This is a genomic window from Phenylobacterium sp., from assembly GCF_030679875.1.
Lineage (GTDB): Bacteria > Pseudomonadota > Alphaproteobacteria > Caulobacterales > Caulobacteraceae > Phenylobacterium.
In genome coordinates this window covers 55220-166483 of sequence record NZ_JAUXSP010000018.1, presented here as the reverse complement: position 1 = coordinate 166483, position 111264 = coordinate 55220, and the positions used below count along the sequence as shown (strand labels likewise).

Below are 111264 nucleotides of genomic sequence, written 5' to 3'. Positions count from 1 at the left end.
CCAGGCCGACGACTGGAGCGCCTTCGAGGCCAAGCTCGCTGCGCTGGAAACCGCCCGTCAGGCCTATGAACCGAGCGAGGACTAGAGCAGTTTCCAAGCCGCCTGACTCGGGGGGATTCCCTTGAGGCGGCGAGTCTGACTCACGCTGGCTGCCGGTGAGGGAGGCCGGTGGCGATGGGCAAGCCGCTGCCGGTGGATCTTCGGGAGCGGGTGGTGGGGGCGGTCGACGAGGGGCAGTCGCGCCGCAAGGAGGCCGAGCGGTTCGGAGTCAGCATCTCCAGCGCGATCCGCTGGACCAGCCTGCGGCGGCGGACGGGCGAGGTGCAGCCCAAGCGCCAGGGGCGACAAGCGCTCGGGAAGGATCGAGGCGCATAGGCCGCTGATCCTGTCGCTGGTGGCGGCCAAGGCCGACATCACCCTGGCGGAGTTGCGCACGGCGCTCGCCGAGCGGGGCATTGCCGTGGCGATCTCCACGCTCTGGCGGTTCTTTGAGCGTCACCGGATCACGCTCAAAAGAAGACCGGGCATGCTCCGAAAAGCCGCCGCCCGCACCGTCGCCGCCCTCGAACGCGCCATCGTCGAGGCCATCGACACCTTCACCCCCACCGAGTGGGCCAACTACTTCGCCGCCGCCGGATACGATGCGACGTGATCGGAATCTGCTCTAGGCGGGTGGGCGCTTTGTGAACTGCCTGATTCGATCGACCATGTCCGGTCCTGCGCCCTGGCTTCGATAAACCTCGTGCGCCAAGCCGGCCGGCTGTGACAGGCCATCGGTTTCGGTCAGCAGCCGCTTGTTCGCGGCATGGCTGAATGACGAGTTGGTGAGAATTTCAGAGGTGAGGCTGTCCACGGCCGCTTCGAACTCAGCATCGGTCACGCACGCGTTGGCGAGGCCGATGGCCTCGGCTTGCCGTCCTGAATAGGTACGGCAGGTGAACATCATCTCGCGTGCCTTGTAGGTTCCCACCCGGCGCGGTAGCCGCTGGCTGAGGCCCCAGACCGGCGTCAAGGCCCATTTGGCGTGGGTGTCGGCGAATTTGGCGGATTCGGCCGCAAGAATGATGTCGCCAGCCAGGGCAAGCTCCAGGGCGCCGGTGTAGCAATGGCCGTGCACAGCGCAGACGACCGGCGAGGTAAGCTCGGCGAGGCGTTGGATGACATGCGACTGATAGTTAGGCCGGGGAAGTTTCTCGCCCTCGGCGATGTCGCCGAGATCGTGGCCCGCCGAGAAGCACCGCCCGGCGCCGCGCAGCACGACGACGCCAACCGGCGCCGCCTCCAGGTCGGCAACGTGGGCCTCGAGCGCCTTGAACAGATCGACATTCAGCGCGTTGAGCTTGTCCGGCCGGTTCAGCGTCAGCTGGCAGACGCCGTCCAGGTCAGAGCGGAGCACGAGATCATCCATTGAGTTCTATCCGATGTTCTTTTTCAAGGTTGTCGTCCTCTCCCGAAGTCAGGCAGCGGGGGCGTCCATCGCCTCGGCGTCGAAGCGGAACCCGGCGCCCTCCCGCATTATGTATCCCGCCGTCGGCGCCGCGTAGTGAGTGCCGATCACCAGAATGGGTTTGTCGGCCCATTCGGCGAACAGTCGCGCGCGCGTCGCCGCCGCCGCTCTCGGATCGCTGTCGAAGGGCGGCGACCAATGCGGATGGGCCATCTGGCACGGATGGTGGCTCATGTCGCCGGTGATGACCGCCGATTCACCGTTGGACTCGGTCATCACACTGACATGGCCAGGCGTATGTCCGGTGCTGGGCGTGAGCCGGAGGTGGGGCGAGATGCGGTGATCCATTTCGACGAACTCGGCGAGCCCCGCGTCGAGGATGGGCTGTACCGAGTCCGACAGGATCGTTTGCTGTTCCTCGTCGCCTTCTGTGCTCCAGTGGGCGAATTCGGTCTTGCCGAACAGGTAGCGGGCATTTGGAAACGTCGGAACCCATGCGCCGTCCTCAAGCTTGGTGTTCCAGCCCACATGATCCACATGCAGGTGGGTGCAGATCACGGCATCGACACTCTCCTGCGACCAGCCGACCTCGGCCATGGACTGCAGGAAGCCGGTGGCCAACGGCTGTCCACGCAGAATGGACCGGGGTCGATCGTTTCCGATGCAGGTATCCACCACCAGCCGTAGGCCCGGCGCATCCACCAGCAGCGCGTGGATGGACAGCAGCAGCTGATCCTGCTCGTTGACGAAATTCGGGTACAACCACGGGATGGCTCGCAACGCCTCGGGCGTCGCTTCAGCCAGAAAGGGGGCGGCTCGATTGTATGGGATCGGAATCTGGAGTTCCACGATCCGGGTGATCTTCACCGCCCCAACTTGCCAACTCAGCATCGCGGCCTCCCTTTGGTCATGGTCGTGGACCGCATCGCGGCGGAAGAAATCGACGCTGAAAAATTGTCCAACCGCAGCTGACGCTTAAGCCTCTGCTCGCCGCTCGCGGATTCTGCCACGCTCACTCGCTCAGTTGACTGCGGACAGATCGGGCAACCCCAGGATCCGCTTGGAGATGATGTTATTCTGCACTTCCTGGCTGCCGCCATAGATCGTGCTAGCCTTACCGCCCAGCCAGCCGCGCACGGCGTCCAGCTCCGCGGGGGTGAAATCCTCGCCCGCCCAGCCTAGGCCCTGGTGACCCATGATCTCGAGCGTCAGTTCGGCCCGGTCCTGAGTCCAGCGGGTGCCGGCGTTCTTCATGATCGAGGTCGCCGCCGACGGGCCGGCGTTGCCCTTGGCTTCCGCCATCGCCCGCATCGCCGTCTGCTGGAAGGCGCGCCCGTCCATCTCGTTTGAAACGATCCGGGTCCGCAGGTCGCTGTCGGCCAGGCGACCGTGCGCGTCGACGCCGACATAGGCCTTGGCGAGATCTGGAAGGGCCGCAGTGCCGCCGAGGGCGTTTCCCATACTCGAAATGCTGGAGCGCTCGTGCTGCAGGAGCCGCTTTCCGATTGTCCAGCCGGCGTTCAGGGGACCCACCAGATCCTTCTTCTCGGCGCGCGCGTCCGTCAGAAAGGTTTCGCAAAACGGCGAGCTGCCGGCGATCAGCTTGATCGGCCGCACTTCGACGCCTGGCTGGCGCATGGTGAAGAGCACGAAGGAGATGCCTTCATGCTTCTTCGTGGGATCGCTTCGAACAAGACAGAAGCACCAGTCAGCCCATTGGGCACCCGATGTCCAAATCTTCTGGCCGTTGATCCGATAGTGGTCGCCCATGTCCTCGCATCGCGTCTGCAGGGAGGCCAGATCAGAGCCGGCCCCGGGCTCGGAGTAGCCTTGGCACCACTGAACTTCGCCGCGGCAGATCGGCGGAATGTGCTCCAGCTTCTGTTCTTCAGTGCCGTACTCGAGCAAGGTCGGTCCGAACATCATGACGCCCATTCCCCCGATCGGGTTGTAGGCTCCAGCGCGCGAAAATTCCTGGTGGATAACTCGGGCGTGGGCCGAAGAAAGCCCCGCACCGCCGTATTCGGCAGGCCACGTCGGCGTCCCCCAACCCTTTCCGCCGACCGCCTTGCGCCAGGCGACCTGTTCCTCGGTCGGCTGCAGACGCTCTTCAAGCCCGGTCGGATTGCTCAGACCCTTCAAGTCCGAAGGGAAGTTGACTTCGACCCAGGCCCGCACGTCCTGACGAAAGGCCTCGATAGTCTGATCTGCGGCGTCAGCCATTACAAAAACTCCATTGTTTGAAGAGACGCGATCAGTTTCCAACTTGGCTAGAACGGCCACGTTTAGATTACGTAGTTATCAGAAGGCGCTCCTGTATGGTTCCGCCACGTTGTCGTGGCAGATCCAGTTCCATTCCTGCTCGCCCAAGCCCTTGGTGTGCTCTTCGAGCATGGTCTGCGACAAGGGGCAGGTTGAATCGGAACACGGGAAATCGTTCGCCCACATCAGTCGCCGGGCATTGCACATGTCCTTCATCCTGAACGCCACCCAGCCATTCTGGCAGCCGCGAATGCGCCGCGCGCCGTGATCTGCAGTGGGTCTTTGCCGGCGGCGACGACCGGCCCCGTTGGCATCGGCGAGGCTAGTCCTTCGATAACAAAGGCATCGCCGATCTTGTCGAGCCGCTCCATCCGCGGTGCTCGATCACGAAACTTCGGATCGATGTAGTCGACGTAGCAATGTTGCGGCTCGGTAATGTGGGAGTCAGCGGATATGGGCTTCTTCATCATCTTTATCCAAGCCCGCGTCGTTTCAGGGAAGCGTCCTCGCCGCGCCTGCGCTTGTGCGCGCGCAGCATTGACGGATGGCCGCCGCTTCTTGCTGTCTGGTCCAAGCGCGGTCGCTTGGCGATCACCCATCGTGTACGATCGCAAAATATATATCTGTTAGCCCGAAACTACTATGTATTAAATGACATGGTGAGCTTGGCCGCCCTCCGCGGGTCCCGTGCTCACCGCCGGTCGCGACGGGCCAACTTGCCATATATGGGGGTATGCCGGCTTGCCGGGACGAACGCCTGCGAGGGGCCTTCAAAGAGAGGGTGGTTTGCAAGATGGCTCGACCTGCAGGGTTTCGCCCCAGGGGCCGGACGACCACGCCACCAAACACTCACGCTTCGTTTTGGCCATTTCAACAACCGACCAAAACTCTCAGTGCTGATCCTCATCATGAGGTCATTTATCGTATTGCGACTTACGAGAATGACGTGTACCAGCCATCAGCCGATGAGGCTCGCACGGTATTCGGCTTTTCGTCTCTGAGAGCACGCACTGCGGCCCCATCCTGCCCAAAGCTCCAGCCTACCTCCCGGGGCCCAGGGCAGCTTAGGCGGCGCGGAAGACCGGCCGTGCCGCCCTTTTTTTTGGCAGGTGTGCAATGGTCTATCCGCGCCTCACGGTTCGCGAAATTGCATTCGGCTCTGAGAGGCTGTTTGGAAAAGGCGTGAGCGGGGATTCCGCTTCGTCGTGGTCTGTGATTCAAGCTAGGCGACGCCGCCCAGCCCCAGGCCGCGCTCAAGGATCTCCGGGGTGGCGTCGAGCAATTCCAGCACCTGCAGGATGCCCAGCAGGATGGCGGCGGCGGCCAGGATGCGCGTGCCGACGATCGACAGGATGTAGGCGTAGAGCTTCACGAGGCCTGGACCCGCGCATCCCGCGCCGCCATCGCCCGGGTGATCCTGTCCCCGGCCGTGCCGATCAACCGGCTGATGGGCGTCTCGCCGGGCCTGTTCCGGCTGCCCAGGAACATCCAGACGCCAAACCCGGTGAACAGAGCGAAGGGCGTCCAGATCCCGAAGAAGGCCGGGACGACCCCGCTTTCGGCCAGGGACTGGCCAAGCTGCAGGGCGTGCTGGAAGGCCAGCAGCAGAATGCCGGCGAAGACCAGGCCCGGCGTGCGCCGTCCCCGCTTGGTCGCCAGGCCGAGGGGAAAGGCGATCAGCGGCAGGAAGGGCAGGAAGGCGGCCCGCGCCAGCCGGCCGTAGAGCTCCGACAGCAGGGTGCTGCGGGGCAGGACGCTGTCGCCGGACCCCGCCAGGCGGGCCAGCTCGCCCAGGGTCAGTTCGCGTTCATCGCCGCCGCGGGCGCGGAGCAGTTCGGTGGCGCCGGCCAGGGGGGCGGTGGTGCTGAAACTGTCGAAATCCAGGATGTCATAGACCCCGTCCGTCCCCTCCAGGATGCGCCGGCCGTTCTGGAGGTTGAGGGTCACATTCAACCGGTCCTGGGACACCTGCAGGTCGGCCGTGGTGGCGGTGATCACCTCTTCGCGGCCGGTCGGCGTCAGCCGGCGTATGAACAGCCCCTCCAGCCGCTGACCCTGGGGGTCAGCCCGGTCGGCGGTCATGATCAGACGATCCTCGGTGACGAAGGCGCCCGCCTGCAGTTCGCCGTTCCAGCCGGCGTTGGCCGCCGCGTGCATCACCGCCCGATAGGCGTAGCGGCTGTAGGGCTGCATGTAGCCGAACACGATCAGGCTGACCAAGGTGAGCGCCAGGCCCAGGCAGATGAAGGGGGTGGCTAGCCGGGGGAGGGACACGCCGCTGGCCAGCAGGGCGTCGATCTCCGACCCGTCGCTCAGCCGCGTGATGACAATGAACAGCGCGACGAAGAAGGCCACCGGCAGGGCGAGGCCAAAATAGTGAGGCACCAGCTGGCCGGTCAGCTGCACCACGAAGCCGAAACGATCGCTGCTCTGGGCCAGCAGGTCGAGAAGGCGCAGCGCCCGTTCGAGCAGGAGGGCGATCAGGGTCACGGCCAGGCAGCCCAGCATCGGGCCTGCCGTCAGCCGCAGGACGTAGCGGTCGAGCAGGGGCAGACCGAACGTAAAGGTGGGCTTGGGCGTCAGAGCCGTGGTCACGCCGCGCGCCACTCGCGCCGCCAGGCCTCGGCCAGCGCCGCAAGACCTTCGGGACTGAGCGCCACGGCCGACGCCAGGTTGGGCTGGCCCGGCCAGCCGGCGTCGGCGAAGGTCTCGCCCGCGTGTTCACGCACGCCCTCGTACCGGGGAATCACGTGGAAATGTACATCGGGATCGACCATCATGAGCATCAGATAGTTGATCTTGGCGTAGTCCACAGTCTGGCGCAGAAGACGCTCAATCCCGCGGACCGCCACCTGCAGATCTTCAAAGGCCTGGCCGCTCAGATCTGAAAATGCCTGGACGGGCTCCTTGCACACAAGGACGAGAGACCCAAATGTAGGCTGCTTGGGGCGCACCAGCAACAGCCAATGGTCAGTCTCACCCACCATCGAGTGGGGATAGCCAAAGTTTACCGCGGTCGCATTGCTCATGAAGCACCCTGCTGATCGGGCGCCATCCGCCGTCGGCGCAAACATAGGGGGTCGTCACAGCCCATGAAAGTCCGAACAGCCCTTGCGGGCCTTGCCTTCGTCGTGTCGCTCGGGGTCGCTGCGCCCAGCCTGGCGGCCGACCAATGCGTGGGCCGTGAAGGGCCGCACAAGGTCTCGGTGGCGGTCACCGGCGTGAGCCCGATCAAGGGGGAGGTGGCGGTCACCCTCTATCCCGACAACCCCCGCCGGTTCCTGGCGCCCAAGGGCAAGCTGCTGCGCGCACGGGTGAAGGCGACGCCGCGGATGACCGAGGTCTGTTTCTGGGTTCCCGAGCCGGCCTACTACGCCATCGCCATCTATCACGACGTCAACAGCGATCATGACTTCAACCGGACGATCATCGGCATGCCGGCGGAGGGGTTCGGGTTTTCCAACAATGCGCCGACCCGCGTCGGCCTTCCGTCCTTTGAGAGCGTGCGGTTCCGCGCCGGACCAGGCACCACCCAGGTCCCCATCTCCATGCGCTATCAGCGCTAGAGACTGATGCGATCAGACGGAACCGTCCGATCTTTTAATCAGGCTCGGCGCCTCAACGCCAATTCTGGCCGTCTTGCCCTCTGGCAAGACCAACGTACTGGCCCTCGACCTCGGGATCCGGCCCGGCTGGACCCTGGACGCAACTCTGGCGCGGATCACCCGTGGCCCGCTGAACCTGAAGACACGGCGTCCCCTGGCCCTGGGCTGGGCTGGCGATGAGCAGGCGGATCTCGCGGGGTTCATCTTTGGCCTCGGCGCCTTCGTTCGCGCCACCCAGATGTCGCAGTCCGTCCACCGCATGGGGGCCTTCCACAGCCTGGCGGTGGCCTTGACGGTCGTCGGCGCAGCCTTTGGCGCACTGTTTGGCCAGGACGGCGACGGCTGGCGCCAGGGGGTGCGCGCGAGCCTGTCCATCGATGGGCGCGAGACGACGCTCGCCCCGCGCTTCGTCGTGCTGGCCACGTCGCTCAAGCGCCTGCCCCTCGGGCTTCGCCCCTTCGGTCCCCCGCAGGATGGGATGAAAGTCTTGGACGTCGCCGCCCCCCCCCAGGCGACTGGCGCTGGCCCTGCCGGCCGTGCTGATGGGTCGCGCTGAGACCTGGCTGCGACGCCAAGGTTACCGTCGGAGCCTGGCCGAGCGCGTTGTGGTTTCCAGCCCGGCGCCCGTGGTCGTTGACGGCGAGGTGTTCCCCGGCGGCGAGATCGCGATCGGCCTGGGCGCGCCTGTGCGATTCCTGGTCCCGTGATGGAGGCTCTGCAGACCCTGGTCGGCGAAGACCTGGCGCGGGCCGCCCCACCGCCGGGGCGCGCCATGGCGCAGGCGCTGGCCAGTCGCATCGAGGGCGTCGCCGCGGTTCTGTTCTACGGATCGGTCCTGCGCACAGGCGATCTGGACGGCGTGGTGGACTTCTACGTCCTTACCCATGGCCCGCGCCCGGGTTGGCGCGGCCTGGCGGGCCGGGTTCTCTGGCCCGATGTCAGCTACCACGAGCTGGAGCTCGACGGCCGTATCCTGCGGGCCAAGGTGGCGACCATGACCCTGGCCCAGTTCCGCTCGGCGGTCACGGGACGGCGGATCGACACGACCATCTGGACGCGCTTCGTCCAGCCCTCGGCCCTGGTCTGGGCGTCGGATGCGGACACCCTTCGGGACATCTCCCGGGCCGTCTCCGAGGCCGCCTGCGCCGCGGCCCGGTTCGCCGCCGCCCTCGGTCCATCGGAAGGCCCTGCCCTGGACTACTGGCGGGCCCTATTTCGCCAGACCTATGCGGCGGAGTTCCGCGTCGAGGCCCGCGGGCGGGAGAACGATATCCTGGGCGTCGATCCCGGCCGCTACGAGCGGCTGCTGCTGGCGGCCTGGCGGGCGCAGGGCCTGGCGTTCGAGGAGACGCCGGGTGATGGGACGGTGCGGCCCGTGTTGGACGACCATGAGCGGGGGCGCATCCTGGCGGCCTGGCGACTTAGGCGCGCGCTTGGCAAGCCGCTCAACCTGGCCCGTCTCGCCAAGGCGGCCTTCACCTTCGAGGGGGCGGCCCGCTACGCCGCCTGGAAGATCGAGCGGCACACCGGCCTGCGCGTGCCGCTCACGCCGTGGCGGGAGAAGCACCCCATCCTGGCCTCGCCCGGGGTGTTCTGGCGGCTGTGGAAGGCCCGTCGCGCGCAGACCGCCGGCCGCGACCGCGCCTGAGGGCGCCGACCGACCCGACCTTCAGCCGCGGGCACGCTTGGGTTCGGTCGCCAGCACGCCGAGTTCGCGCGCCACCTTGCCCATCACCGCGATGACCTGGTCCAGCTGTTCGATGCTGTGGGCCGCGCTGACGCTCGAGCGGAGCAGGGGGCGGTTGTCCGGGGTCGCCGGGGGCAGGGCGAGATTGAGATAGACCCCGTTCTGCAGCAGCAGGTTCCACATGGCGGCGGCCACCGCCTGGTCCGGCATGGTGACGGCCACGATCGGGCTGCAGGTCGGCCCCGTCGCCAGCCCCAGGGCGGTGAGCCCGTCATAGAGGTGCTGGGCGTTGGCGTGCAGCCGGTGGCGCAGTTCCGGCGCCTCCTGGATCCGGCGCAGGGCGCCCAGGGTCGAGGCGATCACCGCCGGCGGCAGGGAGGCGGTGAACATGTAGGGGCGGCAGACGATGCGCATGACATCGAAATCATCCATGTCCGAGACACAGAAGCCGCCCACCGAGCCCAGGCTCTTGGAGAAGGTGCCGACGATGACGTCCACATCGGCCTCGGCCGCCACCTCCTCGGCCAGACCGCGGCCGGTCGCCCCCAGGACGCCCATGGAATGGGCCTCATCCACCAGCAGATAGGCGCCCATCTCGCGCTTCACCGCCGCGATCTCCCGCAGGGGCGCCACGTCGCCGACCATCGAGTAGATGCCCTCGACGACGATGAGCTTCTCGCCGGGCGCGTCCTTGAGGCGACGCAGGCGCTTGTAGAGATCCTCGGGATCGTTGTGGCGGAAGCGGGTGACCTCGGCGTGGCCCAGGCGCGAGCCGTCATAGATGCTGGCGTGGCTGTCGGCGTCCAGAAGCAGGTGGTCGCCCCGACCGACCAGGGTCGAGAGCACGCCCAGATTGGCCTGATAGCCCGTGGTGAACACCATGGCGTGCTGGCGGCCATAGAAGGCTTCCAGGGCGCGCTCCAGCTCCACATGGCCCTCATAGCTGCCATTGGCGATGCGCGACCCCGTAGTGCCGGTGCCCCGCTCGCGCACTGCGCGGACCGACTCCTCGACACAGGCCTCGTCAAAGGTCAGGCCCAGATAGTTGTTGGTGCCGAGCAGAATGGTCGGACGGCCGTCGACGACGCCCTCCGTGGGGGAGATGACCGCATCGAACCGGACCCCGAACGGATCGGCCGCCGTATCGCGAAGCGCCTTATAGGCGTCTCTGGACGCCGCGTGCCTATCGAGCAGAGCCATGCTCAAACCTTGTTCCGGATGTTGTCGATAAGCGCCGCGAGATCGCCCACGGTCTGGACTTCGCTCAGGCGGTCGATGGGGATGGAGATGTCGAAGCGATCTTCGAGCTCCATCACGATGTTCATGAGGGCCAGGGAGTCCACGGCGAGGTCGCGCGAGATGTCGGATGACGCGGTCACAAGGACCTCGCGCTCCAGCACGGCCTCAGCGGCCTTCGCCACCTCAAGCACGGTGGGATCTGTCACCAGTTGCATAGAGACCGACTCGCCCCCTAGAACGATCGTCCGTTAACGCCGCATCTTTGGCGCAATATGACGCGGGCGTCAGCACCTGATCGCCTGCTGTAGCGGCGGTTTGCGAAACCTGACGCCGGAGGCCGCATACCCCTGAACCGTATGTAGGAACCCGTCGGCGAGATTAAAGCGGGCCGGCGGAAGTCCGGAAATCTGCTCGCCCGGCGCCACCGACCAGTCCAGGTGCGTCAACTCTCGCAGCTTGCCGAAGGTCAGCATGGGGGCCGATCGACCGCCCCGCGCCGCGCCCATCACGGCGACGACGCCCAGGGCGGCGTTGGGGATCCGCTGGAAGCGGGGCCTGCGGCCAAAGGCGTCCGCCGCCGTCTGGAACACCTCGCGCCAGCCATAGCCCTGGGGGCGAGGATCGGACAGGCTGAGCGTCTGGCCGCCCGGCTGTCCCGTCAGGGCGGCGATCTGCCGCGCCGCGTCCTCGACATGCATCATGGCCATCCGCGCCTTCGGATCGAGAAGCGGCAGGATCGGACTTGCGGCGGCCAGCTGGAAGAGGGGCAGGGTCTCGGCGTCGCCGGGGCCGTAAAGGGCCGGGGGGCGCACGATGGTCAGGCGCTCGCCCAGCACTGCGTGCGCCGCCGTCTCGCCGGCCCGCTTGCTGGCGGCGTAGTCCGAAAGTCCGGGCTCCCGCGCGGCCAGGCTGGAGATCAGCAGCACCGCGCCCTCGGCGCGCTCAGCCACCCGGCGGGCGCCTTGCTCATTGACGATGAAGAAGGCGGCCCGGCTGCGCGCCTTGATCAGGCCAGCCCCATGAATGACGACGTCGGCGCCGGCGCAGGCCCTGTCCAGGGCGCGATCATCTCCCAGATCGCCGGGCACGACCTCGACCTCCAGGCCGCGCCACAGGGGGTGGATAACGTCGCGGCGGGCCAGCACCCGTATGCGCCAGCCGTCGGCCGCGAGCGCGGGCACGAGATAGCGGCCGAGGAACCCCGTCGCGCCGGTGACCGTGACGAGACCCCGTGACACCCTAGGCCGGCTCGGCTTCGGCCAGCCCGGCGAGATACTCAGCCTTGGCCCGCGAACGGCTGAGCTTGCCCGACGAGGTCTGGGGCAGGGCGTGCCCGCCGACAAGGTTCACCTGGGCCTCCACGCCGTGGCGCTGGCGGAGCAGGTCGGTGACCTCGACGGCCAGCTTCTGGCGCGTTTCAGCGTCGCTGCTGCGGGTCTGGACCAGGACGATCACCGCCTCCTCGCCCTCGGCGGGAACGGAGAAGGCGGCGACATCGCCGCTGCGCAGGCCGGCGATCTCGGCCTCAGCGGTCCATTCCAGGTCCTGCGGCCAGATATTGCGGCCATTGAGGATGATCAGGTCCTTGCTGCGCCCGGTCAGGACGATCTCGCCCTCCGACAGATAGCCGAGGTCGCCGGTGTCGAGCCAACCCTCGGCGCCCAGGACGCGGGCGGTGGCGTCGGGGTCCTGGAAGTAGCCGCTCATCAGGCTGGGGCCGCGGGCGAAGACCCGACCGGTCCGGCGCTCCGGCAGGATCTCGCCCCGCTCGCCGCGGACCTGAAGCTCGTGCCCCGGCAGGGGCGGCCCGCAGCGGGCGAACTCCCGGACGCGGGGCGAGGGCGCGCCTGAGGCCGCCACGCCGTCGCGCTCCAGGCGGTGCACATCCAGTCGCTCGGTGACCAGGCCCTTGCCCAGGGGCGCCATGGTCAGGGCCAGCGTCGCCTCGGCCATGCCATAGCTGGCCACGAAAGCCTGGGGGTCGAAGCCCGCCGCCGCGAAGCGCGCGGCGAAGTCCCGCAGGGGCTTGGTGCGGACCATGTCGCCGCCGAGGCCGGCGATCCGCCAGCGCGACAGGTCATAGCCTTCGAGGCTGGCGTTCTCGGCCCGCCGCGCGCAGAGCTCGTAGCCGAAGGTGGGGCTGTAGGAGATGGTCGTACCGTTCTTGCCCATAAGGTCGAGCCAGAGCAGCGGACGGCGGACAAAGGCGCCGGTGGGAAAGCGCGTGCTGCCGGACGAGAACTGGAGATAGCAGGGGCTGTCTGGCCCGATCTCCGGCAACGCTTGTCCGGTGGACTGTGGCAGGTCGACCAGGGCGCCGGCGAACTGCATCGGGCGAACCGCGGCGGTTTCGGACGCAACGGGCGCACCCCAAATCACCACCCGATCAGTGAATCACAGGTCGAAAAGCGGAGATACAACAAACCGATCGGCCCGCGCAATTCGCAAGCTTTTGCGCACCCAATCCCCAAAACTTGCGAAAACGAATATCTGAAATCGCCGGGATTGACCGTCAAATCAAGGCGTTGATATTTTTCACGAGCGACTTCGGACTTATTTTAAGCACCGACCAGTGGCTGGTCGCGCGACCCGAGGGAGGGGCATTGCCTCAGGCGTGAACGGCGTTATGGTAATGGCCATTACCGTCAGCATAGAGGCAATAATGCCTAGCGACTGAGGGGGGAAACATGAAAAATTGCAAGAATCTACGATTCGCCTTCGCGAGCGGCGCATCCGCGCTCGCTCTGGCTGCGGCCTCGCCTGGTTGGGCGCAAGACACCGGCTTCACCATTGAAGAGCTGGTGGTGACGGCTGAAAGGCGCGATCAGCGCCTTCAGGATGTGCCCGTGGCCGTGACGGCCTATACAAGTGAGCGGCGCGACGTGCTTGGGGTAGCCAACGTCGAGGATTTGGCGCGTGTATCGCCGAGCGTCACTTATACCAACAACGACCGCCTCTCGATCCGAGGCTTTGGTCGCCTGACCAATGCTATCGGAACCGATCCTTCCGTAGCGCTGTACTCCGACGGAATATTCTCAAACTCCATGGCTGATGCAGCCACGCCGTCACTGTTTATCGAACGCACGGAGATTCTGCGTGGACCGCAAGGCACGCTGTACGGACGTAATTCCATCGGCGGGGCGCTGAACATCATCGCCAAGCGTCCAACGGAGGATTTCAACGGTGAGGTCCGTGCCGTTCTTGGGAACTACGGCACCTGGCGAACCGACGCCTTGGTTCGTGGACCGATCACGGATGGCCTACGCTTCCTTCTCGGGGGCTCTCTGGAGCGCCGAGAGGAAGGCTTCTTCGAGAACCTCGGGCCTGCCGGCGATTCCAGCGCTGTTAAACGGTACATAGTCGAGGCCCAGCTGGAAGCCGATCTTGGCGAGAACATCACGGCCCGCCTGCGCTATACGAAATTCGACTGGGATGACAGCTTCGGCGTTGGCAACGTCCACGAGTCGATCACGAGCCGCTACGACACCACGTCTCCGACCGGTCTCGGCAATGCTGGCCTCTACTACAATCCGACCTTCGGCTTCGCAGGAACTAATCCGGCGATGACCGACCCCTACAAGATCAGCACCAACCAGACGAGTGAAGGTAAGCTCAGTAATCATGAGCGATTGCACTTAGACCTTACCTGGGATCTTGGCGGCATGACCCTCAAGTATCTGGCCGGCTACCAATCCTATCTCTACGACACGGCTGGGGACGAGGATCGTTCATCGCGCACCGGCCTATTCAGCGTGCCGACCGCGACGCCTTTCGGCGCCTACACCGCTACGGGCGTGTCGCCAGACCAGAGGTTCTTCTACCGCGAGGACCAAAAATGGTACTCCAACGAGATCAACCTGTCATCGAACACGGGCGGGCCACTGCGCTGGATCGCCGGTCTGTACCAGTATCATCAAACCTACGCGCAACCCCAGGGCCAGCGGGTCCTTAACGATCCGGCCGTTCAGAACCCGATCAATCTGGCGACCAGTGGCCCGGCGGCACCGAACCCGATGGGGAACTATCTCTTCGTAGACGGTACGCTTGAGGTGGATTCTTACGCGGCCTTTCTTCAGGTCGACTATGATATCACCGATACCATCACGTTTACGGGTGGCATCCGGTACACGGTCGATGAGAAGTCGGGTACAGACTCGGCTCGCTACGTGTCGCGCACCAACACCACGACAACAATCTTGGCCGCCGCGGGGATACCAGCCGCCGTCGGACAAGGGATCGCGGTGGATTTGACAACCTTTGCCATATGCGGCGGCCCAACCATCGCGTCCTGCCTGGCCAACCCGTTGTACGCCAATGTACGTGAGCTCTCAGGCGGTGGTCTGACGCGTGACCTGTCGGGCGACTACGACGCCTGGACCGGGACCTTGGGTCTGCAATGGCAGCCGGACAGCGACACCAACGCCTACGCCCGTTACAGCCGCGGCTATAAGTCGGGTGGTTGGCAGGCCTCGAGCGGCCTCGCTCCGATCCCCTATGCTGATCCCGAATATGTTGACAACTTCGAGCTCGGGCTGAAGAAAAATGTGGGGCGGCGCTTCCAACTGAATTCTGCGCTGTTCTACGCGGACTATCAGGGTTTTCAGGCGCCGCTGACCGTGGTTCTTGACCCCGCGGCGGGCTTAACGGGCAGTCAGTTCGTGAATCTGGACGCTGTGAGTTGGGGCCTTGAGATGGAGGCCCAGTGGGCTCCGATCGATCATCTTCAGATTTTCGCGAGCTATTCGTACCTCAATACCGAGATTAAGAGCGGCTGCTGCTTCGTCGATACAGCCGACCCGAAGGCTCTGCAGGCGGGCGCGCGACCTACGGGCGTCGTGTTGCCGGACGGAAGCAGGCTCCAGACCCTCGTTGGGAACAGGCTTCCCATAACTCCGGAGAACAAACTCAACCTAGGACTGAATTATACAGTCGAGTTGGCTGAGGGCGATCTCGTACTTGGGGCCACCTACACCTTCACCGACGAGCAACAGGCCGTCGTTTTTGCTCAGCCGGGCTTCCGCTCGCCATCGAACGAAGTCGTCGACTTCCGGGCGCTTTGGAAGGACGCCGACGATCGCTACACGGTGATCGGCTACGTCAAGAACGCCTTTGATGAGTTGGCCTATCAGGACTTCCGAACCGGAGCCCCCTCGGCCAGCGGAATCCAGCGTACCACATTGAAGCCGAACTTTCCTCGGACCTATGGGATAGAATTCCAGTACCGGTTCTAAGCCAACAGTGGGCCGTTTCCGAGCGATAGCAGGGAGACGGTCCACCCCTTCCGTTGGTGGCAAGTTGCCTGGTCAGGTGACCTGCCCCCTCCGGTCCCTCGATCGTTGTGGGAGCCCAGGGGTTTGATAGTTGATCTGCAGCGCTGGCGGTGGCGGCCGGGCGCCATAACCTTTGAGGTTGCGCAGCCGACCGGCCGCGGGGTTCAGCCGCACTGCTTCCGGCATTGGGCCGCTATGCGCTGAGTGGGGCCGCAGATTTGTTGTAATCGCGCCGCCAGCGCTCGATTACGGCCCGGGCGTTCGCTGGGTGCGCGAAGACCTTCTCGTTCAGGCCCTCGTCGTGCAGCTTGCCGTTGAAGCTCTCCACGAAGCCATTCTGCTGTGGTTTGCTCGGCGCGATGTAGTGCCAGCCGGTCCCGGTGCGGTTGGTCCATTCCAACATCGCACGGCTTGTCATTTCCGTGCCGTTGTTGCTGACGATGGTGGGTGGCATTCCATGCCGGGCGATCAGGCAGCGTGCCATGCGATGGCCGCCGATCGAGGTGTCCACGATCAGCGCCAGGGCCTCGCGGGTGAAGTTGTCGACGGCGCACACCAGCTCTTCGACGGGCGTAAGATACGCATCCTGGCGATAATAGACACCTTCAGTCGGTGTTCGCCGGCGCTGGATCCCCGCTTTGCCTACAAGGCCTGCGACGTCGTCCAGACGCTCGAACTGGCCGGCAAAGCGGTCGGCTATCCACGGGTCATCCGCGTCGACAATGGCCCCGAATTTGTCTCCCGCGACCTTGATCTCTGGGCCTACCAGCGGGGCGTCATCCTGGACTTCAGCCGCCCTGGCAAGCCGACGGACAACGCCTTTGCGGAGTCCTTCAACGGCAAGGTCCGGGCCGAATGCTTGAACACCGCCTGGTTCATGTCCCTCGACGACGCCTGATCAAAATGCGAGGCTTGGCGTAGGGACTACAACGAACATCGTCCCCACAGCGCGATCGGCGACAAGTGCCCGACCGTGCTCATGAATGGCGCCGGGACACATGGCCCACCCGACGCCTGACCGGCGAGAAATCCCGGCCCGACCTGGTCCAAGGTTTGGGGGGCAGGTCCGGCGCAAGACCAACCCCCGGCCATCCCTCGCTGCTCTCCCGCGAGCCTAACAACCCGTTCCGACGTTAATCGCCTTGAATTCGCCGCCATCAGGCGCCCAACTCTTCAGTCGGAGAATATTCCCCAGGAGTTTCGAATGATCGGCAGCATCTCGGTCAAGTTGGGGCGGAAAGTATATTCCGCCACCCTTGAATACGACAGCCTTATCGGCCGCGGGTTGAGGGGTGTCCGGCACCGGCTTGAGACCCAGCTCGGCTCTCCTTTGGGAGATGTTCCGGCTTTTGCAATCGCCCAGACGATCGAGGACGTGACCGTTGAGGTCGATGCCCCTGGGTATGCCATAGGCGACATGGTCCTGGAGGCCACTCCCACGCGTTTGCGTCTGCGAGCGGCCGGCCGTCTAGGGCGGTCCGGGAACATTGGGCGTCCGTTCGACCTGAGCGTCGATCTCCCGGAGCCGGTCGATCCCGACGAGGTGACGGCGACCCTCGAAGACGGCGTTCTGACCGTGAGAATGATCAAGGCCGCGTGGGTGCGCGGGGAAGCAAGACGTGTTCCCGTGCGCGAAACCTCAATCCCGCCGGAACAGGCGACTCACGAAGGCGGCCAGGCCCACGCCTGACAGGATGACGATGGCGATCCGAGCGACCGCGGCGGCCTGATCGTCCTTCGCGACGATGACGACGGCGGCAGCGACGATAAGGGCCGCGACCACGATCCCGAGCGACAGGGTATCGGCGGCCCGTCTGACCGCTCGCGGCAACTCGGCCAGGTCTGAACTTGAGACCTGGATGACAATGCCCTCACGGCTGATGCGCCCGATACCGCGCCGGATCGCTTCTGGCCCGATGGCGAGGATCTGATCTAGTTCCTTGAACGTCCGGAAGGCGCGGGTGGCGAGCGCTTTCGGCGCAAACCGAGATGCGAAAGCCCGGAGAACCACTGGCGCGATAGCGGCGACGACATCGAGGTCGGGATCGAGCGTCCTCGCCAAGCCTTCGGCGATGCCCAGAGCGCGCATGAGCAGCAGCAGGTCCGGCGGCAACGTCAGTGCGTTTTCTCGGGCGATGGAGATGAATTCGGTGATCGCCTCCGCAAGCCGGATCGGTCGCCCGGAATCCGCGGCGTAACGCAGGAAGAATCGCTCGACACCTTGTTCAAGGCCGGGCGGCGGGGGTCCCGAGCGGCCAGCCCATTCCATCAGCACATCAGAGACCGCCGCTACGTCGGCATCCACGAGGGAGCCGAGGACCACGAGGACCTGCTCTCGCCTTTTCGCCGAGAGCCGCCCGACGGAGCCGAAGTCCAACAGCGCCAGACGACCATCCGGAGTCACCAGAATATTTCCTGGATGAGGGTCCGCGTGGAACACCCCGTCCAGCAGGATCATCCCCAGCAGCCCCCTCGCCGCATCGGGCGCCAAGGCGCGCGCCATGGCAGGCTCTTCGTTGCGGAACGCGGCGTTAGGACTGCGGCCACGGACGCGTGCGCTGACCATGGTCCTTTCTGTGGTAAATCGCTCATGAACGAGCGGAACATGGAAGACGGTTGCGCGTCTGCGGACCTCCGCTTGATTGCGAGCCTCGATCCGAAAATCGATCTCCTCGAGAAGGGCTTCGCTGAGCTCCGTCACGACACGCACAGGCTGATGTCGACGCAGTGCCGGGGCGCGACGCTCGATGACGCGGGCAGCGGCCAACAGTAGCCGCAAATCAGCGCGCATGACCGCCTCAATCCCCGGCCTGCGAACCTTGAGAACGACATCTTCACCGGTCATGAGCCGCGCGGCGTAGACCTGGGCAATGGACGCAGCCGCAATTGGCGTCGTCGAAAATTCGGCGAAGAGCTCTTCCGGCGGCGCGCCCAGATCGATCGTCAGCTGTTCGCGCAAATGGTCGAAGGGCACTGGAGCCACGTCGTCGTGAAGCCGGCCGAGCCGCTCGGTCAGCTCTGGCGGAAGCAGATCGGATCGTGTCGCCATGATCTGGCCTAGCTTCACGAATGTAGGACCTAGGGCCTCAAGTGCCGCAACGAAGGCCTCATATGCCGAGCCCTCGTTCGCCTCGTCGGAAGCCGCGCCCCGGAGCAGACCCAGCCGCACCAAGACCGGCCGCGCGGCTGTAGGGGCTAAGGTGTGGATCACCTTAGCGAGACGACGATAGTCGTTGGGCGAAAGGGTCAAGGGTGACATAGAGCCTCGATGCTTGGTCGGCCCTGGGGGCGCAAGACCCTGGGCTCGAACCGGTGGGCCCCTCACGGGTTATCTCTGGCGGCCCATGTGGAGGATCAGTTTTTGACTAGCTACATGATCGGCGGGCTGAGCGCTCTCATGATTGTGGCGGGCGTTGCGGGCCTGACTTTCGCCATCAGACGCCTTCGAGATTAGAAGGCAGAGGATTATGCATTTGAGTTCACTCACGATGATGGTGATCAAGCGAACGGTGAGGTGATCCTCCCCCGTTTTGGTGGACTGATCTTCCGCCGAAGTAGTGGACGGGGTTAGGCGGCTCTGCGCTCGGCGGCGGCTGGGGCTGATGTAGCCCAGGGCTGAGTGCAGGCGTCGGGGATTGTTAGAAGCCCTCGATGTAGTGGAACAGATCCCGGCGGGCTGGTCGCGCGTGGCATAGACCCGATGATGGACCCGTTCGGTCTTGAGGGTGGGGAAGAAGCTCTCCATTGGGGCGTTGTCCCAGCAGTCGCCCTTACGGCTCATCGACGGCGTAATCCCTTGTCGTGACCTGCTCCCGGAAAACTGGTCCAGTTTTCCGGGAGCAGGTCACACGCGCAGGCCACCTTGAATATCAGCAATCAGCCTACGTTTTCAGCATTGACGGTGTTTTGAAATGAACCCCCGTATGCGCAACTCGGTGCAAGGGATTACGTTTTCCGTCCGATTGGAGACGATACATCTCGAAAGATCCATTCTAGGAACAACGCCTAATTATTATACGAATCTCAGAAGCATAACTTTTTGCTGGCTGGCGTGACGGTATTTTCGCATGAGAATATTTTTTGTCCCGCAGAATCAAAGGGGTTGTGCATACCCGAACAATCGAGTGGGAATAGTCCGGGCCTGAAGTCGCGGGCCAGCTTCAGGCGCAGACCCGCACCAGGAATAACGGAAGTCCCAGCCAGGCGGTCGAAACCGCGCCGACGCCTGCGACGGCGAGGGTGGCGTATCGCAGGAAGCCGTCGGTCCCGTCGCCTGCGGCCGGCCGCCGCCAGACCCACAGGACGTAGGCCGCCGAAACGACGGTCATGACCAGCCACAGCCCGATCAGGGTCAGCCGCAGCGGCCAGGGCTCGGTGGGGCTCGCCCAACCGCCCGCACAGGCCGCGCCATGCACCCCATAGAGGACGACAAAGGCCAGGCTCCAGAGGACAAAGGCGCCCACCAGCCACAGCAGGTCGCCAAAGGCGCCGAGGCGGAGGCGGAGGCGGAGGCTCATGCGAACCACACCGGGCCGTGCAGCAGGGCGAGGCTGATAAGCCCGACCGCGCTGAGATAGAGCCACCAAAGGCGCAGGGCGGCGAACTCCACCCCGCGCCGAGCCGATATCCAACCGGCCTTGGACCGCGCCCAGGCGTAGGCGCTGAGGATCGCCGCGATCAAGCCGTGGAAGGCGACATAGCCGCTGATAAAGGTCACGGCCGCCGCGTAGGCGTGGCTGTCGGCGGGCGGAGCGGTGAACAGCGGGACGGCCAGGGCGGCGCCGCAGGTGACGGCGCCCGCCGCCGCCGACACCAGCAGCCAGGTGCGGCTGGCCTCAACCAGACCCTCGCGGTTGGCGTGGCTCGCGCGCCAGATCGCCGTGAGCCCGACGCCCAGACCCGCCAGGATCAACAGAGGTGTCACAGCCTCTTTCGCCAGCAGGCTCGGCGGCGGCCAGTTGGGCGCCACCACCCAGAGGAACAGATAGCCGAACACCAGGGCGCCGAAGAAGACGCCGTTGGCCATCAGGGTGAAGACCATCCCCCAGAGGCTCGGAGGATCGGCGGCGGTGGGATGAAGCGGCGCCCTTCGTCCCAGGCCGATATCCACCGGCTCGGCGTCGGCGGGCAGGCCCGAGGCCCACATCCATCGCCAGCCGCAGATTACGATCAGGACGAAGGCGAGGCCGGAGAGCGGGTAGAGCTTGAACAGGAAGCTGAGGAAGAACAGGCCTGTGGCGATGGCGGTCCAGAGCGGGATCAGGGTCGGCCCAGGCAGCAGCACCACCTGGTCGGGCTCGCCGCTCAGCATGTGGACGCCCAGCGTCTCGCGCCAGCCATTGCGGGGTTGGCCCAGATAGCCCTCGCCCCTGGCCAGGGCGGCGGGAAGGCCCGGATCATCCTCGAGCGGGTCGCGGCTGGTGACCTGGGGCTGTGAGCCGATGTTGTAGGACGGGGGCGGGGTGGGCATGCCCCATTCCAGGGTGCTGGCGCCCCAGGGATTGCGACGGGCGCGGCGGCCGAACCTGACCACTTGGATGACATCGACCACCACCAGGGCGAAGCCGATGGCCAGCACGAAGCCGGCGACGGAGCTGATCAGGTTCAGCAGGTCCCATCCCATGTCGCCGCCATAGGTGAACACCCGGCGCGGCATGCCCAAAAGGCCGGTCAGATGCATGGGCAGGAATGAGGCGTTGAACCCCAGCATGATCAGGGTGAAGGCGGTTCGGCCAAGGCCCTCGAGATGCTTGCGTCCCGAGAAGTGCGGCAGCCAGTAATAGATGCCGGCCAGCACGGGGAAGACGAAGCCACCCATCAGCACATAGTGCAGGTGGGCGACGATGAAGTGGGTGTCGTGCGCCTGCCAGTCGAAGGGCACCACGGCGACCATCACCCCAGTCAGGCCGCCGATCACAAAGGTCGACAGGAAGCCGTAGAAGTAGAGCATCGACAGGGTGATGCGCGGGCGTCCGCTGAGCAGGGTGGCCAGCCAGGCGAAGATCTGCACCGCCGTGGGGATCACCACCAGGGTGCTGGCCGCCGAGAAGAAGGCCAGCGACAGGTGCGGTATCCCGGTCGCGAACATGTGGTGGGCCCAGATGCCAAAGCTGATGAAGCCCAGCGCGATCAGGGCCACCACGATCCAGGCGTAGCCCACCAACTTCTGACCCGTGAACACCGGCAGGATGGTGGAGATGATGCCGGCCCCGGGCAGGAAGATGATGTAGACCTCCGGGTGGCCGAACAGCCAGAAGAGGTGCTGCCAGAGCAGCGGACTTCCTCCACGGGTGGGGTCGAAGAAGGGCCAGTCGAAGGCTCGCTCCAGCTCCAGAAGCACGCTGCCCAGGATCAGGGGCGGGAAGCCGAAGAGCATCATCGCCGCGGTGACCCACAGGTACCAGACCATGATCGGCATCCGGTGCAGGGCCATGCCGCCGGTGCGGATCTTCAGCACGGTGGTCATGAACTCCACCGCCGCGCAGACCGCCGAGACCTCAACAAAGGTGACGCCGATCAGCCAGACGTCGGAATTGATCCCCGGCGAGTAGGGTTTGGACGACAGCGGCGTGTACATGAACCAGCCGCTGTCCGGCGCGACCCCGGCCAGCAGGGCCAGGATCAGGATCGATCCCCCAAACAGGTAGCACCAGTAGCCGAAGGCGCTGAGCCGCGGGAAGGCCAGGTCCCTGGCCCCCATCAGCTTGGGCAGCATGTACAGCGCCAGCCCCTCGATGGCCGGGATGGCAAACAGGAACATCATCACCGTGCCGTGCATGGTGAAGACCTGGGCGTAGGCGGCCGCGTCCAGGAAGTCGGTCTCAGGACCCGCAAGCTGAGCCCTGATCAGCATGGCCAGGACTCCGCCGATCAGGAAGAAGACGAAGGCGGTGATGATGAACCGGAGTCCGATGGTGGAGTGGTTCACCGCCGACAGGGCCCCCCAGCCCGGCGGCGTCGCCCACAGGCGCTCCAGCGCCTTGTGGCGGCCGATGGTCGACAGCGGTGTGGCGGGGCTGTGCGTTTGATCCGTCATTGGCCGGCCCCTTGCCTGGACTGCCAGGCGCGATAGTCATCGGCGCTGTGGGCCTGGAGGACGAAATCCATCATGGCGTGACCGCGGCCACAGAATTCGGCGCACTGGCCGCGATAGGCGCCCGGCGCGTCAGCCTGCAGGCGGATGACGTTCACCTGGCCGGGGATGGCGTCGATCTTGCCGCCTAGCCTGGGGGCCCAGAAGCTGTGGATCACATCGCGGCTGGTCACATACACCTCAAAGGGACGGCCCACGGGCACGTGCATCACGCCGGCTGTGGCGGCCTGGCCCGGCGCGTCGGGATAGCGGAATGTCCAACCCCACTGGTGGGCTTCGGCCTCAATGCGCAGCACGTCGGGCTCTCCGCGCGGGCTCAGCCGGTCACCAATGACCAGGGCCGCGATCAGCAACGCCACGAGCACGACACCGGGAAAGGCCAGACCGCCCCCGATGAGCATGGCCCGGGTTGAGGGGGCTTTGAGCCGCCGGGTCATCAGGGGGAGGAGGGCGGCGCCGACCACGCCGACAAAGATCAGAACCGCTGCGGTCAGCATCACCCACCACAGGGTCGCAATCGTGCTGGCCGCCTCTCCCGCCGGGGCCAGGGTCGAGAGCGGCGTATCGCAACCGCTGAGCAAAAGGCCGGCGGCTACGGCGGAGCTATTAAGGCTCAGCCGCGTTGGGCTCCCATGTCGCAGACGCAAGAGCATCCCCCCCTCGCGCAGGATCGGTCTGAGGATCCTCATTCGGGCAATGTCGCCTCGAGCATCCAGGTCGCGGGCCATCCGGTTCACGTGATGCTGGTGACCTTCCCGATCGCCCTGGTGTGCGCCACCCTGGGGGCAGACCTCTTTTACTGGTGGAGCGCCGACCCCTTCTTCGCCCGGGTGGGTCTGTGGACCAGCGGCTGGGGCTTCGCCATGGGGGTGGCGGCTGCGGCCAGCGGTACGGCCGAGCTGCTTCTGGTCCGGGGCATCCGGCGCAGCGCCGAGCCCTGGAGCCATGCGGTCGCCGCGATGATGCTGCTGAGCATTATCGGCGCCAATTGGGGACTGCGGCTCTTTGACCGCGAGACCGCGGTCCTGCCCTGGGGCCTGTTCCTGTCGGTCCTGGGCCTGATCTTCGTCGGCCTGGCCGGCTGGCATGGGGGCAAGCTGGTGTTCGAGCATCAGATCGGCGTCGAAGGCAGCAAGGACTGAAGGCCGCCGGGCTCCAGCAGCCAGGCCGGCAGCCGGCTCGATCCCAGGAAGGGCTTTTCCAGCACCAGCCAGAGGATGGCCGTCATCGCCACGAAGACCAGGATCCAGACGGCCAGCAGCCGAAGGCGCGGCGGCTTGGAGCCAAGCTCTGACAGAGCCGACAGGACGAAGCCGTACTGTACATGGGCCATGACCAGGGCCCCCACCAGGGCCAGCTTGACGAACATCCAGCCCTGCAGAACGCCCGGCGCCAGCAGCAGCAGAGCCGTCCCGGCCCCAATGGCGACGAAGGCCGCGGGCGAGGTGATGGCGTTGTAGCTGAACCGACTGGCGTTGCGGATCCGGATGAAATCCTCCCGGTTGGTCATGTTCCTGTGGGCCAGGAGCAGGCCCGGGAGATAAACCAAGCCGGCGCACCAGATCAGCAGGGCGGCGATATGCAGGAATTTCAGCCACGCCACGCCATCGCCTCGTCATTCTCAAGACCCTTGAGCCAGCGCACGGCCAGCCAGATGACCGCCGCGAAGTAGGGCAGGGCGCCCGGCGCCCACATGATCAGTCCTGCCAGTTGCTGGTCTTCCAACGGGGTCAGCCCGAAGGCCTGGGTTGTCGCGAAATGGGCGGAAAACAGGGGCTGCTGGGCGAAGGTGATCAGCGCCGCCAGAAGTCCCATCTGCGCCATGGTGAGGATGAGGGCCAGGATCACCGCCGGCGCCTCGGCACGGCGGGCGAGTGCTGCGCTCCAGAAGACTGTAGCGCTGGCCAGCAGGGTGATCTCCATGAGCCAGTAGCTGGCGACCCCGGTCACCGCCCAGCCGTAGGCCGGGGGCGCGTGCCACATCCACAGGATGACCATGTGCAGGAGGCCCGCTGCGGTCAGCCAGCGGCCAGGCACGGCCCGGGGCAGGGCGTAGGCCAGCAGCGGCGCGGCCACCGCCACCATCAGCATGTGATGGCCGATGCGGGCGGAAAACAGCGCCACGCTCAGGGCGCACAGAGGGGAGACGAAGGCCACGAGCAGTACGCCCTGGGCCCCGAAAAACGCGCCTTTCTGGTGGGGCGTCGCCCTTGCGCGCCACATAAAGAGGCTGGTCGCAAGCGCGAAGGCGGCGAGAAGGACGGGGTCAAGATTCCAGCTTGCCCAGACCTCAAGCGGTTGTGGCGCTGGCCCGCAGTATGAGAGCCCAAGGGCGTCTGGTCCGGTCATGCGAGACGCACCCCCCGTTTAGTCTGAACCGAGCTTGATCTTGCAAAACAAGCTTGGGCGCAGAGCGTTCCGAAAAATCGTCGTCACCTTCATATCCCGAGCGTCGTCAGGCCCGGTGGTCGACAAGGCGGGCGGGCTTGGCTAGGCCAGGGGTTCAGGAGCGGTGCGCGCGGGGGCGAATGAAACAGTGGACCTTGGGGATCATCGGGGGCTCTGGTCTCTATGAGCTGGACGGTCTGCGTAACCGCAGCACCCTGTCGATCGAGTCCCCCTGGGGGGCGCCGTCCGATGAGCTGGTCACGGGCGAACTCGACGATGTCCGGCTGGTCTTTCTGCCGCGGCATGGTCGGGGGCACAGGATTTCGCCAGGCGCGCTCAACGCCCGGGCCAATATCGATGTCCTGAAGCGGGCCGGGTGCACCGACATCCTGTCGGTATCGGCGGTGGGCTCACTTCGCGAAGAGCTGCCGCCGGGGACCTTCGTCCTTGTGGATCAGTATATCGACCGCACGGTCTCGCGGCCGGCCTCCTTCTTCGGCGAAGGCCTTGTGGCCCATGTCTCCATGGCTGATCCAGTCTGCCCGCGCCTCTCCGCTGCGGCGGCGGACGCGGCCCGGGCGGCCGGAGCGCCGACGGTCGAGGGCGGCACCTATCTGGCCATGGAAGGCCCCCAGTTCTCCACCAGGGCCGAAAGCCACCTTTATCGCTCGTGGGGATGCTCGGTGATTGGCATGACCGCCATGCCAGAGGCCCGACTGGCCCGGGAAGCGGAGCTGCCCTATGCCAATGTCTGCATGGTCACCGACTACGACTGCTGGCGCGAAGCCACCGCCCATGTGGAAGTGTCCAATGTGCTGGAGGTGCTGCAGAGCAACGCCGACACCGCGCGCAGCATGATCGCCCACCTCGCCAGGGCCTTGCCACAGACCCGCGCGCCCTCGCCGATTGATACCGGCCTCGACTATGCGGTGATCACCGACCCGGCGCGGTGGGATCCTGAGCTCGCCGAAAAACTCGCCGCAATCTGTCCCCGCAAGTTCAGCCCAGCCGCCGCCGGGTGAGCGCCCGGCGCAGGGCCTCGCCATCATCGACATCCTCGCGAACCTTGAGCTGGGCGATCTGTACGTCGCCTAGGGCGCGGACCGTGTCGGCCAAGGTGTCGGCGGTGGACCAGCGGACGCCGTCAAAGGGTAGGGGCTCCCGGGGGCGCCGGCGAAGGCCGATCAGCCAGTAGCCCCCGTCGAGGGCGGGACCGAGAACCGCGGGCCTGGAGCCCAGGGCGGCGAAGGCGGCCGCTACGTCGGTTCGGCTGACCCCCGGGGTATCGGCGCCGATGATCACGACGGGCCCCGGCGGCAATCGGCGCACCACATGCTTGAGCCTGGCCCCCAGATCTCCGCGCCCCTGTGGGCAGGCCCGTCCTGTCCTTACCCAGTCGTTTGGCCGGTCGGGTGAGGTGGCGACCCACAGGGTCCAGCGGGGATCCGCGCCGAGTTCTCGCCAAAGGCGTGACAGGGCGTACCGGCCAAACCGGAGGGCGGCCAGGTCGCCGACATCGGCCGCCAGGCGCCGCTTGCCCACGCCGAATCGAGGGTGGCGAGCGAAGATCACCAGGTGGCGACGCCTGCGGTCAGCGGCCATAGATCTGGGCGATACGCGCCGGCGGGGCGCCGGTCAGGTAGAGGGCCAGGCAGTGCAGGTTGAGCAGGCTCTGGCGCATCCAGCCGCGTCTGCGCCAACGGACCGCCGAGGTCAGGGCGACGCCGGGCAGAATACGGAGGCGCCTGCGGCCGAGCCTTTGGACCAGATCCACATCCTCCATCAGGGGCAGGGGGCGATAGCCTCCGACACGCTCATAGAGCTGACGGTGGATCAGCATGCCCTGGTCTCCATAGGGCAGGGCCAACAGCGCCACGCGCAGGCGAACGCCCAGCTCCAGCAGCCGCGCCTGCCAGGCCCTGGTGTCGAGGCGAAAGCCAAAGGCCGCCGCGGTGTCCTGGTTGGCGCCATCTGCGACAAAGGCCTCGAGAGCCGCCCAGGCCTTGGCGTCCAATCGAGTGTCGGCATGCAGGAACAGCATCCACGGGGCCCGGGCCTGAACCACGCCCGCCGCCAGCTGGCCGCCTCGCCCGGCGGGCGCGCGCAGCACCTGCGCCCCGGCGGCTGCGGCCACCTGGAGGGTGGCGTCGGATGAGCCCCCATCAACCACGATCACCTCGGCATCCGACGGCAGGGCCGCCAGGGTTGTGGCCAGGCCATCTGCGGCGTTCAAGGTGGGAATAATGACCGACAGCCGCGGGGCGACCTGGGCCGCTAAGCGCTGCAACTGGCCCCGCCCAGCACGCAGAACTGCGCGCAGAAGGGGTGATTGAGGCTGACGGCGGTCGCCGCGCCTTCCAGGGTCGCCGCCAGCTCGAACTGAGGATCATAGGGGGTCAGCGTACAGGCCACGACGACCGGCCCAGCGGCGCCACGTCGGCGCACCACCATGCGGCTGGTGGCGCACATCATCTCAGTTGGCGACCGGTTGAGAATGCCCCAGCAAGCCTCTGTGATCTCAGGCACATCTGCGCCTGGCTCCATTTCGGGAAACAGCACCAGGGCGCCGGGATTTATGGCGTCCACCGCAAGGCTTCTGGTTTCAAACAACTGGGCGAAGGCCATCCGCGCCTGCACTTCTGACTCCTCGGCCATACGCCGTCCGGCGATGGCGATCCTGGCGCCCTCGCCACCAAGCCAGTCCAGGCCCGCCCAAGCCTTGTCCCAGGCTCCCTCGCCCCGCTCGGCGTCATGGGCGGCTTGTGTGTGGTGATCGAGGCTGACGCGAAAGGTCAGCTGGTCCCCATGGTCATTGATCAGCCGCCCAAGTCGGTCGCCCCAGCGCATCATCGGCCGCATGGCGTTGGTCAGGACCAGCACCCGATGTCCGCCGGCCAGCGCCAGGTCGAGCATGGTCAGAATGTCGGGGTTCATGAACGGCTCGCCGCCGGTGAAGCCGATCTCCCGGGTGGGAAGATCGCCTTCAGCGATTTGGGCGAGATAGGCCGCGCAGTCGGCCGCCGTCAGATAGACCAGGGCGTCATTGGTCGGAGAGCTTTCGATATAGCAGTTCAGGCAGGCGATATTGCAAAGGCTGCCAGTATTGAACCAGAGGGTCTCCAGCGCCTTCAACTCGACCCGCGCCCGCGCTGAGCCGTCCGCCGTGATCAAGGGATCGGAGAAGCGTCCTGGAGTGGCGGGCCCGCGGTGGGTGGCGAACGGAGACAGGGCGGTCTGGGTCATCGTATCCTTGCGCAGGCGGCAGCCGGCGGGGGCCCCAGGGACGCGAGCCGCCTTCCTAAGCCTATTCGGCCACCGGCGCCGATTGGTTTCAAGCTCTGCCCCCTATCCTGACCGGCTGGATCGTGAAACGGTCACGCTTGCTGAATTTCGCAGAAGGTTGACGCCATGCGGCTGCTGATCGCCCGTTTCGCCCTGGTTCTGTCGCTATTGCTCCCGTTCTGGTTCATGGGCGCCGCCCTGGGGGTGAAGTTTGACCTTTGGTCCTGGCGCGTTGGGCTGGGGGTGCTGATCATCCAGTGGGGCCCGCGCCTGCTGATCGCCGCTCTGGTTGTCGCCCTTGTCGCCCTGGTGGCGACCCTGGCCCGCGCCCCGCGAACGGGCTGGCGCGCGGCGCTGGTCGCCCTGCTGATCCCCGCCGCAGGCTTTGGCTATCTCGCCTATGTGCGCGCCCAGTCCGCGGACATCCCGCCGATCCACGACGTCACGACCAATATCGAGGATCCCCCCATCTATTCCCCGGCTTTGATGACCCTGCGGGACGCCGAGGCGGCCAATCCAGTCGCCGATGTCGCAGCGCCTCTCACCAGCCTGCCAGCCTATCAGGGGCCACGTTTTGCGCCTCTGGCGGGCAAGTCCCTGGGGCAGGTCGGACAGGCGGCCTATCCCGCGCTGAAGTCCCTCGCCACGGACGTCGCGCCTGCCGAGGCTTTCGCTGCGGCGGAAGCCGAGGTGCGCGCCCAGGGTTGGACCGTGGTTTCGGCCGACGCCACGACCGGACAGATCGAGGCCACGGCCGAGACCTTCTGGTTCGGGTTCAAGGATGACGTCGCCGTGCGGGTCCGCGCCGCTGGTTCTGAGGGTTCCAGCATGATCGACATGCGGTCCACCTCGCGCGTTGGTCTTGGCGACTTGGGCGCCAACGCCGCGCGGATTGAGGCTTACATGACGGCGCTGTCTTCGCGGCTGGCGGCCGACTGAGGCCTTGCGGATGGCGCAGTAGACCATGAGGCTGGTCCTGGCGGGGGCTGGCCATGCCCACCTGCATCTGCTGGCCCATGCCGCATCCCTGCGCGCGGCGGACCTGGACGTGACGCTGATCGCGCCGGCGGCGTTTCACTATTCGGGTCTGGCCACAGGCGTTCTCTCCGGCGCCCTGCCTGAGTCCGCCGCCATGATCGATGTCGCGGCCCTGGCGGCGCAGCAGGGTGTGAGGCATCTGCCGACGAACATCGTCGCCGTCGATCTGGCCGCCCAGGTCACGCGCACGGCCGAGGGGGAAGATCAGGCCTTCGACTTGATCTCCTTCAATATCGGCTCAGTGGTGCGTGACCCGCTCAACCTGGCCGCCGCGCCGGGGGTATGGCCGGTCAAGCCGCTGACCCGACTGTTTGATCTGCGGAAACAGCTCGAGGCGGTGTTGCTGCGCGAGCGGCGTTCCCCCCACGTCGTGGTGGCGGGGGGCGGCCAAACGGGTTTTGAGGTCTCTGCGGCCATCGCGGGGCTTTGCGAGCGCCATGGGCAGGTTGCGAGGCTCACCCTTGTCTCGCCCCATCCTGCGACCTGGGCGCCTCGGGCTGCGGTCGCTGACCTGCTGCCGCGGCTGCGGGGCCGGGGCATCGTGATCCTTCAGGGCGAGGTCACAGGGCGCGGGGATGGCCATTGCCGTCTGGCCGATGGCCGGGACCTGGAGTGCGAGATGCTGGTCCTCGCCGGAGGCCTCACCGCGCCTTCCCTGACAGGGGGCCTGGGGTTGGCGATGGATGCGGCGGGACGCCTGCTGCTCAACCCAGAACTCCAGGCTCTCGATCACCCGGCGGTCTTCGCGGCCGGCGACTGCGCGGTGATCGCCAAGGCGCCGCGCCCGCCGGTTGGCGTGTTCGGGGTGCGAGCCGCGCCGATCCTGCTGGCCAACCTGATCGCCAGGGCCCAGGCCGGGCCGCTGCGCCCCTATCGCCCCCAAGGCCGATGGCTATCGATCATGGATCTCGGCGACGAGACCGGGCTCGCCCTCCGGGACAAACTCTGGTGGCGGAGTCGTGGCGCGCTCTGGGTGAAGCGCCGTCTCGACCTGGGATTCGTCGCCCGCGCCCGAGGCCTCAGGCTAGCCGCTTGAGGATCGAAACCACCTTGCGTGTTCGGGGGGAGAAGAGTGCGGGCGTGTACCACTGCCCGGCCAGTCGCTTGCTGATCTCGCCGCGGGTCGGATAGGGCGCGATCATGCCGGTCACTTGGCTGAGCTTCAGGCTGGCTGACAGAACCAGGGCCCAGAGCGCGATGTGATCGCCCGCGTGGCGACCCACCAGGGTGACGCCGAGCACCTTGCCCTTGGCCGTTGTGACCAGCTTGCCCATGCCGCGAGTGTCCCCCTCGGCGATGGCGCGGTCATTGCCTGCGAAGTCGAAGGTCTCCACGCGGATGTCGTCCCCATGGACCTTGCGGGCCTCAGCCTCGCTGAGCCCGACGGCGGCGAGTTCAGGGTCGGCATAGGTCACCCGTGGGTTGGCCAGGCTATCGGCGTTCACCGGCAGGCCGAAGATGGCCCGACGCACCACCAGACCCGCATGGGCCCCGGCCAGGTGGGTGAATTGGCCGCGTCCGGCGGCGTCCCCCACGGCGTAGACCCGTCGGTTGCTGCTGCGCAGCGACCTGTCGGTGACCACGCCATTGCGGTCACGTTCGATCCCCGCCGCCGCCAGATTGAGCGCGTCCAGGGCGGGTTTGCGGCCCACGGCCACCAGCAGGTGGGAGCCGGAGATTCGCGTTTCGCCGGCCTCATCCTCGACAATCAGCGTCGGTCCGGCCTCGACCCGCACCGCCTTACGGCCGGCCATCAGTTCCACCCCGTCGGCGCGCAGCTGCTCCACTATGATCGCCGCCGCCGCTGGATCTTCGCGACCGAGGATCTGGTCGGCTTCGACGATCACCACCTCGCTGCCGAGGCGTCGGAAGGCCTGGCCCAGCTCAACCCCGATGGGACCGCCTCCGAGGACGATCAGCCGCGATGGCGCCTCTGTGAGCTCGAAGACCGTCTCATTGGTGAGGAAGGGCACGGCGTCGAGCCCCGGGATGGGCGGGATCGCTGCGCTCGATCCGGTGGCGATGATGATCTTTCGCGCCCGGACGCTCAGGCTCGCGCTGCCGACGGTGCGGGCGTCGAGGAAGCGGGCGGGCTCTCGGACCACGGTCACGCCGAGACCTTCGAACCGCTCCTGGCTGTCATGGGGGGCTATGGTGGCGATGGCGGCGCGCACGTGGGCCATGACCTGACTGAAATCCACCGACACGCCGGAGGTATGCACCCCGAGCCTTGCAGCGTGCCGCGCCTCGTGCGCCGCGGCGGCCGCGGCGATCAGGGCCTTGGAGGGGACGCAGCCATAGTTGAGGCAGTCACCGCCCATCTCGCCCTTTTCAAACAGGACGACCTTCAGCCCGAGCTGGGCGGCGCCGGCGGCGACCGACAGGCCGCCGGAGCCTGCGCCAATGACGGCCAGATCGGCCTTGATGGTCTTGGCGCTCACAGGGCGTCTCCGGACTTGGCGCGGTGGCGCTGATAGAGGGTCACCCCCAGGGACAGCAGGCCCAGCGCCACCAGGGGGCCGAGGATATTGGGCTGGAAGATGACCCCCAGGTCGGGCGCCTCGTCGCGGGCCAGCAGATCGCCGATCCCGGCGCCGATGCCGCTGTAGATGAAGGTCGCCGGCATGATCCCAATGAAGGTCGCGAGCGCATAGGGCGCCAGGGGGGCGTGGGCCAGGGCGGCGGCCACATTGACCAGCCAGAAGGGCGCCAGCGGAATGAGGCGCAGGGTCAGAATGTAGCCGAAGGCGCCGGCGGCGACCCCGTCGATGATCGCCTTGAGCCGGCCGTTCGAGGCCTCTGCCCGTTGTCGCAGAACCGCGCCTAGGGAGGTGCGGACCGCATAGAAGACGGCGATGGCGCCGATCGTCGCCCCGACTACGGTGGCTGCGCCCCCCACCCAGATGCCGAACAGGTAGCCTCCCGCCAGGGTGAGGATCACCGCGCCCGGGACGCTGAGCGCGGTAGACAGCGCGTAGACGCCGATAAAGGCGAGCAGCGCCAGGGGCAGGTTGTCGGCGACAAGGCCTCGCAGCGCCGCCTCGTGCGTCTGAAGGGCCTGCAGATTCAGAAACCGCCCCAGGTCACTGGTGAACACCAGGACCAAGCCGATCGCGAGGACCAGCAGGGGCAGGTAGCGCTTCAATTGGGTCATATATTCCTCGGGGGCGGACCTTCGGCGCGGCGACCGACGAGCTTGGCCGACCACTTCAGGTCTTCGTCGACCCGCCTGTCCTGGTTACAGCCACGCCCCGCCGCGCGTCCCGGAAAAAGAGGAACGGCGCGTCAGTCTCTCGACCGACGCGCCGCTGCTGTCGCTCCGCCTTGCGGTCGCTGGGCTTTAGAAGGCCAGGCGCAGGCCGACCCGGAAGGTCCGGCCCAGGGTGTCATAGAGGCTGCGATTGGTCTGCAGATAGCCGACCGTGTTCTCCGCCCCAAGGGCGGCCGGGTTGGCGGTCAGGGGCGGGTCGTTATTGAACAGGTTCTTGATCGAGATATAGGCCTCGCCGCTGGCGCCGCTGGCCCCGAGATCAAAGGCGTAGGTGGCCGAGGCGTCGAAGTAGAGGGCGCCTTCGATGTTGTTGTCGTTGATGGTGTAGTAGGGCGGCGCAAGGGTCGGGCAGGCGCTCGTGCATTCGGTGTAGGCGTTGCTGATCACCCCGTCGCTGACCCCGCGCGCGGTGAAATTGAGGCTGATCGGGTCAAGGCTGTAGGCGGCCGTAACCCGGTAGGACCAGTCGGGGGTGGAGCCAACATTGGAGCCGGCCAGGTCGATGGCGGTGACGCCATTGTCCGTGACGTTCTCCATATAGTGGGTGGCCATGGCCCGCAGGGTAAGGTCGCCGGCCGCGCTGGGGATGAAGGCGTCGAGCGAGGTCCGGTAGGAGGCTTCGATGTCCAGGCCCTTGGCGCTCAGGCTGTTCAGGTTTTCGTAGAACAGGTCGATGAAGGCCAGCTGCCCGTTCTGATAGCGGAGATTGTTACAGTAGCGCTGAACATTATTGAGCAAACAGAAGTCGGCGGATTGCTGGGCGTTGACGAAGTCGATCACTCCCTCGACCTTGATCTCGTAGTAGTCGATGGAGGCCGCGAACCCCGGCAGGAAGCTTGGCTGGAAAACGACACCCAGGCCGAGCCCATCGGCCACCTCCGGCTGGACGTCGACATTGCCCTGCAGGTTCTGCACGAAGGCGGTCGCGACACCGTTGATCGAGACAGCGTTGCTGCGGGCCGTGCCGGCGTCGAACAGTTCGCTCATGTTCGCCGCGCGGATGTCCCGCGACGCCGTGGCGCGCAGGGTGATGTCCGGGATAGGCGAATAGGTGAGGCCAGCCTTCCAGGTCGTGACGCCGCCAGAAGTGCTGTAGCGCGTGTAACGGGCCGCGCCGTTGAAATCGAGCCCTTCGATGATCGGGACCAGGGTCTCGATATAGCCCTCGACCACGTCGTACTCGCCGGTGGTGACCTTGTAGTTGCCGTACTTCCAGCCAGACTCAGAGGCGGCGTCGACCTCGCCCTCCAGGCTCTCGTTCCGCCACTCGGCGCCAAAGGCGATGTCGATGGGGCCGGCCCAGCCGGTGAAGTCGGTGGTGAAGTTCACCGCCGCGACATCCTGGACGAACTCCTGGGTGCGGAGGGGCTGGCCGAGCACATAGTCGATGGCCGCCTGGCTGGCGACGCCGACGCCGAGCCGGTTCAGCGGCACGCACCCGTTGGACGGGCTCGTAAGGGTGGAGCGGCAGACGATCTGGCCTGTGGTCGGGTGGACCACCGCATCGGTGGCCAGGGCCAGCCGGGCATTGTTCCAGGTGGGCGTCAGCTCCTCGCGGGTCTTGGTGACGCCGTGCTGGTAGTAGGCGTCCCAGCCAAAGTCGCGGCCCAGCAGGCTGAAATCGCCATCGGCGCCGACCACATAGCGGGAGGTCTCGCGGATATTGTTGCTGCCCGACCAGGGCAGGTCGGCGTTGCCCGACCCCATGACGAAAGAGGTCAGGCCCAGGGTCGCCATCTGGGTGCGCACCGAGGCGGGCAGGAAGGCGTTGTCCGAGCGGATCGTAACGCCGGTGTTGGTCGGCTGGATGTAGTAGCTCAGGCCCTCGTAGCGGGCGTAGGAGGCCTGGGCGAAGACATTGATGTTCGGGGCGACCTCATAGCTGACGCGGCCGAAAAAGCTGTCGCGGTCCTCGTCGGGCAGCAGGGAATTGGTGCCGTTCAGGCTGGAGGTGTATTTCCAGTCCCCGCCGACCATCCATTGTCCGGACACCTGCCCGTAGGCCAGTTGGTTGACCGTGCCATTGACGCCAAAATAGGTTCCGCGCAGGGGGCCTGCCGTGATCAGACCGCCCGGCGTGTAGGACGAGATGCCGACATTGTCGGCGACCACGTAGAAGGGCTGGCCGGCCGCGGTGTTGGGATTGCGGATGGCGAAGTGGCCGGTCTTGTTCCAGTCGCGGCTGACCCCGTGGATCCCGGTCTGGCTGACCGTTTCGGCGCTGAGCAGGACATGACCCTTGCCGTCCGCGAAAGGGGACCCGGCGGTGAAGTTGTACTTCCAGTTCTCCCCGTCGCCATAGGTGGTCTCGCCGTACTCGGCGGTCATTTTCAGGCCCGTATAGCCCTTGTCGAGGATGAAGTTCACAACCCCGCCGACCGCGTCCGAGCCATAGGCTGACGAGGCGCCGCCAGTCACCACCTCGACCCGCGCGATCAGCGACTGCGGGAAGGTGTTGGTGTCGACCTGGCCCGTGGCGGCCGAAACCACGGAGCGTTGGCCGTCAAACAGGACGAGGGTCCGACCCGTGCCGAGCGCGCGCAGATTGAGGGCGCTGATGCCGGCTTGACCGTTGCTCAGTGAGCCCGACGAACTGGAGGCGGTTACAGAGCCCGCCACCGAGGGAAGGGTGTTGACGAAGTCGGCGATGTTGGCCGGCGCCTCGGCGAGGATCTCGGCCGATCCCAGGACGTTCACAGGGGTTGGGGCGTCATAGCCGTCGCGCACGATGCGCGAGCCGGTGACGACCACTTCATCAAGTTCGGCGCCGGCGGCCGTCTGGGCCAGGGCGGGAGCGGCCTGGGCCATCAGGGCTGCGGCGCTGGCGGTGGCCAGGGCATAGCGGCGGAGTCGATGAGAGGATGATGCGAGCGATGGAGACGGATAGATCATGGCGGTTCTCGACTTTTCTTGAAGGGCTCGCGACGCCTGAGGCGTGAGGAGCCATCACACGCGCCCTCCAGAGGCGCGCGTTGACCTGGGGCTGAAGAGGCCCCTTGCAGCGATGTTCGGAGCGAGGCTTCGGCGACGCGAGGGATCGGGGAGGCGATCCTGGATGCGCCGGGCCGTCGTGGTGGCCCCTGGCTGACTATTCTCGCCAGCGTGGGTCAGAGCGCGTCAGGGACTGCCGCGCCAGGCGGGACCGCCGCCGGCCAGACTCGACCTCAAGGGTCGGTTAGGCCAGGATAAATCATTCAATCGGACACACATGGAGACTACCCCCGGTTATATTTGTTCCAATGCGTCAGTTGCTAACGACCTTAGTTGCGCCACCCTGCTGCAACCGCTGGTCGCCAACTCAGCAAGGACAGAATAGTTTGAATTGCTGCTCGTCCGTCTGGTTAGATGGCCCAATTGTGCGTAAATCGTCTTTCTGCTCTCGAATTGCGCAGTGAAACAGGAATTACATGTCGAAATTCGAACACGATGGCTTGGACGCTATCGACTTCCAAATCCTAAGGGAGCTGTCGGTCGACGGACGGGCGTCTGATGTCTGGCTCGGGGAGAAGATCAACCTCTCCAGCACAGCGGTGGCGCGCCGCCGAAAAATCCTTGAGGAACGCGGGGCGGTGCTGAGCTATTCAGCCGACCTGAACATGCCGATGTTGGGGTTCGGTATCGTTGTGTTCGTTGCCATTGAGCTGAGTTCTCAGGCCGAACGGGCGCTGAATGAATTCGAGCGTGAGGTGGTGAAGTGTCCTTCGGTATCCTATTGCGGCTTTGTTTCCGGAGATACCGATTTCCTAATCATGCTGAATGTGGAGTCTTTCGAGGACTATGATCGGGTCTATCGGCGGGAGCTCTCGATGCTCCCCCATGTGTCCCGGATCCGCAGTAGCTTCGTCATCCGGGAGGTGGCGCGGCGCTCGACTCCGCCCATCGTCTTCCAGGACCGCACCGAGGGCCGCTAGGCGGCCAGCTCGTCTGAGCATTCAGATCCTGGGCCGGTAGTCTCGGCGTCCCGCGCCAAGGGGATAACGCGGGACGCCGCCTTGGGATTACTTCTTCGCCGGAGGATTGGGGTAGGCGATCCCAAGTTGTTCAAGGTAGCTATTGTACTTGCTGGGGTCGTAGTAGAGCGGCTCCATCTTGGGTCGCATGCGAGCCATGATGTCTTCGTTCAGGTGGATGGCCGGCTTGTCAGTGTCCGCCAGTACGGGGTCGTACTTTTGGTCCTTAAGCTGGACATTCTGGAAGTAGTCTTTGGCCTCGGCGACCAGGCTCGGCGTGGTCACCAGGTCCAGGATGGTCATGGCCAGGGCCTCTGCGCCGACGACCACGCCCTTGTGGGCGATCGGGGTGGCCATGCCGATGGCGGCGGTCACATGGTGGCCAATAGTGTTGGGGATGTTGGACGGATAGCGGATCGTGATGGTCGGCACGGTCCACATGATGTCGCCGATGTCATCCGATCCCCCGCCCATGGAGATGCCTCGGGAATCCGGCGTCGACAGTTCGGCGACCTCCGTGGCCAGGGGCTCCACTTTCAGGTGATTGGCGTCCTGGGTGGCCCGGGCGAAGGCCTGGTCGGCTGCGCTCCATTGCGGCATGCCGACGGTCTTGATGTTGGCGTAGGCCGCCTCGGCCAGGGGCTTGTTGCCATAGTTGGGGGCCGCATAGCCCAGGACCCGCCGCTCTACCCGGGTGTCTGTGGCCATGGCGGCGGCCTCGGAGATCCGGTTGCCGATCTCATAGAGGCCGCGGATGGTCTCGAAATTCTGCTCGCGGAAATAATACCAGACGCTGGCTTCGCCCGGCACGATGTTGGGCTGGCCGCCGCCATTGGTGATCACATAGTGCGAGCGCTGGGTGACCGGCAGATGCTCGCGCCGCATGTTCCAGGCGGTGTTCATCAGCTCGACGCCGTCCAGGGCGCTGCGCCCGGCCCAAGGCGCGCCGGCGGCGTGGGAGGTCTTGCCGTGGAAGGTGTACTCTACCGACACCATGCCGTTATTGCCGGCCGGACCCCATCCGGTGGAGAAGTCGCGGCTGACATGGCTGAAGATGTTGACGTCGACGTCGTCGAAGAGGCCTTCGCGCACATAGAAGGCCTTGGTCGCCAGCAGTTCCTCGGCGACGCCCGGCCAGATCATCAGGGTGCCGGGCAGGTTGTTGGCCTGCATGATGTCCTTGGCGGCCAGGGCGGCGACCACCATCATCGGCATGCCGGAGTTGTGTCCTTCCCCATGGCCAGGAGCGCCCGGGACCTGCGGCTTCAGTTCTGGTGAGCCTGGCACCTGAGACAGGGCCAGCAGGGCGTCGATATCGCTGCCGAGGCCGATCTTCGGTCCGCCCGAGCCCCAGGTCGCCGTCCAGGCGGTGGGGATACCGGCGACGCCGCGCTCGATCTTGAAGCCGTTCTCCTCGAGAATCTTGGTCACGTACTCCGAGGTGCGGAATTCCTGGAAGCCTGGCTCAGCGAAGCTGTAGATCGAATCGACCATCTCCTGGGCCAGCTTGGCCCGGCTCTTGACCCCCTCAGACGCCGCCGCCTTCATCTCCGGCGGAGCCGCCGCCTGCGCCGCCTGCCCCGGCAGGTAGAGCGCGGTCGCGAGCAGGATGGCGGTCAAGGATCTGGTGCGGCTAGCTGCCATATGGTCGTCCCCCAAGTGTTTTCACGGCGGCCTGTAAGCCGGGCTCAGCGCCGGCGCCGCCCCTCAATAGAGCCTTCAACTGGTCGTCGAATTCCGCCACATCGGAATGAACCCCTGCTTGTGTTGCGGATTAGCGCGCAGAGATTCCAACCAAAATGGGATATTTGCTTCGATAACCATCAGTAATCTGGAGCACGACATAGAAAACCGGCGCTGTAAACGCTGCGGTTGATGCGGGGGTGGGGAATCGCCCCCCCGAGACTGCGATGATGGTTTTTTATGCGCCGCCAGTGCGTCACCGTTCAGAACGCGCAGGGTGCTGCGCGCTGGCGAAGGCTTACTGGCTGGAGGTTGGACGCCCAATCATGACCAAGATTTCATGGTGGCGCTTGCATCTGTCGGGGACGGCGCGCGCCTCTTATGGTGTGAACGGGTCAGAAGCGCCCGACCGCGCCTAGATAGGAAATCTCCCATGGACGTCGCCATCGCCGGCATTATCTCGAGCGTCTTCACAACCGCGATCGTGTTCAGCGCGATTGTCGCCATCGTTGTCGTGCCCCGTTACCTCAAGGCCAAGGAACGCGCCGCGCTCCACAAGACGATCCAGGCCGCCTACGAGCAGGGGCAGCAATTGCCGCCGGAGCTGATCCAGGCGCTCACCCATGACGTGAAGATCAAGCCCAAGGCCTCGCCGGCGCGTGATCTGCGGACGGGCATCATCTGGGTCGGGGTGGCCGTCGGCCTGGCCGCCTTCGGCTATGCGCTGGGGTTCGAGGAGCCCGACGCAACCTATATCTTCCTCGGCATCTCCGCCTTTCCAGGCTTCATCGGGCTGGCTTTCATCCTGATGTCCTTCATCGGCCGGGACAGGTCCTGATCGCGCGCGGCGGGGCACAGCCATGTCGCGGGCCGAACGACACCGACTCTCAAGTCTGCACGACGTCGAACTGGCCAGCCTGGCCGCGTCCGGCGACCGCCAGGCCTTTGGCGAACTTGTGCGACGGCACGGGTCCGCAGTCAGGGCGCTGCTGCGACGAATGGGGATCAGCGCGACCGAAACCGATGATCTGGCGCAGGACGCCTTCATCTCGGCTTTCGAATCCATCGCCGAATTCCGGGGCGAGGGGACCTTTGGCGGCTGGGTCAAGAAGATCGCCGCGCGGGCCTGCGTGCGCCGGATTCAGAAAGATAAGAAATACAGGTCCCGGCTTGAGGCGGCAGATCTCCTGGATGAATCCCCGCCTGAGGATCCAGGCCGACGGATGGACCTGGACGAGGCGCTCAAGGGCCTCGGAGAGGCTGAGCGGCTGTGCGTCAGTCTCTGCTATGGGGCGGGGCTGTCACACGCCGAGGCGGCGGAGGCCTTGAACCTGCCGCTTGGAACGGTCAAATCGCATGTCAAACGTGGTCTGGATAAGCTCAGGGCCCGGCTGGCGCCCGACGGCGATACAATGGAGGGACGGCGTGGCAATGGCTGAGATGGAGGTCGAACGCACGCTTGAGCGGCTGTTCGCCCGCGCGCCGGAGTCCTCCGACGCCGAAGCCTTCGCCGAACGCGTTCAAAGACGTTTGGACCGCGGCTGGGCGGCGCGCCGGGTTCTGATTGGCGCTGCGGGCCTTGTGGGCGGCGTGATCGGCGCCAGTCAGCTGATTATGTTCAACCTGTTTTCCCGCGCCGAGGCCGCCTCGAGCGAATCCGTACAGGTCCTGACCAGCGGCGTCCGTCAGATCGCCCCCCAGGCCGAGTGGTTGCTAAATGGCCCGGCGGGGATCGAGGCCATCTGGCTGGTGGCTGGGTTGGCTGTCGTCGCCATGGGTCTCGTCCTGACCCGCATTATTGAGGAGTTCTGACCCTGTCCGCTCAACGCCAGGAGACGGTGCGACGCCTAGCAGCGCCCGACATCACCGGACGGAAGGGCAAGACGCCGATCGTCTGTCTTACCGCCTATACCGCGCCCATGGCCGAACTGCTGGACGAGGCCTGTGACCTGCTGCTGGTCGGGGACTCCGTCGGCATGGTGATCCACGGTCTGCCCAACACCGTGGGTGTCACCCTGGAGATGATGATCCTGCATGGTCAGGCCGTCATGCGCGGCTCCCGCCGGGCCATGGTGGTCGTCGACATGCCCTTTGGCTCCTATGAGGGCTCGGCTGAGCAGGCCTATGCCAATGCGGCGCGCCTGATGAAGGAAACCGGCGCCCAGGCGGTGAAGGTGGAGTCTGGTCCCACGGTGGCCGACACGATCGACTATCTGGTGAAACGTGGGGTGCCGGTCATGGGCCATGTGGGCCTGCGCCCCCAAGCCGTGCTGGTGGACGGCGGGTTTCGCGCCAAGGGGCGCGGCGAGGCGGAGCGCGCCAAGATTCTGGACGAGGCCCGCGCCACCGCGGCGGCGGGGGCCTTCGCGCTGGTGATCGAAGGGGTGGCCGAGGGGCTGGCCCAGGAAATCACCCGGGCCGTCGATGTGCCCACCATCGGGATCGGGGCCTCAGCCGGCTGCGACGGGCAGATTCTGGTCACCGACGACATGCTCGGCCTGTTCGACTGGACGCCCAAGTTCGTGCGTCGCTATGCCGACCTGCGCAGCGAGATCCTCGGTGCGGTCCAGGCCTATGCCGCCGACGTTCAGGCCCGGCGTTTCCCCGGGCCGGCGGAGATTTACTTTCCCAAGGCGGGCTAGCCTCTCACCAATGGGCCTACGACCGGACAGTCAGGCGGCGTTGCGGCGCGCCCGCTTGCACTATAGGTTCGCCGCCTCTGATTTTGTCGCCTGAGCGCAGGGATTCCAATTCGTGACTGACGTTTTTGAAGAGGTCGAGGAGCAACTTCGCACCGACCGCTACAAGACGCTCGCCCTGCGCGCCCTGCCTTGGGTGTTGGGCGGGCTCGCCTTGATCCTGGCGCTGGGCTTGGGGCTCTGGGGCTGGAACGCCTGGCAGAGCCGAGCCATGGGCGATGCGTCCCAGGCCTATGCCGAAGGCGTTGAGGCCTTTGGCGCCGGCGACATGAACAAGGCCGAGCAACGCTTCGCCGAGGTCGCCGAGAATGGACCGGACGGTTACGCCGCCCTGGCCCTGATGCAGCAGGCCGGGCTCAAGGTGAACGACGGCGACGTTGATGCCGCCGTAAAGCTGTTCGATGAGGCCGCCGCCAAGGCCCCGGACCCGATACTGGGTGACGCCGCCCGCCTCAAATCCGCCTTCGCGGTGCTCGATACCGCCCCGCTGTCGGAATTGAAGACAAGGCTTGAGCCGTTGACCGAGGACGGGCGTCCCTATCGCGCGCTGGCCCTCGAGGCTCTGGCCTTCGCCAAGCTGATGGGGGGCGAAATGGATGAGGCCCGTGCGGATTTTGGCGTGCTCGCCCTCATGCCCGGGGTTTCTGAAATGGCCCGGCAGCGCGCCCAGGCCGCTCGGGCCATGATTGACTCCGGGACGGCCAAGGCCCTGCCTGACGCGGTTAAGGCCTCGCTCGCGCTTCCCCCGCCCGCTTCCGACGATGCGGCCTCTGCCGAGGCTCCGCTGCAGCAAGGTTCGACCGCGCAATGATCCTCTCCCGCCCTTCGATGGTCGCCGTTCTGCTGGTCAGCGCCGTTGCGATGTCCGGCTGCTCGACGATCAACCGCCTCAATCCCTTCGACCAGGACGACGGCCCGCAGGAGATTGCGAGCGGCGGCGAGCGGATTTCGGTCATCGCCTTTGACGGTACGATCGAGCCCTCCGAAACGCTTCGCGGCGCCGACTTCTTCCTGCCGACTCCCTATGCCCGCACAGCCTGGCCCCTGCCGGGTGGCGTGGGCGAGCAGGCGCCGGAGCACATTGAGGCGCCGGTCAACTTCGATATCGCCTGGCGCCGCAACTTCGGCGAGGGATCGGGGCGTGGCCATCATGTGACCGCCCCCCCCGTGGCGGCGGACGGCCGTATCTATGTGATGGATGGATCGGCCAAGGTCTCCGCCATTGAACTTAAGACGGGCCAGACGGTCTGGAGCGTCGACCTTGAGCCCCCTCGCCGCGCCGAACGAGAGGGTTTTGGTGGCGGTCTGGCCTATGCAGATGGCAAGCTCTACGTCGCCTCGGGCTACCGCTTTGTCGCTCGCCTCGACGCGGCGACCGGAGCCGAGGAGTGGCGGCGGACGACCGAGCAGCCGATCCGCTCGGCCCCGACAGTGACCGCGGGCCGGGTCATGGCCGTGACCATCGACAACACCCTGCTGACCTTTGAGACAGCAACCGGGGCGCCCAGCTGGACATACCAGGCTCTGAGCGAGCCTGCGCGCATCCTCGGGTCCTCCAGTCCGGCTGTCTCTGGCGACACCGTGATCGCCGCGTTCAGCTCCGGCGAACTGGTCGCCCTGCGCGCGGGCAACGGCAATGACCTGTGGAACGAGGGCCTATCCCGGGGTAGCCGCACCAACGCCTTGTCGGAAATTCGCGACATTTCAGGGCGGCCGGTGATCTATCGCGGGGACGTCTATGCGGTCAGCCATGCGGGCGCCTTCGCCGCCGTGGACCTCCGCACCGGCGCGCCGCGTTGGACCCTGCCGGTCACGGCGACCTCCACGCCCTGGCCCGCAGGCGACGTCGTCTATGTGGTGTCCAAGGCTGGAGAGGTGATGTGCATCTCCCGCGAGAGCGGGCAGGTCTACTGGATCCGCGACCTCAATGAGGGCGTGGAGCCCAAGAAGGTGGGCGGAGTCTTTGGCATCGGCGCCCGGCCTGGGGCCAAGCCGATTTGGACGGGTCCCCTGTTGGCTTCCAACAAGCTGATCGTGGCCTCGACCACCGGCGAAATGGCTGTGCTGAACCCCAAGACGGGCGCTGTGGAACGCAAGCTCAACCTGGGCTCGCCGGTTCTCCTGGAACCGATCGCGGTGGACGGCATGGTCTATGTCGCCACCGATTCCGCTCAATTGATCGCCCTGCGCTAGGCCTCCAGGGCCGTCGGCGCAGCCCGTAGGGGCGTCTAAGCGTCTTTCTGCCGCGCCTGGAGCGTGGATTCGCACCATCTTGAGCGAAATCTGGTCTATGGAGACCAGCTTCTGTTCCAGCGCGCCAGGGGGCGCCTATGCCACTCAAAATCGCCATCGTCGGCCGTCCGAACGTCGGCAAGTCGACCCTATTCAACCGGCTTGCCGGGCGAAAGCTCGCCATTGTCGACGACCTGCCCGGGGTGACCCGCGACCGCAAGTTCGCCTCTGGTCGCCTGGGGGATGTCGATCTGGAGCTGATCGACACCGCCGGCTTCGAGGACGTCACTGACGAGAGCCTGGAGGCGCGGATGCGCCAGCAGACCGAGCTCGCCATCGATGAAGCCGATCTGATCCTGTTCGTGATGGATTCCCGTGAGGGGGTCGCCCCGATGGATGAGGTCTTTGGCGAACTGCTGCGCAAGTCCAGCAAGCCCGTCGTACTCCTGGCCAATAAGGCCGAGGGCCGCCAGGGCGACGCCGGGACCATGGACGCCTTCCGCCTGGGATTTGGCGAACCGGTTCCGGTGTCGGCCGAGCATGGTGAAGGCATGGCTGACCTCTATGCCGAGGTGGTTCGTCTGTTTCCCGAGGCCGGAGAGGATGAGGATGAGGGCGGGATCAAACCCGTTCAGCTGGCCATTGTCGGTCGCCCCAACGCGGGCAAGTCCACCCTCGTCAACCGGCTGATCGGCGAGGACCGGCTGCTGACCGGACCGGAAGCCGGGATCACCCGCGACTCTATTCCCGTCGACTGGACCTGGGATGACCGGGCGATCCGGCTGGTGGACACAGCGGGGCTTCGCCGCAAGGCCAAGGTTCAGGAGAAGCTGGAACGCCTGTCGACGCAGGACACGATCCGGGCCATCACCTTCGCCGAGGTGGTGCTTCTGGTCATGGACGCCACCCATCCCCTGGAGATCCAGGATCTGCAGATCGCCGATCTGGTGGAGCGGGAAGGTCGCGCCCTGGTCTTCGTCCTGGCCAAGTGGGACCTGGTGGAAGATCCGCAGATCCGTCTGAAGGAACTGGAGGAGGAGGTTTCCCGCAAGCTGCCCCAGGTCCGCGGAGCGCCGATGATCGCCCTTTCGGCGGAAACCGGCCGCAACCTCGACCGCCTGATGCCGGCTGTGTTCAAGGCCCATGACGACTGGTCGACCAAGGTCAAGACCCGCGACCTGAACGACTGGCTGGCCATGGCGGTGCAACGCCACCCGCCGCCGGCGGTCAATGGCCGTCGTGTTCGCCCGAAATACATCACCCAGACCAAGGCCCGTCCCCCGACCTTTGTGTTGTTCGCCAGCCGGGCCAGCACCTTGCCCGATAGCTACCGCCGCTATCTGATCCACTCGATCCGCGAGAGCTTCGACCTGCCCGGCGTGCCGGTGCGACTGACCGTGAGGTCCGGGGCGAACCCCTATGCCGAGGGCGAGTCCCGTTCGCCGGGGCCCTCACGCACCGCGCCGCGAAAGATGAAGTCCTCCTCCGCCAAGCCGGGATCGAAGAAGCCCGCGGGCGCCAAGGCCGGAAAGACGCTCAAGACGGGCAAGCCGGCGCGTGCGGCCAAGTCGTCTGGCTTCGGCGGCGCCAAGGCCAGGCCCACCCGCGCTCGACCGGTCAGTGGGCGGAAGACGCCTGCGCGGCCTTCCACGCGGCGAAGCTGATCGGCGTATCGGGCGGACCAAGCTCGGCGCTCGCCAGCTCGACGATCATCGGCCCGATCTCAGCGGGATCGGGCAGGGTGTCCGGATCCTCGCCGGGCATCGCCTCGGCGCGCATCTTGGTGCGCATGGCGCCCGGATCGATCAGGGCGGCGCGCACGCTGGTGTTCTCAAGCTCGTCGGCCCAGGTGCGCACCAGATGGTCGGTGGCGGCCTTGGTGGCGCCATAGGCCCCCCAGAAGGCCTTGGGACGGGCCACGCGGCCGCTGGTGAAGATCAGGGCCCGTCCGGCCGGGGCGGCTTTCAGCAGTCGCTCAGTGCTGCGCAGCAGGCGATAGGTGGCCGTCAGATTGACCGCCACAGCCTTGTCCCAGGCCGGCGGATCAATGTGTGACACAGGGCTCAGCCCCCCCAGGATGGCGGCGGCGTGGACCAGGATATCCAGCTGGCCGTGTCTCTCGTGGATGGCCAGCCCCAATTGGTCGACGCCATCGCCCTGGGCGAGGTCCAGGGGGACCAGGGTCGCGGGGCGGCCCGACACGGCGCGAATCTTGTCGTCCAGCACCTCCAGGCCGCCTTGGGTGCGGGCGACCGCGATGACATGGGCGCCGGCCCTGGCCAGGGCGATGGCGCATTCGCGACCAATGCCGCGGCTGGCCCCGGTGACCAGGGCGATACGGCCCGCCAGGGGCGTTGAGGAGGCTTCCGTCATGGTCTTTGTCTAGCTGGCTTCTGAGGGGCGCTCGGCCCGTTTGGCGTAGTGCCCAGCAATGGCCGCACAGGCCATGAGCTGGAACTGGTGATAGAGCATGATCGGCAGGAGAACGAAGCCCACGGTGGCGGCGGGAAACAGGACGGCGGCCATGGGCGCCCCTGCCGCCAAGCTCTTGTTGGAGCCGCCAAACAGGATGGTCGCCTCGTCTTCGACGGAGAATTTCAGCCGCCGGCTGATCCAGACCGTCCAGCCCATGGAGGCGACGAGCAGAACCAGACAGATCAGCGACAGGCGCAGCAGATCAGTCATGGACACCTGGCTCCAGATCCCCACCGCCACAGCCCCGGAAAAGGCGTTGTAGACGACCAGCAGGATCGAGCCGCGGTCGACCAGACCGGCCTGTTTGGCGTGACGCTGGATGAAGCCTGCGATCCAGCGACGCATGAGCTGGCCGGCGATAAACGGGACCAGAAGTTGCAGCAGGATCGCCTCCAGGGCGCCCCACGAGAGACCGCCGCCCTCGGCGCTGAGCAGGAGGCCCACCAGCAGCGGCGTGATCAGCACGCCCAGGATGTTTGAGGCTGACGCGCCGCAGACGGCGGCGGCGACATTGCCGCGCGCAATTGCGGTGAACCCGACGGCCGACTGAATGGTCGAGGGCAGGCACCCCAGATAGATCAGCCCTGGCGCCAGGGCTGCGGGCACGATCCAGCTGGGCAGGGTGGAGAAGGTCAGACCCGCCAGAGGAAACAGGGCGAAGGTGGTCAGGAGCACCACAAGATGGAGACGCCAGTGGGCGATGCCGGCCACGACGGCCTGGGGCGACAGCTTGGCGCCGTGCAGGAAGAAGACCAGGGCCACGCCGATCTTGGTCGCAACATTCACGACATCGGCGGCCTGTCCGCGGGCGGGAACCAGAGAGGCGAAGACCACGGTCGCCAGGATGGCCAGGATGTAGGGATCTATCCGGAATCGCGCGAGCGCGCCGCGTATGGCGCCGATCACGCGTCGACCAGGAAGGTCAGTTGTCGTTCATCCGCCGCGTTGCGACCTTCGGCGATCTCCCGGTCAAGCAAGCGGGTCGGGTAGTCGCCCGTGAAATAGTGGTCGGTGAACTGAGGCGCCGCAGGGTCCCGGGGCTCGGACTCCATGGCCCAATAGAGGCCATCCACTGACAGGAAGCCCAGGCTGTCGACCTCGAGGATCCGGGCCATCTCTTCAAGGCTCTTGTTGGCCGCCAGCAGCTGCTGCCGCTCGGGCATGTCGATGCCGTAAAAATCGGGCCACATGATCGGCGGCGAACCGGAGCGAAGGTGGACCTCCTTGGCGCCAGCCTCACGCACCATGCGCACCACCCGCAGAGAGTTTGTGCCCCGCACGATGGAGTCATCGATCAGCATCACCCGCTTGCCCGCGAGAACCGCACGGTTGGGAGAGAGCTTCATGCGCACCCCCAACTCTCGGGCGCCCTGGGTCGGCTGGATGAAGGTGCGCCCCACATAGTGGTTGCGCATGATCCCCATCTCGTAGGGCACGCCGGTCTCCTGGGCGTAGCCCAGCGCGCAGGGCACGCCGGAGTCTGGCACGGGCACCACCACGTCGCAGGGTGGCGCGCTCTCCTGAGCCAGGCGCCGGCCCATCCGCTTGCGCACCTCATAGACCGAGCGGCCGTTCACCACGGAGTCGGGGCGGGCGAAATAGACATATTCGAAGATGCAGGGCCGGGCGCGGGCGGCGGGGAAGGGGCGCAGACTCTCAACGCCACTTTGGTCGATCACCACCATCTCGCCGTGCTCGATGTCACGGATGAAGCGGGCGCCGATCATGTCCAGGGCGCAGGTCTCCGACGCCAGGACATAGGTATTGTCCAGCTTGCCCAGGACCAGGGGGCGGATGCCCAGGGGGTCGCGCACCCCGATAAGCTTTTTGTTTGTCAGCGCCACCAGGGCGTAGCCGCCCTCGATCATCGACAGGGCGTCGATGAAACGATCGGTCATCCGGCCTTTGCGCGACCTGGCGACCAGATGCAGGATCACCTCGGAGTCGGAGGTCGACTGGAAGATGGCGCCCTCGGCCACCAGATGCTGGCGCAGGGTGAGAAAGTTGGTGAGGTTGCCGTTGTGGGCGAGGGCGATGCCGCCGCTTTCCAGATCGGCGAACATGGGCTGGACGTTGCGGATGAAGCTGCCGCCGGCGGTGGAGTAGCGGGTGTGGCCGATGGCGGCCCCGCCGGGCAGGCGCTGCGCGAGGTCGGCGTCTCCGAAGGCCTCGCCGACGCGGCCCATATGGCGTTCGGTATGGAAGCGTTGGCCGTCAAAGCTGGCGATGCCGCAAGCTTCCTGTCCCCTGTGCTGGAGCGCGTGCAGCCCGAGCGCCGTGAGGCCGGCGGCCTGGGCCGCCCCATAGACCCCGAAGACTCCGCACTCCAACCTCAGACTGTCGTCATCCGGGTCTCGGACCGGGGGGGACCAGGTCGCAGAAGCGGGGCTCATCGGGATTTCTCCACCAGATCATCGATGTCGTCGCGCGCGCGCTCGTCATAGCCTTCTTCCGAAGGCGGATCACCTGCGCCGTCTCGAACTGCGCCCGTGATCGCCGGGCGTAGCCGATCAGCCACGTCCATTCCCTTAGGCGCGAAGGCTTTCAGCACCTCGCCGGCGGTCTCGGTCAAGGGATAAAGCGCCGCACTGGCAATCCATTGCGGCATGCGCTCAGGCGGCGTCGCGGCCTGGAAGGCCAGGTTGAAGGCGCCGAGCACTACCAGAGAGCGAACCAGCCCGAACCCTGCGCCGATGAGGCGATCGAGGAAGCCCAGCACATCGGTGGCCTGAACCCGGTCAGCCATCCGGCCACCGATCAACCGCAAGACCACATAGATTACAACAAACACCACCAGGATCGCCGCGACATTGGCCGCCCAGGCAGGCTCGACGATCCCGCGCAGCAAGGGGCCGGAGAAGCGCAGTCCCCATAGCGCCGCGGCGCCCGCCACAAGCAGGGCGAGTACGGTGGCCATCTCCCGGACCGCACCCCGAAAGAAGCCCACGCCGCCTGAGATCGCCAGCAGCCCGAGTGCGATGATGTCAAACAGCGTCAAGAGCGCCCTTTCCAGTCCTGTTCGCCGATCCGCGATATGGCGTCGGCCAACCTCGCCACCGGGTTGACCTTCATCCCTGCCCCCCCCTCAGCCTCGACCGGCGCCAGGGCCTGTCCGAAGCCGAGCTTGGCGGCCTCTTTCAGGCGGCCGTCCATCCGGCTGACCTGCCGGATGTCGCCGGCCAGGCTGATCTCGCCGAACACGACGCAGTCCTGTGGCAGGGCGACGTCGAGGGCCGAGGACGCCAGGGCCGCAGCCGCGGCCAGATCCGCCGCGGGCTCGGTGACCCGCAAGCCGCCCGCGACGTTGAGATAGACGTCCCGGTCGCCAAACCCAAGACCGCAGCGGGCTTCCAGGACCGCCAGGACCATGGCCAGTCGTCCGGAGTCCCAGCCCACGACAGCCCGCCGCGGCGTGCCATAGGCGCTGGGCGCCACCAGGGCCTGGATTTCCACCAGGACGGGTCTGGACCCCTCGATTCCGGCGAAGACAGCCGCCCCAGCCGCCCGTTCGCCGGCGGTGTTCAGGAAAAGAGCTGAGGGGTTCAGCACCTCTATGAGCCCGGCGTCGGCCATCTCGAAGACGCCGATCTCGTCGGTGGCCCCGAACCGGTTCTTGACCCCCCGCAGGATCCGGAACGGGTAGCCCCGTTCGCCCTCGAAGGTGAGGACCGCGTCGACCATGTGTTCAATCACCCGGGGCCCTGCAATGGCGCCTTCCTTGGTGACATGGCCGACCAGGATCACGGCCACGCCGCGCTTCTTGGCGATGCGGACCAGTTCGCCGGCCGCGGCCCGCACCTGGGTCACCGAACCTGGAGCCGCCTCATGGGCGTCGCTCCACATGGTCTGGATGGAATCGATCACCACCAGGTCGAAGGCGTCCCGCTTCAGCCCATCGAGGATGATCCGCAGGGAGGTCTCGGCGGCGAGCTGAACCGGCGCCTGGGCCAGGCCCATCCGGTGAGCCCGGGCGCGGACCTGTTCGACCGCTTCTTCGCCGGAAATATAGGCGCAGCGGGCGCCGCGCAGGGCCGCCTGCCCGACCACCTGCATCAGCAGGGTGGACTTGCCCACCCCCGGGTCGCCGCCGACCAGAAGCGCCGAGCCGGGCACGACGCCGCCGCCGCAGACCCGGTCGAACTCCGCCACCCCCGTGAGGATGCGCGGGGGCGCGGGGGTTTCGGCCGACAGGGTTTCGAACACCAGACCGCGCTGACCCCGTCCGGCCTTGGCTGGCGCCAGGGCGCCGGGGGGCCGGGACTGGGCCTCCTCGACCATGGTGTTCCACGCCCCGCAGGCCGGGCACTGGCCGGCCCACTTACCGTGCACGCCGCCGCAGGACTGGCAGACATAGACCGCGCCGTCTCTGGCCAAGCGGGACTCCTGATTCGCTGAGGTTGCAGTCTAACGCCCCCGGGGCGGGTTTGGGCCGCCTCACGCCGGTGGCTTGGCGTCAGCGCCGAGATAGATGCGCTCGGCTCGCGAGGACAGGCGGACCAGGCATTCGTGGGCGATGCTGCCCGCCGCCCTGGCCTGATCGTCGAGCAGGGCGTGAGGTCCCAGGAGCTCCACCATGTCGCCGGGCTGCATCTCGGCTTCACCGAGATCGACGACAGTCAGGTCCATGTCGACGATGTAGAGCCGGCGCAGCGCCCCCGCCGCCCAGGCCGTGCCCCCGCGCCGCGTGGCGCGGATGACCCCGTCGGCGTAGCCCGCGCCCACCAGGGCGACGCGGGTCGCCCTCTCGGCCGAGATGGTTGCGCCATAGCCGATCAGCTCCCCGGCCGCCACGTGACGAATGTCCAGGATCGGGGCCTCCAGCCGCGCGACGGCCCGCAACCGCGAATCGGGCTGCTCCTGTGGCCCGCCCCCGAACAGGCTGATGCCCGGGCGGACAAGGTCGAACCTGTAGTCTGGCCCCAGAAAGGCGCCGGCCGAAGCGGCGAGACTGGCTTTCGCCCGCGGGAAGAGGGCGCGCACTCTGGCGAAGGCGGCCAGCTGGTGTCGGTTGCGCTCATGCTCGGGGACCGCGCCTGAGCCGAGATGGCTCATCACCAGCTCGATCTCCAGGCCCGTCAGCCGGTCGGACTGGGCCAGGGCGCTGGCCTGCGCCAGACCGAGACCCTGCCGGTTCATGCCGGTGTCCACCTGAAGGGCGCAGGGTTGGGACACGGCGGCTGCGATGGCGAAGCGGCTCGCTGCGGCCACCTGGTCAAGACTGTTCAGCACCGGGGTCAGGCCCGCCGCCGCCATGCGTGGGCCGCTGCCCGCGGTGAACCCGTCCAGCACAAGGATGCGCGCTGCGCGAGGGCTCAAGGCCGCGCGCAGGGCCTCGCCCTCCTCAAGGCGGGCGACGAAGAAGGTCCGGGCGCCCTCGGTCCACAGGCGTCGCGCGATCGGCGCTGCGCCCAGGCCATAGCCGTCGGCCTTGACCACCGGAGCGGTCTCCGCGCCGGCCGCCTCGGCGGCGATCGCGTGGTAATTGTGGGCCAGGGCGTCGAGGTCGATGCTCAGCCTGGCGCGGGGGGAGGGGGCCATCTGCTCCCCTTGAACCGCTGAGGACCGGGGCGCAAGCCCGGGCGCGTCAGTGGGGATCGTAGCGGCCGTCCCGGGCGAGGTTGCCGAACTTGGTCAGGTCTTCATGGAAGGACAGCTTCACCGTGCCGATGGGGCCGTGCCGCTGCTTGCCGATGACGATTTCCGCCAGGCCGCGGACCTGATCCATCTGCTCCTGCCACTTGAAGTGCTCCTCAGTGCCCTCCCGGGGCTCGGTGCGGCTGAGGTAGTAGCTCTCGCGGTAGATGAACATGACCATGTCGGCGTCCTGCTCGATCGAGCCGGACTCTCGCAGGTCTGAAAGTTGCGGCCGCTTGTCCTCGCGGTTCTCCACCTGGCGCGAGAGCTGCGACAGGGCGATGACTGGGACCGACAGCTCCTTGGCCAGGGCCTTGAGCCCCTGGGTGATGGCGCTGACCTCCTGCACGCGGTTGTCGCTGGAGCCGGAGCCCACCGTCACCAGTTGGAGATAGTCGACCATGACAAGGTCGAGACCCGAGGTCCGCTTCAGGCGCCGCGCCCGGGCGGTGAGCTTGGCGAGACTGAGGCCGCCGGTGGCGTCAATAAACAGGGGCGCTTCCTGGATCTCCAGAGCCGCGTCCCGCACGCGCCCGAACTCCATGGCGTCGATCTCGCCCTTGCGGAGTCGGTCGCCGGAGACGCCGGAAGCCTCGGCCAGCAGGCGCATGGCCAGCTGCTCAGCCGACATTTCCAGGGAGAAGAAGGCGACGACGCCGCCGCTGACGGTCTTGCGGGTGCCATCGGGACGGGGCTCCCAGGCATAGTTGCGCGCCACGTCGAAGGCGATGTTACAGGCCAGCGACGTCTTGCCCATGGAGGGGCGCGCCGCAAGGATCACCAGGTCGGACGGGTGCAGGCCGCCGATCTTCTGGTCAAGGTCGATCAGGCCCGTGGACAGACCCGCCAGACCGCCATCGCGCGCGTGGGCCTCCGCCGCCATGGCGACCGCCCCATGCAGGGCGTCGGCGAAGGGAATGAACCCCTGGCTCACGGAGCCGGTCTCGGCCAGGGCGTAAAGCTGCTGCTCGGCGGACTCGATCTGATCGCGGGCGGAGGTCTCGCCGTCGGTGGTCTGAGCGCCGGTGGCGATCTCCTGGCCGATCCGGATCAGGTCCCGGCGCAGGGCCAGGTCATAGACGGCCCGGGCATAGTCCGGCGCATGGGTGGAGGGCGGCGCCCGGTCCACCAGATTGGCCAGGTAGCGAAGACCGCCCAGTTCCTCAAAAGCGGGGTCGCGGGCGAATTGCTCGGCGATCAGGATGGGCTCGGCCAGCTGGCCCTTGCGGATGGAGATCTCAATGACGCCGTACAGACGGCCATGGAAGGGCTCGAAAAAGTGTCGCGCCTGCAGGTTGTCCCCCAGCCGCTCAAAAACCGCGTTGTCGTAGAGCAGGGCGCCCAACAGCGCCTGCTCGGCCTCGATATTGGCTGGGGCGTGTGAAATGTGGGTTTCGTCGTCCTGCGGCATGCGCAGGTCGAGGGCGGGAACAATGGCCATGTGTGTCTGATAGCTTAACGAAGCGGCCGCGACCCCTGGGGATCTGGCCCGGTGCACAGGAAAGACGGCGCCTGTGGAAAGGTTGGCCCCCAGGGCTGGAAATGAAAAGGGGGCGGACCTGCGCCCGCCCCCTCAACATCACTTCAGTAGACCAGGGCTACCAGCGGATGCTGACCCGACCATAGAGGAAGCGGCCGTTGAAGCCGAAGGGCGAGAACGACGAGAACGGCGCGGCGCCCGTGGTGTTCAGGGTCGGCGGGATCTGACGCGGATAGACGTCGAACAGGTTATCAGCCCCCAGCGCCACGGTGACGCCCATGGGGAAGGTCCGACGGGCCTCCAGGTCCACCACGCCACGCACGCCGGTCTCGCTGTCGGCGCTGCCATTGGCCAGCGTGCCGGGCGAAAGGGCCGAACCGTAGAAGGTGCTGCGCAGGGTCGCGCCCCAGGCTTCGCGGTTCCAGTCGCCCTGCAGGGTCAGCTTCTGTTTCGGCGCGCCTTCCTCAAACCGCAGGACGGCCTGGCGACCGAACAGGGCGGTCTGGGTCGGCAGGATCGAAGTGCTGGAGGTCGGGGTCTTGGTGACTTCGAACTCATTGATGTTGCCAGCCGCGGTCAGGTCGAACGTGCCGGCCTGGGGATCGACGATCCGGTAGCGGGCGACCACATCGACGCCGGTGGTTTCGGTGTCCACGCCGTTGATGAAGAAGCGCGCGGCCGTGGCGCCGAAGGGGGCCAGCAGGTCGGCGATGACCCGGGCGTTGGTTCCGGGCGCGGCGGTGGCCGAACCCTGGAAGGTTTCGCTCAGGACGATGCGGTCCTCGACCTCGATGCGGTAGGCGTCGACAGTCAACTCGAAGGCGCCGCGGCGATAGACCAGGCCCAGGGCATAGTTGCGCGAGGTTTCAGGATCGAGCGCTTGGCCGCCGAGCGCCACGCCGATGGGGCTCACCGAGGGATAGGTCCCGGTCTCGAATGGCACGCCGTTGATGTAGAGGATCGAGGTGGCCGTATAGTACTGCTGCTGCAGGCTCGGCGCCCGGAAGCCCGACGACACAGCCCCGCGAAGCGCGAAGGCCGGGGTGAAGTCATAGCGCGCCGAGACCTTGCCCGAGGTGTTGGAGCCGAAGTCCGAATAGTCCTCATAGCGGACCGCGCCCGAAGCCGAAAATTTGTCCGTCACCTGGCCTTCAAGGTCGAGATAGATCCCGATGGCGTCACGATCGACGTCCACCTCGTTGCTGGGCGTGAAGCCGGTGAAGCCCCGCGAACCGAACGAGACAGTGGTGATCGGACCACGGTTGTACGAGGTCGGCTCGCCCTGATTGATCTCGAAGGTCTCGGTGCGCGCCTGCAGGCCGAAGGCCACGTTCAGCGGACCGGCCAGGCCCACATCCACGCCGCGGCTGAAGTCGGCGGAGAAGACCGTCTGGCTGTATTCTAGGCCACCGGCGTCAAAAGAGGTCTGCGAGGCCGCGCCATAGGACGGGTTGATGGTGTCGCGAACGCCGAAATTGATGTCGTTCTTGCCGTAAACGACGTTGAAATCGGCGTTGAAGCCGGCGATCTCACCGCGCAGCCCGAGGGCCCCGCTCAGATCGCTGGTGTCGGTGGCGAGCTTGGGCAGATAGCCGTTTGGATAGACCGCCGGCACGTTCTGGTTGGCGTCAGTCGGGGTGCGATAGGTCGCAGCGCTGGCGGCGTCGCGCTCCTGCACGCCGAACCAGCCATAGGCTTCCCAGACATCGCCCAGGGGCTTGCCAGCGTTGGCGTAGAAGGAGACGTCCTCCACGTCGGCGTCGCCGAACCGCGAGGTGATGCGGTTGGGGGTCACGCGGCGGTCAATATCGCTGCGGTTGGTGTTCTCCCGGTCGCGATACTCCGCCGACAGGGTGAGGAAGCCGTCCGCGCCCAGGGGCAGGCCCTGCCAGCCGGAGACGGTCGTGGTGGCGCCATCGGAGATATTGCCGTCGCGGCCATAGAAGCCGTCGAACTCGGTCTCGTATTGGCCGTAGGTCAGGGACAGGCCGCCGCCGGAGGCCGCTTCGCGCAGGCGCAGGTTGACCACGCCAGCGATAGCGTCGGAGCCGTACTGGGCCGCGGCGCCGTCACGCAGGACTTCGATCCGCTCCAGGGCGGTGGAGGGGATGGCGTTCAGGTCGACGGCGGCCGAACCGCGGCCCACCGAACCATTGGTGTTGAGGAGGGCGCTCACATGGCGGCGCGTGCCATTGACCAGGACCAGGGTCTGGTCAGGCCCCTGACCACGCAGGGTCGCCGGGCGGACCGCGTCGGTGCCATCGGTGTTGGAAGGGCGTGGGAAGCTGATGGACGGCACGGTGGTCGACAGGGCGGCCGCCAGTTCGGTGACGCCACGCTGCTGCAGGCTCTGGCTGGTGACGACGTCCACAGGGGCCAGGGTGTCCAGCCGGCTGCGGCCGGTGGTGCGGGTCCCGGTGACGACGATTTCCTGGACTTCGGCGGCCGACGGCGCGGCGTTCGGCGCGGTCTGGGCCAGGGCGGCGGTGGACATCAGGCTGGTCGCCGAGGCGGCTGCGAGAAGAAGCGTACGATACTGCATGTAAATCCCCTTGTTGGGGTCCGGCTTGGCCGGCCCCAGGTCCCTTGGTGGCCCTTGGGGGATAGCTAGTGTGTCTTGCGTGCCGAAAGAATGACATATTTACAACAACCGCTCGCCATCTTTCAGCCAAAGAAAAAGCGGCCCGGAGCCTGGGCTCCGGACCGCTGATCTTGATCGCCAGACGAGGCTTCGATCAGGACTCGACGTAGTCGCCTTCGATCGAGCCCGCGCCGCCTTCGAGGAGATCGGCGGCGGCCTCATCGGCTGCAGCGCGGTCTTCCTCAAACTGCGAGTTGATAATGTTCTCGCCGCGGGCCTGACGATCGGCTTCGTCCTGGCTGCGGGCGATGTTGAGGTTGACCGTCACGATCACCTCGGCGTGCAGACGGACCTTCACCGCGTGCATGCCCAGGGTCTTGATCGGCTTGTCCAGCACGACCATCGCGCGCTCGACCTTACCGCCTGCGGCGTTCACGACGTCAGCGACGTCGCGGCCAGAGACCGAACCGTAGAGCTGGCCGCTCTCGCCAGCCTGACGGATCAGGATGTAGGTCGTTCCATCGAGGCCCTCGCCAGACTGGGCGGCGTCGGCGCGAGCCTCGGCGTTACGGGCTTCGATATTGGCGCGTTGGGCCTCAAAGACCTTCATGTTCGCCGTGGTGGCGCGAAGGGCCTTGCGGCGCGGCAGGAGGAAGTTGCGGGCGTAGCCGTCCTTGACGGTTACGATTTCGCCGAGGCCGCCACGGCCTTCGACACGTTCAAGCAGGATGACCTTCATAGCTTCTGGTCCCTCACTTCACGACATAGGGAAGAAGGGCGAGGAAGCGGGCGCGTTTGATCGCACGGGCCAGTTCACGCTGCTTCTTGGCCGAGACGGCCGTGATCCGCGACGGCACGATCTTGCCACGCTCGGAGACGTAACGCTGCAGCAGCTTCACGTCCTTGTAGTCGATCTTCGGCGCGCCGGCGCCCGAAAACGGGCAAACCTTGCGGCGACGGAAGAAGGGGCGACGCGGGGCGGCGGCGGCGGCTGCCGGCGCGCCGGCGGTGTCATTGGTGTCAGTCATGGCTTTTGATCCTCCCCTTAAGCGTCGTCACGGCGCGGTTCGGCGTCACGGCGACCTTCGCCATCACGACGGGGGCCGTCTTCGCGGCGCGGCTCGCGCTCACGGTCACGGCGGGCCAGCACCGGCGACAGCTCCAGGTCGAGTTCCTCGACGCGGACGGTCATGTAGCGCAGGACGTCTTCATTGAGGGAGAGCTGGCGCTCCATCTCCTTGACGGCCTCGGGCTTCGCATCGATGGCCAGCAGGGAGTAGTGACCCTTGCGGTTCTTCTTGATGCGGTAGGTGAGGTTGCGAAGGCCCCAGTACTCGATCTTGGCTACGGCGCCGCCGCTTTCCTCGATCATCGACTTGAGCTGGTCATTGAGGGCTTCGGCCTGTTGCGGCGAGATATCCTGCCGCGAAATGACCACGTGTTCGTAAAGCGCCATGTGTCCTCTTCCGTTGTGGAGGGCGGCGGGGTCGGCGGCGGAAGTCCGTCGGCCACGATGGATCTCTGGCGCGGCGGTCGAGCGAGCCCCGACCTGTTCGCGTTCCGGCTAGAGACCGCCATCCGTGAAGAGGCGGGCTAGTACGCCACTTCCCGGGCCAGGGCAAGCCTGAGAGGCCAATCTGGCCGGCAAACATCCATTAATCGAACTCAGATATGCATGGCGGCTCGGAGTCCCCTTTGCTCCGCCAAGGAGGAAGAAATGTCTTCCGTCAGAAGTTCGGCCTACCGTCGGGCGGCATCGGACCACTTTGAGCCCCAGGACGAGAGTGACCCCGCCGCCCATCGCCGTCTGCGGGGACTGCTGGAGCAGATCGACTACACGGCCTTCGCTTCCAATCGGGAGGTGGTCGCCCAGATGCTCGGCCCTGTGGACGTGGGCAAGTTTCAGCGCCTGGCCTTGGCGGCCGCGCATGCGCGCGCGGCCTGGGTGGCCGAAAGCCTGGCCCTGGCCGGGCGATCACATCTGGTGACTCCGGAACAGACCAGTCGACTGGCCCAGTTGCGCGCCACCTTCGAGGAGTTGACTGAAGTCTATGAAGCCATGCGGCGCATGGTGGAGCGCGGCTATCTTCACTGTGGCCCGGTCGCCGACGCCTAGAGCGCGTTTGGTAAAAGTGGAACCCGGTTTGCGGGTTTAGTGGACCGGACGGCCGATCCAGTCGACCAGCAGGGGCAGAACCTGTTCCGCCCGGCTGAAGCCGCGGGTCACCACCCCGTAGCGCCCTGTCTCATCGGGCCCGCCCACCAGGGTCGGAAATCCCGTGACCCCTGACTTCTGCGAGATGGCGTAGTCGGCCCAGGTCTCGTTCTCGGCGTCTTCGCTACGCCAGTTGGTCCGGAAAGCCTCCAGGTCTGCGCCCGGCACGACCTCGCCCAGCACCTCGCACAGCACAGTTTCCTGCGTGATATCTCGCCCTTCGCCATAGAAGGCCTGCTGCAGAGCGCCCAGATAGTCGAGGGCGAGGTCAGGTCGTTCCCGGCGGATCACCACCACGGCCCGCGCCGCCGGATCGGTGTCATAGACAAAGCCTTCGCCGCCCATCGCCGTCTCGCTGAAGGTCTGGCCCGACGCGTTCGCCACTTCGGCCCAATGCCCTCTCAGCTTGGCCTTGGCGTCCTCGGTCATCGCTTCCGTGGTCCCGGGACGCAAGCCCCCCATCACCAGCCGTACGGGCAGGGTGTCGCCAAAGGCCGCGCGCACCGCGCTGATCACCGGCCAGAAGCCGTAGCACCAGGAACACATGGGATCGGCGAAGTAGATCAGGTGGCGGTCGGTCACGACGGGCTCCGGCTAGAGAGGAGGGCGGCTCCTGAGACGCAAAGTCTGCCGCATCGTCGGTGCGACGTCACCCCGGCAGGGCTGCTGGCCCGCCCCATGCTTGCCGCCCCGGGTCTAATCCCCTAACCCTCGCGGCTCGGAATCGACAGAGCGCGCGCCGAGGCCCGGACGCCGCCAGCCAGGGAGCGCAAGCCATGAGCCTCGCCTTTATCTTTCCCGGCCAGGGCAGCCAGACTGTCGGCATGGGCGTGGATCTGGCCGAGACCTTCTCGGCCGCCCGTGAAGTCTTCCAGGAGGTTGACGACGCGCTCGGCCAGAAGCTGTTCGCCCTCATGCGCGATGGCCCGGAGACCGATCTGACCCTGACGGAAAACGCTCAGCCGGCCTTGATGGCCGTCAGCCTCGCCGTCAGCCGTGTTCTGGAGAAAGAGTTCGGCCTCGGCGTCGACAAGGCCGCCTTCGTGGCGGGCCATAGCCTTGGCGAATATTCAGCCCTCGCGGCGGCCGGCGCGATCAGCCTGGCCGACACCGCCCGGCTCCTGAAGCTGCGCGGGCAGGCCATGCAGCGGGCCGTGCCGGTGGGCGAAGGGGCCATGGCCTCCCTGATCGGCCCGAAGACCGACGTGGCTCTTGCAGAAGCCGCCGCCGCCGCCGGCGCTGAAGTCGGTGTCTGTGTGGTGGCCAATGACAACAACCAGGGCAATGTGGTGATCTCCGGCGCCAAGGCCGCCGTCGACCGGGCCATCGAGAAGGCCAAGGAACTGGGCGCCCGCGCGATCCCGCTGAACGTCTCGGCGCCCTTCCACTGTCCCCTGATGCAGCCGGCCGCCGATGAGATGGCCGAGGCCCTGGCCGCGGCGACGATCATCTCGCCCCGGGCGCCGCTGGTGGCCAATGTCACGGCCAGACCGGTGCATGATCCCGAAGAAATCCGCCGTCTGCTTGTGGAGCAGGTGACCGGCCGGGTGCGCTGGCGTGAGAGCGTCACCTGGTTGGTGGAAACCGGCGGCGTGACGCGCTTTGCTGAAGCCGGTTCGGGCAAGGTTCTGTCGGGTATGGCCAAGCGCATCGCCCCGGACGCCGAGGCCACGCCTCTGAATACGCCCGCTGACCTGGAAGCCTTCGCCAAGTCCCTTTGATTTCCAATCGCCGCTGGAGGCGCTGAGATGTTCGATCTTTCGGGAAAGACCGCCCTGGTCACAGGCGCCACCGGCGGGATAGGCGCGTCCCTCGCCCGGGCTCTGCATGCCCAGGGCGCCCATGTGGTTCTGTCAGGGACGCGGCAGGCGGTGCTGGATGAGATGGCCGGCGAGTTGAAGGACCGCGTCAGCGTCGCCTCAGCCAATCTGTCTGATCCGGCTTCGGTGGATGGGCTCGTCGCCGCCGCCGAGTCCGCCGCAGGCGCCTCGCTGGACATCCTGGTGGCCAATGCCGGGATCACTCGCGATGGGCTGTTGATGCGGATGAAGGACGACGACTGGGACGCGGTGATCCGCGTGAATCTGGAGTCTTACTTCCGTCTCAGCCGCGCGGCGGTGAAGGGGATGATGAAGCGCCGCTATGGGCGAATCATCGGCATCACCTCGGTGGTGGGCGTGATGGGCAACCCCGGCCAGACCAACTACGCGGCCTCCAAGGCGGGTATGATCGGCTTCTCCAAGGCGCTGGCCCAGGAGGTCGGGAGCCGTGGAATCACCGTCAATTGTATCGCGCCAGGTTTCATCGAAAGCCCGATGACCGATGGTCTGACCGAGGCCCAGAAGGCCCAGATTCTCTCGACCATACCGGCTGGCCGCCTGGGAACCGGGGAGGAAATCGCCGCCTCCTGCGTCTATCTGGCGAGCACCGAAGCCGCCTACGTCACGGGGCAGACCCTGCACGTCAACGGCGGTATGGCGATGATCTGACACCCCTTGCTGGCGGCTGGCCTCGCCGAAAGGAACATGCTACGGCGCTCGCCGATTAAGCTGGCCTGGACTGCCTGGGACCCCTTCAAAGGACCCAAACCCAACACCGCCGAAGGTTGACAAGGTGTCTCCCGTCGCGGATGCATCAGTTGAATTTAGAGGGACTAAAAGCGAATGTCCGACATTCTGGAACGCGTGCGCAAGATCGTCATCGAGCACCTCGACGCCGATCCCGAGAAGGTCACTGAAAAGGCCAGCTTCATTGACGACCTGGGCGCTGACAGCCTCGACAATGTCGAGCTGGTCATGGCCTTCGAAGAAGAATTCGATATCGAAATTCCCGATGACGCCGCCGAACATATCCAGACGGTCGGCGACGCCGTGAAGTTCATTCAGGAGCGTCTGGGCGCCTGACGCCCGGGCGTCTTCGCCTGACGTCTGACACATGACCGCCGCGTCCCTTAGGCCCAAGCGCCGGAGAGGCGCGGCGGTTTTGTTTTGGGCCGGCGCTGGGAGTAGAAACGCCATGTCCACCGCCAACACCCGCCGCGTCGTCGTGACCGGCCTCGGCCTGGTGACCCCGCTCGGTTCGGGCGTCGAGGTCACCTGGAAGGCGATCCTGGCCGGCAAGTCCGGGGCCGGGAACATCACCACCTTCGACGCCTCGACCTATGCCTGCAACGTGGCCTGCGAAGTGCCCCGGGTCGACGGGCGCGGCGGCGGCGGCGCAGACGTGGAAGGCGCCTTCGATCCCGACAGCGTGATGTCCCAGAAGGACCAACGCCGGATTGATGATTTCATCCTCTACGCCATCGCTGCAGCCGACGAGGCGGTGAAGGATTCCGGCTGGGCCCCGGAGGATGACGAGGGACGTGAGCGCACCGGCGTCATTATCGGGTCCGGCATCGGCGGTCTGGCGACCATCGAAAAGACCAGCATCGAGTTGCACGAGAAGGGGCCCCGCCGCGTCAGCCCCTTCTTCATTCCCTCAGCCCTGATCAATCTCGCCTCGGGACAGGTGTCCATCCGGCACGGCTTCAAGGGGCCGAACCACTCGGTGGTCACGGCCTGCGCCACCGGCGCTCACGCCGTCGGGGACGCCGCCCGGATGATCAAATACGGCGACGCCGACGTGATGGTCGCCGGCGGCGCCGAGGCGGCCATCTGTCCTGTAGGCATAGCCGGCTTCATCGCCTGCCGCGCCATGTCCACGGGCTTCAATGATGATCCCACCAAGGCCAGCCGGCCCTATGACAAGGACCGGGACGGCTTCGTGATGGGGGAGGGCGCCGGCGTCCTGGTGCTGGAGGAGTACGAGCACGCCAAGGCCCGCGGCGCCAAGATCTATGCCGAGGTGGCCGGCTATGGTCTGGCGGGCGACGCCTACCACATCACCGCGCCCGCCGATGACGGCGACGGCGGGTTCCGGGCCATGCAGGCGGCGATCAAGGACGCGGGCATCTCGCCCGCCGACATCGACTACATCAACGCCCATGGCACCTCGACGCCCCTGGGCGACGAGATTGAACTGCGGGCTGTCGAGCGGATGCTGGGCAATGCGGGCTCCCGCGTGACCATGTCTTCGACCAAGTCGGCGACGGGGCACCTGCTTGGGGCGGCCGGAGCCATCGAGGCGGCCTTCACCTGCCTGGCCATTCGCGACCAGATCGCGCCGCCGACCATCAATCTGGACGATCCTTCGGTGCAGACACCGATCGACCTGGCGGCGAACAAGGCTCAGCCTCGGGAAATCAAGGTCGCCCTCTCCAACAGCTTCGGCTTCGGCGGCACCAACGCCTCCGTGGTGTTCAAGCAGGTCTGATCCATGGCAAGAACGCCTCGCGCCCGACCGGCCAAGACGGGCGCCGGCGTTTCCCCCTTGCGACGGTTGCTGGTCACCCTCGTCAGCGCGGTTGTGACCTTCACCCTGGTGCTGGCCCTGGCGGGACTCTGGGCCCTCTGGATGTATCAGGGGCCTGGGCCGTCGGCCGAGGGGGACTCCACTACGGTGATGCTGCGCCGTGGCGCAGGCTTGCCTGAAATCGCCTCCAGCCTCGAAAGCGCCGGGGTCATCTCATCAGCTCCGATCTTTCTCGCGGCCGCCCAGGCGACCGGCGCGGCGCGCAGCCTCAAGGCGGGCGAGTACGAATTTCCATCCCGCCGGCCGATGTCCGGGGTGCTGGACGATATTCGCGCAGGCCGCGTGGTGAGGCACTTTGTGACCATTCCCGAGGGTGTGACCTCGGAGATGGTGGTGGAGATTCTGGCGGCGAACCCGCTGCTGAGCGGCGTGGCGCCGTCGCCGCCGGAAGGGGCGCTGCTGCCGGAAACCTACCAGATCGAGCGTGGGGAAGACCGCGCTGCGGTGCTTCAGCGGATGATGGACGCCCATGATGAGGTGCTCGCCCTCCTGTGGTCCAAGCGCCAGCCTGGCTTGCCGGTCAACAGCCCGCAGGAGGCGGTGATCCTCGCCTCGGTGGTCGAGAAGGAGACCGCTCTGGGGTCGGAGCGGCCCCAGGTGGCCTCAGTCTTCGTCAATCGTCTGCGTCGCGGCATGCGGCTGGAGAGCGACCCGACCATCATCTATGGGCTGACCAAGGGCCGCCCTCTGGGGCGGGGCATTCGGCTTTCAGAGCTCAACCGCCAGACGCCCTACAATACCTATATGATCGACGGCCTGCCCCCGACGCCGATCTGTAATCCAGGCCGGGCGGCCCTTGCGGCGGTGCTCGATCCCCCTGAGAGCGACTATCTTTTCTTCGTCGCCGACGGCAGTGGCGGTCACGCCTTCGCCGCCACCTATGACGAGCATCGCCGAAACGTAGAGCGCTGGCGCCGGATTGAGCGGGCCCGGGCTCAGCCTGCCGAGACCGCGCCGGACGCCCCCGTTGATGCGCCGCTGACGGCCGAGCCATGACGAACCTCGCGCGGCCCCGGTCGCCCATGACGCCGGGGGACTGACCATGGCCTTTTCCGGGATGACGGGCTTTGGCCGTGTCGAAGGCGCGCAAGACGACTGGAGCTGGGCGGCCGAGGCGCGCTCGGTAAATGGGCGCAACCTGGACGTCCGCTTTCGCGGCCCCCCGGGCTTCGAAACCCTGGACCGGATCGCCCGCGATGGCGCCCAGGCCCGATTTCAGCGCGGTCAGATCACGATAGGGCTGCAGGCCAAGCGGGCCGAAAGCCAGGCTCAGGTTCGCATCAATCTTGATCAGGCCGAACGCTATCTGGCCGCCACCGCCGCCCTGGTGGCAGATGGCCGCGCCGCTCCGCCCAGCCTGGATGGGTTGCTGGCCCTGCGCGGCGTCATCGAGGTGGCCGAGACCGAACCTGATCCAGAAGTCATGGCTCGGGTGACCGCGGCGATGATGGTCTCCATCGCCGGGGCGCTTGACGCGCTCAAGCTGGACCGTGAGGCCGAGGGCGCGGCGCTGCAGTCGGTGCTGTCGGGGCTGGTCGACAAGATCGCTGACCTGACGCGGCAGGCAGGCGCGCTTGCCGGCGAGCAGCCGGAGGTTCTGAAGGCGCGGTTCGCCAGGCGGATGTCCGAGTTGATCGGCGATCCGGCGGGTCTGGAGGCGCGGATCATCCAGGAAGCGGCGGCCATGGCCGTGAAGGCCGATGTTCGCGAGGAACTCGACCGCCTCTCGGGCCATGTGGACTCTGCGCGCGACCTCCTGAGGGGCGAGGCCGCCGTGGGCCGGCGGTTGGACTTCCTGACCCAGGAATTCATGCGTGAGGCCAACACCCTTTGCTCAAAGTCGGCCCTCTCGGCCCTGACGGCGGTGGGGCTCGAGCTCAAGGCGGTGATCGAGCAGCTTCGCGAACAGGTCCAGAATGTGGAATAGACCACTCGCGTGGGCCCGCCCCGATCAGATCCGAGACCGATGATCCAGAGTTCAGTCCCTCGCCGCGGCCTCATGCTGCTGATCTCAAGCCCCTCGGGGGCCGGTAAGACGTCGCTGTCACGCCGTCTGGTGGCCGACCATGCGGAGCTGGAGCTTTCAGTTTCGGCCACGACCCGCGACCCGCGTCCGGGCGAAGAGGATGGTCGAGAGTACCACTTCGTCGATCGGCCCAGCTTCGACCAGATGGTGGCGACTGACGCCTTTCTGGAGTGGGCCAATGTGCATGAGCATCGGTATGGCAGCCCCCAGCAGCCGGTGATGGACGCCCTGGGCGGGGGCCGTGACGTGCTGTTCGATATCGACTGGCAGGGTGCGGCGCAGATCGCCCAAAAGGCGCCGGAGGACGTGGTCCGGGTATTTATCCTGCCGCCGAGCATGGCCGAGCTGTCCCGGCGTCTGCACGCCCGGGCGCAGGATCGGGAGGATGTGATTCAGCGCCGCCTCGGCCGCGCCTATGGGGAGATAGAGCGGGCGGTCGACTACGACTATGTGATCATCAACGACGACTATGATCGGGCTTATTCGGACCTGGCGCACATCTATCATGCTGAACGTCAGAAACGCGTCCGCAACCCGGGCCTTGTGGACTTCGTGCAGCAGCTCCTGGATGAGCGTCTCTAGGGCATGATGCGATCAGGCGGAGCCGCCTAGCGTCGGATTTCGCGGACCGAGCTAGGCGCCGGGAGGCGCCCGACCCGCGCCGTCCCTCAGGCTGTCCGTCAGCCCGCGCATGTCCCGCCCTGTCGGCGCCTGGAAGAGGCGCAGGTCGAATTCCGGCAGGATGGACAGGACGTGATCGAAGATGTCGCTCTGGATCGCCTCATAGGCCTCCCACTCCACGGTGTTGGCGAAGGCGTAGATCTCCAGGGGCAGCCCCTCTGGCGTGGGGTCCCGCTGCCGCACGAGAAGGGTCTTGTCCTTGGCGATGCCGGGATGGACCTTCAGATAGGCCAGGACGTAGGCGCGGAACGTCCCCACATTGGTCAGGCGCCGGGTGTTCACCGGGTCGCGGCCCGACCTGACCAGGGACTCATTCCAGGCTTCCAGATCCTTGGCCTTTCCAGCCAGATAGACATCGAGCAGGGCGAACCGCTTGAGCTCCTCCCGCTCCTCGGGCGTTAGGAACCGGATCGCGGTCTGGTCGAGGAGGATCGCCCGCATGATCCGCCGTCCCCCAGACTCCTGCATGCCTCGCCAGTTGACGAAGGATTCGTTGATCAGCCGCCATGTCGGGATCGCGGTGATGGTCTTGTCGAAATTCTGGATCTTGACCGTATGCAGCGCCAGATCGATCACGTCGCCATTGGCGTTGAGCTGCGGCATCTCGATCCAGTCACCGACCCGGATCATGTCGTTGCTGGTCAGCTGAACCGAGGCGACCAGCGACAGAATAGTGTCCTTGAACACCAGCAGCAGGACCGCGGCCATGGCGCCCAGGCCTGAGATCAGCAGCAGCGGTGAGCGGTCCAGCAAGGTGGCCACAACCAGGATGGCGGCGGCGGCATAGAGGATGATCTTGCCGACCTGGATGTAGCCTTTGATCGGCCGTTGGCGGGATTCCGGCCGGCGGGAATAGAGGGCGTTTAGGAGGTTGAGCCCGCCGGCGATCGCCAGAATGACGGTCAGGATCATGAAGGCGGCGGCCACATTGCGGACCACCGTCTGGGCTGTGTCAGGCAGATGCGGCACCAGCAGGACGGCCTGATAGATGATGATCGCCGGCGCCACGTTGGCCAGCCGGGCGATGAGCTCGCCGAAAATGGCCTCAGCGTCGCCGCTCAGCGACAGGCTAAGGGCCCGACGCACGATGCGAAGCAACACATGATGGGTCAGCCAGTTGACGATGGCCGCCAGGGCGGCCAGGGCCGCCAGTCCGATTAGCGTCTGCAGATAGGGGTATTCATTGAGGCCCGCGAGGGCCTGATCAAGGTCCAACATTGGGCGGTCCTAGAGCATGATGCGATCAGACGGAACCGTCTGAGCGTTGAATCATGGTCCAGATCCCAGACCTTGAGCGCGCTTGCGAAAGCAAAACTTGCCGCCACATTAGCGGCGCGCCCCTCAGACGAGGCCCCTGTTGAGCACAAGGCTCAGTCAGCCTCGTCGCGCAGCACCGCCGCAGCCAGGCTCATAAACTCGTCCAGGGCGAGGGTTTCGGCGCGTCGGGCAGGATCAATCCCGGCGGTCTCACAGAGTTCTGCGCCGCCGAGGGACTTCAGGCTTGAGCGCAGCATCTTGCGCCGCTGGCCAAAGGCCGCCTGACTTACCCGTTCCAAGGCGCTGAGCAGGGGCTCCGTCGGGCGATCGGGCAGGGGGTCAAGACGCACGACGGCGGAGTCCACCTTGGGGGGCGGCGTGAATGCTCGCGCCGGCGCCTCCATCACGATCCTGGCCTGGGCTGTGGCCTGGGCGATGACCGCCAGGCGGCCATAGGCGTCATCCCCTGGCCGGGCGACAATTCTCTGGGCCACTTCCTTCTGGAACATCAGGGTCATGGAGGCCGGGCGATAGGGGCCGGTCAGCCACTTGATGAGCAGGGCGGTGCCGATGTTGTAGGGAAGGTTCGAGACAATCGCGACCGGTTCGCCGCCCGTCAGCGCAGCCTCATCGACCTTGAGCGCGTCGGCCATCTGGATCGACAGCCTGCCCTCAGAAACCTGCGCCAGTTCGTTGAGAACAGGGAGAAACCGGGCGTCTTTCTCGACGACCGTGAGATGTGCGCCCGCCTCGAGTAGGGCGCGGGTGAGGCCGCCGGGGCCAGGGCCGATTTCCAGCACCTTCACGCCGTCCAGGGGCCCGGCGAGGCGGGCGATCTTGCGCGTGATGTTCAGGTCCAGCAGAAAGTGCTGGCCCAACCCCTTGTCGGCCATCAGGCCGTGCGCCTCCAGGCTCTGGCGAAGGGGCGGCAGGTCAGTCAGGGCGCTCATGTGCGTCGGTCAGCGATGTCTTTGGCCATGCGGATGGCCGCGATCATGCTGTCGGGCCGCGCCTGGCCGCGCCCAGCAATGTCAAACGCCGTGCCGTGGTCAGGAGAGGTCCGCACGATGGGCAGGCCCAGGGTGATGTTCACCCCGCCCCAGAAGTCGAGCATCTTGATCGGGATGAGAGCCTGGTCGTGATATAGGCAGAGGACGGCGTCGTACTTGCTCCGGGCGCCCTCGTGGAAGAGGCTGTCGGCTGGGCTTGGTCCCTCTACGGTAACGCCCAGGTCGCGCAGAGCGCGGACGGCTGGTCCGATGACCTGAATTTCCTCACGCCCGATGGTCCCGCCCTCTCCGGCATGAGGATTAAGACCCGCGACAGTCAATCGGGGGGAGTCGATGCCGAAATCCCGTCGCAGCGCCTGGGCGGTCACCAGACCGGCATTGACGATTTTCTCCACGGTCAGGCTCGCAGATACCTGAGCCAGGGGCGTGTGAACGGTGACGAGCGAGACCCGAAGGCCGGGCGCGGCCAACATCATCACCGGACCTCGCGCCCCGTCATAGCGATGCGACAGGGTCAGCTCGCCTAGAAACTCGGTGTGTCCAGGAAAGGTGAAGCCCGCGCCATAGAGGATCTCCTTGGCGATCGGGGCGGTGACCACGCCGCCTACGGCGCCCGACAGCGCCAGGCCGACGGCCGTCTCGATCCAGGCGATCACCGCCTTGGCCGATCGGGGAGAGGGCGCCCCGGCCACCACGGGCTCGAGCAACGGGATGTCGATGACGGGCAGGGCCTGGGGGAAGGTCCGGGCGGCGTCCTCGGCTGTGCTTATGCGCCGAACCAGACCCGTGCCGGCGCTAGGCGCGGCGGCCACCTGATTGACATCGCCGACAACAAGGAACGGCGGCCCGGTATGGCGCAGAGCGCTCCAGGCCTTGAAAACAATCTCGGGACCGATCCCGGCGGGATCCCCGAGACTGACGGCCAGGGGTCGATTCTTCACCGTGTCTCGATGGTGGCTGCGTTCCGGAGGTCTCGCATGTAACGCCGCGCGATCAGACCCAGTTGCTCGAAAAACAAGCGACGCTCGACCAATTGCGGCGATATCTCTGCGCCGCCAGAGGCGCGCTTGCCGCAAACGGCGACGATATGCAGGCCAGCCTCGGTGCGGATGGGCTCGGAAAGCTGCCCGACTTCGAGAGTTTCAGCCGCTGAACGGAAGGCCGGGGCGAGATCATTGATCTCCGCCTCTCCCAGATCGCCGGCGATGACGCCAGGTTGCTGGCCCGCCACGGCTTCCAGGTCGGCGCAGCCGGTGATCTGAGCCTTCAGGGCGACCAGTTGCGCCCGGGCGGCCGCAAGCTGGCTCTCGGACGATCCCGCAGGCACGCCGATCGCCGCCTGCTTCAGGTTGACCACGGTGGCGCCTGCGCCGGACCGCTTGTCCCGAAGATAGACGATGTAGACCCCGTCGGTGACCGGGATGGGGCGGGAAAGCTGGCCAGGACGCATCTGCTCCAGGGCCTGCTCGACTTCGATGGGCATCTCGCCTGGGCTGACCCAGCCAGCGTCGCCGCCGGATGCGGCCGTGGGGGCTGCGGAAAACTGACGGGCCACCGCCTGAAACGGTGCGCCCTGCTGCATCTGGCCGACCAGCTGTTCGCCGCCGCGCAGAGCTACGTCCATCCCGCCGACCCGGGCAGCGTCGATGAAGACTTCGCTCACCTGAAACTGGGTGCGAGACGCCTGGGCTTGCTGCTGTTCCACCACGGCGCGCACTTGATCTTCGCCGATCCGCAGACGCGAGCCATACCGGCCCTGAATCCAGCGCTGCCAGCTGGCCTGGGCGCGAAGTTGCTCGCGCAGCGAGTCCAGCACGCCCTGGCCGCGAAGCATGGATGTGAACTGCTCGGGGGTCATCTCATTGCCCGAGGCCAGTTCAGCTAGCTCCTCATCCACGTCCTCGTCGCTGGCGATGATGCTGAACTTCTGTTCTCGCTCGACCCGACGGAGTTCCTGCAACTGAAGGGACTCATCGACGAGGGAGATCAGGGCCTCCTGCTGAATTTGCGGCAGGTTCTGTTCGGTGGGCTGCACGCCAGTGGTGGCGATCAGGAGCCGCATCCGCTGTGCGAGATCATAGGTCGAGATGATCTGGTCATTGACCACGGCGGCGGCATATTCCGAAAGGCCCGCTGCGGGGGCCGCGGCAGGAGTGGATTGCGCCGCAGCGGCCTGCGCCAAGGCGCCGCCGGGGACGGCGCTGGTCGCCAGAAACGCCACAAGGGCGACGCCGCAGGCCGCTCGGCCGCGGACTGAACGCGCAGACAACATCGCTTGGGTCATTCCTTCGTGGCGGCTTGAAGCGCCGCTGATCCTAGTTGGCATAGATAGGTTCGCCCAATGTGGCGAGGGTTAGGCGCACGGCTACAGACTCGCTGGGGCCTAGACGTCCGACAATGGTGTCCTCGCGCCGATATATGACTTCAATCCGTGTGCACTCGTCCCGATAGACCACCCCGACATCGCGCACCACCCAGCCATTCTGGACCATGTCGCGATTGCCATAGGCGATGACGCCCCAGTTCTGGGTGAGAAACAGCTCTCCGCCCAGATCCAGGTTCTCGCGCTTGACCCCGTTTATGTCGAGATCGTCCCACAGATAGCGGAAAAATCCGGAGCCGCGGCCCAGGGCGACATTGGCGCCGGCTTCGGCGCGACGGACGTCCAGGGTGTCCCCGTCAAGCCGTGCCCGGCCAAAGGCCGAGATGCCTCTGATCGGCTGGGCCTGCGCTGCAACGATCCAATCCGAGGCTGTATCCCGCAGCCCTGTCCGTTCGGGGAAGGCGACTTCCTCCTCGTTGCGGAAGCTCCGGCCGACCAGCAGGGTGGCGCGCCGCCCATCATCCCAAAGGATGCTGCCTCGTGCCGCCGCGTTGGCGCGCAGTCCGCCCTCCATCAGGTCGAAGCCCGGGAAGCGGTCAGCCATGAGCAGGTTGGTTTCGTCGAACTCGAAGGCGAGGCTATCCTCGTCGAGATAGACCGGCTCGCCCGCTGCGTTCAGGCCGGTCTGGATCTGGTTGGGGCGGGGCGAAGCGATAAGCTGCACAAGCGGCTCAAGGATCGCCGTCTTGTCGTTGAAACGACGGTAGAAAGGCCAGCTAAGGTCTGCGCCGACCGTGCCTTGAAGGCGGGTTTCGGTGCGTCCGCCATATCCGTCCAGCGGCACGTCGCTGAGGCTGTAAGCGTCGGCCCGGATATTGGCGAAGGGCTCAAGTCTCAGGCCTGCAGGGGTTGTGAACGACCGCCGCCAATCGGCCTGGGCGACAACCCTGCGGCTATCGAGGCCGGGAATATAGTTCGTCGAAGTGCTCAGCGGCGAGATATCCCGCTCAAGGGCTACGGCGTTTCCTCGCAGTCGGAGCCTTCCGCCGGCGAGGCGTGCGTCTGGACTCCAGCGCCCTTCGATCAGGGGCGCCACTGTGGGAAAGGTGCGATCATCATCCCCAGGGCGGAGACCCTGGATATCGAACGCCGCCATGGACAGGTAGGAATTGTCATCCTCCCTGATGGCGTAGAGCTGCGAGATCAGCCGTCGATCATCTGCGATATAGGGCCCGCGAGATTGGTAGACATCGCCAATCTCATATTTGTCGAACAGCAGGTCGTCAGACGTCCGTTCAGCGGTGAAGCCCCAGTCCCAGTTCTCGTCGATGGCGAAGGCGCCGCGGGCCAGAATGTAGCTGCGGGAGGTGGCCTCGCCAAACCGGCCCGTGGAGTCGAAGTCCTCGGCATAGGTGTAGCCGCCCCGGACATCGATCTCGCCGGAGTAGAAGCGCTTGCGATACCGGGCGTTGAGGAAGGGCTCGACCTTGACGTTAATCTGCGGGCTGAGCGTCAAGTCCGAATAGTCTGACAGAACAACCAGATACGGCTGTTCATAGGAAAGTCCTCTCCGGTCGGACGCCGAGATGTCAGGGGTCAGGAGCCCCGACTTCCGCTCCGCCTGTGGGTCAGGATGCCAGAACAGGGGCATGTAGAAGACCGGCGCGCCAAAGAGACGGAACACCGCGTGACGGTAGTAGACCAGCTGTCGCTCGCGATCCTGGACCACCTTGTCGGCCTGGATCGACCAGGTCGGCGTCTTACTCTCGCTGTCGGCGCAGATATCGCAGGGCGTGTAGATCGCCCGATTCAGTTCGTTGACGTTCTCATTTCGTCGGACGGCGCTTGCCGCGGCGATCTTAACATTCTGCGGGAGCCGGGCGGAGAAGCCTCGGGCGACGCCCGCCCGCATCTGATCGTCCATAACGATCTCCCGGGCGAACTCGACGCTGCCGTCGGGGTTGGAAATCTGGACGTTTGAAGCCTCGAGCACACCTTTGGCTTCATCATAGACAATGGTGTCAGCCCGCAGGTTGCGGCTGTCGTAGCGCGCTTCGACCTGGCCGGAAGCCGTGGTCCGGGAGGCCGTGTCGTCGCGCAGCACCGACTCCGCCTCGAGATAGATGGCGCCGGCGGTCAGCCCGTCCGCCCCTGGCGGCGGCGTGGGGGTCGGCACGACGGCGTCCTGGGCCGACGCTGCGCCTGCGCACAGGCTCGCCACCGCGACCCCCGCCAGGAGGTTGCGCTTGACCGAGGCGAGCGAGGTGCGCCGAGGTGACGTCTTCAAACGTGAATCCCTTCTTGCCGCGGGCCGTGCGCAGGGAATAGCGGCGTGGCGGCGTCTTTCAACCGTCTTCGGTGTAGCAGAGCAGTGTGAGGCCCGACAGGAGGGCGATCACAGGCGGCGCCCAGGCGGCGGCGGCCAGGGGAATTATGTCTGCATTGGCCAGGGCGCCGGCGAATTCGTTCAGGAAGAAAAAGACAAAACCCAGTGCTACGCCAGCGCCGGCCAGACCCGCCAGCCCACCAAGGCGAGCCAAACGCAGGGAGAAGGCTGCGGCGAGGATCGTCATCGCGGCGAACAACAGCGGGGTCGCCAGGAGTTGTTGGAAGCGCAACTGATAGCGGCTGGCGCTGAACCCCGCCTGCTCGGTGGTTCTGATGGCGGCCGGCAGTCGCCAGAAGGCGATGGCCTGCGGAGATGCGAAGCGTTCAAGCGCCGATTCGCTGTCCAGGCTGGAGCGGAGTGACAGGCTCTCTGAGCGCACGGAGCTTTCACCAGCTGCGGCCTCGCGAACGTCGGTCAATCGCCAAAAACCGGGGAGCAGGCGCGCTTCTGCAGCCTCCAGCCGCCGCCTGAACTCCGGAATGCCGGCTTCGTTCTTCTGGTAGATGAACAGGGACACGCCCCGCAGGACCACTGTCCCGTCGATGATGTCGCGGTCCTTGGCGTGAATGACGATCTGGCTCCGCTCATCGCCCTGCCGCAGCCAGATGTCCTCAGGCGCGTCGACCAGATAGTTGTCCATGATCCGCGCCCGCTCGATGCCAAATCGGGCGTTGGCCGCCGCCGCCAGGGGGTTCAGGAGGGTGACTGAGATCGCGCCCACGAGCGCCGCGGCCACCGCGGTCGGCAGGATGAAGCGCCACGCTGAAACCCCGGCCGCGCGCATGGCGACCAGTTCGCTGCGTCGGTTGAGGCTGACATAGGCCGCCATGCAGCCAAACAGGAAGACGAAGGGCAGCAGCACGAGCACCAGGCTGGGTGTGCCCAGGGCGGTCAGGCCAAACAGCTCGGCGACGCTGACCTCGGCGCGCACGCCCACGGAGCGGGACAGCTCCACAAACTGAACGAGGATGATCACCGCGGTGATCACCGCCAGGGCGACGCCGACGCTCAGCAGGCTCCGCGAGAGCACATAGGCTTCAATTCGTCCGAACCTCATGCCGAGGCTCCAGCCCTGGCGATGCGCACCGGGCGTTTGCGCATGTCGATGAACCGGGACACGCGCTGTCGGAAGACGCTGCGCAGCGCGAGCGTGATCGCCAGAAGCGGCACGGCGTACTGAAGAAGATTGAGCCAGGCGCTGGATTCTGCGGCCGCCTGAACGACGAAGCCCAGGATTCGGGTCAAGGCTGCGGCCCCCCCGGCCCAGGCGATCCGCCGACCATAGCCCATCCGGTCATAACCCCCACCCAGGATGGCGGCCAGGGCCAGGGCCATGAAGGCGATGTTGTATAGGGGCGTCGCCAGGCGGGCGTGCCCCTCGGCTAACATATCCAGGCGGTTCCGGCGCTCCCAATCCTGCTCCAGGTCGGGGAAGAACAGCTCGTGCAGATATCGGTCGGAGGGCTTGTAGTGGACCAGCTCGTCTGAGGCGACCAGAGGCCCTAGATCGAAGATGTACTCGTCGAAGGTGAGATAGTTCAGAACGCCTGTCGCGCTGAACTCCTGTGTGGAGCCGCGGGACATCACCAGGACCGGCGCCCCTGCTCGGGTCGCCATGCGGCCCTCATCGGCGGTGTAGGTCGTGGCCTTGCCGTCGCTCTCGGCCACATGGATGAACAGGTTGCCCATCCGACCGCGACTGTCCACGCTCTGGGCATAGACCGTCAGACCCGGCGCGGGCTCTGTGAACTCACCTTCGCGAACCAGTGTGGCGGCCAGGTCGGTGCGCACGTCAAACAGGGTTTCTCTCAGTTCCCGGTAGGACGCCGGCTGGATGAACAGATTCAGCACCAGGGCCAATAGGGCGACAACCACAGCTAGCCGCATGGGTGGCGCGATGACCCGCCAGCGGCTCATGCCGCCGGCGAAGCACACCACGAGTTCCTGCTCGCTCTGCAGGCGGTTGAGCGCCACCAGGGCGGCCACGAACAGGGCCAGCGGCATGACCATGTTGATCAGCTGCGGCATGGCCAGCAGGGTGATCTTCAGGAAGACGCCGGCGCTCTGACGCTGGTTTATGATGACATCAAGGGCCGACAGGCTCTGACTCAGCAGGGCCACCGCCGTCAACGCGAGCGTCGCCAGCAGGGTCGGGCCCAGGAGCTGGCGAAGCAGATATCGGTCTATCAGGCGCATGGAAAAAAGGCGTCGCCGGGCTGATTTGGCGCGCCCTGGGCGCGAAGCTGTTCTAAACCATGCGTCGCCGCGCCACACAACCGCCGCAGGTGACGCCAGTCTAGGCGGCCTGGTGGCGGAGCGCCTTCAGCTTTGCTTTGGTTGAGATATCGCATGGACATCCAATTCGTCACGGCCGCGGCCGACCTCCCCGAGAATTCGGCGTTGGCCATCATCGTTTTCGAGGGCGCTGTGCTCTCCGGCGCAGCCGCCGAAGCCGACAGCCTCGCTGGAGGTGTGGTCGGTCGCGCCCTGGCGCAAGGCCGCTTTACCGGCGCCAAGGGGCAGGTCCTGGATTTCGTTGCGCCGGCCGGCCACTCCGCGGCGCGTCTGGTTCTGGTGGGCGCAGGCAAGCGCGACGCGTTCGACGCGGTCGGCGCGGAGCATGCCGCCGCCAGCGCCTATAGCGCGGTCAAGCTCTCGGGCCTGACAGGCCTTCGAGTCGCATTCGCCGATGAGGCGACGGCACAGCCCGAACGGGCGGCCCTGGGGGTGCGCCTGGGCGCCTACCGGTTCGACCGCTACCGAACGAAGGAGGCCGCCGACAAGAAGCCCTCCGTGGTCCGGGCTGAATTTGTTTGCGCCGATGTCGAGGCTGCGCAGGCGGCCTTCACAACCCTGGCCGCCCTGGCCGACGGGATCGCCTTTGCCCGCGACCTGGTCTCTGAGCCGCCGAACATCCTCTACCCCGTCGAGTTCGCCCGCCGCGTCAAAGCGCTGGAGACTCTCGGCCTTGAGGTCGAGATTCTCGGTGAGGCCGAAATGCAGAAACTCGGCATGGGCTCACTGCTCGGCGTCGGCCAAGGCAGCGCCCGGGAAAGCCAGCTGGCCATCATGCGGTGGAACGGCGCCGCCGATCCTGCGGCTCAGCCCATCGCCTTCGTAGGCAAGGGCGTGTGCTTCGATACGGGCGGCATCTCGATCAAGCCCGCCGAAGGCATGGAGGACATGAAGTGGGACATGGGCGGCGCCGCCGCCGTGGCCGGTCTCATGCACGCCCTGGCCGGCCGCAAGGCCAAGGTCAACGCCGTGGGCGTTCTGGGTCTCGTGGAGAACATGCCCGACGGCGACGCCCAGCGCCCGGGGGACGTGGTCACCAGCATGTCTGGCCAGACCATTGAGATCATCAACACCGACGCCGAGGGCCGCCTCGTGCTGGCCGACGCCCTCTGGTACTGCCAGGACCGCTTCAAGCCGAAGTTCATGGTCGACCTGGCCACCCTGACCGGGGCGATCATCATCAGCCTGGGCAACGACTACGCCGGCGTCTTCTCCAACAATGACGAACTTGCCGACAATCTGCTGGCCGCCTCCAAGGCCGAGGCCGAGCCCCTCTGGCGGATGCCGCTGCCGCCGGCCTACGACAAGCAGATCGACAGCATGATCGCCGACATGAAGAACACCGGCGGCCGGGCCGGGGGCTCTATCACCGCGGCCCTCTTCCTGCAGCGGTTCGTCAACGATCTGCCTTGGGCGCACATGGATATCGCCTCCACCGCCTGGAAGAAGCCGTCCAGCGTGCCCACCCTTCCTGAGGGCGCCACGGGCTACGGCGTCAGGCTGCTCAATCGGATGGTGGCGGACAGATACGAGAGCTGATCGAAGCCTGTCGGGACGGGGAGGGCGCGGTGCGGTTCGTCCTGTTGCATAGTCCCCTGCTGGGTCCCCTGACCTGGCAGGCGGTGGCCGAGGATCTGCGCGGCCGGGGCGCCCACGCCGAGACTCCGGCCTGGCCTCCCCTGTCGCAGGTGGGGGGAGACTTCTATCGTACCCTGGCGACCGAGCTCGCAGGAACGGTGGATGCTGCGGGGCGCGAGCCGGTCCTTCTGGTCGCCCATAGCGGCGCCGGGGCGCTGATTCCCGCCCTGGCGGCGGCGCTCTCAGCGCCCGTGGCGGCCACGATCCTCGTCGACGCCATCCTTCCTCACCCGGGGCAATGCTGGTTGGACACCGCTCCGCCGGGCCTGCGCCAGGACCTGACCCTGGGCTCACAGGGGGGGGAGCTGCCCTCATGGGATGGCTGGTGGCCGCCTGGAGCCCTGGCGCGACTTGTCCCTGATGACGATCTGCGCCGTGATCTCCTGGCCGAACTGGGGCCGCTGCCGCTGGCCTATTTCGAGGAGATCGCGCCACCAGGGGGGCTGGCCGGGCCCGGCGCGTATCTGCAGCTCAGCGGCGCCTATGAAGATCAGGCCCAGGCGGCGAGGGGGCTCGGCTGGCCAGCGCGCAGACTGCAACTCAATCACCTCTCGCCCCTGACCGCGTCACGGGTGGTGGCCGCCTCGATCTTTGACCTGGGGCAGGCGCTCAATGAGGCGCCCCATGGCTGAGGCGCCTTGCGAAGTCTGGTTCTATCACATGGAGCGGTCAGACCTTGATCAGGTGCTGCCGGAGCTTCTGGAGCGAACCCTGGCCCGGGGCTGGAAGGCCCTGGTCCGCTCACGCCTCGTCGAACGCCTTGAACACCTCGACAGCCACCTCTGGACCTATCGCGACGACAGCTTTCTGGCGCACGGGCGGGTCGAGGAGCCCCATGCCGCCCAGCAGCCCATCTTGCTCACCGCTGGGATGGATAATCCCAGCGACGCCGACGTGGTGTTTCTGCTGGATGGGGCGGAGGCGGGACCCCTTGACGGCTTCGTCCGTTGCATCGTCCTGTTCGATGGGCGCGATGCGGCCGCCCTCGCCACAGCGCGGGCGCAATGGCGTGCCATCAAGGCGTCAGGGCTTCCGGTGAGTTACTGGAAACAAATGGTCCGTGGTTGGGAGAAACAGGCATGACGCACAAACTCGCCCTCATTCTTGGCGCTAGCCTGGTCCTTCTGGGCGCCTGCGCCAGCGAGCCCTCTGCGGCGCCGCCCACAACCGGTCCGCAACCTGCGCCGCGCCCGGCGCCCGCGCCTGTGGCTGACCAGTGCGGAGCCGCCCAGGCTCAGCGCCTTGTGGGTCGGCATCGCAGCGAGATCCCGGTTCCGGTCAACCCGGGACTGCAGCGCGTCGCCTGCACCACCTGTCCGGTGACGATGGACTTCCATCCCCGCAGGCTGAACTTTTTCTACGACGCCGATACCGGACTGATCAAAGAGGTCCGCTGCGGGTAGGCGGCTGAGCTGTCAGTCGCGCGGCCGACGACGTACCCAGCGCGCGATGATGGCGAAGGCGGCCGGCGCCACCAGGACGGCCGCCAGCAGCAGATAAATCACACGCGCCCACTCCGGCATCGCTCTATCGCTCCCTCACGCCCGGCTGGAAGATGGGGCGCCGGCCAGCAACATGTCCAGGGCGCCGAGGAGCCGTTCGAGCTCAATGGGCTTGGGGGTCAGCGCGTCCATACCAGCCTCGAGGTATTCGCGCTCATGGTGAGACATGGCGTTCGCCGTCAGGGCGATGATCGGGGTGCGGGGGCGACCCTCGGCCTCTTCCCGTATCCGGATCATCCGCGTGGCGGTCGGGCCATCCATCCGCGGCATCTGCACGTCCATCAGAATGGCGTCCCACTGGCCATCAGCCCAGGCGGCGACGGCGTCCTCCCCATCGTCCACGAGATGGAGGTCGATCATGAGCGGGGCGAGCAGGGTCTTCAGGACCAGCTGGTTCATGGGATTGTCCTCTGCCGCCAGGATGCGCAGGGGGCCTTGGTGCGCAAGGTGAAGGCCGTGAACTGCGTCTGGCAGGGCATCTTCGGCCATGGGCGCCGTGGCCACCTTGAGGGGCAGCTTCACCGTAAAGGTGGATCCGCGCTCGAGGACGCTTTGCACGCTGATCGTACCGCCCATGAGGCTGGACAATTCCCGGCAGATCGCCAGGCCGAGGCCAGAGCCGCCGAATTTCCGCGTGGTCGAGGTATCGGCTTGGACGAACTTCTCGAACAGGGCGCCGAGGCGCTCCGGCGCGATACCGTGCCCGGTGTCTGAGACGGCCATGACCAGGTCGCCATTCCTGCTGGTCACCTTCACCTCGACCGATCCGCGGGCGGTGAACTTCACGGCGTTGGACACCAGATTGTACAGGATCTGCCGAACCCGATTGGAGTCCCCCCACCAGTAGGCCGGCGTTTGGGGGTCGATCGTCAGGCTGAAGGAAAGGTCCTTTTCAGCGGCAAGTGTGGTGAAGGTGCTCTGCGCCCCCTTGGCGATCTGGGCGATGTCCACTACGCCGTTTTCCAACTCGAGCCGTCCAGCCTCGATCCGGGAAAGGTCCAGCAGATCATTCAGCAGGACCAGGAGGGTTTCGCCGGCCTGGCGGATCACCGCCAGGCGTTCCTTCTGATTTTGCGGCAGGTCCTCACGGGCCATGGCCTGGGCCATGCCCAGCACACCGTTGAGCGGGGTTCGGATCTCATGGCTCATCGTGGCCAGGAAGGCGCTCTTGGCCAGGTTGGCCGCATCAGCCTGATCGCGGGCCCGCTTGAGATTGGTGTTCAGGGTGCGCAGTCGTCGTTCTGAACGCTTCAGGTCTGCGATGGACTGGGTGAAAATCACCACACGGACAGGGCCATCCCCGACAAACCGCGAGGCGCTGAGCCGGAACCACTCCCCACTCATCGCTTCATAGGTGCGGGTAAAGGTCTCCCTTTGCCCGTCGATCACCGCCCGGATACCACGCTCCAGGGACCGACCATGGCCCCCAGGCAACCGGCGGAAAATCTCAAACATGTTCAGACGGGGGGTCTGCTCCGGCGATGAACGGGCGCCGCCAGCGTTCCGGAAGCTGCGGTTGGCCTCAATCAGTTGGCCGTTGGCGTCGATCACCGCCACCATGGCGGCGATGCCGTCGATGACGCCGCGGGCGAAGCCTTCGGATTCCCGCAGCTCACCCAACGCGCGACGCATGGTTGTGATGTCCTGGCTCGCGCCCCGCACCGCCACGCAAACCCCATCGATGACTTCTGCGACCCCCATCACGCGAAGCCAGATTCGCCGGCCATCACCTGTCAGCGCCTCAGCCTCGAAGTCCATGCGTTCACCGTTCTGCACGGTTGCGATGACGGCGCTCATCACAGCATCCCGGTGCTCGGGCAGATAGACCTCGATGGCGGTCCGGAGACTTTCAGAGGACTCGGTTCGCCCCATCATGGCGCCCAGTTCTGGGCTATAGTCTATTTCTGCAGTACCAAAATTGATCTCCCAACCGCCGAGTCCGGCCATGCGGGCGGCGTCGCGCAAGGCGGTCGAGGCGGCTTCAGATCGACGCTGGGCGTCTCGGATTTCGGTGATGTCGGCGAGGGTGAGGACGTAGCTCTCAAGCTCGCCGGCGGAGTCCGAGACCGGGCGCAGGTCGGCGTCCACCCAGTAGGTCTCACCGCTCTTGCGCCGCGCAGAGGCCTCGGCGCGGTGCCCGTAGCGCGCATGCAGTCGACGGGTGATCTGGGCCTCTTCGGTCTGGCCAGCAGGGCCAAGCAGAAGGTCGGCCGCGTTTTGACCAACCGCCTCCTCGGAGGTGTAGCCGGTGATTGAGGTGAAGCTGTCATTGACCCAGGTGATCGCCCCCTGCAGGTCGATCAACGCCATCCCATGAGAGACGGCGGCAAGAGCCCGGGCGAGCCGCCCGTCAAGCGCGCTCTCACGGGTTGGGGAATCGGTGGCGATCCGGGCGTCCATGCGAATCTTGTGCATGAGGTTAAGCTTGGGGTGTGAACAAACGCAAAATTGCCCCCCGGCGCAATCACCGTATCAGATTCAGCACCCCTTACGCCGCAGGAGACTTCAAAGCCTCATAGGCCTCGACGGCGGCCATCCATTCGGCTTCTGCGGAGTCCAGAAGCCCCTGGAGCCTCGTCCGCTCTCGACCAAGCGCGGCGGCCTTTTCTGGACCATCAGCGAAGACGGCCGGGTCGCTGAGCTGAGCGTCGATCTTGGCGACGGCATCCGTAGCGCGGGCAAGGGCCTGCTCTGCGGCCTCAGCCCGACGGCGGGCGTTGCCGGTGGGCGCCTTGCGCGCAGGGGGTGGGGGCGGTGGTGGCGGAGGGGCTTCCTCCCGCACCTGTGACGGGGCTCGGACGCGGGCCTTGGCCCGTTCGATCACATACCGGGAGTAGTCTTCCAGATCGCCCTCGAAGGGTGCGATCGACCCATCGGCCGCCAGCCAAAGCCGGTCGGCGACCATCTCCATCAGCGAGCGGTCATGGGTGATCAGGATGACGGCGCCGGCGTAGTCGTTCAGCGCCTCCAGCAGGGCGCGACGGGAGTCGATGTCCAGGTGGTTGGTCGGTTCATCGAGGATCAGCAGGTGGGGCGCTTCGGCTGCGACCATGTTCAGCAACAGCCGCGCCCGCTCGCCCCCGGACAGGTCGGCGACGGTGGTCTCCACCTTGTCGCGGTTGAAGCCGTACTGCGCCAGCCTTGACCGCCGCGCGGCCTCGGACGCCTCGGGCATGGCGCGGCGGATGATGTCCAGCGGCGTATCGGTCGGGTCCAGCGCTTCGATCTGGTGCTGGTGAAACCAGCCCACCCGCATACGGCGGTCGCGGTGCATGTGGCCGTGTTCGATGGCCAGGGCCTCGGCCACCATCTTGGCGAAGGTGGATTTGCCCGCCCCATTGACGCCCAGCAGGCCGATCCGGTCATCGACATCCAGGCGCAGGTTGAGATCGCGCAGGATCGGCGGTCCGCCATAGCCGACGCTGACGCCTTCCAGCCGGATCAACGGCGGCGCCAAAGGACGCTCTGGCGAGGGGAGGGTGAAGGGCGCCACGCTCTCGCTGCCCACGGCGTCGATCACCGGCAGCTTGGCGAGGGCTTTCAGGCGCGACTGGGCCTGGGTCGCCTTGCTGGCCGTGGCCCGGAAGCGGTCGACAAAGGACTGCATATGGGCGCGCTTGGCCTCGATCTTCGAGCGCATGGCCTCCTGCAGCCGGGCCTTTTCGGCGCGCTGGGTCTCGAACGCGTCGTAGCCGCCCGCATAGAGGGTCAGCTTGCCGTCCGCCAGATGCAGGGTGTGGTCGATGGAGTTATTCAGCAATTCCCGGTCATGGCTGATGACCAGGGCGTTGTAGGGATAGGTGCGCAGGCGGGCTTCGAGCCAGAGCGCCCCTTCGAGGTCGAGATAATTGGTCGGCTCGTCCAGGAGCAGCATGTCCGGCTCGGAGAACAGGGCGGCGGCCAGGGCCACCCGCATTCGCCAGCCGCCGGAGAACTCCGACATCGGCCGTTCCAGATCGTCGGTCGAGAAACCCAGGCCGGCCAGGATTTCCGCGGCCCGGGACGGCGCCCGGTCCGCGTCGATCTCGATCAGGCGGGCATAGATTTCGCCCATGTGCTCGGGCTCGGCGGTCTCAAGGTCTGCTAACAGGCCGTGACGGATTTCGTCAGCGGCGAGCACCGTGTCCAGCAGCGATACCGGAGTGGCGGGGTGCTCCTGATCGACGGAGCCCAGCCGTGCGCCCTTAGGCAGGCTGATCTCGCCCGATCCCAGCACAAGTTCGCCCTTGATCAATTTGAACAGGGTCGACTTGCCGATGCCGTTTCGGCCGACGAGGCTGACCTTGGCGTTGCGGGGGAGGGTGACGGTGGCCCCGTCAAAGAAACGGCGGCCCCAGGCGTCGAAGACGAGATCTTGAATTTGCAGCATATCAGTCAGGGCACAACAAAAGAGGGGGCGGCCCGCAGGGGCGCGGACTCGGCGGCACGGTCAAGAGCGCCGTGAGGGGGAAAGGCCGGGAAACTCGAGATCTGCGCCGCCGCCGTCCCGACCGTGGCCGCGCTCATAGCAGACGGGGCCTCCCGCGTCAGGGGGTATCGCCCGCTGCGGCTTGGCGTGGGCGGGTCTCAGGGCTATACACGCGCGCCTCTGGGCGAAACCCCGCCCCAAGACCCCATTCCTGAAGAAAAATCCCATGACCGAACGCACCTTCTCGATCCTCAAGCCGGACGCGACCGAGCGGAACCTGACCGGCAAGATCAACGCGGTGATCGAAGGCGCAGGCCTGCGCATCGTCGCCCAGCGCCGGATTCGCATGACCGAAGCCCAGGCCAAGACCTTCTACGAGGTCCACAAGGAGCGCCCGTTCTATGGCGAGCTGGTCGGCCAGATGACCTCTGCGCCGGTGGTGGTCCAAGTCCTGGAAGGCGAGAACGCCGTGGCCAAGTATCGCGAGATCATGGGCGCGACCAATCCGGAACAGGCCGCCGAAGGCACGATCCGCAAGCTGTTCGCCAAGAATGTCGGCGAAAACTCGGTTCATGGCTCGGACAGCCAGGACAACGCCAAGCTGGAGATCGCTCAGTTCTTCACGGAAGACCAGATCGTCGGCTGATCGACGGACAGTCTGAATGAGGAAGGGCCGCAGCGGTGAGCGCTGCGGCCCTTTTTCATGGGCGTTGAAGGCAGGCTCAGGCCGCCGCCAACTCCCCGCAGATGAAGGCGTCCTCGCCGGCCGCCAGAAGGGCCTCGAGGACCGCCGGGGCGTCTTCGGCGCCAACGATCAGGATCATGCCCAGACCGCAGTTGAAGGTCCGGCGCATCTCCTCCTGCGCCACGCCGCCGACCTCGGCCAGCCAGGCGAAGACCGGCGGCAAGGTCCAGGCCTCCCAGTCGAAGCGCGGCGCGAGGCCCGGCGCGATGGCCCGAGGGGGATTCTCAGTCAGGCCGCCACCGGTAATGTGCGCCAGGCCCTTGAGCTGGCCGGCCTTGATCAGGGGCGTCAGGCTGCGGGCATAGATCCGGGTGGGGACCATCAGGGCTTGCGCCAGGGTCTGGCCTTGGGCGAAGGGGGCCGGGGCGTCCCAGGCCAGCCCTGAGCGCTCGACGATCTTGCGGATCAGCGAATAGCCGTTGGAGTGCGGGCCCGAGGAGGCCAGGCCGATCAGCAGGTCGCCAGCCGCCTGGTCATCCATTCGCGGCAGGACCCGGTTGCGGTCCACGGCGCCGACGGAGAAGCCAGCCAGGTCATAGTCGTCGCCGTTGTACATGCCCGGCATTTCGGCGGTTTCGCCGCCGACCAGGGCGGCGCCGGCCAGCTTGCAGCCTTCGGCGATGCCCGCGACCACCCGCGTGGCGACGGCGACGTCCAGCTTGCTGGTGGCCAGATAGTCCAGGAACATCAGGGGTTCGGCGCCCTGGGCCAGCAGGTCGTTGACGCACATGGCCACCAGGTCGATCCCGACCGTGTCGTGCAGCCCGGTCTCGATGGCGATCTTCAGCTTGGTGCCGACGCCGTCGGTGGTGGTGACCAGCAGCGGATCGTCATAGCCGGCCGCCTTGAGGTCGAAGAGCGCCCCGAAGCCGCCCAGAGACGCTTCTGCGCCCGGCCGCCGCGTCGCCTTGGCCAGCGGCTTTATGGCGTCCACAAGCGCGTTGCCGGCGTCGATGTCGACACCCGCCTGGGCGTAGGTCAGCCCGTTTGGCCGTTCGGTCATTTCAAAGCCCTCGCCTCAGGGGAGGCGTAAATAAAAAGTGGGGCGCCCTCGCATCGGGCGCTTGCAGACTCGGTCGCGCGCGAGGCTATAGCTACGTGATGACGCCGATTACAACCACCGCCGAACTCGCGGCGTTCTGCGACAGACTGAAAGGCCAGCCCTTCGTCGCCGTAGACACCGAGTTCATGCGCGAGACCACCTACTGGCCCAAGCTCTGTCTGATCCAGGCGGCGACCGCCAGCGATGAAGCGGTCATCGACCCCATGGCCGAGGGCATGGACCTTGAGCCGTTCCTGGAAGTCATGCGCGACGAGAGCATCCTCAAGGTGTTCCACGCCGCCCGCCAGGACGTCGAGATCTTCAACAACCTCAAGGCTATGCCGCGGCCCCTGTTCGACACTCAGGTGGCTGGCATGGCCGCAGGGTTCGGCGAGCAGATCGCCTATGACGCCCTGGTCCGCCAGATGCTGAAGATCGAGCTCGACAAGTCGAGCCGCTTCACCGACTGGGCCAGGCGTCCCCTGGCGGAGTCGCAGCTGACCTATGCGCTCGCCGATGTGACCCACCTGGCCAAGCTCTATCCCATGCTGCGCGAGCGGTTGGAGAAGGAGAACCGCCTCGTCTGGGTGACCGACGAGATGCAGGCCCTGACGGATCTGGCCAACTATGACGTGACGCCCGAGAACGCCTGGAAGCGCCTGAAACCGCGCCGGCATACGGCCAAGTACATGGCGGTCTACAAGGCGGTCGCGGCCTGGCGGGAGCGCACCGCGCAGCAGCGTGACCAGCCGCGCGGCCGGATCCTGAAAGATGAGGCCATCGACGAGGTGGCGACCCAGGCTCCCACAGACGCCGCTGGCTTGGATCGGCTGAGGTCCGTGCCCAAGGGCTTTTCCGGCTCAAAGTTTGGCCCGGATCTCCTTGAGGCGATCCGCGAGGCCTTGAAGAGTCCAGAAGCCCATGGACCTGTGGTCGAACGGGCCAAGCCGGCTAGTTCGCCGGCCGCCGGGGCGGTGGTCGAGCTTCTCAAGGTGCTGCTCAAGGCAAGGGCGGAGGATACGGGGGTGGCCTCCAAGCTGATCGCGACCGTCTCTGACCTCGAAATGATCGCCAATGATGACGAGGCCGACAGCCAGGCCTTGAAGGGCTGGCGTCTGGAGGCCTTTGGCGCCGACGCCCTGCGGATCAAGCGCGGGGAATTGGCCCTGGTGCTGGATGGCGCCCGCGTCCGGGTGGTCGAGGTTCGTCGCGCCCCGAAAGCCGGCGCCTGACCTCAGGTCAGGGCGAGTTTGAGCTTCAGCGCCCCGGCCAGAGTCGCGGCGCGCTTGGCCGTCTGTTCCCCGAGCAGCAGATCTGACCAGCCCTCGGCGGCGGACAGGCGCAGGGACATCCCCTCGATGGCCAGTTCAGCCTTGGCCAGGAGCCGGCCGTTCCTGCCCGACAAGTCACAGCCCAGACGCAGGGCCGCCCCCAGCGCCCGGGCCCGGGCCCGCCGCTCGACGGTTAGCACGCGGCTTAGCGTATCAGGCTCTGGCGCGCTGCTTGAGGCGGAATGGCGGGCGAACGTCGCCAGGGCCAGGAAGCAGCGCTCGGCGTGCGACATGCCGGCGATCGGCGCACGAAGCACCTGGGCGAAGGCTAGCTCGGCCCGGTGATCGGGGTGCAGGCGCCCCCCCAGGTCCGCGAGCCGGCAGGCGGCGGCGATCAGCAACGGGTCTCTTGAGCCGAACACGGGTTCCAGCGTGGCGAAGGCTGGCGCGAGCCAACGATCCAGGGCCTGCGCCATGTCACCTGCCGACAGCCCCCGCATGACGCTCATCGCCTCGCAGCCTTCCAGCAGGGGGTCGCGGCGGCGGACAATCTCGTCCATGCCGTCCCACAGCAGGCCCTCTCGCAGGCCAAAGGCCGAGACGACGATCCGCTCAAGGCCAAGCTGCTCGATCAGGGTTTCCAGCACCAGCGCCGCATAGGGCAGGGTCTCGTAGCGCTTCTTGGACAGGCCGACGATGCGCTCCAGGGAGGACCGTGACTGGCGCACGACAAACCGCGTCAGATCCAGGGCCTCGGTGCGCGACATCTCGTACTGATGGGCCACCCGCAAGGGGTAGTCCGTCATGACCATGTGTAGCAGGCCAAGATTGCGCCAGGCGCCGCCGACGGCATGAAACTCGCCGCCGCCAAGCGCGCCGGCGAGGGGGCGGAGGCTGTCGGCGATGAGGTGTCGGGTCGGCTCCACGTCCAGCACCCGCGGGGCGCCGAGGGCGAACGGACCAAGGGGCAGGGTCAGGCCCGGCGCCGGGCCGTCTGGCCCGACCTTCACCAGCTCCAGACTGGAGCCGCCCAGATCCCCGACCAGGCCTTGGGCGGCCGGATGGCCAGCCAGCACCCCGGCGGCGGCGAAATAGGCCTCTTCCTCGCCAGAAAGGACACGGAGAGGCAGGCCCAGCTCGGCCCGGACATGGTCGGCGAAGGCCGGCCCATCCTCGGCTTCGCGGACGGCGGCGGTCGCCACGGCGATCACGTCGTCAGGGGCCCAGTCCTGCAGGATGGCGCGGAAGCGGCGCAGGGCGCCCAGAGCCACCTCGATCCCGTCAGGCGCCAGCCGCCCGGTGTCGGCCATGTCCCGGCCGAGGCCGGCGAGGGCCTTCTCGTTATAGACGGTCCAGATGGCCCGGCCCTCAAGCCGGTAGATGACCAGACGAACCGAGTTCGAGCCGACGTCGATGACCGCCGCCTGGCGGCTGTCGGATCTAGGTTCTGGCGGCGACATGGTCGATCGCGCGCGGCATGTCCTTTACTCGCTGGCCACGGCCAGAGAGGCTTGGATTGGTCATGAAATACTCGTGCGCGGAAAAGGCGCTGGGGTGGTCCCAGTTGGGATCGCGGGTGTAGCCCCCCTGGGCGTTCAGGGTCCAGCTCTGAGCTTCATCCTTGAGGTTCGCCACCATGATCTGTTGCAGGACCTGCTGGTGGACCGTGGGGTTTTCCACCGGCACGAGGCTCTCGACCCGGCGGTCCAGATTGCGCGGCATCCAGTCCGCCGACGAGATGAACACCCTGGCCTTGCTCGACGGCATGGCGTGGCCATTGGCGAAGGCCACAATGCGTGAGTGCTCCAGGAAGCGTCCGACAATGCTCTTGACCCGGATGTTCTCGGACAGGCCTGGCACGCCAGGACGCAGACAGCAGATTCCTCGGATGACGAGATCGATGGACACGCCGTCGTGGCTGGCGCCGTAAAGGGCGTCGATGACCTCCGGGTCGACCAGGGCGTTCATCTTGGCCCAGATGGCGGCGGGCTTGCCGGCCCTGGCGTTGGCCGCTTCGTTCTGAATCAGGGCGACCAGATCGCGCTTCATGGTGATGGGCGAGAAGGACAGCCGCTCGAGCTTCGTCGGCTGGGCGTAGCCGGTGATGAAGTTGAACACCCGTGAGGAGTCCCGGGCCAGGGCCGGATCGGTGGTGAACAGGGACAGGTCGGTATAGATCCGCGCCGTCACCGGATGGTAGTTGCCGGTCCCATAGTGGCAGTAGGTCCGAACCTGGTCGCCTTCCCGGCGGACCACCACAGAGAGCTTGGCGTGGGTCTTGTACTCCACGAAGCCGAAGACCACGTGGACGCCGGCCCGCTCCAGATCGCGGGCCCATTTTAGGTTGGCCTCTTCGTCGAACCGCGCCTTGATCTCGATGACGGCGGTGACGTTCTTGCCATTCTCGGCGGCCTCGATGAGGGCCGCGACGATCGGGCTGTCTGATGAGGTGCGGTACAGGGTCTGTTTGATGGCCAGGACGTGGGGGTCGCGGGCCGCCTGGCGGACGAACTGCACCACCACATCGAAGCTCTCGAAGGGATGATGGACCAGGATGTCCTTCTCCCGAATCGCCGAGAAGCAGTCGCCGCCATGATCCAGAATCCGCTCCGGGAAACGGGCGGTGAAGGGCTTGAACTTCAGGTCCGGGCGATCAGACGGAATGAGCTGCGACAGCTCGTCCAAGCCCAGCAGGCCATCGACGAGCAGGACATCATCAGGTTGAGCGCTGAGGTTCTCACAGATGAAGCCGCGCAGGGCCTCCGGCATGGCCTGTTCAATCTCGACCCGAACAACCGAGCCCAGACGTCTCTGCTTCAGGCGCGCCTCGAACTCGCGCACCAGATCCTCGGCCTCCTCCTCGATCTCCACGTCGGAATCGCGGATCAGACGGAAAACGCCGCTGGCCTCCACATCGCAGCCTGGGAACAGGTGGTCGACAAACAGCGCGACCATGCCCTCCAGCGAGATGAACCGCCGCTGCGGCCGGGCGGGCTTGCGTCCGACGCGCGGGGTCTCCAACTGCCAGAACCGGGCGACCTGGGCGGGGACGGGCACCAGGGCGTTGAACTTCCGCCCGTCAGCGTCGCGCCGGAGAGTCAGGGCGAGGGAGAAGGCCAGATTCGGAATGAACGGAAAGGGGTGCGCCGGGTCGATGGCCAGGGGGGTCAGGATCGGGAAGACCAGGTTGAGGAAGGCCGCCTCAAGGCTGGCCCGCTCGGCCGGGGTCACCTCGTCGGCCTCAATGAGCCGCAGGCCTTCGCTCGCCAGTTCCTGTCGGAGGTCGCGCCAACGGGTCTGCTGGTCGGTCATCAGCATCGCCGCCTCGGCGTTGACCCGCTCCAGCTGCTCGGCGGCAGTCAGCCCGTCCTGACTGACCGAGCGGACGCGTTCGCGGACCTGCGCCTTCAGGCCCGCCACGCGGACCATGTAGAATTCATCGAGATTGTTGGCCGAGATCGACAGGAACCGCAGCCGCTCCAACAGCGGGTGGCGGGGATTCTTGCTCTCCGAGAGCACGCGCTCATTGAAGGCGAGCCAGGATATTTCCCGGTTGAAGAACCGGTCGCCAGACGCCGCCAGATCTACATCCCAACCTTGGACCGGACCGGTCTTTGGCGCCCCCTGGGCGGGCGGGGATGAGACATAGGACATGGGGACCTCGCTTGAGCCACGCTGATCGGCCGAACCTCGCCGATCATGGCCGCAGGGTCACTCGAAAAGGTCAAGATTCTCCGTCTCGTCGTCCAGAACCTGTCGCGCCAGGACCCGAGAGACCGGCCGATGGGTCTCGCCGGAGGCCGCATCAAGCCGCTGCACCAGGGTCCAGGCCGCCGTCGCGGAGCGCTCGATGCGATTGAGCAGATAGGGGATCACGTCATCGTGCGGGGTGATGTTGCAGCGGGCGAAGAGCCGGCGGAGCACAGCCTCCAGCACCTCATCATCCGGCGGTTCGATCTCAGCCACCGGAAGGGCGTTGAGCCGGGAACGCAGGTCAGCGAGTTGGGCCGGCCAGGCGGCTGGCAGGGTGCGCGCGGTCAGCAGCAGTCCGCCTCCTGAGCGTCCGGCCATGTTGATGCGGTGAAACAGGAACTCTTCGTCAAAGCCCTGATCGACGTCCTCAATGAGCACAGGTCCTGGATGGGCCAGGTCGCCGCCCTGGGCCGACGCCTCCGTCGCGCCGGCGTCCTCCAGCCAGAGTTTGGCCAGATGGGTCTTTCCGACCCCCTCGGGGCCCACCAGCGCCAGGGTCCCGCCGTGCCATCCTGGCCAGACGGCCAGGGCCGCCCGGGCGGCGGCGTTTGACGGCCCGGCCGCAAAATCGACCCGGTCATAGGACGGTGGACGTCTAAGCTTCAGCCGAAGCTGTCGGGCCATGGTCCATTTCCGAAGGCGCTACCAAACCAGGCCTGATCTTAGCAGGCGGTTGGAGGAGGGTCGATGTAGCCGTGCGCCTCGCCTGGGGACGAGACCGTCAGGCCTGTGAGTCGGGGCCGGAACGCGGGGGGCGGTCAGACGCTTAAGGGGAGCGCCGCGCCGGCGTTGCAGACAGGAGCGTTTCATGTCCGATCACGTGTACCGGGTTGTTGAACTGGTGGGCTCGTCCAATGACAGCATTGACGACGCCATTCGCAACGCCATTTCGGAGGCGTCAAAGTCCCTGAGGGATATGCGCTGGTACGAGGTGACCGCGACCCGGGGCGAGATCGTCGATGGCCAGGTTGGCCACTTCCAAGTCTATCTGAAAGTCGGCTTCACTCTTGAAGGGTCGCGGGACTGACGCAAAAGCGTCAGCCGCGGGACGCGTTGAGGATCTCGCGGCTGTTTACCCGCGCCCATCCTTCGGGCCGAAGGAGCTCGATCGGTGAGAAGCGGGCCTTGTAGTCCATCTTGTCGCTGCCCCGCACCCAATAGCCGAGATAGATGTGGGGAAGGTCCAGCAGGCCGCCCTGTACGATGTGGTCCAGGATCATAAAGGACCCGAGGCTACGACGCGGCAGGTCTGGGTCATAGAAGCTGTAGACCATCGACAGACCGTCCCCCATCAGGTCGACGAGGGCGCAGGACACCAGGTCGCCAGGACCACCGTCCTGCGAACGAACGCGGTACTCCACCAGGTGAGTGCGCACGGCGGTGTCCTCGACCATGGCGACATAGTCAGGCCAGCTCATCTCGGCCATGCCGCCATCCACGTGGCGGGTGGTCAGATAGCGTCGCAGCAGTTCGAACTGCTCCATGGTGGCTTCTGCCTCGACCACGGAACGCTCAATGTCCTCGTTGCGGGCCAGCACCCGGCGCTCTGAACGCGAAAAGACGTAATCCTGCACGGGAAGGCGCGCCGAAATGCAGGCCATGCAGGACTCGCAGGCCGGGCGATAGGCGATGTTCTGGGACCTGCGGAAGCCCATCTGGGTCAGTGAGTCGTTGACGCCAGGCCCATCGGTCAGCGGCAGATGGGCGAAGACCTTCCGCTCATATCGGTCAGGCAGATAGGGACAGGGCGATGGCGCTGTCAGGAAGAACCTTAGCTGTCGCGTCGGGAAATGCTGCGTCACGGAGCGGTTTTCGACCTTAAGCCTCGGAGTCACCGCCGATTAGGCGGCAAGGATCGGGATCAGGCAAGCCGGACGTTTGGGCATATCCCGTCCAGGTCCTCATCTTCGGCGCCTGATCACGGCCGTACGTCTGGCGGAAGGACGGGCGCCTCCCGGAGCAGCACCACGGCGATCCGTCGATTGCCGGGCAGGGTGGGGTCGTCCGGATAGAGCGGCTCGGAATTGGCCTTGCCTGACACCTGGTAAATTCGATCCGAGGCCACCCCGGCGCCCTGGAGGACCCGGCGCGAGGAGTCGGCGCGGGTGGCCGAGAGGGCCCAGTCCCCCTCGGAGCGGGCGCCATTCATGTTCACGCTGGTGTGGCCGTAGATGCTGACCCGATTGGGAAGCTGATTGATGATCTTGGCCACGGCCCTCAGCAGCAGCCGGGCGCGCTCATTGGGTTGACCGGAGCTCTCGTCGAACATGGAGCGGCCCTCCTGGTCGACGAGTTGGATGCGCAACCCTTCAGGGGTCTGGTCGATAATGATGTTCTTGGACAGCTCGGCCAGTTCCGGCATGTCCTGCAGCGCCTGGCGCAGGGACTGCGCCGCGGACTGGAAGGCGGCCTCTTCGCGTTTGTGAAGAGCGTCCCGCAGGGCCTCTGTACTGGCCTCCTGCAACCGACTCTTTGCCGAGGGATCCTGGGTCTCACCATCCTCCTCGGGGTTGGGAGATTCCGGTGACATCTGCTCGATGATCGACATGGAGCCGGAGGACTTCGCGCCATCTGGCCCCAGCGCGGTGCCGCCCAGGATGCCGCCGGAGCCCGAGGTCGTCGACGAGATGCTGGCGGGTGCGAAATAGTCTGCAATCCCTCGCTTCTGCTCAGGGCTGGTGGTGTTGATCAGCCACATCAGCAGGAAGAAGGCCATCATCGCCGTGACGAAGTCGGCATAGGCCACCTTCCAGGCGCCGCCATGGTGCGCATGGCCGGCCTTCTTGATCTTCTTGATGATGATCGGCCGCTCGCCCGACGCCATCGCCCCACCCCGGTTAACGCTAATTGTGCGTTAGGGTCCCTGGTCGGCGTTAAGATGCCGTTGCCAATTGTGAGTCTGGGAAGCGGTGATGAAGCTTGCGTTTGTAGGTCTTGGGGTCATGGGCTTCCCCATGGCCGGTCATCTGGCTAGCGCTGGCCATTCGGTTTCGGTGTTCAACCGGTCTCCGGCCAAGGCCGAAGCCTGGGCCAGGGCCCATTCGGGGCGGGCGGGTCCCACCATCGCGGAGGCGGCGACGGGCGCCGAACTGCTGATCCTCTGCGTCGGCAAGGACGATGATGTCCGCCAGGTCGTGGGCGAGGCCCTGGAGGTCCTGGCGCCCCGGGCTGTGATCATTGACCACACCACCACCTCGGCGGTGGTGGCCCGTGACATGGCGGAGAAGGCCTCTGGGCTCGGGCGTAGCTTCATCGACGCCCCGGTCTCAGGCGGGCAGGCGGGCGCTGAGGCCGGCAAGCTGACCATCATGTGTGGGGGTGATCCCGAGGCCTTTGACCGTGCGAAGCCCGTGATGGAGGCCTACGCCCAGGCCATCCGGCTCATGGGGCCCCCAGGTTCGGGCCAACTGACCAAGATGGTCAACCAGATCTGCATCGCCGGCGTGGTCCAGGGCTTGGCCGAGGGCCTCCATTTCGCCAAGCGCGCCGGCCTTGAACCGGCCGATGTTCTGGCGGCGATCTCCAAGGGCGCGGCGCAGTCCTGGCAGATGGACAACCGCTGGCCGACCATGGCCGAGGGGCGGTTCGACTTCGGTTTCGCCGTAGACTGGATGCGCAAGGACCTGGGCTTGGTGCTCGACGAGGCGCAGGCCAATGGCGCCCGTCTTGAGGTCACCCGCCTGGTCGACAGCTACTACGCGGAGGTCCAGGCCATGGGCGGGGCGCGGTGGGACACCTCCAGCCTCGTGGCGCGGCTGGAACAGCCGAAGTGATCCTGGAGACCCAGCGTCTGACCTTGCGCGAGGCGGTTCGTGACGACGCGGCCTTCATTCTCGACCTGTTGAATGCGCCGGGTTTCATCCAGGGGATCGGCGACCGGGGCGTTCGCACGCTCGATCATGCGAGGGGGTATATCGAGGCGCGCCTCCTCTCCAGCTATCGCGACCATGGGTTCGGGATGTGGGTGGTCACCCCCAAGGTCGAAGACCGGCCCGTGGGCCTATGCGGCTTGGTGCGCCGCGAGGTCCTGCCGCATGAGGACCTGGGCTACGCCTTTCTCGAGGACTGTTGGGGGCGAGGCTACGCCCAGGAGGCGGCCGGCGCGGTGCTCACCCATGCGCGGAGCGTGCTGGGGCTGACGACGGTGGCGGCCATCGTCAATCCAGACAATCTCGCCTCCCGCCGGGTGCTGGAAAAGGTCGGGCTTGCCTTCATCGACGAGCGACAGCTGGACGGCTGGGACCAGCCCAGCGCCTACTACAGCACCTGACGAAATTGGGGGACGATGACCATCACAACGCGGACCATCGCGGCCAACGGGTTCGCCTTTGCGGTGGACGAGACTGGCGCAGGTGACCGGCTGGCCCTTTGCCTGCACGGCTTCCCTGAAAGCCGGTTTTCCTGGCGAGCCCAGCTTCCGGTCCTGGCGGGGCTGGGGTACCGCGTCTGGGCGCCGGACCTGCGGGGTTACGGTGAGACCGAACCCAAGCCCCAGGATGTGGACAGCTACCGGATGGAGCGGCTGCTGGAGGATGTGGCCGCCCTGATCGATGCGGCCGGCGCCCGTGAGGTCATGCTGGTGGCCCATGACTGGGGCGCTGCGGTGGCCTGGACCTTCGCCGCGCGGAAGGTGCGCCCCTTGAGCCGCCTGGTGATCATGAATGTCCCGCACCCGGCGGTGTTCGCCCAGGTCCTCCGCCGCTCGCCCAAGCAGATGCTGCGCTCCTGGTACATGGCCTTCTTCCAGATCCCGGGTCTGCCTGAGCGGATGCTGCTGGCCCGGGACGCCCAGGCCATTCGGCGGGCCTTTTCCGGTATGGCCAAGGACAAAGGTCGCTTCCCCGACGCGGTGCTGGATCGCTACGCCCGGGACGCCCAGCGGCCGGGCGCGATAACCGGTATGATCAACTGGTACCGCGCCGCGGCCCGCCACGCCGACTTCATGCGTGAGCCCTGGGCGAAGATCGAAATCCCAACCCTGGTCATCTGGGGCGAAGCTGACGCGGCGCTTGGCCTTGAGACGCTGGAGGGGACGGAGGCCTTTGTCACCGATCTGCAGATCAAGCGGCTTCCGGGGGTCTCCCACTGGGTGCAGCAGGAAGCGCCCGAGGCGGTCAACACCCTGCTGGTCGACTGGCTCAGGCCTTAGGCGCCGAGCAGCCGCGCCGCATGGGGGGCGAAATAGGTGATGGTTCCGGCCGCGCCGGCCCGCTTGAAGGCGCCAAGGCTCTCCAGAATGGCGCGATCCTCGTCGATCCAGCCATTTGCGCCGGCGGCCTTGATCATCGCGTATTCGCCAGACACCTGGAAGGCGAAGGTCGGCAGGGCGTAGGCCTCCACCAGGCGGCGCAGGATGTCGAGATAGGGCAGGCCAGGCTTGACCATCACCATGTCGGCCCCCTCGGCGATATCGAGGGCGACCTCACGCATGGCCTCCTCGGTATTGGCCGGGTCCATCTGGTAGGTCTTCTTGTCCCCAGGATTATCCACAGTGCCTGTGCCCAGTTTTCCCGAGCCGATGGCGTCGCGATAGGGGCCATAGAAGGCCGAGGCGTACTTGGCGGCATAGGACATGATCATCACGTCCTGCAGGCCCTCGGCCTCCAGGGCGGTGCGCAGGGCGCCGACCCGGCCGTCCATCATGTCCGATGGGGCCAGGATATCGCAGCCGGCCTGGGCCTGGACCAGGGCCTGCTCGACCAGCTGTTCGATGGTGGCGTCATTGAGAATGCGACCCTGCTCGATCAGGCCGTCATGGCCGTGGTCGGTGAAGGGGTCGAGCGCGACGTCGCACATGATCCCGACCTCAGGGGCGGCGTCCTTCATGGCCTTGACCGCACGACAGATCAGCCCGTCGGGATCGGCCGCGAGGGAGCCTGAGGCGTCCTTCCGGGCCATGTCGATATGCGGGAAGATGGCGATGGCCGGAATGCCCAGTCGCCGGGCTTCCACTGCGGCTTTGGCGGCCTCGGCCACCGACAGGCGGGACACCCCTGGCATGGAGGCGACAGGAACCTGGCCCTCGCCCTCGTGGACGACCATCGACCAAATCAGATCCGCAGGAGTCAGAACGGTCTCGCGGACCAGTCGACGAATCCAGTCCGCCTGACGCAGGCGGCGCAGACGCAGGGCGGGGTAGGCGGCGAGGGGGGGCTGGCTCATAGCGCCCGGCTCTTACCCATCCCCTGGTCGGAGGCAAGCCTGATCGCGCCGATGACCGAGGCGCCGATCAACCACAGCCCCGAGAGGAAGGTGAGCGCGATGGCGCCCACGATCATGGCCAGCAGGGCCGCGTCGATGGCCACCTGACCGATCACCACCTCCATCTTGTCGAACCCGTCCCAGCCCAAGGCGTCGGCCATGCCATAGAGCGAGGCGAGCACGTGGATGATCGCCGCGAGGCCGAAGATCCCCGCCAGAAGCGCGAGAACAAACGACACCCAGAAGCACCTGATCTGAAAGGTGAAGTGACTGCGGCCCGGCTCGATGGCCGAATCGCGCTGGGTATAGGCGATGACCACCGCCACCAGCGCCGGCACTCCGGCGAAAAAGAACGAAGCGAACAGCAGGCCGTAGTTCATCAGGGCCAGGTTGCGGGCGGATTCGCGCGGAGTCCCGCCAACGCCATCGAATGTCATTCTTGTGTCCCCCTGTCGTTGACAGGGTGCGCCGCCCGGGCAAGTTCCTCAAGCCTACCCAAGAGGCCAGAGCATGGATTTTGAACTTTCCGAAGATCAGCGCGCCCTTCAGGGGGCGGCCCAGGCCTTCGCCGCAGCCGAACTCGCGCCTTATTCCGCCCGCTGGGATGCGGACTCCCACTTTCCGGTGGAGACCCTGCGACAGGCGGCGAGCCTGGGTTTCGCCGGCATCTATCTCTCAGAGGATCTGGGAGGTTCTGGCCTGTCGCGCCTGGACGCCTCGCTGATCTTCGAGGCCCTGGCCTATGGGGACGTGGCGACCACCGCCTATCTGACCATCCACAATATGGCGTCCTGGATGATCGACCGATTTGGCGATGACGACCTGCGCCGTCGCTACCTGCCCCGGCTCTGTTCGATGGAGCTGATCGCCTCCTATTGCCTGACCGAGCCTGGGGCGGGGTCAGACGCCGCAGCCCTGACCACGACCGCCCGCCGGGATGGCGAGGCCTATGTCCTGGACGGCGCCAAGGCCTTCATCTCCGGCGGCGGGGTCTCTGACCTCTATGTGGTCATGGCGCGCACAGGGGGCGCAGGCGCCGGCGGCGTCTCGGCCTTCGTGGTCGAGAAGGGGACGCCCGGCCTGTCCTTTGGCGCGCGGGAGCGCAAGATGGGCTGGAACGCCCAACCCACCGCCCAGGTGAATTTCGACGGCGTGCGCGTGCCGGCCGCCAACCGCATCGGCGGGGAAGGCGAGGGGTTCCGATTCGCCATGATGGGGCTGGACGGAGGGCGGCTGAACATCGCCTCCTGCTCCCTGGGCGGCGCGGGACTGGCCCTGGATACGGCCCAAGCCTACCTGGCCGAGCGACGTCAGTTTGGCCGCCCGCTGAGGGATTTCCAGGCCCTGCAGTTCAAGCTGGCTGACATGGCCACGGAGCTGGAGGCCGCCCGGCTGATGGTCCGTCGCGCCGCCGCGGCGCTGGACGCCGGGCGTCCGGACGCCACCAAGCTCTGCGCCATGGCCAAGCGCTTCGCCACCGACGCGGGATTCCAGATCGCCAATGAGGCCCTGCAACTGCACGGCGGCTACGGCTACCTCGCGGACTATCCGCTAGAGCGGATCGTCCGCGACCTGCGCGTCCACCAGATTCTGGAAGGGACGAACGAGATCATGCGGGTGATCATCGCCCGGGAGATGTTCCGATGAACGACGCGCCTGAGGTCCTGACCCACATCGAAGGCGCGGTGGGGCGCATCACCCTGAACCGGCCCCAGGCGCTGCACGCCCTCACCACCTCGATGTGCCGGGCCATGATCGACGCTCTCGTGAGCTGGCGCAGCAATCCAGCGGTAGAGTTCGTCTTGATCGACCATGCTGGCGAGCGGGGATTTTGCGCCGGCGGCGATATCCGGATGCTCGCGGCGAGCGGGGCCCGGGACGGTTTTGAGGCCCGGGAGTTCTTTTTCACCGAGTACCGGCTGAACCACCTTTTGTTCGAGTACCTCAAGCCGGTGATGGTCATCATGGACGGCGTCACCATGGGCGGGGGCGTCGGCGTGGCCCTGCCGGCGCGCTACCGCGTGGCCACGGAGCGAACCACCTTCGCCATGCCGGAGACCGGTATCGGGCTGTTTCCGGACGTGGGGGGCGGCTGGCACCTGTCTCGGCTGCCAGGGAAGGCTGGCCTATGGCTCGCCTTGACCGGCGCCCGGCTGAAGGCCGCCGACTGCGAGTTGCTGGGGCTCGCCACTGACTACATCAGATCCGAGCAGCTTGATGAGCTGAAGGCGCAGATCATCGCCGATCCCGCCGCGGTGGAAACCCATCTCACTCTGCTGGAAGCTGACGCCGGTCGACCGCCGATCGGCGCCCATCGCGATGAGATGGATCACCTGTTCGCGGGCGAAAGCGTAGAGGCGATTGTCGCAGCCCTGGAGGCGGACGGCGGCGTCTGGGCCAGCGCACAGCTTGACGTCCTGAGGACCAAGTCACCTCAGACCCTGAAGGTGGCCTTCCGGCAACTGGCCTCGGGGGCCCGTGCGACCAGCTTCGCCGAGAACATGGAAATGGAATACCGCATCGGGTCGCGGGTCGTGGGGCTCTACGACTTCATCGAAGGCGTGCGGGCGGTGATCATCGACAAGGACAATGCGCCACGGTGGAATCCCAACCAGCTGGAAGGCGTCACCGAAGCCATGCTGGACGAGATCTTCGCCCCCCTCCCTTCCGCTCAGAGCTGGCGGCCGATACCCTTGGAATAAGGCGGCGATCGTCCGCCATCACGGGAGGACTGCGATGCGACGCCGGGAACTTCGGAGGCGGGTATGATCCGCTACGCGCTGATCGGCCTGGGCAATATGGGCGGGGGCATGGCCGCGGTGCTGACCGCCGCAGGCCACACGGTACAGGCCTTCGACCTGTCGAGCAAAGCCCTGGAGCGAGCCGCCGCCGCAGGGGCGGTCGCCTGCGCCTCGGCGCCGGAGGCTGTGAGCGGCGCGGAAGTGGTTCTGACCATGCTGCCGGCCGGCGCCCATGTGCTGGAAGTCTACCAGCAGGCCATTTTGCCCCACGCCGCGACCGGGGCGCTGCTGATCGATTGTTCGACCATTGATGTGGCGACCGCCCGGGACATCGCGCTTCAGGCGAGCGCCGCTGGTTTCGCTGTGGCCGACGCACCTGTCTCCGGCGGCGTCGCAGGGGCGGCGGCCGGTACGCTCACCTTCATGGTCGGCTGCCCTGAGCCTGTTTTTGCAAAGGTTGAAGCGGCCTTGTCTCCCATGGCCAAGACCGTGGTCCGGGCTGGCGAGGCCGGGGCCGGGCAGGCGGCGAAGATCTGCAACAACCTGTTGCTGGGGGTCTCGATGATTGGGGTTTGCGAGGCGCTGGCCCTGGCTGAGCGACTCGATCTGGATCCCGAGCGATTCTTCGAGATCGCCTCGGCTTCGTCGGGTCAGTGTTGGTCTCTGACCACCTATTGCCCGTGGCCAGGTCCGGTGGAGACCGCCCCGTCCAACCGCAACTATGAGGGGGGGTTCGCCACAGCCATGATGCTCAAGGACCTCAGATTGGCGCAGGGCGCGGCAGCCTCCGTCGGCGTCTCGACCCCACTGGCGGCCCAGGCCCAGGCGCTTTATTCGCTGTTTGACAGCCTCGGCTATGGCGAGAAGGACTTTTCAGGCCTACTTCAGTTGCTAAGGGGCCGGCTGGCCGAACTGACCTGATCGTTCACGCAGAACTGACGGTGGTTGACGCAGATCAAGCAGCCGCGACGCGGTGGCCTGTAGACAATTTACGCACCCGGCGCCAAAAACCGGGCGGTTAATAGGGGACCGGTTCCAGCGTGAGATCGTCGAGCGCGCGACCGGATTTCGTTGCGATGGATTACAGAGCCGCTTTTCACAACGCACTTGAGCGGATTCACGCTGAGGGCCGTTATCGGGTGTTCGCTGATCTTAAGCGGCATCGCGGCGCTTTTCCCCGCGCCACCTGGACGCGCCAGGATGGTTCATCCCAGGACGTCGTCGTCTGGTGTTCCAACGATTATCTCGGCCAGGGGCAAAACCCGGTCGTGATCGACGCGATGAAGCAGGCCATCGACGAGGCCGGCGCCGGCTCGGGCGGCACGCGCAACATCTCAGGCACCACGCATTATCACGTCGAGCTTGAGCAAGAGCTGGCTGACCTGCACGGCAAGGAAGCCGCCCTGCTGTTCACCTCGGGCTATGTCTCCAACGAGGCTTCGCTCTCGACGCTCTACAAGATCCTGCCTGGGCTCATCATGTTCTCCGATGAGCTGAACCATAATTCGATGATTTCCGGCATCCGCGCCGGGGCCCGTGAGCAGCGTCGGGTTTTCCGTCACAACGACCTCGCCCATCTTGAAGAGTTGCTGGCCGCAGCGCCGGCCGACGCCCCCAAGCTGATCGCTTTCGAGAGCGTCTATTCCATGGACGGCGACATCGCCGACATGAAGGGCATGGTGGCCCTGGCCAAGCGCTACGGCGCCATGACCTATCTTGATGAAGTCCATGCTGTGGGCATGTACGGCCCCCGCGGCGCGGGCGTGGCCGAACGCGACGGCGTCATGGACCAGATCGACATTGTCGAAGGTACGCTGGGCAAGGCTTTCGGCGTCATGGGCGGCTACATCGCCGCCGACGCGGTGATCGTCGATGCGATCCGCTCCTATGCGGACGGTTTCATCTTCACGACCTCAATCCCGCCGGCCCTGGCGGCTGGGGCTGTGGCGTCGATCCGCTATCTCAAGGAACATAATGAGGTGCGGGTGGCCCATCAGGCCCGGGCCGAGGCTCTGAAGGTCCGGCTGATGAAGGCCGGAATTCCGGTGATGCCGTCCGAAAGCCATATCGTTCCGGTGCTGGTCGGCGACCCTGTCCACTGCAAGATGATCTCTGACATCCTGCTCAGCGACTATGGAATCTATGTCCAGCCGATCAACTATCCGACCGTGCCGAGGGGGACCGAGCGGCTACGCTTCACGCCTTCCCCGGCGCACTCTGATGAGATGATCGACCACCTGGCGCAGTCCCTGGAGACCCTCTGGGTCCACTGCAATATCAAGCGCGTCGGCGGCGTCGCGGCATAGAGCGCGGTCGGTAAAACGGACCCGGGTTTATCGGTTGGAACGCGCTCAAACTCTGGAAGCCAGAGGATGAGCAAACGATCAGACGTCACCGTCTGATCGCATCCTCCTCTTACGAGCGGCGGCGCACACCCTTGCCCAAACCGATCTGCTTGGCGAAATCCGAACGCTTGGCCGCATAGGCCGGGGCCACCATGGGGTAGTCCGGCGGCAGGCCCCAGCGGCGACGATAGTCCTCGGGGCTCATGTCGTAGCGGGACCGCAGATAGCGCTTGAGCATTTTCAGGCGTTTTCCGTCTTCAAGGCAGACGATGTAGTCTTCCTGAATGGAGCGGTTGATCGCCACCGCGGGCTTTGGCCGTTCGGCCACGACCGGGGCTTCGGCCTCACCCAACCGGTTCAGCGCCCCATGGACGGACCGGATGAGGTCAGGCACGGCGTCGGCGCTGACGGCGTTGCGGCTGACATAGGCCGCGACAATGTCTACTCCCAGGCGAAGGACATAGTTCGACCGCTCAGCGGGCTCGTCTTCAGCGCTCATATGAAATATCCCCTGACGATACGCGACTGTGCCACCGCCCTCTGTGCGGGGCCTTGGCGATAGGTTCCGAAACGCGCAATGGCAGGCTTCGTTCCCGCCAGATGCGGCTGTTGTTGGAACCGCCCAGCGATGGGAGTAAAAGGCGCCTCCGCCCCAACCAGATTCCGACGCGAGACCCGCCCTTGACCGTCCAAGCCCAGACCGCCTCCGCCGCCGACGCCTTCTTCAGCCAAGGCGTGGCCGACACCGATCCCGATATCGCCCGCGTCCTGACCAAGGAGTTGAAGCGGCAGCAGGATCAGATCGAACTGATCGCGTCCGAGAACATCGTCTCCCGCGCAGTGTTGGAGGTGCAAGGTTCGGTGCTGACCAACAAGTACGCCGAGGGCTATCCGGGGAAGCGCTACTATGGTGGCTGCGACGAGGTTGATGTGGCCGAGACCCTGGCCATCGAGCGGGCCAAGCAGCTTTTCGGTGCGGCATACGCCAACGTTCAGGCCCACTCTGGCAGCCAGGCCAATCAGGCGGTCTTCATGGCCACCATGAAGCCCGGCGACGTGTTCATGGGCATGGATCTGGCGGCTGGCGGCCATCTCACCCACGGCAAGGACGTCAACCAGTCGGGCAAGTGGTTCAGCCCGGTGGCCTATACGGTGCGGCAGCAGGATCACCTGATCGACTATGACCAGGCCGCTGAGATCGCCCTCAGCGCCAAGCCCAAGGTCATTATCGCCGGCGGATCGGCCTATAGCCGTGAGATCGACTGGGCCCGGTTCCGCGAAATCGCCGACAGCGTCGGCGCCATACTGATGGTCGACATGGCCCACTATGCCGGCCTGATCGCCGGCGGCGCCTATTCAAACCCCATGCCCCACGCCCATGTGGTGACCAGCACCACCCACAAGACCCTCCGCGGTCCCCGGGGCGGCCTGATCCTGACCAACGACAAGAAGCTGGCCAAGAAGATCGATTCCGCCGTCTTCCCGGGTCTCCAGGGTGGGCCGCTGATGCACGTCATCGCCGCCAAGGCTGTCGCCTTCGGCGAGGCCCTGAAGCCCGAATTCAAGCTCTATGCCCGCCAGGTGGTGGACAACGCCCGGGCCATGGCTGACGCCCTTGCGGCCTCGGGCCTGAAGATCGTGTCCGGCGGCACTGACAGCCACCTGATGCTCGTGGACCTGACGCCCAAGGGCGTGACCGGCGCCGACGCCGAGGTGGCGCTGGAGCGGGCTAACATCACCTGCAACAAGAATGGCATTCCCTTCGACCCGCTGCCCTTCATGCAGACATCTGGCCTGCGTCTGGGTTCGCCGGCGGGCACGTCGCGCGGGTTTGGCCCCGCCGAGTTCCGCCGCATCGGCCAACTGATCGCCCAGGTGGTCGATGGTTTGGCGACCGGTGGCGACAACGCTGCGGTCGAGGCCAAGGTGCGCGAAGAGGTCCTCACCTTGACCCGGCGCTTCCCGATCTACAACTAGACCGTCTGGGATGCAGTCCGGGAGGGGCTGAACCGATGCGATGCCCGTTCTGCGGCCATGCCGAGAGCCAGGTGAAGGACAGCCGCCCGTCGGAAGACGGCGCGGCCATCCGCCGCCGCCGTCTGTGCCCGGCCTGCGGCGGCCGGTTCACCACGTTTGAGCGCGTTCAGCTGCGCGAGCTTGTCGTGATCAAGCGCTCAGGCCGGCGTACGCCCTTTGATCGCGAGAAGCTGCTGCGCTCGATCGACATCGCCATCCGCAAGCGTCCCGTTGATCCGGAACAGGTGGACCGGATGGTCAACGGAATCACCCGCCAGCTTGAAAGCATGGGCGAGACCGACATTCCCTCCGAGGTGGTCGGCGAACTGGTGATGAAGGCGCTCAAGTCCCTCGATGACGTCGCCTATGTCCGCTATGCGTCGGTCTATCGGGACTTCCGCGAGACCCGTGATTTTGCCGACTTCCTGGGGAGCGAAGGTTTCGGTGATCCGCCAGAGGAGGAGCGCTAGGCCCATCTCGCCTGGCGCCGGCGTCCGGCCATGATCACCTTGAAACTGGCCACGTCCCTCGATGGCCGTATCGCCACCGCCCAGGGGGAGAGCCGCTGGATAACAGGCGCAGAGGCGCGCGCTCAGGTCCACCGGCTGCGCGGGGCCCACGATGCGGTCGTGATCGGCGCGGGCACGGCGCTGGCTGATGACCCTGAACTGTCGGTGCGTCTGCCCGGCCATTCCGGCCCCCAACCCGCCAGAGTCGTGCTGGACGGCCGCCAGCGACTGCCCGTCACCTCCCGGCTGGCCAGTTCCGCTCGCACGGTCCCCACCTACGTGGTCTCGACAGAGCCGCTGAAGCCTTCCCTGGCCGCGGCGGGCTGTAGGGGGGTCGTGGTGGCGAGCCTCGGGACAGGACGACCAGACCCTGTTGCGGTGATTGCGGCGCTGGCCGCGCTTGGCCTGCGCCAGCTGTTCGTAGAGGGGGGCGGGGAGGTGGCCGCCAGCTTTCTGCAGGGTGGCGTCGTTGACCAGCTGGAGTGGTTCCGCGCACCTATCATCATCGGCGGGGAGGGGCGTCCAGCCGTGGGCGCCCTGGCCTTGGAGGCGCTGGCCCAGGCGCCGAGGCTCGCCCGAACGCAGGTCAGCGCCCTCGGCGACGACCTCTGGGAAACCTATGAGAGGATTTGAATGTTCACCGGCATTATCACCGACGTTGGCCAGGTGCGGGCCGTTCGAGACACAGATCGGGACCGCAGGTTCGAGATAGAGACGCGATTTGACCTGCCCACCATTGAGATCGGCGCATCCATCGCCCATGCCGGCTGCTGCCTGACAGTGGTAGAAAAGGGCGTGGACTGGTTCGCGGTGGAGGTGTCCGGCGAAACCCTCGACAGGACCACGCTGGGGGCGTGGGCGCCGGGTCACCGGGTCAATCTTGAGCGTTCCGCCCGGGTGGGCGACGAGCTCGGCGGGCATATCGTCTCAGGGCATGTGGATGGGGTGGGCGAGGTCGTCGCGGTCCGGTCCGAGGGGGGCTCGCACCGGGTTCAGGTCAAGGTTCCGCGGCCCCTACACCGATATATCGCCCCCAAGGGCTCCATAACCGTCGAGGGGGTGTCACTGACGGTGAACGAGGTCGAGGATGATGTCTTCGGCGTGAATCTCATCCCGCACACCTGGGAGGTCACGACGCTGGGAGACCTGAAAGTCGGCTCAAGGGTGAACCTGGAGATCGACATGCTGGCGCGCTATCTCGCGCGGTGGCGCGAAACCGCCTAAAGGCAGAGAGAAGATCGCCTCCCGCGGTCGCTGGAATCTATGATGCAAGACGAGAAGCTGCGCGTCCTCGTGGTCGAGGCGCGGTTCTATAGTGAGATCGCTGACGCCCTGCTGGCCGGCGCGAGCGATGTTTTGAGCGCTCATGATGTCGATTTCGATATCGTCACCGTGCCCGGCGCCCTGGAGATTCCAGGGGCGATCGCCATAGCCGACGCCTCGGGGGCGGGGGCCGGCGTCGCCTATGATGGCTACGTGGCCCTTGGCTGCGTGATCCGCGGCGAAACCTATCATTTCGAGGTGGTGTCCAACGAATCAGCCCGTGGGCTGATGGACCTGACCCTCAACCGCCGGCTTTGCATCGGCAACGGCATCCTCACCGTGGACGAAGAAGCTCAGGCCTGGGACAGAGCCCGGGCGAGCCAGGCCGACAAGGGTGGCGGGGCGGCGCGGGCCTGTCTGGAAATGATCAGTCTCAAGGCCCGCCTGTCCGGGCATGATCAATGAACGGAGATCTTCCCCCAGCGCCGCAGCCTGCGCGACAGGCCCGATCCGTCGCCCGTCTGGCCGTCGTCCAGGCCCTCTATCAGATGGAGGTCTCTGGCGCTGGCGTCGAGGCGGTGATTCGCGAGTTTTCCGACCATCGTTTTGAGCGGGATGTTGAGGGTTTTGCGCTTACCGGCGCCGATGAGACGTTTTTCGCTGAACTGCTCCGGGGGGTGGTCGCCCATCAAGGCCCGGTTGATCGCGCCGTGGTTCGGCGGCTGGCGCAGGGCTGGCGACTGGAACGCCTGGACGCCACAGTCCGCGCGATCCTGCGTTCGGGCGCCTATGAGTTGTCTGAGCGGCCCGATGTCCCGACCGAGGTGGTGATCGACGAGTATGTGGAGTTGGCCAAGTCGTTCTTCGACGGCCCAGAGCCCGGCTTTGTCAACGGCGCCCTGGATGGCGTGGCCCAGGATGTCCGGACCTGACGAGACCGGCCACTCGCCGGGGGAATTCGAACAGATCGCCCGGCTCTACCGTCCCCTGACCCGGGGAGCGCCAGAGGCGCTTGGCCTGCTGGACGACGCCGCGGTGATCCCGTCGCGGCCGGGATTTGACCTCGTGGTCACCAAGGACGCCCTGGTCGAGGGGGTTCACTTTCCCCAGGGCGAAGCCCGCGACTTGGTGGCGCGGAAGCTCCTGCGGACCAATCTCTCGGATCTCGCCGCCAAGGGCGCTGAGCCCTACGGGTACTTCCTGGCGGTGGCCTGGCCCACCGGGACGGACTTCGCCGCCCGCCAGGCCTTCGCCCAGGGACTTGATGTCGATGGCGCCGCCTTCGAGACGTATCTGCTGGGGGGAGACACAGTCTCGACCTCCGGCCCGCTGGTGGCCAGCATGACCCTACTGGGCTGGGTCCCGCAGGGCCGGGCGGTTCTACGTTCCGGAGCGAAGCCTGGGGACCTGGTCATGGTCAGTGGCCCGATCGGAGATGGGGGGCTTGGCCTCGCCGCCGCCCAGGGCCGTTGGCCAGACCCGGGCGGAGCTTTGATCGAGCACTACCGTCTGCCGATCCCGCGACTCGATCTTCGAGACCACCTTCGCCAGTGGGCTTCAGCCTGCGCAGATATCTCCGATGGCCTGCTGGCCGACGCCGGCCATGTCGCCACAGCCAGCGGCGTCGCCCTGCGTCTGGACCTGGGGGCGATGCCCCTGTCATCGAGCGGCCGAGCCTGGCTTCAGGCGCAGCCGGCTATCGACCAGGGGCTGGCGGTGCTGGCCAGCTTCGGCGACGACTATGAATTGCTGATCACAGCGCCGCCAGGCGCGGCCGGGGCCTTGGGCCTTCCCGTGATCGGCGTGGCTGAGGCTGGGGCAGGGGTGATCGCCACGTTCGATGGCGCGCCTTTGCCGATTGCTCGGGGTGGCTGGACTCACCCGTGATCGTAAGAATGCGGCAACCCTAAACCGCTAGCTTGGCAGCATGCACCGCCGAAGCCTTCTGGCCTTCCTTCCCGCTGTCCTGTTCGCCGGCCAGGCGTCGGCCGCCGCCCCCTCGGGCGGAAAGGCGGCGTCTACGGGGCAGCATCTGGACATCTCGCCTGTGGCCCTGCCGGTCGTGCTCGGCGAGCGCGTGGTCAACTACATCTTCGTGGGCGTGCGGCTGAGCTTTTCGCCGATGGCCAACCTGCAGAAGGCTCGAGAGCGGGAGCCGTTCTTCCGCGACGCCCTCGTGCGGTCCGGACACCGGGCTCCCTTCACCAGCAAGACCGACTTTGTCAGCATTGATGTGGAGCGGTTGAAGGCCGTGATGCTCAAGGAGGTCGTGCGGCTGGGCGGCAAGGATGTCCAGGGCGTTGCGGTCATGTCCCAGACGGCAAAGCGTCAGAACGGCTTGCCCAAGCATCCCGGCGCCTGACCGGGGCGAGCGCGGCCCAGCCCACAACCCGTTGCGCCCCTATCGCAACCTTGGCACAGTCGCCGCGCGACCAAAAAAATAGAGGCGGTGCAATGACGCCGCCTCAACCCAGAGGAAACGTTGCGACCTGTCCTTCCCGCCGAGCTGGCGTGGAGCGGCTGTTTCGCGCCATTGAATAGGGGCGTCTGAACTATGAGTCTCGAGCTTATGCTGGTGATCATCGCCGGCCTGCTGGCGGTGCTATACGGCGTCGTCCAGTCCGCATCCCTGATGCGGGCTTCCCCCGGCAACCCCCGAATGCAGGAGATCGCCGCCGCGATCCAGGAGGGCGCGCAGGCCTATCTGCGCCGCCAATACGCGACCATCGCCATGGTGGGCGTGGTCATCCTCATCGGCGTGGGTGTGCTCCTGGGCGTTCTGCCGGCGATCGGCTTTCTGATCGGCGCAGTCCTGTCCGGCGCAGCCGGGTTCGCCGGCATGTGGATTTCGGTGCGCGCCAATGTCCGCACCGCCCAGGCCGCATCGGAGAGCCTCGAGAAAGGCCTTTCCCTCGCATTCCGTTCAGGTGCGGTCACCGGCATGCTGGTGGCGGGCTTCGCCCTGGTGGGCGTGGCCGGCTACTTCTTCGTGCTCACCGGCCCGCTTGGCCATGAACTGACCAGCCGCGAAGTTGTGGACTCTCTGGTCGCTCTGGGCTTTGGCGCCTCCCTGATCTCCATCTTCGCCCGTCTTGGCGGAGGCATCTTCACCAAGGGCGCCGACGTGGGCGGCGACATGGTGGGAAAGGTTGAGGCCGGCATTCCCGAGGATGACCCGCGCAACGCCGCCACCATCGCCGACAATGTGGGCGACAATGTCGGCGATTGCGCTGGCATGGCCGCCGATCTGTTCGAGACCTATGCGGTGACCACCGTGGCCACCATGGTCCTGGCGGCCATCTTCTTCCGGGGCACGCCCCTCGTCGAAACCATGATGATGCTGCCCCTGGCCATCTGCGGCGTCTGCATCATCACCTCGATCATCGGCACCTTCTTCGTGCGCCTGGGCAAGTCTCAGAACATCATGGGCGCCCTCTATCGCGGCCTGATCGTCACCGGACTGCTGTCGGTGGGCGCCATCTGGTGGGTGACCACCAGCATGGTCCCTGAGGCCGTCACCCTGGGAACCCGCACCTTCGACGGCCTGTCGCTCTTCTATTGCGGCATGGTCGGTCTGGCCGTGACCGCGGCCATCGTGGTCATCACCGAATATTACACCAGCACCGCCTTCCGCCCGGTGAGGTCGGTGGCCAAGGCCAGCGTCTCGGGCCACGGCACCAACGTCATCCAGGGCCTTGCGGTCAGCCTGGAGTCCACGGCCCTTCCGGCCCTGATCATCATCGGTGGCATCATCGTGGCCAATGGCCTGGCGGGCCTGTTCGGGATCGCCATCGCCACCACGGCCATGCTGTCCCTGGCAGGCTTCATCGTCGCCCTCGACGCCTTCGGCCCGGTGACGGACAATGCCGGCGGCATCGCCGAGATGGCGGGTCTACCCGCCGACGTTCGGGTGTCCACCGACGCCCTGGACGCGGTCGGCAACACCACCAAGGCGGTCACCAAGGGCTACGCCATCGGCTCGGCCGGTCTTGGGGCGCTCGTGCTGTTCGGCGCCTATACCGAGGACCTGCGCTACTTCTCGGCCACGGCTGAGCCTGGGTCCTTCTTCGAAGGCGTGGGCGTTGTGGCCTTCGACCTTTCCAATCCCTACGTGGTGGTTGGTCTGCTGTTTGGGGGACTGCTCCCCTTCCTGTTCAGTGGCATGTCCATGACCGCCGTGGGTCGCGCCGCCGAAGCCGTCGTGGTTGAGGTTCGCCGACAGTTCAAGGAGAACCCCGGCATCATGACCGGTGAGGTCAAGCCTGAGTATGGCCGGGCCGTGGACATTCTGACCAAGGCCGCGATCCGCGAGATGATCGTGCCGAGCCTTCTGCCGGTCGTCTCCCCGGTGGTGCTGTTCTTCGCCATCATGGCCATCGCGGGCAAGGCTGACGCCTTCTCAGCCCTGGGCGCGATGCTGATGGGGGTCATCGTCACGGGCCTGTTCGTCGCCATCTCCATGACCTCGGGCGGCGGCGCCTGGGATAACGCCAAGAAGTTGATCGAAGAGGGCCATCACGGCGGCAAGGGTTCGGAGGCTCACAAGGCCGCCGTGACCGGCGACACCGTCGGCGACCCCTACAAGGACACGGCCGGCCCGGCCGTGAACCCGATGATCAAAATCACCAACATCGTCGCTTTGCTGCTGTTGGCGATCCTGGCCCATGGCGTGGGCGGCTAGCCCCGTCTTCGAGCTCTGAACGAGGAACGCCCCGGAGAGTGATCTCCGGGGCGTTTTCCATTTTTCGATGAGAGCGTTGGTCGTCCTAGCGACGATCCCCCGGACGGTTGCCCGGCACCGACTCGTCGTCCCGAGGCAACATGCCGCCGCGGCCGACATTGCCCAGGAGCTGTTCGAGAACGGTCAGCTCGCGGCCCCGGGTCGGAGTTTCGCGGTCGTTGAAGGCGACGACCTTGCCGTCCTCCAGGGTGTAGTGGTCCACCGACTCGACCACTTCGCTGTCGGCGTTGAATTTGATGGCCACCACCTCGCGGTTCACGACCTGGGGCTTTCGGAAGGCCACCTGCTCTTTCACCTGGGCGATATAGAACCAGATGTCGTCCTCGAAGGTCGAGGTTGTCGAGGGTGAGCCCAGGCGGCCGCGGACGGTGGACTTGGTGTCCTCGCCGACCTTCACATCGGTCGGATTGGCGTCGATGGCCTGGAAGCCGGAATAGGTGGTGATCGGGGCGCAGGCGCTGGTGGCCAGCAGTCCGGCCGAGAAGACCGCGAAGGCGACATGGCGAAACATGAGGAAACCGGACCTGTTCAAGATTTCAAGACTTTGACCTATCGCCCGCGGGGCCTTAGTTCAATGCCCGCCGTTAGCGCCCTGTGGCGGCGAAATCGAGGCCAAGATGATTCTGGAGCGTCTCTTTCGTCCCAAACCCGCGAAGATCGCGGGGCAGAAGCTGTATGCCGGCGTCGTGGCGCAGGCGAGGCAGCCAGACTTTTACAGCCGGTTGGCCGCCCCCGACACGGTCGAGGGGCGCTTTGAGCTCTACTCCCTGCACGTGGTGCTGCTGCTCGATCGCCTGAAGCGCCAGGGCGCGGCGGCGGGCACCACCGCCCAGGCCTTGTTCGACGCCTATGTCTCCGCCCTTGACGACGCTCTGCGAGAGATGGGGGTAGGGGACCTGTCCGTGGGCAAGAAGATGCGGAAGCTGGGCGAGGCCTTCTATGGTCGGGTGAAGTCGTACGAGGCCGCCCTGGCGGCGCTCCCAGACGAGGGGCCACTGGCTGGGCTGATCATCCGTACGGTCTATGCCGAAGCCGAGGGCGCGCAGGCCCAGCCGCTTGTGGACTACATTCTTCGGCAACGGCGACTGCTGGCCGATCAGCCCCTGGATGCGATCCTGGCCGGCGATGTGGATTGGGCCGCCCCATGAACGAGACGCCTATCTGGTCTCATCGGTTCCGCATGGCCGATCTCTCCCGCGGGCCTGTGGTGTTGTCACTCGAGGCGGACTCGGCGACCCGCGACTCCCTGGCGAGTCATCTGGGTCTGAGGGTGATCAAGTCTCTGGTGGCGGAGGCGCGGATTCGCCCCTGGCTGGATGGGGCGGAAATCAGCGGGCGGTTCGAAGCGCTCATCGAGCAGGAATCGGGCATCTCCCTGGAGATCTTTGACCAGGTGGTGGCCGGGCCGCTGGAGGTGAGGCTCGTGCCGGCCGGTAGCCCGAATGCGCCAGATCCCGAGATCGAACTCGACCCCGAGGCGCCTGACCCGCCGGAAATTCTCGACGGGGACATCATTGATGTGGCGGCCTATGTGGTCGAGCATCTGGCGGTAGAGATCGACCCCTTTCCGCGTCAGCCCGGCGAGACCTTCGAGTATGTATCGCCACAGGATGACGACTCGCCCTTCGCCGTGCTTAAGCGGTTGAAAGACGACAATGGGTGAGCGCCCGCCAATGATCGCCGGAGCGGCCTGCATCTGTTGCCGAATTGGGGCTGAAATCACGCCGTGAGTCAGGTTTTCACCATCTCAATCGACGCCATGGGGGGCGACCACGGCCCAGTGGTGACCATACCTGCCCTGGCCAGGGTCGCGCTGCGCCTGGGGCCAGACGTGCGCTTCCTCGCCCACGGCGACGCTACGCGAATCGAGGCGGAACTGGCTCGACTTCCTGATCTGGTCGGCCGGGTCGAGGTTCGTCATACCGAGAAACAGGTGGCCAGCGACGAGAAGCCGGCCACGGCCCTGCGCCGGGGCAAGGGCACCAGCATGTGGAACGCGGTCGAGGCGGTGAAGTTGGGCGCCGCCGGCGCAGCCGTCTCAGCCGGAAACACCGGCGCCCTTATGGCCATCTCCAAGCTGATTCTGCGCATGAGCGCTGATCTGGATCGACCCTGCCTGACCGCCAGCTGGCCGACAGTGCGGGGCTTCACCACCGTGCTCGACGTGGGCGCCAATGTGGATTGTGACGCCGCCAGGCTGGTGGAGTTCGCGATCCTGGGCGAGGCTTTCCACCGCGCCGTACACGGTGTTGAACGTCCGTCCATCGGACTTCTGAATGTCGGTTCAGAGGACATCAAGGGCCATGAAGAGGTCCGTGAGGCCCACCGGATCCTCCGCGAGGGCGGCGTGGGCCTGAACTATCATGGCTTCGTCGAGGGGGATGACCTCACCCGCGGGGTGGTCGACGTGGTGGTCACCGATGGCTTCACCGGCAATGTGGCGCTGAAGACCGCCGAGGGGGTGGCGAAGTTCATCTCCGGCGAGTTGCGGACCGCCTTGACCTCCTCCCTCTCATCCAAGCTTGGGGCGCTGCTGGCGCGCAAAGCCCTGCTCGCTTTTCGCGAGCGACTCAGCCCGCCCGCAGCAGCGCCCTTGCTTGGCCTCAATGGGGTGGTGGTGAAGAGCCATGGGGGGGCCGAGATTCGCGATTTCGCGGACGCCATCCAGGTGGCGGCTGATCTGGCGCGGAGCGACTTCTCCAGCGAGATTGCCCGAAGCATGACGCGGCTGGGTTTCGACCCCCAACCGATCACCGCCGAGGCGGGTCAGGGAGGCGAGTAAGTTGAGTTCTGTGCGTCGCAGCGCCGTCACCGGCGTGGGGGGGTATCTCCCCGACGAGATCGTCACCAATGACGACCTGGCGAAGTTTGTGGACACCAGCGATGAGTGGATCCGCGAGCGCACCGGCATCCAGATGCGCCGCCGGGCGGCCCCCGATCAGGCGGTCTCTGACCTTGCTGTCGAGGCGGCGCGCCGGGCGCTGGCCGCTGCCGGGCGCAGCGTTGACGAGGTCGATCTGATCATCGTCGCCACCACCACCCCCGATCTGACCTTTCCGGCCACGGCGGCCATCGTCCAGCGGAAGCTGGGATGTCCGGTGGGCGTCGCCTTCGACATTCAGGCGGTCTGCTCAGGCTTCGTCTATGCGCTCTCGGTCGCCGACGGC

107 protein-coding genes and 4 pseudogenes (1 of these 111 running past the window's edge) are annotated in these 111264 nt (G+C 66.2%); 54 read left to right on the top strand and 57 right to left on the bottom strand.

Annotated features, from left to right (window positions below):
* Positions 1 to 174 precede the first annotated feature (174 nt).
* A pseudogene (locus Q8K84_RS17410) lies at positions 175 to 652 on the top strand (hypothetical protein).
* Positions 653 to 664: 12 nt separating this feature from the next.
* On the opposite strand, the gene Q8K84_RS11070 reads toward Q8K84_RS17410, so the two are convergent.
* The 7 genes from Q8K84_RS11070 to Q8K84_RS11040 all read right to left on the bottom strand — a co-directional run bounded on the left by Q8K84_RS11070 (position 665) and on the right by Q8K84_RS11040 (position 6738).
* Positions 665 to 1408: an enoyl-CoA hydratase/isomerase family protein gene (locus Q8K84_RS11070; RefSeq protein WP_293322932.1), complete on the bottom strand. Its 744-nt coding sequence runs from the start codon at positions 1406 to 1408 to the stop codon at positions 665 to 667.
* A gap of 48 nt (positions 1409 to 1456) precedes the next feature.
* Positions 1457 to 2338 (bottom strand): MBL fold metallo-hydrolase, encoded by an 882-nt coding sequence (locus Q8K84_RS11065; protein ID WP_304713914.1) that lies wholly within the window; start codon positions 2336 to 2338, stop codon positions 1457 to 1459.
* A 129-nt stretch (positions 2339 to 2467) separates the two neighbouring features.
* A complete protein-coding gene (locus tag Q8K84_RS11060; protein WP_293416825.1) occupies positions 2468 to 3670 on the bottom strand; it encodes an acyl-CoA dehydrogenase family protein in 1203 nt (400 codons plus the stop codon).
* 251 nt (positions 3671 to 3921) lie between these two features.
* Positions 3922 to 4176 (bottom strand): hypothetical protein, encoded by a 255-nt coding sequence (locus tag Q8K84_RS11055; protein ID WP_293416831.1) that lies wholly within the window; start codon positions 4174 to 4176, stop codon positions 3922 to 3924.
* 755 nt (positions 4177 to 4931) lie between these two features.
* On the bottom strand, positions 4932 to 5081 hold the full coding sequence (locus tag Q8K84_RS11050) for a hypothetical protein (RefSeq protein WP_304713911.1): 150 nt from the start codon (positions 5079 to 5081) through the stop codon (positions 4932 to 4934).
* Positions 5078 to 6304, bottom strand: a complete 1227-nt coding sequence (locus Q8K84_RS11045) for an LptF/LptG family permease (protein WP_304754502.1) — start codon at positions 6302 to 6304, stop codon at positions 5078 to 5080. The genes Q8K84_RS11050 and Q8K84_RS11045 overlap by 4 nt, the downstream gene beginning before the upstream one ends.
* Positions 6301 to 6738 carry an HIT family protein gene (locus Q8K84_RS11040; protein ID WP_304754501.1) on the bottom strand — a complete coding sequence of 146 codons (438 nt, stop codon included), beginning with the start codon at positions 6736 to 6738 and terminating at the stop codon, positions 6301 to 6303. Before Q8K84_RS11040 ends, Q8K84_RS11045 begins: the two co-directional genes overlap by 4 nt.
* 63 nt (positions 6739 to 6801) lie before the next feature.
* Between Q8K84_RS11040 and Q8K84_RS11035 the strand changes: the two genes are divergently transcribed.
* The 3 genes from Q8K84_RS11035 to Q8K84_RS11025 all read left to right on the top strand — a co-directional run bounded on the left by Q8K84_RS11035 (position 6802) and on the right by Q8K84_RS11025 (position 8962).
* Positions 6802 to 7275 (top strand): DUF2141 domain-containing protein, encoded by a 474-nt coding sequence (locus tag Q8K84_RS11035; RefSeq protein ID WP_293416840.1) that lies wholly within the window; start codon positions 6802 to 6804, stop codon positions 7273 to 7275.
* Positions 7276 to 7348: 73 nt separating this feature from the next.
* A complete protein-coding gene (locus Q8K84_RS11030; protein ID WP_304754500.1) occupies positions 7349 to 7870 on the top strand; it encodes a hypothetical protein in 522 nt (173 codons plus the stop codon).
* Between the two features lie 150 nt (positions 7871 to 8020).
* Entirely contained in the window at positions 8021 to 8962 is a 942-nt protein-coding gene (locus Q8K84_RS11025) for a hypothetical protein (RefSeq protein ID WP_304754499.1), read from the top strand.
* 21 nt (positions 8963 to 8983) lie between these two features.
* Here Q8K84_RS11025 and Q8K84_RS11020 read toward each other — a convergent pair whose 3' ends face one another.
* From Q8K84_RS11020 to Q8K84_RS11005, 4 genes and pseudogenes are all read right to left on the bottom strand, one after another.
* Positions 8984 to 10201 carry a pyridoxal phosphate-dependent aminotransferase family protein gene (locus Q8K84_RS11020; protein WP_305282681.1) on the bottom strand — a complete coding sequence of 406 codons (1218 nt, stop codon included), beginning with the start codon at positions 10199 to 10201 and terminating at the stop codon, positions 8984 to 8986.
* A 2-nt stretch (positions 10202 to 10203) separates the two neighbouring features.
* Positions 10204 to 10455: an acyl carrier protein gene (locus tag Q8K84_RS11015; protein WP_304754497.1), complete on the bottom strand. Its 252-nt coding sequence runs from the start codon at positions 10453 to 10455 to the stop codon at positions 10204 to 10206.
* Positions 10456 to 10524: 69 nt separating this feature from the next.
* Entirely contained in the window at positions 10525 to 11478 is a 954-nt protein-coding gene (locus Q8K84_RS11010) for an NAD(P)-dependent oxidoreductase (RefSeq protein ID WP_304754496.1), read from the bottom strand.
* A 1-nt stretch (position 11479) separates the two neighbouring features.
* Positions 11480 to 12595: pseudogene (locus Q8K84_RS11005) on the bottom strand (AMP-binding protein); the annotation flags it as partial.
* 332 nt (positions 12596 to 12927) lie between these two features.
* Here Q8K84_RS11005 and Q8K84_RS11000 point away from each other — a divergent pair.
* Entirely contained in the window at positions 12928 to 15471 is a 2544-nt protein-coding gene (locus Q8K84_RS11000; protein ID WP_304754495.1) for a TonB-dependent receptor, read from the top strand.
* A gap of 232 nt (positions 15472 to 15703) precedes the next feature.
* Here the strand turns inward: Q8K84_RS11000 and Q8K84_RS10995 are convergent, their stop codons facing one another.
* The gene (locus Q8K84_RS10995) at positions 15704 to 16021 is read right to left on the bottom strand and encodes an integrase core domain-containing protein (protein ID WP_370867864.1); all 318 of its coding nucleotides are present in this window, start codon (positions 16019 to 16021) and stop codon (positions 15704 to 15706) included.
* Between the two features lie 45 nt (positions 16022 to 16066).
* On the opposite strand from Q8K84_RS10995, the pseudogene Q8K84_RS10990 reads away from it, so the two are divergent.
* Both Q8K84_RS10990 and Q8K84_RS10985 read left to right on the top strand, forming a co-directional pair.
* Positions 16067 to 16528: pseudogene (locus tag Q8K84_RS10990) on the top strand (integrase core domain-containing protein); the annotation flags it as partial.
* 186 nt (positions 16529 to 16714) lie between these two features.
* Positions 16715 to 17200 (top strand): Hsp20/alpha crystallin family protein, encoded by a 486-nt coding sequence (locus tag Q8K84_RS10985; RefSeq protein WP_293416858.1) that lies wholly within the window; start codon positions 16715 to 16717, stop codon positions 17198 to 17200.
* On the opposite strand, the gene Q8K84_RS10980 is transcribed toward Q8K84_RS10985, so the two are convergent.
* The 5 genes and pseudogenes from Q8K84_RS10980 to coxB all read right to left on the bottom strand — a co-directional run bounded on the left by Q8K84_RS10980 (position 17150) and on the right by coxB (position 23250).
* Positions 17150 to 18559, bottom strand: a complete 1410-nt coding sequence (locus tag Q8K84_RS10980) for an AarF/ABC1/UbiB kinase family protein (protein ID WP_305282680.1) — start codon at positions 18557 to 18559, stop codon at positions 17150 to 17152. The two genes, Q8K84_RS10985 and Q8K84_RS10980, sit on opposite strands and share 51 nt — an antisense overlap.
* A 279-nt stretch (positions 18560 to 18838) precedes the next feature.
* Positions 18839 to 19309 (bottom strand): annotated as a pseudogene (locus Q8K84_RS17405) (integrase core domain-containing protein); the annotation flags it as partial.
* A gap of 361 nt (positions 19310 to 19670) precedes the next feature.
* On the bottom strand, positions 19671 to 20027 hold the full coding sequence (locus tag Q8K84_RS10970) for a hypothetical protein (protein WP_305282679.1): 357 nt from the start codon (positions 20025 to 20027) through the stop codon (positions 19671 to 19673).
* Positions 20024 to 22546 (bottom strand): cytochrome c oxidase subunit I, encoded by a 2523-nt coding sequence (ctaD, locus tag Q8K84_RS10965; RefSeq protein ID WP_305282678.1) that lies wholly within the window; start codon positions 22544 to 22546, stop codon positions 20024 to 20026. Before ctaD ends, Q8K84_RS10970 begins: the two co-directional genes overlap by 4 nt.
* On the bottom strand, positions 22543 to 23250 hold the full coding sequence (gene coxB / locus Q8K84_RS10960) for a cytochrome c oxidase subunit II (RefSeq protein ID WP_305282677.1): 708 nt from the start codon (positions 23248 to 23250) through the stop codon (positions 22543 to 22545). Before coxB ends, ctaD begins: the two co-directional genes overlap by 4 nt.
* Here coxB and Q8K84_RS10955 point away from each other — a divergent pair.
* Complete coding sequence (locus Q8K84_RS10955; RefSeq protein ID WP_305282676.1) at positions 23236 to 23745, top strand: DUF2231 domain-containing protein; 510 nt, start codon at positions 23236 to 23238, stop codon at positions 23743 to 23745. The genes coxB and Q8K84_RS10955 overlap by 15 nt on opposite strands.
* On the opposite strand, the gene Q8K84_RS10950 is transcribed toward Q8K84_RS10955, so the two are convergent.
* Both Q8K84_RS10950 and Q8K84_RS10945 read right to left on the bottom strand, forming a co-directional pair.
* On the bottom strand, positions 23715 to 24206 hold the full coding sequence (locus Q8K84_RS10950) for a CopD family protein (protein WP_305282675.1): 492 nt from the start codon (positions 24204 to 24206) through the stop codon (positions 23715 to 23717). The two genes, Q8K84_RS10955 and Q8K84_RS10950, sit on opposite strands and share 31 nt — an antisense overlap.
* Complete coding sequence (locus tag Q8K84_RS10945; protein WP_305282674.1) at positions 24194 to 24952, bottom strand: cytochrome c oxidase assembly protein; 759 nt, start codon at positions 24950 to 24952, stop codon at positions 24194 to 24196. Before Q8K84_RS10945 ends, Q8K84_RS10950 begins: the two co-directional genes overlap by 13 nt.
* 179 nt (positions 24953 to 25131) lie before the next feature.
* Here Q8K84_RS10945 and Q8K84_RS10940 point away from each other — a divergent pair, with 179 nt between their 5' ends.
* Positions 25132 to 26013, top strand: coding sequence for an S-methyl-5'-thioadenosine phosphorylase (locus Q8K84_RS10940; RefSeq protein ID WP_305282673.1), 882 nt, complete (start codon positions 25132 to 25134; stop codon positions 26011 to 26013).
* On the opposite strand, the gene Q8K84_RS10935 is transcribed toward Q8K84_RS10940, so the two are convergent.
* The 3 genes from Q8K84_RS10935 to Q8K84_RS10925 are packed head-to-tail and all read right to left on the bottom strand — an operon-like array spanning position 25991 to position 28234.
* Positions 25991 to 26563, bottom strand: a complete 573-nt coding sequence (locus Q8K84_RS10935; protein ID WP_305282672.1) for a DUF2064 domain-containing protein — start codon at positions 26561 to 26563, stop codon at positions 25991 to 25993. The two genes, Q8K84_RS10940 and Q8K84_RS10935, sit on opposite strands and share 23 nt — an antisense overlap.
* A 19-nt stretch (positions 26564 to 26582) precedes the next feature.
* Entirely contained in the window at positions 26583 to 27278 is a 696-nt protein-coding gene (locus Q8K84_RS10930) for a TIGR04283 family arsenosugar biosynthesis glycosyltransferase (RefSeq protein WP_305282671.1), read from the bottom strand.
* The gene (locus Q8K84_RS10925; RefSeq protein WP_305282670.1) at positions 27266 to 28234 is read right to left on the bottom strand and encodes a radical SAM protein; all 969 of its coding nucleotides are present in this window, start codon (positions 28232 to 28234) and stop codon (positions 27266 to 27268) included. Before Q8K84_RS10925 ends, Q8K84_RS10930 begins: the two co-directional genes overlap by 13 nt.
* Positions 28235 to 28399: 165 nt before the next feature.
* Between Q8K84_RS10925 and Q8K84_RS10920 the strand changes: the two genes are divergently transcribed.
* The gene (locus Q8K84_RS10920) at positions 28400 to 29212 is read left to right on the top strand and encodes a DUF1499 domain-containing protein (RefSeq protein WP_305282669.1); all 813 of its coding nucleotides are present in this window, start codon (positions 28400 to 28402) and stop codon (positions 29210 to 29212) included.
* 25 nt (positions 29213 to 29237) lie between these two features.
* Complete coding sequence (locus Q8K84_RS10915; RefSeq protein ID WP_305282668.1) at positions 29238 to 30347, top strand: NAD(P)/FAD-dependent oxidoreductase; 1110 nt, start codon at positions 29238 to 29240, stop codon at positions 30345 to 30347.
* Here Q8K84_RS10915 and Q8K84_RS10910 read toward each other — a convergent pair.
* The 3 genes from Q8K84_RS10910 to Q8K84_RS10900 form a co-directional block, all read right to left on the bottom strand.
* Positions 30331 to 31752: an NAD(P)/FAD-dependent oxidoreductase gene (locus Q8K84_RS10910; protein WP_305282667.1), complete on the bottom strand. Its 1422-nt coding sequence runs from the start codon at positions 31750 to 31752 to the stop codon at positions 30331 to 30333. The two genes, Q8K84_RS10915 and Q8K84_RS10910, sit on opposite strands and share 17 nt — an antisense overlap.
* A complete protein-coding gene (locus tag Q8K84_RS10905; RefSeq protein WP_305282666.1) occupies positions 31749 to 32465 on the bottom strand; it encodes a TVP38/TMEM64 family protein in 717 nt (238 codons plus the stop codon). Before Q8K84_RS10905 ends, Q8K84_RS10910 begins: the two co-directional genes overlap by 4 nt.
* A gap of 186 nt (positions 32466 to 32651) precedes the next feature.
* The gene (locus tag Q8K84_RS10900; RefSeq protein WP_305282665.1) at positions 32652 to 35474 is read right to left on the bottom strand and encodes a TonB-dependent siderophore receptor; all 2823 of its coding nucleotides are present in this window, start codon (positions 35472 to 35474) and stop codon (positions 32652 to 32654) included.
* Between the two features lie 515 nt (positions 35475 to 35989).
* On the opposite strand from Q8K84_RS10900, the gene Q8K84_RS10895 reads away from it, so the two are divergent.
* Positions 35990 to 36493 (top strand): Lrp/AsnC family transcriptional regulator, encoded by a 504-nt coding sequence (locus tag Q8K84_RS10895; protein WP_305282664.1) that lies wholly within the window; start codon positions 35990 to 35992, stop codon positions 36491 to 36493.
* 87 nt (positions 36494 to 36580) lie between these two features.
* Here Q8K84_RS10895 and Q8K84_RS10890 read toward each other — a convergent pair whose 3' ends face one another.
* The gene (locus tag Q8K84_RS10890; RefSeq protein ID WP_305282663.1) at positions 36581 to 38152 is read right to left on the bottom strand and encodes an amidohydrolase; all 1572 of its coding nucleotides are present in this window, start codon (positions 38150 to 38152) and stop codon (positions 36581 to 36583) included.
* Between the two features lie 496 nt (positions 38153 to 38648).
* Between Q8K84_RS10890 and Q8K84_RS10885 the strand changes: the two genes are divergently transcribed.
* The 7 genes from Q8K84_RS10885 to der all read left to right on the top strand — a co-directional run bounded on the left by Q8K84_RS10885 (position 38649) and on the right by der (position 44810).
* On the top strand, positions 38649 to 39053 hold the full coding sequence (locus Q8K84_RS10885; protein ID WP_305282662.1) for a DUF6249 domain-containing protein: 405 nt from the start codon (positions 38649 to 38651) through the stop codon (positions 39051 to 39053).
* 22 nt (positions 39054 to 39075) lie between these two features.
* The gene (locus Q8K84_RS10880; protein ID WP_305282661.1) at positions 39076 to 39654 is read left to right on the top strand and encodes an RNA polymerase sigma factor; all 579 of its coding nucleotides are present in this window, start codon (positions 39076 to 39078) and stop codon (positions 39652 to 39654) included.
* Complete coding sequence (locus Q8K84_RS10875; protein ID WP_305282660.1) at positions 39647 to 40027, top strand: hypothetical protein; 381 nt, start codon at positions 39647 to 39649, stop codon at positions 40025 to 40027. Before Q8K84_RS10880 ends, Q8K84_RS10875 begins: the two co-directional genes overlap by 8 nt.
* Positions 40028 to 40029: 2 nt before the next feature.
* A complete protein-coding gene (gene panB / locus Q8K84_RS10870) occupies positions 40030 to 40857 on the top strand; it encodes a 3-methyl-2-oxobutanoate hydroxymethyltransferase (RefSeq protein WP_305282693.1) in 828 nt (275 codons plus the stop codon).
* A gap of 112 nt (positions 40858 to 40969) precedes the next feature.
* The gene (locus tag Q8K84_RS10865) at positions 40970 to 41725 is read left to right on the top strand and encodes a tetratricopeptide repeat protein (protein WP_305282659.1); all 756 of its coding nucleotides are present in this window, start codon (positions 40970 to 40972) and stop codon (positions 41723 to 41725) included.
* Complete coding sequence (locus Q8K84_RS10860) at positions 41722 to 43107, top strand: PQQ-like beta-propeller repeat protein (RefSeq protein WP_305282658.1); 1386 nt, start codon at positions 41722 to 41724, stop codon at positions 43105 to 43107. The genes Q8K84_RS10865 and Q8K84_RS10860 overlap by 4 nt, the downstream gene beginning before the upstream one ends.
* A 137-nt stretch (positions 43108 to 43244) precedes the next feature.
* Complete coding sequence (gene der / locus Q8K84_RS10855; protein ID WP_370867863.1) at positions 43245 to 44810, top strand: ribosome biogenesis GTPase Der; 1566 nt, start codon at positions 43245 to 43247, stop codon at positions 44808 to 44810.
* Here the strand turns inward: der and Q8K84_RS10850 are convergent.
* The 11 genes from Q8K84_RS10850 to rpsF all read right to left on the bottom strand — a co-directional run bounded on the left by Q8K84_RS10850 (position 44764) and on the right by rpsF (position 56772).
* Positions 44764 to 45519: an SDR family NAD(P)-dependent oxidoreductase gene (locus Q8K84_RS10850; RefSeq protein ID WP_305282657.1), complete on the bottom strand. Its 756-nt coding sequence runs from the start codon at positions 45517 to 45519 to the stop codon at positions 44764 to 44766. The genes der and Q8K84_RS10850 overlap by 47 nt on opposite strands.
* A 9-nt stretch (positions 45520 to 45528) precedes the next feature.
* The gene (locus tag Q8K84_RS10845; RefSeq protein ID WP_370867862.1) at positions 45529 to 46527 is read right to left on the bottom strand and encodes a bile acid:sodium symporter family protein; all 999 of its coding nucleotides are present in this window, start codon (positions 46525 to 46527) and stop codon (positions 45529 to 45531) included.
* Positions 46524 to 48014, bottom strand: coding sequence for an amidophosphoribosyltransferase (gene purF, locus Q8K84_RS10840; RefSeq protein ID WP_305282656.1), 1491 nt, complete (start codon positions 48012 to 48014; stop codon positions 46524 to 46526). The genes Q8K84_RS10845 and purF overlap by 4 nt, the downstream gene beginning before the upstream one ends.
* Entirely contained in the window at positions 48011 to 48619 is a 609-nt protein-coding gene (locus Q8K84_RS10835; protein ID WP_305282655.1) for a CvpA family protein, read from the bottom strand. Before Q8K84_RS10835 ends, purF begins: the two co-directional genes overlap by 4 nt.
* Positions 48616 to 49995 carry a DNA repair protein RadA gene (gene radA / locus Q8K84_RS10830; RefSeq protein WP_305282654.1) on the bottom strand — a complete coding sequence of 460 codons (1380 nt, stop codon included), beginning with the start codon at positions 49993 to 49995 and terminating at the stop codon, positions 48616 to 48618. The genes Q8K84_RS10835 and radA overlap by 4 nt, the downstream gene beginning before the upstream one ends.
* Before the next feature lie 60 nt (positions 49996 to 50055).
* Positions 50056 to 51159, bottom strand: a complete 1104-nt coding sequence (alr, locus tag Q8K84_RS10825) for an alanine racemase (protein WP_305282653.1) — start codon at positions 51157 to 51159, stop codon at positions 50056 to 50058.
* 46 nt (positions 51160 to 51205) lie between these two features.
* Complete coding sequence (locus tag Q8K84_RS10820; RefSeq protein WP_305282652.1) at positions 51206 to 52696, bottom strand: replicative DNA helicase; 1491 nt, start codon at positions 52694 to 52696, stop codon at positions 51206 to 51208.
* Positions 52697 to 52853: 157 nt separating this feature from the next.
* Positions 52854 to 55277, bottom strand: a complete 2424-nt coding sequence (locus Q8K84_RS10815; protein WP_305282651.1) for a TonB-dependent siderophore receptor — start codon at positions 55275 to 55277, stop codon at positions 52854 to 52856.
* Positions 55278 to 55470: 193 nt separating this feature from the next.
* Positions 55471 to 56055 (bottom strand): 50S ribosomal protein L9, encoded by a 585-nt coding sequence (rplI, locus tag Q8K84_RS10810; protein ID WP_305282650.1) that lies wholly within the window; start codon positions 56053 to 56055, stop codon positions 55471 to 55473.
* Between the two features lie 13 nt (positions 56056 to 56068).
* The gene (gene rpsR, locus Q8K84_RS10805) at positions 56069 to 56344 is read right to left on the bottom strand and encodes a 30S ribosomal protein S18 (protein WP_305282649.1); all 276 of its coding nucleotides are present in this window, start codon (positions 56342 to 56344) and stop codon (positions 56069 to 56071) included.
* Positions 56345 to 56361: 17 nt separating this feature from the next.
* Positions 56362 to 56772, bottom strand: a complete 411-nt coding sequence (rpsF, locus tag Q8K84_RS10800) for a 30S ribosomal protein S6 (protein ID WP_305282648.1) — start codon at positions 56770 to 56772, stop codon at positions 56362 to 56364.
* A 261-nt stretch (positions 56773 to 57033) separates the two neighbouring features.
* Here rpsF and Q8K84_RS10795 point away from each other — a divergent pair, with 261 nt between their 5' ends.
* Complete coding sequence (locus Q8K84_RS10795; RefSeq protein WP_305282647.1) at positions 57034 to 57432, top strand: hypothetical protein; 399 nt, start codon at positions 57034 to 57036, stop codon at positions 57430 to 57432.
* A gap of 36 nt (positions 57433 to 57468) precedes the next feature.
* On the opposite strand, the gene Q8K84_RS10790 is transcribed toward Q8K84_RS10795, so the two are convergent.
* A complete protein-coding gene (locus tag Q8K84_RS10790; RefSeq protein WP_305282646.1) occupies positions 57469 to 58113 on the bottom strand; it encodes a DsbA family protein in 645 nt (214 codons plus the stop codon).
* Between the two features lie 194 nt (positions 58114 to 58307).
* Between Q8K84_RS10790 and fabD the strand changes: the two genes are divergently transcribed.
* From fabD to gmk, 7 genes are all read left to right on the top strand, one after another.
* On the top strand, positions 58308 to 59252 hold the full coding sequence (fabD, locus tag Q8K84_RS10785; RefSeq protein ID WP_305282645.1) for an ACP S-malonyltransferase: 945 nt from the start codon (positions 58308 to 58310) through the stop codon (positions 59250 to 59252).
* A 27-nt stretch (positions 59253 to 59279) separates the two neighbouring features.
* Entirely contained in the window at positions 59280 to 60020 is a 741-nt protein-coding gene (fabG, locus tag Q8K84_RS10780; RefSeq protein ID WP_305282644.1) for a 3-oxoacyl-[acyl-carrier-protein] reductase, read from the top strand.
* Positions 60021 to 60194: 174 nt separating this feature from the next.
* On the top strand, positions 60195 to 60434 hold the full coding sequence (locus tag Q8K84_RS10775) for an acyl carrier protein (RefSeq protein WP_293318447.1): 240 nt from the start codon (positions 60195 to 60197) through the stop codon (positions 60432 to 60434).
* Between the two features lie 112 nt (positions 60435 to 60546).
* Positions 60547 to 61842 carry a beta-ketoacyl-ACP synthase II gene (gene fabF, locus Q8K84_RS10770; RefSeq protein WP_305282643.1) on the top strand — a complete coding sequence of 432 codons (1296 nt, stop codon included), beginning with the start codon at positions 60547 to 60549 and terminating at the stop codon, positions 61840 to 61842.
* 3 nt (positions 61843 to 61845) lie between these two features.
* Positions 61846 to 62937 (top strand): endolytic transglycosylase MltG, encoded by a 1092-nt coding sequence (gene mltG / locus Q8K84_RS10765; RefSeq protein WP_305282642.1) that lies wholly within the window; start codon positions 61846 to 61848, stop codon positions 62935 to 62937.
* A gap of 46 nt (positions 62938 to 62983) precedes the next feature.
* Entirely contained in the window at positions 62984 to 63868 is an 885-nt protein-coding gene (locus Q8K84_RS10760; RefSeq protein WP_305282641.1) for a YicC/YloC family endoribonuclease, read from the top strand.
* Between the two features lie 39 nt (positions 63869 to 63907).
* Positions 63908 to 64549: a guanylate kinase gene (gene gmk, locus Q8K84_RS10755; RefSeq protein ID WP_305282640.1), complete on the top strand. Its 642-nt coding sequence runs from the start codon at positions 63908 to 63910 to the stop codon at positions 64547 to 64549.
* A 51-nt stretch (positions 64550 to 64600) separates the two neighbouring features.
* Here gmk and Q8K84_RS10750 read toward each other — a convergent pair whose 3' ends face one another.
* The 7 genes from Q8K84_RS10750 to lptF form a co-directional block, all read right to left on the bottom strand.
* The gene (locus tag Q8K84_RS10750; RefSeq protein ID WP_305282639.1) at positions 64601 to 65866 is read right to left on the bottom strand and encodes a mechanosensitive ion channel family protein; all 1266 of its coding nucleotides are present in this window, start codon (positions 65864 to 65866) and stop codon (positions 64601 to 64603) included.
* 152 nt (positions 65867 to 66018) lie between these two features.
* Entirely contained in the window at positions 66019 to 66855 is an 837-nt protein-coding gene (rsmA, locus tag Q8K84_RS10745) for a 16S rRNA (adenine(1518)-N(6)/adenine(1519)-N(6))-dimethyltransferase RsmA (protein WP_305282638.1), read from the bottom strand.
* A complete protein-coding gene (gene pdxA / locus Q8K84_RS10740; protein WP_305282637.1) occupies positions 66852 to 67856 on the bottom strand; it encodes a 4-hydroxythreonine-4-phosphate dehydrogenase PdxA in 1005 nt (334 codons plus the stop codon). The genes rsmA and pdxA overlap by 4 nt, the downstream gene beginning before the upstream one ends.
* Positions 67853 to 69187: a peptidylprolyl isomerase gene (locus Q8K84_RS10735; protein WP_305282636.1), complete on the bottom strand. Its 1335-nt coding sequence runs from the start codon at positions 69185 to 69187 to the stop codon at positions 67853 to 67855. The genes pdxA and Q8K84_RS10735 overlap by 4 nt, the downstream gene beginning before the upstream one ends.
* A 43-nt stretch (positions 69188 to 69230) precedes the next feature.
* The gene (locus Q8K84_RS10730) at positions 69231 to 71525 is read right to left on the bottom strand and encodes an LPS-assembly protein LptD (RefSeq protein WP_305282635.1); all 2295 of its coding nucleotides are present in this window, start codon (positions 71523 to 71525) and stop codon (positions 69231 to 69233) included.
* Between the two features lie 58 nt (positions 71526 to 71583).
* A complete protein-coding gene (locus Q8K84_RS10725) occupies positions 71584 to 72684 on the bottom strand; it encodes an LptF/LptG family permease (protein ID WP_305282634.1) in 1101 nt (366 codons plus the stop codon).
* Positions 72681 to 73823 (bottom strand): LPS export ABC transporter permease LptF, encoded by a 1143-nt coding sequence (lptF, locus tag Q8K84_RS10720; RefSeq protein WP_305282633.1) that lies wholly within the window; start codon positions 73821 to 73823, stop codon positions 72681 to 72683. The genes Q8K84_RS10725 and lptF overlap by 4 nt, the downstream gene beginning before the upstream one ends.
* Before the next feature lie 153 nt (positions 73824 to 73976).
* Here lptF and Q8K84_RS10715 point away from each other — a divergent pair, with 153 nt between their 5' ends.
* The 4 genes from Q8K84_RS10715 to Q8K84_RS10700 are packed head-to-tail and all read left to right on the top strand — an operon-like array spanning position 73977 to position 76963.
* Positions 73977 to 75461, top strand: coding sequence for a leucyl aminopeptidase (locus tag Q8K84_RS10715; protein ID WP_305282632.1), 1485 nt, complete (start codon positions 73977 to 73979; stop codon positions 75459 to 75461).
* 29 nt (positions 75462 to 75490) lie between these two features.
* Entirely contained in the window at positions 75491 to 76192 is a 702-nt protein-coding gene (locus Q8K84_RS10710; RefSeq protein ID WP_305282631.1) for a hypothetical protein, read from the top strand.
* Positions 76185 to 76643 (top strand): DNA polymerase III subunit chi, encoded by a 459-nt coding sequence (locus Q8K84_RS10705; protein ID WP_305282630.1) that lies wholly within the window; start codon positions 76185 to 76187, stop codon positions 76641 to 76643. Before Q8K84_RS10710 ends, Q8K84_RS10705 begins: the two co-directional genes overlap by 8 nt.
* Positions 76640 to 76963, top strand: coding sequence for a peptidase inhibitor I78 (locus Q8K84_RS10700; RefSeq protein WP_305282629.1), 324 nt, complete (start codon positions 76640 to 76642; stop codon positions 76961 to 76963). The genes Q8K84_RS10705 and Q8K84_RS10700 overlap by 4 nt, the downstream gene beginning before the upstream one ends.
* Before the next feature lie 135 nt (positions 76964 to 77098).
* On the opposite strand, the gene Q8K84_RS10695 is transcribed toward Q8K84_RS10700, so the two are convergent.
* Together Q8K84_RS10695 and Q8K84_RS10690 are read right to left on the bottom strand one after the other, a co-directional pair.
* The gene (locus Q8K84_RS10695) at positions 77099 to 79477 is read right to left on the bottom strand and encodes an ATP-binding protein (RefSeq protein ID WP_305282628.1); all 2379 of its coding nucleotides are present in this window, start codon (positions 79475 to 79477) and stop codon (positions 77099 to 77101) included.
* A gap of 73 nt (positions 79478 to 79550) precedes the next feature.
* Positions 79551 to 81431 (bottom strand): ABC-F family ATP-binding cassette domain-containing protein, encoded by a 1881-nt coding sequence (locus tag Q8K84_RS10690; RefSeq protein WP_305282627.1) that lies wholly within the window; start codon positions 81429 to 81431, stop codon positions 79551 to 79553.
* A gap of 265 nt (positions 81432 to 81696) precedes the next feature.
* Here Q8K84_RS10690 and ndk point away from each other — a divergent pair, with 265 nt between their 5' ends.
* Complete coding sequence (gene ndk / locus Q8K84_RS10685) at positions 81697 to 82116, top strand: nucleoside-diphosphate kinase (protein WP_305282626.1); 420 nt, start codon at positions 81697 to 81699, stop codon at positions 82114 to 82116.
* Positions 82117 to 82192: 76 nt separating this feature from the next.
* Here the strand turns inward: ndk and purM are convergent, their stop codons facing one another.
* Positions 82193 to 83218, bottom strand: a complete 1026-nt coding sequence (gene purM / locus Q8K84_RS10680) for a phosphoribosylformylglycinamidine cyclo-ligase (RefSeq protein WP_305282625.1) — start codon at positions 83216 to 83218, stop codon at positions 82193 to 82195.
* 98 nt (positions 83219 to 83316) lie between these two features.
* On the opposite strand from purM, the gene rnd reads away from it, so the two are divergent.
* Positions 83317 to 84489, top strand: a complete 1173-nt coding sequence (gene rnd, locus Q8K84_RS10675; RefSeq protein ID WP_305282624.1) for a ribonuclease D — start codon at positions 83317 to 83319, stop codon at positions 84487 to 84489.
* Between the two features lie 2 nt (positions 84490 to 84491).
* Here rnd and Q8K84_RS10670 read toward each other — a convergent pair whose 3' ends face one another.
* The 3 genes from Q8K84_RS10670 to Q8K84_RS10660 are packed head-to-tail and all read right to left on the bottom strand — an operon-like array spanning position 84492 to position 88905.
* Positions 84492 to 85988, bottom strand: coding sequence for a Ppx/GppA phosphatase family protein (locus Q8K84_RS10670; RefSeq protein ID WP_305282623.1), 1497 nt, complete (start codon positions 85986 to 85988; stop codon positions 84492 to 84494).
* Positions 85969 to 88182, bottom strand: a complete 2214-nt coding sequence (locus Q8K84_RS10665) for an RNA degradosome polyphosphate kinase (protein ID WP_305282622.1) — start codon at positions 88180 to 88182, stop codon at positions 85969 to 85971. The genes Q8K84_RS10670 and Q8K84_RS10665 overlap by 20 nt, the downstream gene beginning before the upstream one ends.
* 57 nt (positions 88183 to 88239) lie before the next feature.
* Entirely contained in the window at positions 88240 to 88905 is a 666-nt protein-coding gene (locus tag Q8K84_RS10660) for a DnaA/Hda family protein (protein WP_305282621.1), read from the bottom strand.
* A 184-nt stretch (positions 88906 to 89089) separates the two neighbouring features.
* Between Q8K84_RS10660 and Q8K84_RS10655 the strand changes: the two genes are divergently transcribed.
* Positions 89090 to 89308, top strand: a complete 219-nt coding sequence (locus tag Q8K84_RS10655) for a dodecin (protein WP_305282620.1) — start codon at positions 89090 to 89092, stop codon at positions 89306 to 89308.
* A 10-nt stretch (positions 89309 to 89318) separates the two neighbouring features.
* Here Q8K84_RS10655 and Q8K84_RS10650 read toward each other — a convergent pair whose 3' ends face one another.
* Both Q8K84_RS10650 and Q8K84_RS10645 read right to left on the bottom strand, forming a co-directional pair.
* The gene (locus Q8K84_RS10650; RefSeq protein ID WP_305282619.1) at positions 89319 to 90083 is read right to left on the bottom strand and encodes an arginyltransferase; all 765 of its coding nucleotides are present in this window, start codon (positions 90081 to 90083) and stop codon (positions 89319 to 89321) included.
* A 116-nt stretch (positions 90084 to 90199) separates the two neighbouring features.
* On the bottom strand, positions 90200 to 91105 hold the full coding sequence (locus tag Q8K84_RS10645; protein WP_305282618.1) for a flagellar motor protein MotB: 906 nt from the start codon (positions 91103 to 91105) through the stop codon (positions 90200 to 90202).
* Between the two features lie 88 nt (positions 91106 to 91193).
* Here Q8K84_RS10645 and Q8K84_RS10640 point away from each other — a divergent pair, with 88 nt between their 5' ends.
* From Q8K84_RS10640 to Q8K84_RS10630, 3 genes are read left to right on the top strand one after another with little or no spacing between them, the layout of a single operon-like run.
* Positions 91194 to 92054 carry an NAD(P)-dependent oxidoreductase gene (locus Q8K84_RS10640; RefSeq protein WP_305282617.1) on the top strand — a complete coding sequence of 287 codons (861 nt, stop codon included), beginning with the start codon at positions 91194 to 91196 and terminating at the stop codon, positions 92052 to 92054.
* On the top strand, positions 92051 to 92551 hold the full coding sequence (locus tag Q8K84_RS10635) for a GNAT family N-acetyltransferase (protein ID WP_305282616.1): 501 nt from the start codon (positions 92051 to 92053) through the stop codon (positions 92549 to 92551). Before Q8K84_RS10640 ends, Q8K84_RS10635 begins: the two co-directional genes overlap by 4 nt.
* 15 nt (positions 92552 to 92566) lie before the next feature.
* A complete protein-coding gene (locus Q8K84_RS10630) occupies positions 92567 to 93430 on the top strand; it encodes an alpha/beta fold hydrolase (RefSeq protein ID WP_305282615.1) in 864 nt (287 codons plus the stop codon).
* On the opposite strand, the gene hemB is transcribed toward Q8K84_RS10630, so the two are convergent.
* Both hemB and Q8K84_RS10620 read right to left on the bottom strand, forming a co-directional pair.
* Complete coding sequence (gene hemB, locus Q8K84_RS10625; protein ID WP_305282614.1) at positions 93427 to 94443, bottom strand: porphobilinogen synthase; 1017 nt, start codon at positions 94441 to 94443, stop codon at positions 93427 to 93429. The two genes, Q8K84_RS10630 and hemB, sit on opposite strands and share 4 nt — an antisense overlap.
* Positions 94440 to 94919, bottom strand: a complete 480-nt coding sequence (locus Q8K84_RS10620) for a hypothetical protein (protein ID WP_305282613.1) — start codon at positions 94917 to 94919, stop codon at positions 94440 to 94442. Before Q8K84_RS10620 ends, hemB begins: the two co-directional genes overlap by 4 nt.
* A 73-nt stretch (positions 94920 to 94992) precedes the next feature.
* Here Q8K84_RS10620 and Q8K84_RS10615 point away from each other — a divergent pair, with 73 nt between their 5' ends.
* The 4 genes from Q8K84_RS10615 (at position 94993) to hemA (ending at position 99529) form a co-directional block, all read left to right on the top strand.
* On the top strand, positions 94993 to 96129 hold the full coding sequence (locus Q8K84_RS10615; RefSeq protein WP_305282612.1) for an acyl-CoA dehydrogenase family protein: 1137 nt from the start codon (positions 94993 to 94995) through the stop codon (positions 96127 to 96129).
* Positions 96126 to 97184: an enoyl-CoA hydratase/isomerase family protein gene (locus tag Q8K84_RS10610; protein WP_305282611.1), complete on the top strand. Its 1059-nt coding sequence runs from the start codon at positions 96126 to 96128 to the stop codon at positions 97182 to 97184. Before Q8K84_RS10615 ends, Q8K84_RS10610 begins: the two co-directional genes overlap by 4 nt.
* Positions 97185 to 97247: 63 nt before the next feature.
* Positions 97248 to 98144 (top strand): 3-hydroxyisobutyrate dehydrogenase, encoded by an 897-nt coding sequence (gene mmsB / locus Q8K84_RS10605; RefSeq protein WP_305282610.1) that lies wholly within the window; start codon positions 97248 to 97250, stop codon positions 98142 to 98144.
* A 155-nt stretch (positions 98145 to 98299) separates the two neighbouring features.
* A complete protein-coding gene (gene hemA / locus Q8K84_RS10600) occupies positions 98300 to 99529 on the top strand; it encodes a 5-aminolevulinate synthase (protein ID WP_305282609.1) in 1230 nt (409 codons plus the stop codon).
* A 109-nt stretch (positions 99530 to 99638) separates the two neighbouring features.
* On the opposite strand, the gene Q8K84_RS10595 is transcribed toward hemA, so the two are convergent.
* Positions 99639 to 100067 (bottom strand): MucR family transcriptional regulator, encoded by a 429-nt coding sequence (locus Q8K84_RS10595; RefSeq protein ID WP_305282608.1) that lies wholly within the window; start codon positions 100065 to 100067, stop codon positions 99639 to 99641.
* 182 nt (positions 100068 to 100249) lie between these two features.
* On the opposite strand from Q8K84_RS10595, the gene glyA reads away from it, so the two are divergent.
* The 9 genes from glyA to Q8K84_RS10550 all read left to right on the top strand — a co-directional run bounded on the left by glyA (position 100250) and on the right by Q8K84_RS10550 (position 108037).
* A complete protein-coding gene (glyA, locus tag Q8K84_RS10590) occupies positions 100250 to 101545 on the top strand; it encodes a serine hydroxymethyltransferase (RefSeq protein WP_370867861.1) in 1296 nt (431 codons plus the stop codon).
* Between the two features lie 35 nt (positions 101546 to 101580).
* On the top strand, positions 101581 to 102054 hold the full coding sequence (gene nrdR / locus Q8K84_RS10585) for a transcriptional regulator NrdR (protein ID WP_305282607.1): 474 nt from the start codon (positions 101581 to 101583) through the stop codon (positions 102052 to 102054).
* Between the two features lie 30 nt (positions 102055 to 102084).
* Positions 102085 to 102726, top strand: a complete 642-nt coding sequence (locus Q8K84_RS10580) for a RibD family protein (protein WP_305282606.1) — start codon at positions 102085 to 102087, stop codon at positions 102724 to 102726.
* The gene (locus tag Q8K84_RS10575) at positions 102727 to 103317 is read left to right on the top strand and encodes a riboflavin synthase (RefSeq protein ID WP_305282605.1); all 591 of its coding nucleotides are present in this window, start codon (positions 102727 to 102729) and stop codon (positions 103315 to 103317) included.
* 42 nt (positions 103318 to 103359) lie between these two features.
* Positions 103360 to 103821 (top strand): 6,7-dimethyl-8-ribityllumazine synthase, encoded by a 462-nt coding sequence (ribH, locus tag Q8K84_RS10570; RefSeq protein WP_305282604.1) that lies wholly within the window; start codon positions 103360 to 103362, stop codon positions 103819 to 103821.
* Positions 103818 to 104288, top strand: coding sequence for a transcription antitermination factor NusB (nusB, locus tag Q8K84_RS10565; RefSeq protein ID WP_305282603.1), 471 nt, complete (start codon positions 103818 to 103820; stop codon positions 104286 to 104288). The genes ribH and nusB overlap by 4 nt, the downstream gene beginning before the upstream one ends.
* The gene (gene thiL, locus Q8K84_RS10560) at positions 104275 to 105243 is read left to right on the top strand and encodes a thiamine-phosphate kinase (protein ID WP_305282602.1); all 969 of its coding nucleotides are present in this window, start codon (positions 104275 to 104277) and stop codon (positions 105241 to 105243) included. The genes nusB and thiL overlap by 14 nt, the downstream gene beginning before the upstream one ends.
* 40 nt (positions 105244 to 105283) lie before the next feature.
* On the top strand, positions 105284 to 105718 hold the full coding sequence (locus Q8K84_RS10555; protein ID WP_305282601.1) for a hypothetical protein: 435 nt from the start codon (positions 105284 to 105286) through the stop codon (positions 105716 to 105718).
* 192 nt (positions 105719 to 105910) lie between these two features.
* Complete coding sequence (locus Q8K84_RS10550; RefSeq protein WP_305282600.1) at positions 105911 to 108037, top strand: sodium-translocating pyrophosphatase; 2127 nt, start codon at positions 105911 to 105913, stop codon at positions 108035 to 108037.
* Between the two features lie 85 nt (positions 108038 to 108122).
* Here the strand turns inward: Q8K84_RS10550 and Q8K84_RS10545 are convergent, their stop codons facing one another.
* Positions 108123 to 108608: an outer membrane protein assembly factor BamE gene (locus Q8K84_RS10545; RefSeq protein WP_305282599.1), complete on the bottom strand. Its 486-nt coding sequence runs from the start codon at positions 108606 to 108608 to the stop codon at positions 108123 to 108125.
* A 106-nt stretch (positions 108609 to 108714) separates the two neighbouring features.
* On the opposite strand from Q8K84_RS10545, the gene Q8K84_RS10540 reads away from it, so the two are divergent.
* The 4 genes from Q8K84_RS10540 to Q8K84_RS10525 all read left to right on the top strand — a co-directional run.
* Positions 108715 to 109245 carry a ubiquinol-cytochrome C chaperone family protein gene (locus tag Q8K84_RS10540; protein ID WP_305282598.1) on the top strand — a complete coding sequence of 177 codons (531 nt, stop codon included), beginning with the start codon at positions 108715 to 108717 and terminating at the stop codon, positions 109243 to 109245.
* Positions 109242 to 109760, top strand: coding sequence for a DUF177 domain-containing protein (locus Q8K84_RS10535; RefSeq protein ID WP_305282597.1), 519 nt, complete (start codon positions 109242 to 109244; stop codon positions 109758 to 109760). The genes Q8K84_RS10540 and Q8K84_RS10535 overlap by 4 nt, the downstream gene beginning before the upstream one ends.
* Before the next feature lie 63 nt (positions 109761 to 109823).
* Entirely contained in the window at positions 109824 to 110879 is a 1056-nt protein-coding gene (plsX, locus tag Q8K84_RS10530) for a phosphate acyltransferase PlsX (protein ID WP_305282596.1), read from the top strand.
* Position 110880: 1 nt separating this feature from the next.
* A protein-coding gene (locus tag Q8K84_RS10525) for a beta-ketoacyl-ACP synthase III (RefSeq protein WP_305282595.1) crosses the window boundary here: on the top strand, positions 110881 to 111264 show its 5' portion. The gene runs 597 nt beyond the window's last position; 384 of the gene's 981 nt are visible here — the first part of the coding sequence; the start codon lies at positions 110881 to 110883; the stop codon falls past the right edge of the window.

Bases quoted from the DNA above. Each gene is read 5' to 3' on its own strand.
- Q8K84_RS11070 (WP_293322932.1), bottom strand. From the start codon at position 1,408: ATGGATGATCTCGTGCTCCGCTCTGACCTGGACGGCGTCTGCCAGCTG.
- Q8K84_RS11065 (WP_304713914.1), bottom strand. From the start codon at position 2,338: ATGCTGAGTTGGCAAGTTGGGGCGGTGAAGATCACCCGGATCGTGGAA.
- Q8K84_RS11060 (WP_293416825.1), bottom strand. From the start codon at position 3,670: ATGGCTGACGCCGCAGATCAGACTATCGAGGCCTTTCGTCAGGACGTG.
- Q8K84_RS11055 (WP_293416831.1), bottom strand. From the start codon at position 4,176: ATGAAGAAGCCCATATCCGCTGACTCCCACATTACCGAGCCGCAACAT.
- Q8K84_RS11040 (WP_304754501.1), bottom strand. From the start codon at position 6,738: ATGAGCAATGCGACCGCGGTAAACTTTGGCTATCCCCACTCGATGGTG.
- Q8K84_RS11035 (WP_293416840.1), top strand. From the start codon at position 6,802: ATGAAAGTCCGAACAGCCCTTGCGGGCCTTGCCTTCGTCGTGTCGCTC.
- Q8K84_RS11025 (WP_304754499.1), top strand. From the start codon at position 8,021: ATGGAGGCTCTGCAGACCCTGGTCGGCGAAGACCTGGCGCGGGCCGCC.
- Q8K84_RS11020 (WP_305282681.1), bottom strand. From the start codon at position 10,201: ATGGCTCTGCTCGATAGGCACGCGGCGTCCAGAGACGCCTATAAGGCG.
- Q8K84_RS11015 (WP_304754497.1), bottom strand. From the start codon at position 10,455: ATGCAACTGGTGACAGATCCCACCGTGCTTGAGGTGGCGAAGGCCGCT.
- Q8K84_RS11000 (WP_304754495.1), top strand. From the start codon at position 12,928: ATGAAAAATTGCAAGAATCTACGATTCGCCTTCGCGAGCGGCGCATCC.
- Q8K84_RS10985 (WP_293416858.1), top strand. From the start codon at position 16,715: ATGATCGGCAGCATCTCGGTCAAGTTGGGGCGGAAAGTATATTCCGCC.
- Q8K84_RS10980 (WP_305282680.1), bottom strand. From the start codon at position 18,559: ATGGCGACACGATCCGATCTGCTTCCGCCAGAGCTGACCGAGCGGCTC.
- Q8K84_RS10970 (WP_305282679.1), bottom strand. From the start codon at position 20,027: ATGAGCCTCCGCCTCCGCCTCCGCCTCGGCGCCTTTGGCGACCTGCTG.
- ctaD (WP_305282678.1), bottom strand. From the start codon at position 22,546: ATGACGGATCAAACGCACAGCCCCGCCACACCGCTGTCGACCATCGGC.
- Q8K84_RS10955 (WP_305282676.1), top strand. From the start codon at position 23,236: ATGTCGCAGACGCAAGAGCATCCCCCCCTCGCGCAGGATCGGTCTGAG.
- Q8K84_RS10945 (WP_305282674.1), bottom strand. From the start codon at position 24,952: ATGACCGGACCAGACGCCCTTGGGCTCTCATACTGCGGGCCAGCGCCA.
- Q8K84_RS10940 (WP_305282673.1), top strand. From the start codon at position 25,132: ATGAAACAGTGGACCTTGGGGATCATCGGGGGCTCTGGTCTCTATGAG.
- Q8K84_RS10925 (WP_305282670.1), bottom strand. From the start codon at position 28,234: ATGACCCAGACCGCCCTGTCTCCGTTCGCCACCCACCGCGGGCCCGCC.
- Q8K84_RS10920 (WP_305282669.1), top strand. From the start codon at position 28,400: ATGCGGCTGCTGATCGCCCGTTTCGCCCTGGTTCTGTCGCTATTGCTC.
- Q8K84_RS10915 (WP_305282668.1), top strand. From the start codon at position 29,238: ATGAGGCTGGTCCTGGCGGGGGCTGGCCATGCCCACCTGCATCTGCTG.
- Q8K84_RS10905 (WP_305282666.1), bottom strand. From the start codon at position 32,465: ATGACCCAATTGAAGCGCTACCTGCCCCTGCTGGTCCTCGCGATCGGC.
- Q8K84_RS10900 (WP_305282665.1), bottom strand. From the start codon at position 35,474: ATGATCTATCCGTCTCCATCGCTCGCATCATCCTCTCATCGACTCCGC.
- Q8K84_RS10895 (WP_305282664.1), top strand. From the start codon at position 35,990: ATGTCGAAATTCGAACACGATGGCTTGGACGCTATCGACTTCCAAATC.
- Q8K84_RS10885 (WP_305282662.1), top strand. From the start codon at position 38,649: ATGGACGTCGCCATCGCCGGCATTATCTCGAGCGTCTTCACAACCGCG.
- Q8K84_RS10880 (WP_305282661.1), top strand. From the start codon at position 39,076: ATGTCGCGGGCCGAACGACACCGACTCTCAAGTCTGCACGACGTCGAA.
- Q8K84_RS10875 (WP_305282660.1), top strand. From the start codon at position 39,647: ATGGCTGAGATGGAGGTCGAACGCACGCTTGAGCGGCTGTTCGCCCGC.
- Q8K84_RS10860 (WP_305282658.1), top strand. From the start codon at position 41,722: ATGATCCTCTCCCGCCCTTCGATGGTCGCCGTTCTGCTGGTCAGCGCC.
- der (WP_370867863.1), top strand. From the start codon at position 43,245: ATGCCACTCAAAATCGCCATCGTCGGCCGTCCGAACGTCGGCAAGTCG.
- Q8K84_RS10850 (WP_305282657.1), bottom strand. From the start codon at position 45,519: ATGACGGAAGCCTCCTCAACGCCCCTGGCGGGCCGTATCGCCCTGGTC.
- purF (WP_305282656.1), bottom strand. From the start codon at position 48,014: ATGAGCCCCGCTTCTGCGACCTGGTCCCCCCCGGTCCGAGACCCGGAT.
- alr (WP_305282653.1), bottom strand. From the start codon at position 51,159: ATGGCCCCCTCCCCCCGCGCCAGGCTGAGCATCGACCTCGACGCCCTG.
- Q8K84_RS10820 (WP_305282652.1), bottom strand. From the start codon at position 52,696: ATGGCCATTGTTCCCGCCCTCGACCTGCGCATGCCGCAGGACGACGAA.
- Q8K84_RS10815 (WP_305282651.1), bottom strand. From the start codon at position 55,277: ATGCAGTATCGTACGCTTCTTCTCGCAGCCGCCTCGGCGACCAGCCTG.
- rplI (WP_305282650.1), bottom strand. From the start codon at position 56,055: ATGAAGGTCATCCTGCTTGAACGTGTCGAAGGCCGTGGCGGCCTCGGC.
- rpsR (WP_305282649.1), bottom strand. From the start codon at position 56,344: ATGACTGACACCAATGACACCGCCGGCGCGCCGGCAGCCGCCGCCGCC.
- rpsF (WP_305282648.1), bottom strand. From the start codon at position 56,772: ATGGCGCTTTACGAACACGTGGTCATTTCGCGGCAGGATATCTCGCCG.
- Q8K84_RS10795 (WP_305282647.1), top strand. From the start codon at position 57,034: ATGTCTTCCGTCAGAAGTTCGGCCTACCGTCGGGCGGCATCGGACCAC.
- fabD (WP_305282645.1), top strand. From the start codon at position 58,308: ATGAGCCTCGCCTTTATCTTTCCCGGCCAGGGCAGCCAGACTGTCGGC.
- fabG (WP_305282644.1), top strand. From the start codon at position 59,280: ATGTTCGATCTTTCGGGAAAGACCGCCCTGGTCACAGGCGCCACCGGC.
- Q8K84_RS10775 (WP_293318447.1), top strand. From the start codon at position 60,195: ATGTCCGACATTCTGGAACGCGTGCGCAAGATCGTCATCGAGCACCTC.
- fabF (WP_305282643.1), top strand. From the start codon at position 60,547: ATGTCCACCGCCAACACCCGCCGCGTCGTCGTGACCGGCCTCGGCCTG.
- mltG (WP_305282642.1), top strand. From the start codon at position 61,846: ATGGCAAGAACGCCTCGCGCCCGACCGGCCAAGACGGGCGCCGGCGTT.
- Q8K84_RS10760 (WP_305282641.1), top strand. From the start codon at position 62,984: ATGGCCTTTTCCGGGATGACGGGCTTTGGCCGTGTCGAAGGCGCGCAA.
- gmk (WP_305282640.1), top strand. From the start codon at position 63,908: ATGATCCAGAGTTCAGTCCCTCGCCGCGGCCTCATGCTGCTGATCTCA.
- Q8K84_RS10750 (WP_305282639.1), bottom strand. From the start codon at position 65,866: ATGTTGGACCTTGATCAGGCCCTCGCGGGCCTCAATGAATACCCCTAT.
- rsmA (WP_305282638.1), bottom strand. From the start codon at position 66,855: ATGAGCGCCCTGACTGACCTGCCGCCCCTTCGCCAGAGCCTGGAGGCG.
- Q8K84_RS10735 (WP_305282636.1), bottom strand. From the start codon at position 69,187: ATGTTGTCTGCGCGTTCAGTCCGCGGCCGAGCGGCCTGCGGCGTCGCC.
- Q8K84_RS10725 (WP_305282634.1), bottom strand. From the start codon at position 72,684: ATGAGGTTCGGACGAATTGAAGCCTATGTGCTCTCGCGGAGCCTGCTG.
- lptF (WP_305282633.1), bottom strand. From the start codon at position 73,823: ATGCGCCTGATAGACCGATATCTGCTTCGCCAGCTCCTGGGCCCGACC.
- Q8K84_RS10715 (WP_305282632.1), top strand. From the start codon at position 73,977: ATGGACATCCAATTCGTCACGGCCGCGGCCGACCTCCCCGAGAATTCG.
- Q8K84_RS10705 (WP_305282630.1), top strand. From the start codon at position 76,185: ATGGCTGAGGCGCCTTGCGAAGTCTGGTTCTATCACATGGAGCGGTCA.
- Q8K84_RS10700 (WP_305282629.1), top strand. From the start codon at position 76,640: ATGACGCACAAACTCGCCCTCATTCTTGGCGCTAGCCTGGTCCTTCTG.
- Q8K84_RS10695 (WP_305282628.1), bottom strand. From the start codon at position 79,477: ATGCACAAGATTCGCATGGACGCCCGGATCGCCACCGATTCCCCAACC.
- Q8K84_RS10690 (WP_305282627.1), bottom strand. From the start codon at position 81,431: ATGCTGCAAATTCAAGATCTCGTCTTCGACGCCTGGGGCCGCCGTTTC.
- ndk (WP_305282626.1), top strand. From the start codon at position 81,697: ATGACCGAACGCACCTTCTCGATCCTCAAGCCGGACGCGACCGAGCGG.
- purM (WP_305282625.1), bottom strand. From the start codon at position 83,218: ATGACCGAACGGCCAAACGGGCTGACCTACGCCCAGGCGGGTGTCGAC.
- rnd (WP_305282624.1), top strand. From the start codon at position 83,317: ATGACGCCGATTACAACCACCGCCGAACTCGCGGCGTTCTGCGACAGA.
- Q8K84_RS10670 (WP_305282623.1), bottom strand. From the start codon at position 85,988: ATGTCGCCGCCAGAACCTAGATCCGACAGCCGCCAGGCGGCGGTCATC.
- Q8K84_RS10665 (WP_305282622.1), bottom strand. From the start codon at position 88,182: ATGTCCTATGTCTCATCCCCGCCCGCCCAGGGGGCGCCAAAGACCGGT.
- Q8K84_RS10660 (WP_305282621.1), bottom strand. From the start codon at position 88,905: ATGGCCCGACAGCTTCGGCTGAAGCTTAGACGTCCACCGTCCTATGAC.
- Q8K84_RS10655 (WP_305282620.1), top strand. From the start codon at position 89,090: ATGTCCGATCACGTGTACCGGGTTGTTGAACTGGTGGGCTCGTCCAAT.
- Q8K84_RS10645 (WP_305282618.1), bottom strand. From the start codon at position 91,105: ATGGCGTCGGGCGAGCGGCCGATCATCATCAAGAAGATCAAGAAGGCC.
- Q8K84_RS10640 (WP_305282617.1), top strand. From the start codon at position 91,194: ATGAAGCTTGCGTTTGTAGGTCTTGGGGTCATGGGCTTCCCCATGGCC.
- Q8K84_RS10630 (WP_305282615.1), top strand. From the start codon at position 92,567: ATGACCATCACAACGCGGACCATCGCGGCCAACGGGTTCGCCTTTGCG.
- hemB (WP_305282614.1), bottom strand. From the start codon at position 94,443: ATGAGCCAGCCCCCCCTCGCCGCCTACCCCGCCCTGCGTCTGCGCCGC.
- Q8K84_RS10620 (WP_305282613.1), bottom strand. From the start codon at position 94,919: ATGACATTCGATGGCGTTGGCGGGACTCCGCGCGAATCCGCCCGCAAC.
- Q8K84_RS10615 (WP_305282612.1), top strand. From the start codon at position 94,993: ATGGATTTTGAACTTTCCGAAGATCAGCGCGCCCTTCAGGGGGCGGCC.
- Q8K84_RS10610 (WP_305282611.1), top strand. From the start codon at position 96,126: ATGAACGACGCGCCTGAGGTCCTGACCCACATCGAAGGCGCGGTGGGG.
- mmsB (WP_305282610.1), top strand. From the start codon at position 97,248: ATGATCCGCTACGCGCTGATCGGCCTGGGCAATATGGGCGGGGGCATG.
- hemA (WP_305282609.1), top strand. From the start codon at position 98,300: ATGGATTACAGAGCCGCTTTTCACAACGCACTTGAGCGGATTCACGCT.
- Q8K84_RS10595 (WP_305282608.1), bottom strand. From the start codon at position 100,067: ATGAGCGCTGAAGACGAGCCCGCTGAGCGGTCGAACTATGTCCTTCGC.
- nrdR (WP_305282607.1), top strand. From the start codon at position 101,581: ATGCGATGCCCGTTCTGCGGCCATGCCGAGAGCCAGGTGAAGGACAGC.
- Q8K84_RS10580 (WP_305282606.1), top strand. From the start codon at position 102,085: ATGATCACCTTGAAACTGGCCACGTCCCTCGATGGCCGTATCGCCACC.
- Q8K84_RS10575 (WP_305282605.1), top strand. From the start codon at position 102,727: ATGTTCACCGGCATTATCACCGACGTTGGCCAGGTGCGGGCCGTTCGA.
- ribH (WP_305282604.1), top strand. From the start codon at position 103,360: ATGCAAGACGAGAAGCTGCGCGTCCTCGTGGTCGAGGCGCGGTTCTAT.
- nusB (WP_305282603.1), top strand. From the start codon at position 103,818: ATGAACGGAGATCTTCCCCCAGCGCCGCAGCCTGCGCGACAGGCCCGA.
- thiL (WP_305282602.1), top strand. From the start codon at position 104,275: ATGTCCGGACCTGACGAGACCGGCCACTCGCCGGGGGAATTCGAACAG.
- Q8K84_RS10555 (WP_305282601.1), top strand. From the start codon at position 105,284: ATGCACCGCCGAAGCCTTCTGGCCTTCCTTCCCGCTGTCCTGTTCGCC.
- Q8K84_RS10550 (WP_305282600.1), top strand. From the start codon at position 105,911: ATGAGTCTCGAGCTTATGCTGGTGATCATCGCCGGCCTGCTGGCGGTG.
- Q8K84_RS10545 (WP_305282599.1), bottom strand. From the start codon at position 108,608: ATGTTTCGCCATGTCGCCTTCGCGGTCTTCTCGGCCGGACTGCTGGCC.
- Q8K84_RS10540 (WP_305282598.1), top strand. From the start codon at position 108,715: ATGATTCTGGAGCGTCTCTTTCGTCCCAAACCCGCGAAGATCGCGGGG.
- Q8K84_RS10535 (WP_305282597.1), top strand. From the start codon at position 109,242: ATGAACGAGACGCCTATCTGGTCTCATCGGTTCCGCATGGCCGATCTC.